Source organism: Haloprofundus salilacus (assembly GCF_020150815.1).
Classification (GTDB): Archaea; Halobacteriota; Halobacteria; order Halobacteriales; family Haloferacaceae; genus Haloprofundus; species Haloprofundus salilacus.
Window position 1 is genome coordinate 171,446 of record NZ_CP083724.1, and the last position, 115,343, is coordinate 286,788.

The window sequence follows — 115,343 nt, forward strand, 5'->3', positions numbered from 1 at the left end:
TGCTTAATACTTGCTGTATACAACAACCTTGTCTTATGGGACAACTTAATATGGGTGCATTCCGATAGGTGCTTACAATGGTAGTGACCAAACGCCCTCATATGGCAACTGGGCGTGCACTGACTACAGAAAGTGAACGTGAATATTTAGCAGGAGAACACGGTGACCAGCGCCGATACGAAGCCACCTCGCGAGTGCGCTCACGAATTACTGGTCCCTTAGCTGATGATGTCGAATTTTTGGCTGAGCACCGACCGGATTTGCTTGAAGAACTTCGTGAAGTTGTCTGTGAAAAGACCAACTGAGTGAATCTAACCATCACTTCTACGTTTGCGGCCGACTCCTTTAGGCGATACAATCTCTGGCACTCCCTTTGAGTGTTGGTTAGAACGAACTCTGATGAAGTCAGTACAATACTGGCGTCTTTCTGCGTTTCACTACTGTCAATCGAGAGATCCAGTTTAGGCGATAAGGACTTACTCTATCATAGAGCCTTCAGTTACCTACAGCAGAGGATTTAGCTCATTTCCTGCTACTATTCACTTCTGTAAATACTATGATTCTACTGTCTCCATCATTCAGGCGCTGAGGGCCTGATCGTCGAAAGCGGCTTTCGCTCATCTGGTTCAAGACTCCATCGACGCTTTGCAAAGTCTACAATGTCGTTCAATCGCTTTTCAATCTCCTCTTCTCCCCATTGCTCGTTCTCTCGGGCAACCTTTCTAGTCATGGTAAAATCAGAGTTCATATAGCCTGACTTGCCTTCCTCAATGCGATCTCGTTTCTTTTGGTATGGGAGGTTCTTCCACCCAGAGTTTCGAGGCCCGGTCGTTAGCGTAAGATTGCCGAGGCTGTGTTTCACTTCCTCGTGGATTTCTTCGTCTTCTTTTGTCAATTCGAGCTTTCCAGTATCATTGGGCCAAATATGATCAAGTGTATAATCGTTACCGGCATTCTCAGCGGCTTTCTCGATACTGGATTCGTCACCTCCCTTCTCCTCGCTCCGGAGGTACAATTCGTAGGAATACAGGAGGTAGCGAAGGTCTTTATATCGAATTTGATTGTACGCGTTTTGGTTCCGGAGCATGCCCTCGAAATCGTTTTGCTTCGATCGGATACGGCGCTTCAGGTCTTCCACTATCCAGGCGGCGTCTTTCTCGCCAGTTCCGATGTTGTTAGCGAGAGTATAGAATCTCGTACGACCCGTGTCAGACCGACTGACAGTGGTATATATCCGGAAGGATGCCACTTCGATCAGTTGGAGTATCTCGTGGAGTTCCTCGTCAGAGAAGTTGTCACTTTCGTACTCATCCCAGACAGCCAAGAGGAGTGGATAGAAGTTCCCGAGCCTATCGAGGGCGAATATCTTCCGTAGCTCCCAGTCGATATTCGGGTTATACTCGCCATCCTTTCCATACGAGCCGATCGATTCCATGTGTGAATAGTAGCGGCTGAGACTATCGGTATACAGATCTATCTCTTCAAGACAGTCATGTGGATACGAGCTGTAAGTCTTGAGGTCGTTCTCGCGCTGGAGGTTGGTGAAATGCCATTTTAACGCGCCGAGATAGACTGACGCACCGGAGCGAAGCGTTTTGTTTCGCCGTCCAGTTTCCCGACGGAGATAGCTGCTGTTCACTTTTGTATCGATGGTCGAAATGTAGTGATACCGCTGAATTCGATCTTCGCCAACGTCTGAAGTGCGATCGGTCTCCGCAATATCCTGCATCCAACGATAGATTCGACCAAACCGTGATTGGACGCCATCAACCGTGACTCCCATAGGAGCTTCCTCTGTCTGGGTGAGATACACCTTGTGCATCAGGAAGCTCTTGGTTTTGTCCAAATTGCTCAAACCAATTCCACGGTCATTGATCGATTCGAATATTAGGGTCGCCTCCTCAGGATTCTTGACGGTGTATACGACGAACTGGAGTGACTGAATCGTCGAGAGGAGGTCGTCAAGTTGACCGACGAATTCTACTTGCGAGTGTTCTTTCTGTCGATTATTCAGTTTCTGCTTATAGAAACGGTACGCATCGACCAATCTATCATGCGAGGGCGTCTCCATCGCCGTCTCGTCAACATCGTCTCGCAAGATGTCTTCAAACATGTCATTATCATCGTCTTGAAGTCGCAGTTTGAACCTGCTCTGCTTGCTGGTTGACCTGATGGCTGGATCAAATACGAATATCCTCCTGTATGACTCAATGTCGATCTTGGTATACCGAGTATTTGCCCCCTCTGACAACCCATCTGGATCGATATCCGTATATGTGGAGACAATCGCTTTCACCAGTAGAACAAGGGTGGTAAACCGCTGCTGACCGTCAACAATCCCGTATTCTCGATAGTCGTTGGTGTTTTCGCTTGTTCGAACTGGGTCCAGCTCGGCCTTACAGATGACTGTCCCCATGTAGTGTTTCCCATTGTTTCCGATTATGTTGGATAGGTCCTTCCAGAGGTCGCTCCACTCTGGCCTCTCCCAGGAGTAAAATCGCTGATACCGAGGAATGTGAAATGCGTTTCCTTCGAATATCTGATTAAGCCTATAATCGGTGTTTTTGAGTCGCTTAGTCATTACCGCACCCGAACGTTCAGCATCCATAACACTATCAATATCTTGTCTGCAACTAAATGTTTGGTAACTTCCGGCTTGGAATTCTAACTCTATATTCGGTTGTTTATTTCCGTCAATTCTCATATTTAGCTGCGTTCGCTGGAGATATTGCCACACCGATTTGACTTCGAAGATGTGCAGAAGTACCCGGAATCAACTACACTATCTCGTCTAATACATCTCCCAGCTTATGCTCCAACTCAGACGCCTGCAGTATCGTTATAGCACTCTTTGACTGCTCACTAAGACCCGCAGTCTCCTCTGGGAGATCCTGAATCACGAGGATTCCATTCGATCCGTTACCGAAGTACTCCTCATCTGTCCCATCGCCGAATACGAACTGATCGTTCACTTGGAGGAATGCTAAATATTCGAGTGTCTCTTTGATTCCTTGGCGAATGGTATCTGTTCGAGTGCTGTTCTTCACTTCCGTGATTAGATACTCTCGTTCGTCACTGTCTGCAGGGTTCACTTCGAGGACAATCAGATCCGGGCGTCCTGTGTGGTCGGTGAACGTGCGTTCGGTGAAGTATTGGTTAGCGACACTCCGCGCCATGGTCTGTACTTTCTCTGTTCGAGAGGCGTCCTCGTTCTCCTCTGGGACAGCCAAGAACGAAAGATCACGATCCGGTGCTGAGCTGTCGTGATACAACACTAGCTCGGTCTTACCCTCTATCCGGGCGACTTCTTGGCGGCCAGAACGAATCGTGTTGAACTTCGCATTTTCCTCGGTGAGTTGCTCGAGGGTTGCCACAAACCGGAACAGCACGAATAACTCAAACAGGGTATCCTCATCGTCGGGCGTGATTGCAGTTTCATCGAGCAATCGCCGAAGCTCATCGGGATGACCATCATGCAGACGCCGCCGTGTCTCCAACAATGACGCTGCATCCCGGTACAGTGCTTGCCGAGACTCCAGTGCGTCGTTCACCATCCGATCGGTCGGCTCGTACGCCTTCGGGTCGCGAATCCGTCGTACGTGCACGTTCCGCTCAACAACACGACGAAGCCGATTCACGAGTGGCTCATTCCAAGTCGAGGCGACCCAGTCATAGTTCCGATGCAGATACTCATCTGCTTCACGAAGCGTCGAGTACACGATCGCAAGCAGTCGCTTCAACACGAGGTTCTCGCTGCTGTCGTAGTCCTCGGTGCGATTCTCACAGACAAACAACGAGCTATCGCCTGGGTTTTCGCTGTAGCGTCGCTTGAGTGTCGCATTCCAGTTGATCTTCCCATCGACCGTTCCGCGCCGTACTCGCGACACAGACTGGGTTTCAGTCCGAATGTTTCGGAGTCGTTTGGGGAGGTGTTCGACGAACTCGATGACCTCAGGCAATAACACGAAGTGGAGGTCCAGCAGGAGCTCGTACTCCTCAAATCGCTCATCAAGCCCTTGCGGTTTGAGCGAGCGTGCGAGTTCCCGTTCTGGAAACGCCCCATGCATTACATACGCGAGGATGTCCTCTGTGACTTGATCGAGGAGTTCTTCTTTATTCATCTGCGGTCAGTGCCACCTGCAGCATGTCTCGCGACGCCTGATCAAGCATCTCAGTATCAATATGCTGGACGCCCGCGATCTGACGGAGGATCTTCTCTCGCTTCGGCACGCCCTCCAACTGTGGACAGATGAAGCTGATTACAGCCTGTGTGAGGCGTGTCGATTGCGACACACTGCTGTGAGCCGAGACAGTGGATAGAATATCTTTGACCACCGCAGGCCCAATCGAGCGGTCCTCAACTGCGTTATTGGTCGCCCGCCACACCTGGCCGACGTCTGCAAGCTGTGACTCACTCACCGAGATATTCCAAGCCTTCGCGTACGCATCCATGACGTCGACGAGTTCGTCCGAGTCACTCGACATTGTTGGTGCCGGGACGCGGATGAATGCGAAGCGACGCATAAACGCATAACTCATCTCGTACAGCGAGGTTTTGTCGTAGGTGTTCAGCGTCGCGAACAACCGCCACGACTGTGGAATCACATACTCGTGGCCCGCTGGCGTGTTCAGCGTCTGGTCTGCAGGCGATAACTCGATTTCAGCACCATCACGCGTGTACGGTAGCTGTACGGCTTGGCCCGAGAGTACGGTGAAGAGTTGGCCGAACGCTTTGTCGATGTCCGCCCGGTTGAGCTCGTCAATGACGAGCGGCTCATTCAACTGCGCAGCACACTGGCGATCTTTGAATCGATTGAGGATCAATCCCGGTGAGAACTCGAGTGCATTCCCGTTCGTGCTTTCGCCGTCTGGCATGTAGCCACCGACGGTGTCGAAGGTCGACCAATCAGCAGTCGCTGTTGTCACCTGCGACCCACTGAACAAGTACGGATACTCGGCTTCGAGATACTCACAGACGCGACGCGCGATCTCAGTCTTCCCTGTCCCCGGTGGTCCAGTCAGAATCAAATGCTTGCCTGTTCTGAGTGCAACCTCGATCTGCTCGATGATTTCCTTCCCTTCCCCATCAGGGAAGTAGAGCCCGTCCAGAATTGATTCTGGTAGCTCTCCTGTGAAGGATTTGTGGAGTGCGACAGACGGTGCTTCAAGTACGCGCCCTGCGAGCACATCTGCGAGTGCAACTCCCTTGGAGAGTTCCGCACTCGTACCAAGCGATTCGACAGTACGGTGTCGTGGGAAGCCAGTCTCTGAAACCTCGCGACAAATCTCGTTCGTACGATTAAACGGTAGTAGCCTCGACGTCAATGCATCTAACTCGGTCGAGACTGTCTCAGGACTCTTCTCCACGACCGGTTTCATGAAGTCGATCTCGTCCAATTGACCAGCGACGAAGAGACGCTCGAATGCGACGAGCAGTGGGAAGGAGTCTCCCTTTGGGCCACCTTCATGTTCGTCATACCACCACGACTCACTGTCGTCTTTCGTGGTTTTCGCCCGGATAATCCCTGCACCAAGGAGTCCGCTCTCTTGTTCTGGGAATTCGTCCCAACTCGGACTCGTGCGTGAATGGAAGATGATGACGTCTCCTTCTTCGAGGCCATTCCATGCGTCTCGGTCAGGCGTCTCGAATGAGAGTGCAGCGTATTCGTAGACTGTGAGCCAGTAATCTGGTGGGGCTGTGAATTTGTGGATTTCGACATCGTTGTCGCGAAGATGCTTGACGAGTGGGTGACCGGAATTCTCGAAGGATGGTTTCCTGACTGGAATGTCGTCTTCACCTTCTGGTGGCTGGGTTTCTGGCTGCTTGACAGTATATCTGTTATTGAGTATGACTTTGACTTTGACTTGGCTTGCGTTCGGTTGCTTACCGCTTTGTTGTTGGAGTTGACGGAAAAAGACCACAAACAGCGTCGCTGATGGGGAGAGTCGGTTGAGAGACGCAGATTGAATCGCTGCCGCTTGTGATTTGAGTCGGGTTTCAGCGTCGGTATACAGTTGCTTGATTTGGGTGAGCTTTGTCGCTCGTTCTACTGTCACCACTGAACCAGGTTCTAATCCCCGTAATGCGTCTGTCCAATCTCGGACAATGGTTTCTCCTAGCTGGCTGGCAAGCCAGTTGGACTCACCTGGAGTCTGTTCTAATCGATTCGTAATGTCTGAGACGGCAGCTGACACTGAATCGTAGTTTTCCGCTGGTGGAAGCCGATGTGAGTGCAGTAATTCAATAGGATATCTACACTCGTCTAATACTCTCTCGAGCTCATTTGAAATAGTAATAAAGAGCTCAAGAAGCTCTGGTGGACACTGCGTGAAGTAGCCTCCCTGGACAAATCCTCCGTTTTTATTATAGAAGATTTTGCTGTACTCTTGTCGAATCTCCTCCAGGGTGTATTCGAAGTCCTCGTTTTCAAGAATATTTTTACGGACATCAATCGGTTCCTCGAACTCGTGGTAATTCTTGAGCCACCGTCGATAGCCCGCTTGTTCGTCACTCCATCCAAACTCTGGACGCCCCGCGAATTCTGTCTCCAGCTCAGATTCTATCTGTGAAATGCCAACAATTTGATCAACGTCCTGGGAAAGATGCAAGACAAAATCGCCAACTGAGGCTTCTCGCATCGTCGCGTAAATATCACTGCCACCACTATCTTGTGTAGGTGAGTAGATTGCGTTTCCTAGCCGAAGCTCGCCTTGTTTTTTGTATTTATTCTTCTCAACCGTTGTTTTTTCAATCCAGACACGCGGTGGGCCGCCGTCCTCCATAAGTAGATTCTCACCGTATCCCGTCAGTGAGTATTGTCCGTCCTTCTCTATGATTGCGTCGAGCGCCTGCAACCATTCTAAGTGACGTCCGACGACCGCCCACGGCAGCTTATAATTCGGGTAGTGGGTTCGCATTGTCTCCTGAATCTCATTCCCGGGTTTGGGACCTCCACTGAGTGCCTGCAGAATTGTCTCAAAGCCTTTGACGTTCTCGACGAGGGCATCGAATATGAGATCTCGATTTCCTAACTCGGCGTAAGCTGTGCCGCGGTCCGTAAGCTGGTATTCGTCTCCTGTTTGTTCGAAGATGCCGAGTGCTCGCTGGAAGGAGAGATATTTCTCGATTGTATCCTCGCTACCAGCGTCAGTGTTTGATTTCAGCCACTCTGTGAGTTCTGAGTGGGTTGGTGTCTTGTCTGCGATGTATCCGAGCATCGACCGGAGTGTTTCAAGTCGGCCACTGACACCACCGAAGAATCGATCGGTAGTCATGCGGCGGTCGTCTGGCTCGGTTGTGAGGTCTCCGTCTAAGGAGAGAATTCGGTAGTTTCCATTGCCTAGGAATTCTATTTCGCCTCGGTCTCGAAACTCTTGGAGGTTCCGACGAATCGAGGCATCAACGTGGTCGTTGTCGGGGAATTGTTCTTCGAATCGACTAATAGCAAATTTTCGGAATCCGGTAAGTGTGAACTCGGAGCTTCCTTGTTTGTCTCGGTAGTTTCGAAGTTCGGATCGAATTGTGTTCTCCCAAGTAGACATATAGAGATCTTGTCTTTCGTCTACTCATCAGCCATAATTAGTATTCCGACAGTGGCTTCTAAAGGAGGCATGCCAGGCAGAAGCCGGATGCCAAAGGTAACTATTAGATTGCCGACGGGTTCGGATGGTGCTCTGGTGAGTAAAACGAGTTACCTGGAGAAAGCCAGATAGTATATAAACCACAAGAACCCGTTCCTCCATAATTCTGGCATTTTGCCGGCTCTTCCCCCAATATGATTATTCTACAAAACTTTCGCGTAGTAGAATGGGTAACACTTTTGATGTTCTCGATCATCGGTGATCTCGATGGGCAATTTACTACTACAAGGGTGCTCCAACCGAAAGGTGGACGTCGAAGGCGAGAAAGCCGCCATCGAAGTCTACGATGGGTACTTCTATCGTATCATAGACAACGCAGACGCACTCGATTCAGTGAGCTGGGATGTGGTGATTCTCTCTGCTGAGCACGGTCTCTTGGACCCACACGAGACGATACGACCGTACGACCGTGAAATGACGCCATCACGGGCTACAGAACTCAACGATGCAGTTGTTCCAGAACTCGCACGCCTGATAGCTGAAGGTGCGTATGAACGCTTGTGGATAAATCTCGGTCAGACGTATCGTCTCGCAGTTGATGGAATCGAATCAGAGATAGACATCCCTGTTGAATATCTCTCTGGCCGACTCGGTAACCGAGGCAATCAACTCAAGCGACTACTCACCGGGTCCATTGACCCAGCTACATCGATTGCTAACGACTGAGATGGTTTCGTTCACTGTGTCAGACGAAGTTGGCGAAGCTCGAGTAGGAGAGCTGAAAACAGCAAGTATGACTCTCCAGACACCTCATCTCCTTCCAGTCGTCAACTTCTACTGTGGAGGTACGAGGAACTCACTGTATGGTGGTGGGATATTCCGTACTATCAAAGAGTTCCTAAGCAGTCATCCAGAAACGGTTCATGGGCGTGACTATTCGGAATTCTTCAAAGGAGTCATGAGCTCGGTTGCAGCACTCACTGACTTCAATATCACCCAGGAGCGGTACCTGGACTATCTGGGAACACCAATACGTGACCGTGTCGAATTCTCCGACTTCGATGGTGGACTCTTCGTAGATTCTGGCGGCTACAAAATACTACAAAAAGGAGGACTCAGCGGCTCAAATTTCGACCTCAACGTTAGCCAAAAAGCCGTGTATGGGATTCAGCGAGCATTCGGGGGAGATATCCTGGTGAACCTCGACTCACCGCTTTCTCCGAATGACGACTACGAAACACGGGTTCAAAAGACGGAGCAAACTGCTGAATACGTGCGAGAATTTCTCGCACTGACCACCCGAGAGGAATCCCGATATCTGACAATCCATGGCCACAACCGAACAATGATTGACCGATTCCTAACGACCGTCGAACATACACTGAATCGGCCTCTGAAGGGAACGTTCGACGGATTTGCACTCGGAAGCCTCGTTCCTTACAAAGACGACATGGGAACACTGATTGAGGCAGTCACTGCAGCGAAGAAAGAACTTGCAGACCGCGATCTCGGTGACCTCCCACTCCACGTTTTTGGGATTTCAGGTCGGGTACTTCCGTTGCTCGTAGCACTCGGTGTTGACTCGTTCGATTCGGCGTCGTATTTGCACGCCGCCATCAACGGGAAGTACAGTACTTCATTGTTTGACACCGTTCCTCTTTCGCAGGCAATTTTCGACGATTGCCACTGCCCAGTTTGTGAGACTGAAGCGTTACGCAGTGATATGCGTGGTAACACTCGATATCAAAAAGATGTTCTTGGACCAGTTGCGGTCCACAATCTGGCTGTCCAGCAATTCGAGCTGAAGAAGATCAGAGAGGTGCTTCAAACGGGCGACCAAGACAGATTCCGTAGCTACCTAGAAGAGATGTACCGAGACCGCCCTGCTTCGCGAAAATTTGCGTACCGAACTATCAACAAAACCCTCGAGCCGTACTTTTGATGATGGAAAAATCCGTTCATTCCCGACGACCGACAGTCAACGAGGTTAACGAATTCCTGGAGACCGCTAGTGACTTCGAAAACCCATTGGAGCTGATACGAGAAGCACTTTCTAACTCGTATGATGCTCGTGCTGAGAATGTAGAGATACAGATTGATGAGCTCTCTGACGGACGGACTCGAATCCGAATCAAAGACGATGGGGTCGGTATGGATGCTGACGGATTAGCGAGCTTCTTCGACTTAGGAAATTCTAACAAGTCCAACTCTATCGGATACAAAGGACATGGAACGAAAATCTACTATAAGAGCGACTCGGTCACCGTCGAGACAGTAAAAGACGGGAGCCACTATCACGCCGAAATGGAACAGCCGTGGAAGCGACTCAATAACCATCAGTTACCAGAGTATCAGTACCAAATATCTCCCGCAGACGAAGCGTCGTTCACCAAGATCGAAATCGTGGGCTTCCGATCCGGTGATAGCTTCAGCAGTCGGAAAATAACCTACAACCGGCTCGACCACTACATCAATTGGAAAACCATCGGCGGGTCACTTGCCCATCGATTCGACGAAGACGCTCACGAAATGACGATTTCACTAGAGCTAGACGATTCACTCGACCGTACTCAAGGAACTCTTTCACAGTCATCGAGGTTCAAGTTTCCACCTAAACGAACCGATTTCGAGACGACTTCTGACGTTGACAATCTCTGTAAGCACTATCCGAAGAAGATTCTCACTGTGAATGTGGACGGAAAAGAGGTACAGATAGAGGTCGTTGGGTTTGTCGCTGGAAAGGCGGCACGGGAGGAACTCCCCACCCATGGCAGACACTCTAGCCAGTTTGGAGTTTGGCTTGCGAAGGACCACATCAAAGTAGAGCGTGTAAATGACGTAATTGGATCTGATCATGAACCCTCGAGGTTCTTCTTTGTCGCAAATTGCCAAGCTCTCGAACTCTCCGCTAACCGAGAGACGATCAGAAACAAGTCCGACTCTGTGTATTCAGCGGTGAAAGCCGAACTCCGTCGGTTCATCACTCGCGTCACGGAAAATGAATGGTACAGAGAGTACACTGAGGCCCGGCGTGCAGCTCAACAGGTCCGGGCGTCCGCCTCCCAATCAGAGTCAATCGCGAATCGAAAACAGCAGCTGTCCCTTGACGGACACAAAGTGCCGTCGAATCCACCAGAGGTCATCGCGAGTCTCGCCATATACAACGAAACTGCAGACTCCGACATTCGCGTCGTAGATTACGAGCCGGGAGCTGACGCCAACGCGATTCTCACCGTCGGTGAGAAGCTAGAAGCTGCGACTCTCGTCGTCAATCTACATGAGATCTTTGAGTCAGAGCTCACAGTCTCCGAACTGGAGCGAATCGTCTGCTGGTCACTGGGTGACCTCGATGTACTCTGTGAGACTGCTCGAAAAGGATACTTTGGCCACAGTATTGACTTCGTGACGAGAGGTGACCAAACGTCTCTTGTCGTCGACGGTGAAGAGGTTCCAATCGTCGAGTTACGCTCGTCTCTCTATTAGACGTTTTGAGGTTCGTAGCGAATGGCTAAACCACGAGTACCAGGCCCTCTCTGTCGTTTCCGAAAGTGTAGGGCCGTCAACATTGTCGTCGTAGTCGAGTATGAGTTTCAGGCTTGGAACCCGACGTGATGTCACTTTTGAGCCTCTTGCGGCTCACATGACCGTTCGATGGCGGAAACGAGTTCGTCTAAGTGTTCGGTTCGGAAGTGCTCGGTAAGCCTTCGAGATGGTGGATCGGATGGAAGAATGCGACCGATGCCAGCTTCTTCGAACGCAGCATCGATCGTCGTTCGATATGTTTTGCTGGTCGCGTAGCCGATTACGTTGTCGAAATGGTCTCCGTAGTCGTCGAGATACGAGACCAGACGGTCTTTCACTAGTTCTACCTGAGATTCGTCGGCATCGGTGAGTACGTAGTCATAGGTCAACACTGCATCCTGTGATTCGAAGTCTTTCGGCACTGGGCCGTAAAGTCCAGAGACGGATACCTTGTGGATGTTGTTCCAGAGACCTGCATCGACGAGTCTCTCTTTGACTACTTTGTGGGTCCGAGAGCTACTGTATGGCTTCGTGGCGCTACATGGGAGGATCAAACAGATGGTTTCGTCGGTATCGAGGCAGTATGTGGTCTCACGGAGGTCGAAGTCTGCAGGTGTGTGTGCGAGTGATGTCCCGTCTGTCGGTGGGACGATGTGACTCCCTTCTGAGTCGAATCGTGTCTGGAACGTTTGTGGATTGGATTCGGGTGCATTGGACTCGATGTCCATCTGTTCTGGAACTAGCGGCCGCAAGTCCGGCCATCGGGCTGCTGCACGGGCTAATCCGGTGGCGATGTCGTCGTTTTGTTTAGCTTTACTCTCGACGAGCGATCCGAGTTCCTCTCGTTTGATTTTCTCGCGGACTTCCGTGACTTCGTTTTGAAATACGTGGAAGTTGTGGTGAGCGATGAGCGCATAGAAATCGCTCTTCATGTATTTCTTCACTTCTCCATTACGTTCGAACTCGACTGGTTTGTACGACCGATCAGCCTCGAACACTCGTTGCATATCACGTATCCCAACGTCGGTGAGTTCCTCACACGCTGGGCACTGACACTTCCAGGTGTCGGTCGATATTTCGGAAGCCAGTACTGTCTCCCAAGTATCATAGTGGATGAACTTCTTATGTTGGGCAGCTTGAACGTACGTTGACGAGTCATAGCTATCTACGCCTAACACGGCGATCAACGGACCGAGTTTCCCACCTACACCAAAGACGTGCAAAGCCAAGTCATCTTGGCGGTGGGGAGGTATCGAATCAGTCGCTCCTTGTACAATGTCGACTAAAGTTCCAATGTTACTCGACCGTAGCGGGACGAGTGAGCCGACAGCAAAGCCATCGATCCGTTCCGGGTAATCAGTCCGCTCAAGAAGTTTCGAGACATAGTACGCGACTTCGCTATAGTTGTGGCCGTGGATCGCTGCGTATACTGTCGGGTCCCAGTCGGCATATTCCTCTTCTTCTTCGAGCAACCGAAGGCACTCGACGGCACTATCGATACTGGCTTCGATACGTTCGTATTTCTCAGCGTCGTTGAGATCAGGTGGAATTGGGTAATCCAGTGTCGCGATGAGGTCGGACCCGTAGTCGTATTGCAAACTCAGAATCGACTCTGGATTTGTGTAGATTTCCCATTCATTCGCTTCGCCTCCCTCTTCTGGCGGGTCACCGAATGTCCGTGAGTTCATCAGCTTGAAGCCACCCGAGTCGACGAACAACGGCTGCGTAAATGGTGAGGGAGTTGGATTGTCTTTCGGGGAGTCATGGTCAGTGAACCAATCGTGGAGTCCATTCGCATCTGTACGCCAGGATTCCACTGCGTTCGCTGAGAGATTAAAATCGAGGAAACTCATCGCTTGGAACATTGCCCCTTGGAAGGCCTCGTCAGCGAACAGACGATTTCTGAGTCGGCTCCAGATTCCTCCAGAAACGGGTGTTGGTCCGCCTATCAAGTTGAGAACAGGAAAGAACGAGGGTGTCTCTACGAATCCACCCTGTGGGGCTGCTGGAACGTAGAGGCGGCCAGCACGGGCTTTACCCACTTCTGCCCGCTTCGTAGACTCGAATCCTCTCTTCATCTATCTGTTTCTCATTGAACGATGGGAGTTAAGACCTCTTCCCTTCATGTCGCTGTGAATAGTCTGAAAGTTGTCAATGTTGGACACATTTCGCTGACGACACGATGTCGCCGACCGATTTCAGCCCGACCTTCTCAACCGAAGGTAGAGAGTTGAAAGAAGTTTCAAAACTCTCTCGGTCCAATTTCGGTCGACCGACCGCATGACTCAGTTCCCACACTGGGTTAAATAGTACGTCCACAGTCACTCTAACGAGTGCGGCTATCTATCATCTCTGTGTGAGTTGTGTAAACTAGTTTTCGACGACCTCCTCGAGGATTTCACGTGTCACTTTCTCTGCTTTGTCTTCGAAGAAATCAAAAAAGGCGGTCCAAGTTTTGATATCTGCACGTCTCCGTGTGAGATATCCAGCCTCCCCGTTGAGCATCATGGAGCTATCGCGTATCTCTCCACTCCCTATGTATGCGAGCGTTTCATCTGCAATTGCCATTTTTGCGTGGATGCTCCGATCCAGTTTTGGGTTTTTACCACCAATCGCGTGGTAATAATCATATACGCTCAGTGTACTTTCTGGAGCGTCAATCGCCGCAAAGCGGTCCATGAGTTCCAAGATCGCTTTTCGGTCGCGATTATGTTTGTATTCATCTGAGGGCCGGAGAAGCTCTCTGGTGAGAATTTTGAGCTCCACTCCCGACCTTACCGACTGCTCGAACGCGTCTTCTAATCTATTTAGTCCGTCAATCTCAAAGTACGGAGCAACCACTCGAAGTGTGGAGTCCGCAGTGGTGAACACTTCTGTGAGCGCGTCTTTTAATCTAATTCCCTGCCCGACATTTCTACGGTCTGCAAAGGCTTCCCAGTCGGTTTGGACTCTCGTTGGAATGCTCACCACTGGCTGGTAGGTCATCTCATCTTTTACCCGATTCACCGATGTCGAATGAGAGTCCAATATTTGATAATATGCTTCACGCTCTACTTCCGCGTCCTGAAGCTCGTATTTTTGCTCACTCACCGGAGACACAGCACCTCGTTGGGAAAGGTAGTCGAGGTACTCGCTTGCGAAGTTACGAGCGGCTGTGATGTCTTCGTACTCGTCTGGAATGTCATCGACCGATACTTCGTTAGTGGCTTGAATTTCTTCATGAAGCCACAAGTAGAGTTCGTCATCAAGCACGTCGAATCACCTGGGCGGCGAGATTCCGGTTGAGAAGGCTATTTGCGGGAATATATCCCTCAACTTCCTCGGAGACAAAGGGATGACATCGGGCATCGTCGGTAAACACACATGACAAACAAGCATCAGTGCAATCACGCGCACAATCGACGAGGATCTCCTCTGCCCGCTGTAACGTTCGAAGAAGCACGTTTCCGGTCTTGTTCATGGTGATTTGACTTAGGCCTCCCGCACCCACATCGCGTTGTTCTACAAGTACTATTGCTCCGGGTTCTACAAGCACTTTTGCGGCAAGGAAGTCTTCGAGGCCTGATTCCTCGACCGCGGCTTGATACAAGGCATGCTGGAATGCGTGTAGGAGGGGAATGAGTTTCAACCCTGTTCCCCCCTCAGCAATCTCGTCAGCGTCAAGATTGTTCAGTCGTGCCAGTTCCCTTGACGCGATTTCACCATATCCTGCCTCCCCACTACTGACTATGCCAGCTAGGACATCCGATCGAAGGTCAAAAACGATTCCGCGTCCCTCCCGGCGTGTTAAGTAGGCAATGCGCTCGTAATCGGGCTTATTAGAGTTGAAGGTTCGAGCCAATCGACCCTGGATATCGAGGTCGGTTCCATGTGATTCGACATTCGACTTGTAACCGTAAACACTTGAAACAGAGCTGACATCAGCAACGGTAAAAACATCATTGAGACCAAATGTATCGTGGAAGATAGCTTGACTTCCAGATGTGATGGTGTCGAGATTCCAGTGATATGTGTCGTCATCCGCTTCGTTCTCGATGCTTGTTTCGTACAGAGCATCGAGTCTCGTGCCGTGTCTACTAACAATATCTTCGAGAATCAATGGCTCTATGTGTTTTGCGTCGACAGCTTTCGGACGCATTTCTGCGAGTAGTTCCTCTTGACCGTTGGCAGCTGGTTTGTGACAAATTGGACAGTGACCATGGAAGCGAGCGGAATGGTCACGACGCTCAGAGCAAACGAATCTGACACCGGAGAGCCGATCACCTAACTCAACATGGAGATGTCCCCGACAACCGTTTTCCGGGCATGAGATGCTATCTCTCATATCGTCTTTTCCAATGACGACTTGGGGAGCTGGTTTATCACTAGAAATCTGCATCCACGTATGCGGGCTCGCCTGTTCAATATGTGCACACCTTGGACAAACGAAGAGATACGGAAACCGACGCATCTGATGAGATGCAACGTCGGGACAATTAACTGACTGTTGCACCGCTTTTGGCTTCGCAATCCTGAAATGACCACAGGAGGTGTCAGTACACCTATACACCCGTGGGAAGGGGACGTTGACCACTTTAGAATTCCTGGTCAGCTCTGCTAATTCGATATCTGAGCGCGAGAAGTCGTACGACCGCAAGGGTTCATCTGAGTCATCATTTTCGGTCGAAGTATCATCTTTTCGCTTCTCTCGTTCTGCATACTGACGGAACGTCGCAGGGAGGTCATCTGATGTAAACTTGTCTGGCTCATCATCGGTGTTTTGTTCATGTGCAGCCTCTTGCCGGGAATTTGCCTCGGTCGTATACGTATAGAACTCGGTATCTAAGTTACTGATGACCGTGGCGAGTCGATCTGCAAACGGTTCTAAATCAGTCGGCGTATCGTATCCACGAATAGTCTCTACCAGCACCCGGTGACCATCCTCCGACCTCACCTTGCCAGGATACGCTGACAGAAGAACCTGATATTGTGATAGTTTTGACATTATTTCGTCACCTCGGATGGGGTCGTCCATTCAATTGACGTCTCAACTTGGTCCTCTTGGGGGCCCCGAAGTTGGATTTCCCTATTTCGGAAATACTCAGAGAACCACTCGTTAATATTCATAGGAGTATTGTCTGTGCGTGCCCGGATTGCGGTATCAAACCAGGCACTTTCTCGTTCTGCGTCACCGATGAACCCAAATAGTTGTTCTGTGATTTGTTTGTCAATTACTTCCAGAATCTGGTGGTCAAGCTGGAGATCGTCTGGGCAGAAGATGCTTTTCATATCTAAATACAGTTCTCGAGCGTGCGGGTTTCTTAGCGGGTTCTTGTGATCGTCGAACATGTTGACTAAATCTTGGATGTCGTGTGGATTTTCACGGTCGACAGCCTTCTCGCGAATGGCATACTCTATTGTTAAAAACGGCCCCAGAAGGTATTCGAAGAGAATACGAGCCAAATAGGGATTAGTCGGGTGGATTGCAGCAATATCGTAGTAATCATCAACGTTTCCGAGCAATTGGTGGAATTTCCGCTCGAGCTGCATATCACGTGGCTTCCCTGGATACAAATGAATTGTTGCATGGCCTGCTGCCTTATCGCGACCGGTTCTACCGATAGTTTGCATCTGCTCTGACATACTTCGGGGAGCACCAAACAGAAGTAAATTGTTGAGCTCCGGAATGTCTATACCTAGCGAAACCACAAGATTCGCCAGTACGACATGATCCGGGTCCTCAGTACCCATCCCCATGTGGGCCCGCATATTCGACTTTGAGGACTCACCGGAGATGAACTGAAGGTCATCCAGTCCCCCATCACTGATTTGATCCGCTCGGTCACCGATAGATTCTCTCAACGAATATCCATCGGACTTTCGGTGCAAATAGCCCAGTATAAATTCGTAATCACCAATATCGGCGCCAACGTGGGCTCGTTGAATCTCTTGCTCGAACTCGTTGCGAAATTGCGTCCCAGACGCAAAATTATGGAAATCATCGTACAGTTGTACGATTGCCTCTCTAAACGAACCCCTGTTCGATGTTGCAACCGGCGTCGCCGCTACAATACGATAGCGGACACGGTCTTCGACCATCGTGAAATATTCTCCGTGTTCTCCACTACCGGGGATGGCGGCAATCTCCTCTTCAGGTGTGCGTAGAAGCCGCGAGATATGTTCAAGTTTGTTACTGATGGTTGCTGTCCCGGAATCTGCAGAGATGGTTTGGCTGTCTCTGTCTCGGTCTTTCCCAGATTGTAATCTCGAGGCAAGCACCTCAAAGAAGCGTAGAATCACTGAAATTGCGATACCGAATTGACCGGTGTACATGTGGGTTTCGTCCAGCACGATATGACCAATCGGTGAGTGCGTGGCGTCCTCGCTGTACGGCTCACTCACCCTCCAGTTTACTGCATTAAACGGGTTTGGTCTCACATGGTGATTTCTCCCACAAACAAAGCAAAAGAGCCCACCACGATTATTGAGCACCCGAAAATTGTTCATGTCAGTGAGTGCACGCCCACACTGTTCACATTCCCTATAAGGAGCCCCGTAGAATGGGAGCGTGGAGAAGGTTGAGTGATGAGTGTATGACTCAACGGTCGGCATAGTGAAGAATTTCTCTGGTGTTCCAACCGTCAAACTTGGCAGATACTGTTGGGTCCGTTTGACGTCAAAGACAAAATCGTATACAAATCCGCATTCAGTATTGGTACAGACAGGGAACTGAAGGTGGTGATCGTCTGTATCGTCACACTTTCTCGAATTACAATCTTGACACTCTGTGACTAAGGCTGACTCACAGCAATCACAGTCTCCAATGTACTCAACAAGGTCATCGGCATCCAGGTACGAACGTTGACCAGTTTCGTCGTATTGTTGCCCGATTGCTACGCCAACAGAAAATTGGTGGTCAGGCATCCGACTACCAGCATCTAAATATTGTCTCCCTCGGACATGTCGGTTATACTTGGTTGCTAGTTCGATTACTTCCTCGAGTTTATCCTCAGTCAACATCCGCGTTGGGAATGGGAACGCTGCGCGTGTTTCACGCTCAAAAATCGTCAGTAGCGTGGACCCATAGTAGACCACTGTTTTTCCCGCTGAAGTTGGTGCTTGGACAACGATGGGTGAATTCTCGTCATTCAAGAGCGCCAGCGCACGTTCTTGGATTGCATCCCACTGGAATTTATGTAGTGTTGGCTCTTTCTGCTCAGTGAATCCACCATCGTATTCATCACTACTAATTTCAGGAATATCTGTCAGATAATGGCGGAGAGTCAGCAGTACTGCACGGAGATTTTGAAGCAATGATTCATGTTCAAGAGCTGCTGTCGCCTGGGTGGCCAACTTAGGTGCTGCTTCAACCAGTTCGGTGTCGTCCATACAAACCAGTCGGTCCAAGCGGTATCCTGAATCCACTGGCTCCTCTTCTACGTAATCATATACTCCAAACGATGTGGTTCGGAAACGTTCGTCTGCCTGTGGTTCGTTGCGTGTGTTCCATCTAGAGTCAAACGACTCAACGAGTCGTGTGATATAGCAGTCCTGTTGTCGGTAGAGATTTTCTGCACTTGAGTCACCAACAAGCCCATTTTCGGTGGATAGTGCTGACTGCAGTTTCACGTCGTGTTGTTGGCTCGGGAAGTCAACAACTAAGGTACCAAAATCGAGTTCCAACGACGGATAGAAAACGCGTCGCTCCGACCATTCTGTCTGGGAACCTTCACCTATATCCGTCTCATTTCGCATCGTTACGGTGAGCCGAACGTAATCGTCAGGATTTCCTGTTGGGGTAAGGCCGCTGAGGTCATCGTGTACCACGACAGACAGACTCAGTTCGAGCGTTGGCCGATAATAGTCGATTGTGGCCGTATCTTCATTTGCCTCTGAAAGAGTCTCATCGGTGGAGCCTGTGGCGTCGAGTTCGCGTTTCTCTTGGAAATTTTGCCTTGGATTGACGATGGCAGCTCGAGTCTGGGTGCCGGGGATCGCAATCGATTCTTCGTAATCCGTTTCTGGCGTAATTGGAATTGAGTCGGGCCCAGCCCGAAATTGGACAGGAGGTGTCGTCGTTGCGAACGGTTTTTCCGCAGTATACAGGCTATGTTGTTCGCCTTCTATCGTGATTGCTGGCAATTGGTCCTCCGTGAGGCGATACGGGTTGTCGTATTCCACGTCGAGATACGTTCCAGCGAACCCCTCAACGAATACCGTCAGTTTACCATCGAGACTCCCACGCTTGACAAGAACGTGAACGCGGTGAGACGACGGATTGTTAAACATCGCGTCATCGAAACCGCCGACGGCGCGCGGGACGAGGCAGTTCCCGTCACCAACTTCATCAGTTCTTACTCCACAACGGTATGTAAAATCGACAAGTTCCCTCGTCGAAAGACGGTCCAAGTACGCTGCATCTGTCGTTTCTGGCCGCAGATGAGGGAGTAATTGTTCCCGGAGCACTGTCTCCGGGTCACCCTGAGGAATGAACCTCGAGTTCATGATACTCTAACAGGACATGGCATCTGTGATTAATCTATCTTATAGCAAGTAGACCCTGAGTTACCAGGTAGTGGTCAGTAGATGATGCGACAAATTCCTCTCAATCGGATTTGTGTGAGATCCACTCTCGGTACGAAACCCAGGGACCGTACCGTCTATGAATAGTAGCAATAGCACCAGGCTGCTTCTTCACATCATAGGGACTCTGTACATGGCGGCCGGTGAACGTGAAGAATTTTTGCCCATCATAAATTTCGACCGGATGCTCTTCCGAATGGCCATAGTATGACTCTAAATTATATCCAGATGTCAGGATGTGTAGCCCGTGGCCACCGACCGAGATTTCGGTATAAGAGTTGACTGTAGTAAAGATGTCCTCTGCAACCTCACTCTTGAACTTGAGGTCATCGTCGAGACAGTCGTCCAAATCGATGAGTATGAGTTCATCGTCGAGACCAATCGAGAAGCCAATGCCGACAGGGGCATCGTGATCTGCATATGCGAGGTTCGCCTCTCGATAGCTCATATGATGATCGCGAGTTCTGAGCACATCGACAGGGTCGCCAGATTCCGGGTCGATAGGTTTCTTTTCTGCATCAAAACAAGCCCACCGGTTGCGCCGTTTCAGCGAACGCAAGAGTTTGTTCGGTCTCATTCCCGATTCCTCGAGTTTCATCAGTTAACCCGATGGCACCGGGATGGTAAAGTATTTACAAATGTCCTATCTACTATCTTGATATACGTTTCTACTGATGAGTTCTGACACAGAATCTAATTCGTGGCGCCAACGTGAATTGTTGTTCCGCCAAGCGATGACTGACAAACAATCGTTGTATACAACATACAATCGATACTACAAGGCTCATCACGTCACCACTCAGGCTGGCTGGATTGTTACAGCGCTCACGGCTATTATTGGTGCCGTATTACTCTATGTTATTACATCGAACACATTCAGTCTGCAACTGTTTAGTGAATATCTTCAGGGAACAAGTGATGTGCTTGCGATCTGCTTGCTTATTCTCTCTTTGATGAATGCGTTTTATTCCCCGGAAGCACGATCAGTCCGGTACTACAGAGCAGGACAGGACCTTCAAGAACTCCACGATGAATACGAGAACTTTGTGAATTTGGACCTCGCTAATCTTGATCGCGAACTTGAGCCATTGCGTGAAAAATTTGACCAACTCCATACGCGACGTCATAACCTCAATAAATCTGTTCCACAGCTTAGTGGCATTTGGTATTCGATGACCAAACTGAGTCAAGATGGATACAGAACGCTGATTCCGTTTATTCCAAGCAAAAACGATAAATCTCTCTACCATCGACTCAAAGCTAAATACGGCTCTGATGACAATGAAAATTTTGATCAGAACGACAGTTCAGAAACCAAAAACCAGTGGGAAGAGACACTCGCTGAGAAGGTAAGTGGATTTGAACCAGCACAGAAAGAGTGTGAAGTTGAACATAGTTCCTAAGATATTTTGATGATCTGATTCTCGAACTATCAGGCTGTTCCAGTCTCGAGTCGAACCTTCTCTCTGAGATAAGCTGTATCGATTCACGGAGTGTAAAATTGTCTTCTGTCTAAATATCAAAATTTATACAACTAAGTATAGAGCCCTACACGAATCAATTGTGATTATCGACAAGAAGACACAGTGGTGGCGAATACATGCGGGTAAACATGGCGAGCTTGCAAAGGATTGGCTAGAGCAAAATATTATCACGATAGGGTGGGCAGATGATCTCGGCGATTTTCGAGAACAGACAGAAGATGAGTTCGTTAATAACGATACATCACCACGCGATCAAGTATCCCGATTCGTCGGGTTCAAAGACAACGGAATGCAAAGCGGTGAGATTGCAGTCGTCTATGCCCCAAAAATCCTTGACATCGTAGGGGTGGGGAGAATTGGAGAGCCGATGTTTTTGGAGGAGCAGCCTCTGAAGTATGCACCAAAGGCGCGTGGTCACAGGTACATTCGACCAATCGAGTGGTTTGGCTGGGATACCCCAGTTCCTGTCTCCGAGCTTCCTTCTCAATTCCACCTCAATTAGTCTGATCAGATCCAAAGTCCAGGGACGTTGTCAAATTTAAGACAATTAAAAAGATCATTATAGGCATAACCTCTTTTGATTTTCTTCTACATCCAATACCTCTCACACCTCTCTCTCTATGCACCTCTCAGCTCGTCTCGCCACACGTTCAGCTTCGGCATCGCTGTGTTTTGTACGGAGAAACTGTACGATGGCATCGCTGAAATCTTGTGAGACAAGTAGTCTACTGATTGCAGTGAGTCCGACGCCAGCAGGAATAACCAACTGATCATCTTCAGATGCAGCGATCGTCTCTGGAAGCGTATCGAGTAACGGAATGAGGCAGTCGATCCTCTCTTTTTCCAAATCCCCAGCTAGTGATTCTACGGTCTCAGCGGCAGAAACCTTCCCAGCTCTGCTACCATCTTGGAGGAGACACTGAAGCTCGTTGACTGCAAAACGAGACGCTGGTCGCTCTGGTGGATGCCGAATGACCGCACTTGCTGCGTCAGCTGTCGCAAGTTGGTGCTCGTTGGACCGAGTCCCGACACCATCGTCGTCAGTAGCCTCCCAAAACAGAAGAAACGCAGTCTCTGGGTCTTGTGAAGCGATTTCTGCGACTATTTGTAGGTAAATTACTGCTTGATTTGGCCCCGACGTTGTCGGCATTTCGCTCATTATTTTTGTAGTTTCTCGTCGACGCCGTCCTCTATCAGCGAGACAGATTTCTCGCCGGTTCCAACACATCGTTCAACACGTACTGAGATGGGCGAATTCACGCCAGTAACTCCAAGGTGGAGTACTCGCTCACAAGTTGATTGTCGTGCACGCGCATACACACGTGTAATCGGCCACTCAGTGTCGATAGGTGACCGATTTGGGTTTGTACAGTCATGCCTATGGTAACAAGTCTAGTGTGGGGATACTTAGTATCTACGATAACCAAGAAACACTTCCAAGTAAGTACAGGCCTCTACCGACTTACTGGTTCTCAGTATCTCTTTTTACCACAGATATTTAAGTGAGGGATACTTGGTCTCAGTATATACCGACGAATCTCCCCCTAAACAAGTCAGTGAAAATACATAATACTAAGAAATGGCACGAAATACTGAGGCTGAAACAGATGGTGGTAGCGAAAATACGACTACTGAAATGGATAACTCTGACTACCAAGGGGAAATACCTGAAAACATCTCTTACCGGCCACGTGGTCGTTCAATCAATATCGTTGAGTCTGACTCTACTGCCTTAGATGCGAGTCGCGACCTCATCGACAACGTCGTTGACGCTGTAAAGCGACGTGCTCATGAAGGACGCGATCTCCCAGACAAAGTTCAGGCTATCTTCGAATACGATTCCGCACGCGACCGGATTATCATCAAGGATAACGCCTACGGTGGTGTTCACCCGAAAAATCTTGGTGATATCCCAGCGATGGGTGCCAGTAGCGACGAAGACGACCTGATAGGTCACTTCGGAGTTGGCGGTCTCCGGCCGGCAGTTCTCGGTAGTACCATTAAATACGCGTCTTCAAAACCGGGTTATCCAGCAAGCGAGATTACAGTAGACGTGAAGGAGTTGCGAGCTGACGAAGAAGGAGATGAAGATGTTTTCGTCTCTCCTCGACGTGATGTGGAACTCGAAGAAGGGTGGACGCGTATCATTATCGAGGATTTACGCGACGGTATCACCTCTTTACTTCGAAGTGCACTTAATGAAATCGGGAAAAAGACAGATAAAAATAGAAAGGACGACGGCACCAGTAAAGCCACGGGAGAGGACCTCCTTACAAAATACGGCCTACATCCAGTGTCAGAGGCATTCGGTCAGACCTACACCCGTCTACTCCGAAACGGAATCAAGACGGTAGAGGGAACTGTTGATTTCGATCTCAAGCTGTTACATGATGATTCTGAAATTTCTGTGGAGCCTGCTGATTTCCCCGAGCTTGTTCCACTGGCACCAGACGGATTGTGGTCACGAGAATACCGTAATGTACCCTTCTCTGTTGATAATGGCGATAATCCAGAGCCTGACGTAACTGCAGATGTCCGTGTCGGAGTCAAGGTAGAAGCAGATGAGCAGACTGCTGGCCTTTATGTCTCAATTCAAGATCGAATGGTTCTGTACTCAGACTTAGAAAGTCGTTTGTTCGAGTCGCAATATCTTGGCACACTTCGTGATTCAGCAGGCCATTTCCGCCTCGTTATCCATGTAGACTTGAAAGAGATTGATAAGCCAAATCATGACCGGACCTACCTTCCTATAAACTCGGGAAAAAATGGATTCGATTACAACTCCAGTATTACTCCGCGTCTACTTTCGTTCATTTCTAACGCTGCTGGACCTTATAAAAAGCAAGGGTATGACTCAGTTCCGCAAGCTCTTCTCAATGCGTATAGTCAGCGTAAGAATTCCGCAAATTTCGATGTGGACCTCTTGCGAGATCTTATTGAAAACGTAGATAGTAACCAATTGGTCTGCGTTTTTGACAAAAAAGGCTCAAAAACAAACGCTGCTCGTGTGCGGCCGAAGCCAGGTGAATGGCAAAACCGAGGCCGCCAGTTCCCTGAACGAGATGCCTTATTGAAAATAGCATATATTCATGCATATCTTCGTATTCGCGTCTCAAACCCTGTTCAGTATCTTATGGAACAAATGGACAGTGTATCGATGGGAAAAGCGAAAGCATTAGCAATTGGTTACAACTACATTCTAAGTGAATCAGAAGAATCCCGGTCTTATCATGATATGATTTCAATTGAGGCTGTCAAGTATGCCCCTTCCGCCCCTGTGGAGGTCGAGGATGGACCGCACCTTGATTTAGATTCCATCAATTCTCCTCGAAGCCTTTGCGATACACATCAATCTCTTTCGTCCAGGTCTCCGCCTAATCTCCTGGTCAAACTCAAAGAACTGGCTGAAAAACACGTTAATGAGGGCGTCAGAGCAGACAAAAGCGGGCAGCTTTCTGCATGGCAGAAGCCTCGTTATCTGGAATATTTGACTGATCTCACTAATGGTGACTTATCCAATCTCGAGCTGTTTGATGGGGACTTGGAATTTGAGACTGGCAGCAGGGATGAATCGATAGACAGCGAGACTGAATATACAACTGAAAAAGAAAATCCAGAGACAGAGGATAACAGTCAGACCAAGAAAGGAAACAGTAGACGCGATGAGACAGACGAGAAACGTGACGACGGTCCGAATAACCAGGAAACTGCTGAAGTCGAGAAGTCGACCTCGGTATCGGACGAAATGGAAACAGCCCGACCCCAACGCTCGGGTTCTGAAAGTGGTGTACCCAACGAAGACGTTGAGGAATTTGGAAACGAAGAATCTCAAGTTGCGACTTTTTCAGAATCTACAGATGTTGATACAGCAGCTGACAAAGGAGCTAAAGATACTCGGGATTCGATACGCAAAAATCTGCCGGAGAAAGGAATTATCATCGTTAACGATGGGGAGCAGACAGTTATTGAGGAAGAACAGTTCGAAAAACTGGTACGGAAAATCGGTGATGTCGAAATCGGGGAAGATTTCGTAGAGAGAATCATTGAACAACTCGAACGAAAGGAAAAGCTCGAACAGGCCGTTGAAGTATTCAAAAACGTTTGAAGAAGTTCTCTACTCCTTGTAACTACTCTAAGTGAACTCTACTAATTCCATCAGTCCATTTTATCTCCTCGATTCTTACGACCGCTATACGAGAGTCCTTAGAAAGTAGCTTATCGAATTGTCTTTCGGTTTTGTTCGCTGACAGAGCCAATTTCAGTCTGAGCAACACTACTTACTCGTTTACTAGGGGCTTGAATAGTCATTTGTGTAGGTCCAGAAGGGTATTCTGTTGGAACGGCACCCTCTGGAAAAGATATAAGTATGACGGGTTATTTTGTCATGACATGGATGGCAGTGATGGCACGTCACAATACCTATATGCCTGTACTGAGTATGGAGAGTAAAGATGGTATCCTCGAGCGACAAAATCCAGTTCCGTGGTGGCGCTGAAAAGGAGGCTAGCCAGCTTGTCGATAGGATGCGTTTAGGCGGTATCAACATAAGCGAACTAGCCCGTAAAGGCCTCAAGGAAAAGCTCAGAGAGGTACTTTCCAAGGAGGAACGAGTCCAGATCCACCAGCAATACGTGGTTGGTGAGGTGAACGAAGAAGTTGCTGAAATCCTGATTGGTGACATGCTCGACGCTATCAAACAAGAGCGAGAAGCTGTACGAAAAGCAGAAAATCTCAGCACCGACGGTGTCTTCCAGAACGACTAATGAATGGTTGACCGTGATTCCCGGCATCCTGTTATTGCGGATAGCGATGCACTGATTTCTGTCGCAAACACATCTCTATGGCCGTGCATAAAGGACAATTTCAATCTCACGACTACAAACGTTTGCCAACAGGAACTCAATCGACACGTCAAAGAAAAATCGGAATATGCACGGGAAGGAAGCCGTGAAAAGTGGGTGCACGATGGCAGCAAAGCTGCTTTAAAGCCCTTTGAAGATGAGTCCAACCCCTCATTCACCATCGCCACTAGTGTACCACGCCCGCATGGCAGTGACGCCGGCGAAATCTCGATAAAACAAGAAATTGAGCAATATCCTGAAAAATACACATTTGCGGTATTGATGGACCAAGCAGGGCGATATTCAATCAATCGCGTATTCGATGAACGCGATGCGTACGGTGTTGCAGTCGCTCCTCCGTATCTTCTGTATCTCCTTCACAAAAAAGAGAAATGCTCAAAAGCAAACTTCTGTCAGGTCTGTGGCGAGCTACTTGAAGGAGAGGGTTGGACAAGCTATGAGTCGATTCAGGCAGTATGGGAAGAAATTCCCGTTGACTGTAGCGACTACTTATCCTCCGACCTGCTCCCCTGATAGGTGTCCTTACGCATTCACTGAAATCATACTGCATATTCCGATAGTCTGCTCCTCACAAGGGGTCGCGACTCAGCTCCAGCAGGACGCGGCAGGTATACCAAGTCGATGAGTTTGAACGAAGCGGACCAAACCGACCGAAGCGGGTCATGGCTCTCTGTCCTACCTGCCATGCGAGAGTTCACCACGGTGAGGATGGCATAGAGATGAATGCCGCCCTTGTCGAAAAATTGGTGACTGGGCTAAGGAAACTTGGAGACACCGACGCCTAAGGACTGCTCTATCGCCTCCGACTCTCTATTGAAGTCCGGTATCGTAATCCAATAACCAACATATTACACCGCTGTTTGTCGGGAACTTGACTGTACTCGGTCTCACTGGTGTCGTCCTGTATCGACGGTCGCTTCCGAAGTGGTCGAACCGGTATCAGGAAGGGTGACACCGTGCGGCGTTAACGAAATCGCAGTCTCTTGTTCGCACCGTCAAGTATCCGTTGAGTCTGGAGTCCTACCGTCCGGCTCGGCAAGTACACGATTCGAGTGCGTATCGGCCTCGCCAGGAGGTTCCTCGACCGTCTCATTGCCGTTGTTTTCTGATGGCGTGTCAGTGGCCCCAGGCAACTCCGCTCGCGACTGTTCTTTGGCGTCGAAGTCGATAACCTGCTGCTCTTTCGGCAGGGCTCTGACTGAGATACCTCGCCAGTCATAATCGGTGCCCACAACCGCCTCGGAATACCCGACTTGCTCACTTTCCAATACAGTATTCTGCACAGCCACATCTAGACTAAACGGACAGTCTCGCCATGAGATTTACAAGAACACTCCGTTGAAATCCTATTGGTCAGATACTATTCACGGTGAAATAGCCGTTAAGGAGGACTGCTCACGAATCTCCACCTTTGTTAGCGGACGTCTCGCCCGTATCTGGGTCGTTCCGTAGTTGCCGAACCAGATTCATGTGCATGAGATGGAGGTGCATCCCGATGCCGAACAGCAACAGCCCCATCCCGACGAAGATGAGTGGCATGAGTAGCGCCTCGACGGCACTCGCGAGCGAGTCAGTGTTCTGGGGCAAGAGAACGACGGCCGCAAGGACGAACGCGGCGAGAATGACGCCGAGACCCGCTTTGACGAACCGGGAGTAGTGTCCGAGCTGCTGCAGGCGTTCTTCGATTTGCCTCGTGTCCATTCTGTCGTCATCTGAAGCCATCTTTTGAATCCTGCTAGGAGGTCTTCACCGGCTGAGCAGTACTGAAAGAAACGGTGGGTGTGTTCGTGGTCGTCGCTTAACTGTTGGCCATGCTCCGGCAGGATTCGGCGCACTCGCGGAGGACGTCGGCGCAGACCTGGCAGTGGTCGGCGTCGTGGCGTTCGCACTCCTCGGCACACTCCTCGCACGCGCCGGCACAGGCCTGGGCGAGCTGGGTACTGTAGTTCGAACCCCGGGCCATAAATCGGGCGTGCAGCGACGTGAGGTCGGCCACATCCCGACAAAGCCGGGCGCACTCCTCTATGTCGGAGTCGCCGAGGCACTTGTCGGCACACCATTCACAGACTTCGGCGGCCTCGTTACAGTTCTCGATACACTGGCGTTGTTCGTCGCTTAGGCTATCGATTTTCGAGACGGTTTCTGAAAGGGACATACCATCCTAGACAATATCCAGCAGCCGTGTAAACGCTGGGCCTGCCAATGAAAGCGATGAGAATTGCCCCCGAGTTGCTTACGTTTTCATCCCAGACAAGCTCGGCAAGGTGAGTGAGGTCCAAGCAAACGACGGCTAATACTAGCGGTCGTTTGCGTAGCGTTCCTCACGAGAATCTACAGGCGGAGCAGGCCGAGTACCTCGGGGTCGTACGGAAACCTCCGATTTCCGTGATGACGAGACGCGGAGCGTCTCGAACCACTTGACCCCGAGGCGGTTCATCGTCCCGGCTAACACATGATTTGAGTTATTATCCGTCTGATTACGAGTCTCCACGAAGTCATTGCCGTTACCATCAGATGACACCCCACCCGTAGCCCCAGGCAACTCCACTCGCGACTGCTCTTTCGCGTCGAAGTCGATAACCTGCTGCTCCTTCGGGAGGGCTCGAACCTCAATCCCTCGTCAGTCATTATCCACGCCCACAAGCGCCTTCGAGTATCCAACTTCCTCACTGCCCAACACGGCATTTTGCATATATCGCATCTGGGCGTGATTCAGTCCGAATTCGTTGGCCCAGTGTTCGTCCATGCCCTCGAGTTGGTGGAACTGCTTGACCGCACACTGATCGAGGATTGCCTCGGATTCGTCGTGTTGGAAGAACTCGTCGACCGTCTGTGTCACCAAGCGAAGGGAGAGGTTGTGGTGGCGGTGATGCCAGAACCTTGTCTCGAGGAACTGCAGGGTCGCTGTATCCTGCATGGTGTACCGCATTCATAGATCACAATGACGACCGTGTGTAGCGTATTGCGATTACGGTCCGGGACATCGCGATACTGGGGTATACGATGGATAGTGCCGACGAAAGCGAGGTCGATTATCCACTCCGGTATTCTTCAAGGACAATTTCGACCGTCATTTCACCAGATTCACCGTCGTAGTACGCGGTGTAGAGTGCGAGACTCGCGTCTGGCGAAATACAGGACTCGAACTCGTAGGAGTCTTCCCACTCTTCGGAATCGGGGACGCGAATTGCGGTTTCGTAACACTCCACCCCAGCGTACTCGTTTCGACCTTCGACATTGGCAGTCATGTACCCTGCATCGGGATTACCAGAGAGCCGCCAGCTGTTCCCAACTTTGAGTTCACGGTGCTGGTAGTAGGCCGTCATTGGGCTGAATGGCCCGAGCGAGAGGTATCCGAGAGTTCGGATAGTGGCCTCTGCCTCCTCGCTTTCGGGATCGACACCCCTGAGATCGAAGAGTATCGTGGCATTCTCGCCTGTCACCGTTCTACTGAACGAATCAGTTCCGTTGTCGTAGGTGATTTCAGCAGTTACCTCCTCACCATCGACGGACAGAACATCCCACGTTATTGTCGCTGTTTCGTCGTTTTTGATGTCGTTTACGCGGTAGCGATAGAACTCACCTTCTTCGAAGGTAAATCGCTCCCACTGGGTGACAACATCATCTCCACTCGTTTCGTCGGAGCCCGACTGCTCATTGCTTGACTCGCCGGTGTCTCCAGCGTCTGCCGAACTCTCTGATGAGGTTCCTCCCCCGACACACCCTGCAAAGACGACGAGTAAGACAACGAGGCCGAGAGCTAAACGTCGGTGACTCATCGTTCAGCCCATCCAAAATAGCTCCAGCCTCGCCGGCCAGACCCCTTCAGTTGTAGGACAATCGGATGAGCGTATAGTGATATGTCTTTGGTCATTGTTAGGCATTCGCTTGTGTGTATCTACCTAATTACGGACCTGAGCGTCTGACAGGCGCGTTATTGGGCTGATGTGACAGTATATACCAAGCGAGACTATAATGTTATCTGTTCAATACATAAACAGGGTACAGAGCGTGAACACTGCTGTATCCACTGAACGTTTTGGCTAACGATGATCGGGTTTGGCTAAAAGATAGAGCGCTAAGCGCCTTCCTCACCGAGCGACTGGACTGGGGTTGTGTTTGTAAAATACCACCACTCAACACGTCTCCGACACCCCTAGAAGTAGTTCTTCAGCTGATGACTACTTCATACTCGGAAACACGCTCACAGAATCAGCCAAAGCACTCGCCGAACCAGCTCCGTCAGTCACCGAGAGTTCATAATCGGTGTTTTCCCCCGCAAGAACACCCACAACCCCGAGACAGAACCCATCTAGGAACACATACGCCCACCTCACAATCGGCCTCCTAAACCAGCGATATCGAAGGCTTTGACGCCTCAAAACCTCGATTTTCAACTCCGCGTCAACGAGCCGTGATGGCTGTCTCGTCGCAAAAACCAAAAACCAGTAGACGGCAACCGATTATGAAATGTGGAGCTGCAACTGAAAGCCAACAAAGCCCCCCATCGAATACCACGCTTTCCTCCGCCAGCGCGTTCCACCAGCCTCCTTTCGCGCATCAAAAAACAGCATCGCTAGTTCTCACTGGATTCATACTGGCCGCTACCATGGGGATTGTGTCTCTCTTGCGGGTGGTAGAGCCGATTATGAACGCGAGGAGAAGAGCGTGATAACGCAGAGAGCTCTGTTACTTGGTTCTCAGTCATCTAGCCTGAGTTGGAAAGGAAGAACTCGCCGGGCTCATCCGTACGCTCAAACTGTTCTGTGAGGAAGACGAAGCACAACTCAAGCGGACGTGGGACGCTCGTGTCGAACAGATCACTGCCTCCCTCGACCGTCTGACCGGCATAATGTACGATGTTACGGGTAATGAGAAAGTGTCTGTTGCTCCTGAAATCGTCGTCTCCGTTCACGAGTCAGAAGCCGGTATCGACGCGGCAGTACTCGTGGGGCCACTCCGACGTGAAAATCCCCGGGTGTTCATCGGCGCAGATTCGTTGGGTGACTCGTCACTGCCAGGATTTGACGACGGTCAAGTACCCGACGTACGCAAGCGCTGAAGCGACGAGTGCCACAGCAAGCACTGTGACTCCGGCGAAGTCTCCCACTGCTACTCCCGGATTGTCCCAGAGGTACGCACTACCCTCAGCTGCAAAGACGAACAGTGTTCCATACACCGCAGTGAAGGCAATTGATCGTGCGAGCGTGAGTGCACTCAGTTCGCGGCGCTTGAGAAGTTCGAGCACGAAGAGGAAGGAAATTGCAAGGAAGTAGAACGGCTCCGGGAGCGCCCGTCCAAGGTCACGCGTTGCCTCTACTGCAATGACGCCATAGTACGCCAGTGCGAGCAGAACGGCACCGACGAGTGTGAGCGTCAACCCGTAGCCGCTCATCGACTCACGCGGCGAAGTGGAGTCTGGGGGCTTGGAAGTAGTTGAGGTGACGGGTGGCTCACCGGATTCACGTCGGGTCGACGTCTCTGGTGGGACGTCGCTCATCGTCCGTCCCTCACTGTTGCTTGGAAGTACGTCCGGACTGGTGGGCGATCCAGTCGCTCGGTTTCGGTCCAAGTAACCATCCGGAATGCCATGGTTGGTTCACCCGATCTAATTATGCTGCCTGAGAGCTTAACGACGAAGTTCTGTGTTGCAGTGGTCGAGGAGGAGTCGTTGTTGAAGGCTGATAGCTTTCTCAACCGTCTCCAACACGCTGAGACCTGCAGATTTTACCAGCTCTCGAAAGCAGAGAGCTTCGAGTTCTTCGAGCCCGTCAGCGTGCGTTCGATAGCAGAGCGACGCCAGCCAAGCGGGGAAAGCACGCTTTCTGCGGTCCGAACGAGCAGTGTCCTGTAGAACTCGACGTCGTATTGAGAGATTTCTTCGTGAGCTAACGCAACTCGATCTCTCGATTGTTTCTCGTCGTCGACGACAACGTAGGAGACGCTCTCGCCTGGACTCCGACTGAGACCATAATCTTCGGCACGTTCGAGTGCTGCCACATTCCGCGTGTTTTGCGAATACTCGTCAATGTTCTTCGACACTCGGTTATTGATGAGCAATTGCTCTGATTCGACGTCACCTCGCTGTAGTCGTTTGACCCACAGTTTCAACCGGTCACATACCCATTCCGGTTCTCGATGTTCGTCGAGTACCTGAACCAGATCCTTCTGCGCTTCCTCGATGAACGCCGGTGTACTACGCTGTCGGCACTCGATACCTCGATACTTGTACTCGTCCTCGTCGGCGACCTTTCCGAAGTACTTCGTCAACGCGCCAGCGTCGCTGTCGCGCATCGGAACGAACGCAATCCAGTCGTACGCTGCTTCGTACTCCAACCGAATCCCGACGTCTTTGGTGATCTGCTCGGCGAGTTCGTCGAGCGGTGTTTGCGTTTCGCCCTCAAGTGGACGAACCCAGATACTGTCGACGATGCCGTGGACGACCTCCCACCCGTTCTGCTCGAACACCTGCTTCGAGTCGAGGAGAATCTCTCGAGCGAACGCGTTGATCGCCTCGTGACACTCGATACGACCGAACTTCGCGTTCGAAAAGCCTTGGTAGCCGAAGCAGGAAACCAGAATCCACTTGATCGCGTTTGAGCGACCCTCCAACGCTTTTTCTCGCTCCGGGTCGTCCGTCTCCTGAAGCTCGGCTTTGATAGCGTCGCGGTCTTCGATGAGCGGTTCGAGGACGTCCGGAAGGTATCCTCGCTCGTCGCAGATGCAGTACCCAAGCCCGGGAACGTCTTCGCGACCCTCGTGGCACTCACAGCGAATCTTCTCAGGGCTCACGTTGTGGGTGACGATGATGTTCGGGTACAACGACGAGAAGTCGAGTTCGTGGACGTCCTCGTGCAGCCCAACTTTCGGTGCGAACGTAAACCCGCCGCGGTCGGCTTCGTGCAGCTGCCGCATCGTCTTGAACTGCTCGTGCCGCCAGGAGTTCCACGGGACTAACACACCTCGTTTCCGCGCCTCTCGAATCTGAATCGCTGTAAGGATGTTTCCGATAGACGACCAGGCTAACTCCTGCAGCGGTTTCCCCGACCGTTCGACGAGGTCGAGACAGCCGTCGAGGTTCGTCTGGTTCCACATGAACGTATTCGAGCGATCGATGATCACCCGTCCGGGGAGGTTATACCGTGCTGGAGAGTGGCCGACTTTTCCGTAACTGGCGTACGTCGACTCTCCCGCGAGTTGTTGGCATCCGGGGAGACGCCCTAACTCGAACTCTCGATTCCCGACCTGCTCGGCTTGCTGGTACAGCTTCGGGATTACCTCACTCGTGTTGAGCAGGAGGACGTCCGGGTCGTCAACACTGAGGCGATTGCTTATTGCCTCAAGAACTTCCTCCCGTGTTCCGTTCACCGTCTCGTCGCCCAGTTCGACCGTCGTGATCTGTCCACTGGCCAACTGTGCCTCTCGGATAGAAATGTCGAGAACTGTGAGGTCACCATCGGGTATCGGCGAGACTCCCTCCTCGAGGCAGTATCTGAACTCTCGACTCAAATCGACGTTGTAGCACCGGTATTCTCCGGGTTTTCTCCATCCCCTGACTTCGTATGCAACATCGGTAACTGCCTCCAAGTCGACAACATCGACGCGAAGCACCGGCTTCGAGTCGTGTCTGAACCCGACTCTCTCCTCCACCAAGTGCGCGAGTGTGACCTTCGGGTGTCGACGGAATACCTCCGAGACCTCCTCAAGATCGCCATCGCTGTGTGCCGAGATGTATATCGTCGGCTCGTACGACGTATTTCGAGTGAAATCCGCACCCTCGGGCGTCAGTGACCACTCGAGTACGTCACCGTCGAGGTAGTCGAATTTGAACGACATGGGTTACTCGACAAACTCGTGGACGTCCATCCGGTTCTCAAGCGACGCAATCCGCTTCTCCTGCTCGAGCGCGATGGAGAGCAGAATCGGAATCTCGACGAACTGGTGGTTGAGATATCCACCGGCGTCCGCGTGGGCGCGAGCATGCTCGAACAAGTGGTCGAAATGCGGCTGGTCACTGTGCCTGAGTGCTCGTCGGTAGCCCGACCATCGGTTCTCGGTTGCTCGAACCATGTCGCGGTACGTCGGGTTAGTTCGCCCCAACGGTGGTCACCTCCGGTGACGTAGTTGCCGGAATCACGGCCGGGTGACGCGCCGCGAGGATGTGGTTCCAGTACGAAATTGTCGTCTGGACCAGTCCGTTGTCGAGCGGGTAGACGAGCGTCTCGAACGAGTCACCCGAGAATCGCGGTCCGTACTTGGTCAACTCACACTCCACGGTTTCGGAAACCATGTCGTCGAGTGGTTCGGTGAAGTCGTCGCTTTCCGATAGCGTGAGGAGAACCGGTACGTCGACGCCATCGAGCAACTCCGTGACTCGCGAAACTGCCTCCGAGAACAGTCGCTCACCTTCGCTGCGTCGGAGGTCGTCAGTCCGGTAGAACCAATCGAACTCCGGAAGGACGACGAGTGGCGTGTCCTCTGCGATTTGATCGGAGAGGTCCGTCAGCAGGCTGTAATGCTGCCACGGAGTGAAGCCTCGAGCGATGTGAACGCGGTCGAGTACTCTCATCGTCGGTGCGATTCGGCACAGTTGCTGCGTCGTCCCGTTTCCACGAGCGTCGACCCAGACGGCGTCCCCGCCTTCTAAGAGCAGGTGGTCGACGACGAGCGAGTGTAGTGCCCCCGTCGCTCTCTGATTCGCCTGTAAGAGCGTCGCACCCTTCTGTAGTGTCGGGAGCGTCGGTTGGTCGCTGGTCTGCTGATACATCACAGAAGTATCTAGGCGGCTTTCGTGTCATAACCAAGACAGGGCCGTTTCCGAAATTCCGATACTGTCTTTCAGGACGCTTCCTCCCGGGGTCTGTAGGTTCGCGCCCGTTTCTCTCCTTGGGCGATGATGAGGCGGTACTGCTCCATCTTCTGGAGGTAGTTACGAACCGTTCGCTTCGTCTTCGGTTCGTCGACGTGTTCGCAGTATTCGTCGTAGAGATCGCCCGGACTCATCTCGCCATCCTCGAGTAAAATCTCGTAGAGGACGCGCTGATGCTCGCGTAATTTGTCGGCAGTCGAGCGCCGGATCTCTTCGCGTCCGTCAGGGACAGCCTCGTGTAGAATCTCGTTCGAGATTGTGTCGCGAGACTGCTGATCTGCGAGTCGTGCAGCGTTGCGGAGAATACTGATTCCGATTCTCGCATCGCCGGCTGCCGCGTCGGCGATGAGAGCGAGTTGTTGATTTCCGATAGCGCTTTCCGATAGTCCCCAGCGTGCCCGCGCAGCGAGAATCGCGACGAGTTCATCGAGGTGGTACCTATCAAATTCAACGCGGACGCTCCCATGCAGACGGCTCGTCAACCGTTCGTCGAACATCGAGAACAGGTCCTCCTCGCGATTTGCGATGAGCACCATCGTAATCTTCCGCGTGCGATAGAGGTCGTAGAGGACGCTCTTGTCTTCGAGTTGATCGACTTCGTCGAGAATGACAACGTAGTGTGGACCGTCGTACTCTTGGATTCGAGTCAGGAGTTCGTCCCGTGGTGTGGAGCGTCGATGGATATCCACTGTCTGGTCGATGCCTTCGAGAATGCGGTAGAGCACACGAAACCGGGTGTAGTCCTGCCAGCAGTTGATATACTGGGTGTTGATGTCGAGGACGTTCTCACGAAGACGTTCGACCGTGAACTGCGCAATGCATGTCTTTCCGGCACCGGATGGTCCGAGCAGAAGCGATGTTTCCCCGGGCTGCCCGTCCATGATCGGCTTGAGCGCGTTCGAGAGCACGTTCGTCTCCTGATTGCGATGCTCGATCTCCTGAGGGATGAACTCGGGTTGTAGCACGCGAGCATCGTTGATCATGCTTACCAGCACTCTTCCTCGTGAACTGTAATAAACGGAACCGGGTGATTTCCGATAGTTCCGATAAAGAAGCGAGACGGATTCGAGTATCTGTGCCGGATGGGGCGGGTATCGAATCCCGACAGTGTACGTAGACGCGAAGGATACACGTTTGAGCGGTTGAGTTGGTGATGATAGGCTTGTAATTATACTGCCCCCGATGAAACGAACCGCAGCCCATACACTTTTAAACCTTAGATTGTGAACAATTTGGGTGACCAACTATGACACGAGAGAGAGACCCATACGAAGATTCCGAACGCACAAACGGACAGAACCCCGCCAAACGCGGTCTCAATCGGAGACGCATCATCAAGTCTGGAGGCGCACTCGTCGGCGGCGCAGCGCTCGCAGGGTGCATGGGCGGTGGAAACGGTTCCGGTGGCGGTAACGACTCAGGAAACGGCTCTGGCGGCGGCGATAACTCAGGTGGCGAGGCGACAAACATCGCGATCATTTCGAGTTCCGCCGGCTTCGGGGACCAAGCGTTCAACGATCTCGCGTGGCAGGGACTGCAGAACGCTGCAGACGAGTTCAATATTCAGCTCCAGCAGGTCGAAGAGACGAATCAGTCGAACTACGGAACCGTCCAGTCGCGGCTAGCCGAGAGCCAGAACCCTGACTACGATCTCATCGTCCTGGTCGGCTATCAACACACACAGGCGCTCGAATCGAACGCCACGCAGTATTCGGACCAGCGGTGGATGCTGATAAACGACCACGTCGATCAGCCCAACGTCGCCGGCTACACGTGGGCGAATCACCAGATGTCGTATCAAGCGGGTGTCCTCGCGGCGACGATGACGACCCGCGAGTTCTCCTTCGACGACAACTCAACAACGGCAGAGAATCCGACGATTGGCTTCGTCGGCGGCGTCGACGGATCGCTCATCAATGCGTTCGAGCGAGCCTACGTGGCCGGGGCGGAGTACGTCAATGAAGATATCAACGTCCGCGTCGGGTACATCGGCAACTACACCGACACGCAGACGGCGAACAACATCGCCAGTTCGCAGTACGACGCCGGTGCAGATATCGTCTACCACGCCGCTGCGGCGGCCGGACAAGGCGTCTTTGAGGCGGCGCAGAACGCAAATCGTTTCGCCGTCGGTGTCGACGCTGATCAGTCGAAGACCCTCGACGAGTATGAGGACGTCATCATGGGCTCTGCGGTCAAGTACATCAACAAGGGGACGTACGAGGTCGCGAAGGCAGTCGTACAGGACAACTGGCAGTCGGTCCAGGGCGACAACGTGCTCGGACTCGACTCGGATGCCGTCGCGATGGTGCTCGGAAACGCCATCGGTCCCGAACTTCCCAGCGTCGTCGAGGAGAATCTCGAGGAGTCCAAGCAGGCAATCCTCAACGGGGACGTGACGGTTCCGTGTAGCGCCTCGGGCTGTCAGAACTGATCCAGTATGACAATACTGTATCTTGAACCGAGACATCGTGGCGATGAGTAACGCACAAGCGCCCGTCGTCCGACTCGACGGAATCACCAAGCGGTTCGGTGAAATTGTCGCCAACGACGCCGTCGATTTTTCGCTCGAACCCGGGACGGTGCACGCACTCGTCGGCGAGAACGGTGCAGGCAAATCGACCCTCATGAGCGTCCTCTACGGTCTCTACCAGCCAGACGCCGGAACCGTAATCGTCAACGGAGAGCCGCGGGACTTCGACACTCCGCGTGACGCGATCAACGCTGGAATCGGAATGATTCACCAGCACTTCCAGCTCGTAGATACGATGACGGTCGTCCAAAACGTCGTCCTCGGCCAAGAACCGACCGAGAACGGATTGGTCGACGAGGCGAGCGCCCGATCCGATATCGAACGCATCTGTTCGACGTACGGCTTCGAGGTAGACGACTACATGGACACGCCGGTCGAGGAACTCGGCGTCGGTATCCAACAGCGCGTCGAAATCGTCAAAAGCCTCTACCGGGGCGCTGACGTACTCATCCTAGATGAACCGACCGCGGTCTTGACGCCGCAGGAAGTCGAGAACTTGTTCGACGTGATGACCGAACTCACAGAGCGCGGCCATTCGCTCATCTTCATCACGCACAAGCTAGACGAGGCATTGGCGGTCGCCGACGATGTCACTGTGCTTCGCGACGGCGAAGTCGTCGGATCCGTCGACGCTGCAGATACCTCCCGGACGGAACTTGCACGAATGATGGTCGGCCGTGACGTGTTGTTCGACGTTGCAGAGCGAACGACAACTCCCGGTGAACTCATCGTCGAAGTCACTGACCTCCGTGTTCGGGACGACCGCGGATTACTGCAGGTTGACGGGGTCGACCTACAGATCCGCGAGGGCGAAGTGCTCGGCATCGCGGGCGTCGAAGGGAACGGTCAGTCAGAGCTCGTAGAAGCGCTCACTGGACTTCGAGGCGCCAAATCCGGCACTATCGTGTTCGACGGCACGGATATCACTGACGCGAGTCGTCGGCGCCGTATCGAGTCGGGCATCGCTTACGTTCCCGAAGATCGCCAAGAGATGGGATTGGTCCAGGAGTACGACCTCGTACGAAACGCGCTTCTCGGCAACCAGACCATCGAACCGTACGCCAACGACGGCTTTCTCGACTGGGGGGCCGTCCGCGACCACGCAGACGAAATTATCGAAAAGTACGACGTACACCCCTCAGATCACAGTGCCGAGGCGTCGTCGCTGTCCGGCGGTAATCAACAGAAGTTCATCGTTGGTCGAGAACTCGAACACGACCCGTCGTTTGTCGTTGCTGCACATCCGACGCGGGGCGTCGACATCGGCTCGATAGAGTTCATCCACGAACGCCTCCATGAGATGCGTGACGAAGGGGTAGCGCTTCTCGTCGTCTCCTCGAAACTTGACGAGGTACAGAAGCTCTCAGATCGCATCGCGGTCATGTACGAGGGCGAGTTCGTCGACGTCGTCGATCCCGAAACCGTCACCGAGCAAGAGCTGGGGTTACTGATGGCTGGACGGAGCCTCGACGAACGCACCGAAAACGCGGACAACGGTGAAGCGAGCGACGGAGACGAGGAGTTCGTCACCGATGCCGACGAGGCGGACAGAGGTGTTCAGTAGTGAGCGGCATCGATACCGGACGGGCACGTGCCGTGTTCGACCGAGTCGCCGGTCGAATGCTTCAGGCGTCAGTGTTGGAGCGAGTCGCCATCGCTGTGGCGTCAACGCTGCTGGCGCTCTTGCTCGGATCCCTCATCGTCGCAGCCTCGGGATACGACGCAGTACAGTTCGTCTCCGCGCTATTGTACGGTGCGTTCGGTACAGCCTCGAACCTCGCCTTCACACTCCGACAGTCGACGATGCTTATTCTCGCGGGCGTCGCCGTCGCCATTGCGTTCCGCGCCGGCGTCTTCAACATCGGTGTTCAAGGCCAGTTCGTCGTCGGTGGCTTCGCGACCGCCATCACGATTCTCTTTCTCGCGCCGATGCTCCCCGAGGGCGTGGTCGGCGGCGTGTTACTCATGGGTCTCGGAACCGTCGCGGCCGTCGTCGCCGGGGGTGCGTACGCGGCACTCCCCGGGATGATGAAAGCATACGCCGGCGCGAACGAGGTGATCACGACCATCATGCTGAACTTCATCGCGACGGGCGTCGTCTACTTCCTCGTCGACGGATTCCTCCGTCCCTCGGGGACCTCCGCGCCGAACACCGAGCCGTTTCCGACGTACGTCGAACTGCCGCCGATCGTGTTCGAGAGCGGGACGTTCTCGGTTATCGGACTCGGGGTTGCGCTCGCGGTGGTCGCGGTGGTCTACGTGACGATGGTGCGAACCCGCTTCGGTTACGACCTCGTTACCAGCGGCCATCAAGAACCCGCAGCCGCCTACTCGGGCGTCAACCCCAAACAGACCATCGTCACGACGATGACGTTCTCCGGAATGGTCGCCGGACTCACCGGCGCGTTATTCACAATCATGATTCTCGGCTATTACAGCGACCCGAGCACGTTCCCCCGGTTCGGCTTCGACGCCATCGCGGTGAGCCTACTCGCAGCGAACAACCCTCTCGGCGTCGTTCCGGCGGGGTTGTTGTTCGGCGGCCTGGACGCCGGTGGACAGTATATCGGCTTCACTCTCGACGTCCCCGCCGAACTGGTCGATGGAATCACCGGTCTCGTCGTTCTGTTCGTCGCCGCACCGGAACTGTTCCGGATGGCCGGACGTCGCACCGGATTGGGAGGTGAGAAGCGATGAGCGTCGGCGAGTATGCATCCCGGAATCGACTCTCGATCAGCCTCGCCGTCGCCGCCGTCCTCCTGATAGTAGCGGCTGCGGCACTGCTCGACCTTCCGGGGGCTGAACTACTCACAGTCGGCGCACTAGAGCGTACGCTTCGGGCTGCGACACCCATCGCACTCGCAGCCATCGGTGGACTCTACGCCGAGAAAAGCGGCGTCTTCAATATCGGGCTGGAGGGGTTCATGATCTTCGGCGCCTTCACGGCTGCCGCCGCCGCATGGATTCTCTCCGGTGACCAATCGATTGGTCAACTCCACCTCTGGGCGGGCATCCTCATCGCGGTGCTCGTCTGTTCGCTTCTGACCGTTGCGTTCGCTGTCTTGACGATCCGGTATAAGGCCGACCAGATAGTCGCCGGATTGGCCGTGTGGTTCATCGGACTCGGCTTCGGGCCGTTTCTCGCGAGCGTCGTCTGGGGTGGCGTCTCCAGTCCGGCGCTCCCAAATGTCGCGACTCTGACGGTTCCGGTCCTGTCGGACCTCCCAGTGATCGGACGTCTCCTGTTCGACACCTCTCCGCTCATACTGTTCACCCTCGTTTTGACCGTTGTGGCGTGGGTTGTCCTCTACCGAACTCGCTACGGATATTGGGTGCAGGCGGCTGGAGAGAATCCGGAGGCGCTGGATACCGCTGGCGTCGATGTCAATCGCGTTCGGTATGCGACGGTCGTCTTCTCCGGTGCGATAGCCGGCTTGGCCGGGGCCGTTCTCTCTGTCGGTATCGGGAGCGGCTTCATCGGCACGGGCGTGACGATAGTTGACGGTCGAGGATGGATCGCTATCGTCGCCTACCTGTTCGGCAACTACAACCCGGTTGGGGCTTTCCTGGCGTCGCTACTGTTCGGCGCGATGGATATGCTCCAGATACAGCTTCAGACAGTCGGCATCGCGCTCCCAGGGAGCATCACGGGGTTGTTCCCCTACGTCGCCGTGCTCGTTGTACTCACTCTGGTCGGCTACACGCGGGTTCCCGCCGCCGTCGGCGAGCCGTACGAGACCGAGGAGTGAACGCCCTCCAGGGCGGGGAGGACGTCAATTCTCGGCTGAGCTGTCGTACATCCCTTCGAATTCCTGTTCACCACGGATCAGTTCATCGACGCCTTCAGTGAGGGTAACCTCCCCGTATACGGTCGCACGGTAGTACGTGTACAGCCCGTCTTGTCCTCGTTCTGTGCGCTGACGTTTTTCGACGAGGCCCACATCAACGAGTTTGTTGAGATGGTAGTGGAGTGTACTGTCGTCGATTTCAATCGCCTCTTCCAGTTCTTTGGGACTCATCTCCCCACTGTGGACGAGTCGGTAGAGTATTTCGTATCGTGTCCGGTGACCAACAGCGGCGTGCATCGCGAGATACTCTTCGAGACGCAGGACGCTGTCTTCCGGCAGCAGATCCTCCGGATCTTCCGGGGCCCCCCCACCGAACGAGCGCGTTTGATCTGTTGCCATCGTACCTCGGAGTACGAACGGGAGACTCTTAGGCTTTCTCAAGCCGAGAATTCTCAAAATCACTCTCTTTTAAATACTACTGCTGAGTACGCCTGTCTATGACGGTGGAGATCACGCGAGACGTAATCGTCGAACGGTTGGGTCGCGTGAAATACGACCGCTTTCTCTTCTATCTCATGGAGCCGTACAAGTCGTTCAATCTCAACTACGTCCTCAGCGAAGAGGAACGAGAGGAGATCGATATCGAAGACCTTCCTGGTCCGTTGCGCCGGCTCTTTCAGCGTAAAGACGAAATCGACCAAGCGCAGGCATTCCTCCGTCGAATCCAAGGCGAACTCCGCGTAGAACCCGGAATAAATGCGTTTCTCGCTCTCGACGTCAATGTGGATACAGAGGATGTAGATGCTGTCACGCAGAGTATCGAGTACACGAGATGCAGCAACGCAACTGCATTCGTCGTGCCGTTTCTCGGACACAACTTCGGCGTCGGCGAAGAAGCCGGCAGTATCCTCGAAAACGTGGCCAAAACACACAACAATAGGCTGACTTTCGTTCACGAAAACGACGTTACAAGCGCGATGATCCGGTCGGCAAAGGTTCGGTGGGATTTGCGGGTCGAGACGTACGAGACCGAAGCAGAACTTGTGAAGAAACTTCGATTGTTCGCCGGGGCAGTCATGCAGCGAGAACGGCGAGGAGAACTGAGTCGCTTAGATTGAGTGGTGGCACAATTTCACCACGAGCGTGATCTCTGGTGATTCGTTATACGTCCATCCGGAGTTCAACACGTGCGGGAGTAGACCATCAAATGGTGGCCACACCAGTGGGTCGCACGTGCGCTGGAGTCCTGAGCGACAATTTACCGAACCAACATCCTGGCGACTGAAATTCCCGGTCGCTACCGAACCGATATGATTTCTTGTTAGTTATTGCTTCATTTTGTAGAAGATATAACGAGAATACTACTTGGCGGGCTCGGCGTCAATAGGCGACGGATTCTTGGAAACAATCGTAGTTGAATTGAATCCTTTAACGATAAGCCACACCGCGATACCCAGTTCAAAGATAGCACCTGGAATATAGAGCGTATAGAGGATCGGCCCCACGCCAGAGCCGACAATCTCGACCACCATCATTATCAATAGTGCTGGGTAGCCGATCAGGCCAAAGACTGAGATCGTTCTCGGCACGAGTCTTGTCTGATACAATAAGTAGCAGAGCGGCAAACTCCCAATAGCAAGGCCACTCATAGCAATACTATAGGCATAGAAGTTACCTTGGACAGCCAACGTACCGAGGAATTGAAGCACGGCCACATCTGCGCTACTTGCCTGTACGTATTCCTGACTCAATGGTACGAGCAAAAGTAAACTGATGATACCACCCATCATGAGTATGGACTCGAAGATTCGGGTTCCAATATATCCAAGAGCTATCGTTTCATTGTGCTGTTTTATCGTTGGGTAGAGGAACAAGCTGATTCCAATCACAGCAGCAGAATTCACGGCCATAATGAGTGCCGCGATAGTCAGTTGCATCGTATTTTCAGAAATGCTGGCAAGGGGATCTGAAGTACCCAAGAGAGGTTGTATGAGAGCCCCGTCCGGAATCCCATAGGTAAGATATCCAAGTATAATTAATGCGCCCGCAATCTTTGCGAACATTTTGTTTGTGATCGTTTCTAATTCTGATTTATTCTCTGTTTCTGACATTGTATTATCTCCTGATACACTACGGAGTTACTCATCCGTTCGTCCGTCATTTGGCGAGTTACAGTCGCCATCTTGATCAAGGCCTTTCGTGACTTGAACAGTCATACAGTCATGAGTTGCCAAGATAAACGTTTCTGTTTCCTCATTGGGCCCCGAAAGTACCGATATCGGTCAGTATCCGACCGCTACTGCATGCCGCTTTCAAATGGTATGACTGAAATGGTCAGAGGGTCAAGCGGGGGTATGCGCGGATTTGACGACGAGGAACGCAAGGAGATTCGGGAAGCACTGGTTGATGCCGGTGAGAAGTTCTTTTTGCGGGTTGGCCCCCGAAAGACGACGGTAAAGGAGCTCACCGACGAGGTAGGCATCGCCAAGGGTTCATTCTACAACTTCTTCGACTCGAAAAGTGAGCTGTTCATGGAGGTGTTCATCCGAATCGGGAGAGACAACGTTGGAGCGGCTCTCAAAGCCGTCGAAGACGTCGAAGACGGTCAGGAGGGGATCCGGCTGCTATTTCACGCCTACGCTGATTGGCTGGAAGATCACCCTATCATCCAGAAATTCGCCGCGGACGTGGATCAGGACCGCTTCCGGCGGAGTTTCCCCGCTGATCAGTTCGCCGCGGCCGAGCGAAAGCGCGACGAGTTACTCGCTGCGCCGGTCGAACGTTGGCAAGCGAATGGTACCCTTCGCGACGACGTCTCACCAGTAGCCGTTGTCGAACTTCTCCAACTCGTCCTCTTACTCGCGGTGACGAACGACGAGTACGACGAGGACTACTACAGAAAGCGGAACTTCGCTATCGAGACGCTGGCCCGCGGGCTGGAGCCCTAACGGACCTGATTTTCTATTTACGCAGCAGAATGAGTCGTGATTTCCCGCGACAGCAGAGCAAAGTGCATCGTCGGAATGTCCTTCATCGCTTTCACCGCATCTAGTTCGTCACGGGATTCATATCTTTTATACTGAGTTCTGTGTGGATGCACTATATCTTTGAGAACATTTTTAAAATCCAAGCCTATAAATGTAATTCTGGAAATAATATAGAATAGTATTTATTGACGAGTGGAGTATGTCAAACGTTGTGACGATAATAGCCGGCTGTACGGCGTATCAACAACGGAAATCACATGACTTCAAGTGAAGATGTTTCAACGGAGGTAGCTGCATCGAACGTTCATGGCATGGAAGGAGACGGTACCCAAACGGCGGAGACCATCGGTCCTTCTGAACGGTACTTCTCGAAAGTTGGGACCGTTGCAGCGTTCGCCGCACTCGTGGTCTACGGTGTGTCGGCCTACTTGCACCCGTTAACGCCACCGCACCACACACAAGAGGCCTTTGCAGACTACGCGGTCGAATCTCTTTGGGCAATTTACCACTTGGGAGAGTTCCTCGGAATACTATTGATGGGTGCCGCTATCATTGCCCTCGCGTTCCGGCTCCGTAGGGGCGTTGCCGGAGTGTGGGCAACTCTTGGTGGTGCGGCGATGGTAGTGTGTGCGGGAGTCTATGGCATCTTCGCCGCGGTTGACGGCGTTGCCCTCGGGATTATGGTGGATCGGTGGGCGGCCGCGGGTCCAGAACAACAGGAATTGCTCTACGAGACGGCCTTCGCAGTTCGGCAAATCGAAGGTGGGCTCTTCAGTATTCAGTGGTTCATGTTTGGCATCGCGGCAGGACTCTTCGCAGGTGCGTTCTTTGCCAGCGCCAAGTCACCGATTCGTCTTGACTGGTTCAGCGGTATGGGCTGGCTAAGCATCCTCGCCAGCATCGGAGCGCTTTCCTTCGGGGTCGTCCAAGCGCATGGGTACACTGACCTCTCGATGGCCTTCCAGATCGGATTGATGCCTGGCGTGATCTGGGTCGCCGCTGTTGGTGTATTCCTCTACCGTAATCCAGTCCACACTGAAACGCTCGTGGAGATTCCACGCAAAGAGGACGACGAACCGCCCCACGACCCGGTTAAGTGACGGCGCTGAAATCGGTTTCAGCCGGGCGTACAGTTAGTAAATGAGGTGCATCCGGTGTGCCATAATTCAAACAAACTGTCACCAACCGTATTTGCAAACGTATTCAAAATGCAAATTACGAGGCGTTCCTCGTAGTTCACAACCCCGTTTATGACCAATTCACCGACGTACTCACGGCAGCGCGATAGCGTGGCGTGCTTGTACTCTTGCTCCTCACTGATGAAAACGAAAATACCCGGGATGAGTCACAACTCGTTTCAACCGACTCTGTCGTTCGGTCATGGCGTGCAGACCCATTGACGCTGACGTTGACTGATGGGGACTCTGGCGTAGTGGGGGGATCAGGAATTGGGCCTTGTTTAGACGCTGTAGAGAACGACTCACTCCGGTGAACTAACTGACCTCTGAGTCAGACCCAAGTAGTGTGCCCTCTCGTCTCTCGCGCTTCACAGATCGCCTTGTAATATTAGCGAAACGCGCTGTCTCTGGCGATTCTTCACCAGCGGTCAAGAAGGGTGACGGCGGCTACGCTGACTGGGTGATCGTTGTGATCCACGGTCTCCGCGAATATCTTGACCTTCCCTATCGACGGCTCCTCGATGTTCTTCACGAGATGCATGGGGTCGTCAAGAAACTGGATCTTGAACCGAGCGAGTTGCCGGACTTCACGACAGTTTGCGCACGGAAGCAACAGCTCAAGATGGCGGTCTGGCGAACTCTCCTGCGGCTCTCCGCTGATCTTCACGATACCGGAGACGTGCAGGCTCTCGATGCAACTGGCTTCGACCGCCATTCGGCCAGCCGTCACTATACGAATCGGACAGATTATACCTTCAGGTCGGTCAAGACGACAGCGTTGGTAGACTGTGAAACCAGTACTGTATTGGATATCCACTGTTCGATGAAGCAGCCACACGACACCCAAGTCGGGCGGCAGGTACTCACGCGGAATCTGACTTCCCCTTTCGAACCTATCGCAACAAACGCGTAAAACGCCAGAACCTGGCGATTTAGTCGATTCTTTTGCGAAGATTCCAAGAAGCGAATGATTCTGAACCGTCGTCATCGATGCCTCACCGCCAGATGCTATGATAGAAGTCTTTGATACCGCGAGCAAAGATCTGCTTTCGGCACCAACCAATCGAGAATTCTGACAGCACTGGGGACCTACTGGCGGGTCTGAACTCCTCCCGCACATCCATCGTATCTGAGAGGATGAGTGGGACGACTTCGACCCAAACAGTGTTATCGAAATTAACCATTCAGTGAACGTGCATATCGGTCATGTGAACATACTCTAACCGCGCGCTGCTGGACCGATGAGCGCTATGACAGCGGCTCGATCGTGAACCCAGGTGTCATCGAGCGCCCGTACAGCCCCACCAGAACGGCGGCAATAAACCACCACGCTCCAGATCCGACGACGAGCGCGATCGGCAGTGTCTCCTCCAGCATGCCACCAGAGCCATCCAGAACGCTTCCGACGTTGATTGCGGCGTGCATGAACACGGCTGGGATCACTCCGCCGTCCGTGACGTTGACGAGCGCACCAAGGACGGTAGATGCGCCGAGGACGAACATCGTGTACTCAACGAGGAACAGCGGGTCGGGGGTGAAGTTTGGATGTCCGAGAAACAGGGGGAGGTGCCACGCCCACCACAGTACTCCGACTGCGAGACTCGCTGTCAGGACCGACAGCCGCTCCTGGAACCACGGTTGGAGGACTCCGCGCCACCCGAACTCCTCGACGCCACCAAAGAGAAAGACGTTGAGCAGGAAGAATCCGAATAGTAGGTGTAGTGGGGCTGGCGGTGAGTAGCGCACCGATCCGCCGCCAAGCGCGGCGAGCGCTGGTTGGACCTCCCCGACGACCACTGGGAGGGACACCGCAGCGAGGTACACCCATGGAGGGAACCGCCACTGGAGTACTCGGCCGAGCCAGTCCCGAAGCGGGACGTCACTCGCCCAGACGACGAGTACCGCCCCAATCGGGAGGCCCCACTGTCGCGGGAACGTGTTGATGTAGACCGGCAAAGTGTTCCATAAACCGAAAGCATAGTAGATCGCGTCCCATGCCCACGTCCAGCCGAACACGACGATGAGGAAGGCTGGAATGCGGTGTCTGTGAATGCGAGATCGGATCATGGTGAGACCGAGGCCATCCTGTCACTTACCGGGTCACTTTCTTGGTCTGAAATATAGTTCTTGGCAAGTTCCGCAGTGAATTTCACGTTCAAACCGGATCACGGGCAGATATTTGTCTGGTGAACTACCCCACCCTACTCGCTCACAGCTTTTGCCGTTCGCTCAGAAGCGTGGACTTCTCAGACGTGTCCGAACTGCGGATCAACCACAGACACGGTTCGCCACCAAGACACGCTGACGTGTTCGTATGGGTTCGAGGGTCACGCAGACCTCGTGGCATCGGAATCGTTCTTGAGACGTCATCAGACCTCTGCGAGTTCTAATTGGCGAACGAGACACTCCGTGTCTCGTCAACGGCAGACGACGGTAACACGGTTGATGGCACAGCCTGTATGCCTCAAGTGGGGCGACCATAACTGGTCAGAGTCACCACACTCAGCTCCCAACGAGGAACATACGAACCCGCAAGTTGCCTCTGTGGGTCGGTAAGCGACACCCTCAGCGCGAGGAAACCTTGCCGTTCACGGCGAGGAAAATGTCATCTGAGTGAGCGAACAGAGGGGAGAGTCGTTTCCTCGTAGTGGCGTCATCCGAGCAGGTATCGAGCCCAGGGATATCGCTCGATTGACCGAAGCTCATGTATTTTCGGTTCACGAGGCTTCGTCGTCGGATGGTGTATACCTTTAGCCAGTTTTCTCTCGAGCAAGCTATTTTTCTCATATAGGTGTACGGCGGTACACTCAATAGAGCAGATAACTTCAGAATTTCTGAATGAACCCGCTTGGCGAATCCCCGGATGGATATGGCGACTACTTGGAGTACGATGTGCCCGAGAAATGGATAGTAGGACTCGTACTCTTACTCGTTGTCGGCCTCGGTGAATTCTTCTTTCCTGGAGTAGTTGGTTGGTTCTTCGTAACCGTAGGCAACGGCCCCACAGGCTTCGTCATGGTGTCTCTTGACGAACTGCTATTCCTCGTAGGGATGATTGTCGTTCACGAAGCAATCCACTACGTCGCCGCTCTGAGGCAAGGATACAATCCTACGGCAGGTGTCAGGCTTATTGACTCATTCTACGGTATCAAGGAGCCGTCTCCGTACATCATCGTTCTGAATGAGCATATCTCGCGCAAGCATAATCTTGTGATGCTCATTGCTCCTCTCCTTGTAATTAACGCGATTGCTCTTCTCGGACTGCTTCCGATATTCCCTGTTTTTGCCGCCTATTACGCGAAGATCGCTCTCGTCGCGAATACGGCATCCTCGATGCAAGACGTCTACAATTTCGTCCGACTATGGACGATGGACGAAGGAACGCAGTTCATCAACGTCGAGGAAGATGAAATTCGGTCGTTCTACTGTCAACCGCAGAGTTAGATACTTGGGTTGGGGTTGAGTGGATGAGTCTGCAGTCGAATTTCAGTCGGTGTTTTACAACGGTTCACCATCGTCTAAGTCTTCTCTGGAAACTTGGATTTCGATGTTCTCAAATCGGTCAGGGAACTCAGGAATTGGCTCGTCGCCTGTTTCGCTCACAGAGATAGCAATCGCCATTCGTTTTGTATCGTCGATTGGCGGGTCTGTGTGACTTCTGCCGATTCCGATGGAGAGAACCCTCGGCGAGTCGCCATACTGCTGGCGGACTCGCTCCACTGCTTCCTCTGTTTCCTTCACATGCACGTACCACTCTGCATCCACCTCCAGCCATTCGCCGGCACGTTCTCCTCCGGGGTACTTTCGAATCCGTATGGACTCACGGTCGTCGCCGTTCATAGAACACGATACCTGTAACTTCTCTATCGTCAACCCTATTAGAAGCGTCTCGTCCTGCCTAGGCGAACCTGCCAGTAGGTAGATGCCCGTGTTCATCGTGGTAGTTACTCACTTACTCAAAACACAGAGCTAACACGAATCTCACCCATCTTAAGTGCCTTCCGGCTCATTCGTTTAAAATGGAAGAAACATCAGGGCGCACAATTGGCAATACTACTATTGAATTGTCGAACCCGTGAGTATTCTTCGCGATAACGTTCGCGTTCACCTGGGCGTTCTGGATACCAGCGATCATCTTTGACCTCGCGTTCGATAACGCTCTTGGGCTCCTGTGAGAGTTGGCGTGCGTAATATGACGATAGTGTCACCAGTATAGAATCAGTACTGCTGGAAATACTGCCCAACACTTCGCCTACACTGGCTGTACGCCCGACGCGTACGTTTAAGCCACATTGAGCGACAGTTGCGAGTATGCTCTTGGACGAACTCGCGAACATCGACTTTGACGACGCCGAGACACGACACGAACTGAAACGACTCCGCGCAGAATCCGCAGAGAAAACAACCTTTGGAGAACTCTTCGCATGACCACATACGAAACAGACGACCCGATAGACCAACCCGAACGTGAAGCGATCCGTTCGCTCGCCAACGCGATTGTCGACCACACCGAGAGAGGCGACGACGGACGAGTCACGACCGACGATACCCAACGTGTTCTCGCGGACGCCCGTGACCTCTCGCTGCTCGTACTCGAAGAGCTCGGACGCTCAGATATTGAGCATCAACGCATTCTCCGGGCGATAGATCGCACCGTCGACGCCGAGTTCCCGTTGTGGGCAGACTACGTCGGTGGGTCAACGGACCCCGACGTTGAACAGACGCTTCTCGACCGTGCGGAAGCCGAGTACGAGGCGCTCGAAGGCGAGACGGCCGAACGGGACGAACTCTCGAAGTGGTTGGATAAGAAGCGTTGGGACGAACAAGCCGAACGGCAATGAACTGCGACCACTGCGGCTGGGCAAATCCCACGCCTCGAAAACTGTCGACTGAGGGCGGTTCTGCGGGCACACAGCGTGCAGACAGGAGTTCAACTGCCGACTCGCCACCGGGGCGACTCGAAGTGCGTGACGTGGCGATAGCCCCTGATTCTGATTCTGACGCCTACGCGACGACTACTTTTCACCCTTACATCACTCTCTCGACGCGCGGCGTTCTGTGCGGACTCTCGTATCCACAGACCCCGCGCCGGTCGTGTTAAAAAATATCACACTAATTGCGTAGGCATTACGCCTATATTCGCCCTATACTGTGGTTATAACCAAGAGTGAATGTCATGGAGGTAAAACAGAAACACCCCAACACGCGACAGGCTGTTCGTCGTGTGATTTTGGAGACAATCGTTGACGAGGGGGGGCTGACAACTCGGTCGCATCTCGCCGAAGCAATCGCAAACGAAAATCTGTCGCAATACAAAGCCGAGATTCGCCTGCATCACATCCATATCCCGGTCTTGATGGATGCCGGAGTGATCGATTATGATGACCGCACGGGCGATGTTGTTCTGGTGGAGGATGTGTCGAGTATCGACTTAGCGCAGTTATAATTGGGCGGAAGAGTCAAATCTGAGGGCAACCACGGATTCCCAATGACTATCCAAGACCGCAAGAGAAGGGAATCGACCGGTCCTGTAATCGAAGTCGAATTCTCAATGACTGACTCGACATATCCATTCGTGGCTGCGACACAGGATGGCACATGCACGGTCGAACTCGCCAAAATGGTACCTCGAACGGGCGGCCAATACGCTGAATTCTTCAATATGTCCGGTACAAGACCGGAACAGATCTTGGACCTCACTGCGTCCTACGATACTTTAGAAGTATCCCTCCTGCGGGAATACGAAGATGGGGGACTCTTTGAATTCGTCGCCTCTGGGGACTGCCCAGCATACACACTCGCGGAACTCGGTGCGCTTCCACGAGAAGTCATCGCTGTCGACGGAGAAGGCCGCATCGTGGCTGAAATCTCTCACTCCCATGAATCGTCTGCGATTATCGAACGATTTCTCGATGAGAATCCCGACGCCAAACTTGTTTCGAAACGAGAGCGAGATTCATTCTCGCCGATCTTCACACGATCAGCATTCCAACAGGTGCTTCACTCCAAACTGACCGACAGGCAGCGTGAAGTTCTTCAAGCGGCCTATAATGCGGGGTACTATGATTGGCCGCGTGAAGCCACCGGGAAGGACGTTGCCGAAGATCTTGGAATCACGTCAGCAACGTTTTCAGAACATATTCACACCGCCGAACGCAAGCTACTCACCGTCCTTTTCAGTGAGCCTTGTGAAGATTAACTGGATATGTACCAAATATTTAATTTATTAGGGATTAGTATCTACTCGTGGTGAGACGGTTATCTGCCGACCGTTTTGGACAGTGACGAGGTAGCCTTCATACTGAAATGAGATAGCGATTTCCTGGGAGCACCGAAAGGTTTCAGATGGCATTCCGAATAATTGATCGAGAGCATCCGGGTCGATCGCGTTGTAGAGCGGTTCCATCTGCTCCGGAGGTATCCCAGTTGTAGTAGCCACAGCACTGATTACGTTGTACGAGAGGGACTTATTTGGTTCAATAGTATATTGGTCGATACTGGGGTGACTGCTGTGTCTTTTGCCAGAGCCATCGTCCGCCGTAGTTTTATCTCTCGGGGTCATCGCACAACCTGTTTTGATCGACTGCAAGTTTGGCAGGCTATTTCTTAAGCAAATACCCTACACCTCAAGGGTTGTTCCCAATAGCGAATGAACAACTCCTTCCGGACAATGCACAGAGTGACTGTTTACCTAAATTGAGGCGCTAAGGTCCCTTCCTCAACGAGCAACCGAGACGAGAAATTGTGAGTGCGACCATCGGCAGGGCACGATTCGATTTTCGCTCCCTCCCGTGCTTGAGGAATTGGTCGAGCATGCCCGTCAGAAGGAACTGAACTGAGAAATTCGCGCCTTCTATTCAGCACGGCTCCTGAAACCTATCTCCGATTGAGGATTTCAAGAGAGCTCAATGAAGACTGTCGTCTCCGATCCCACAATTCTCTCCAGGAGCTACTCTACTCCGAACGAATCTATTCAGAGACGATTTTGACGAATCCTATTCATTCGACTGGTCTTCCATGTTTTCGAGCATCTGGCGAGGTTCCCCGAATGGCTTGAGCTCCACTTTGGTAGTAGCAAGAACGGTTTTGAGGTAGCCCCATCGAGCCAGTGAAGTACCACCAGATTCCATCAGAAACGAAAGTGGAATCGGTGGGTGGTGACCTTCGTCGCCTGGTGAGTAGTCAACGATTGTGAGCTCGCTTGCGTCTGCACTGAGGACACCTCTACAACGCTGGAAACCGTCAGTCCAGAACAGGTGAGTCTACTTATGGAACCACAAATCACCGTCATCACGTTGGGAGTAAGTGACCTCGAAACGTCACTTGAGTTTTATCACCAAGGTTTAGGTTGGCCGACGGAGGGTATAGTCGGCACTGAATTTGAAGGTGGAGCTGTTGCTTTCTTCCCATTGAATAATGGCTTACAGCTTGCACTTTACCCGAAACAGCAAATCGCGGAAGACGCGAACGTTGAGGACGAAGGGCTAAGTTCTATAGAGTTTACCCTCGGCCACAACGTCGCGTCGAAAGAAGCAGTTGATGCCGTACTGAAGACAGCGGACGAAGCAGGCGCAGAAATCACCGACCCCCCACGTGACCGTGAATGGGGCGGATATTCGGGTCACTTCCTCGATCCAGACGACCACTTGTGGGAAGTAGTCTGGAATCCGCAGCTCGAAATTGAAGAATAGCCATCAATTCGGCCACGCCCTCTCAAGCCTCGTACATCGAGTCATTCGCCTCCAAACGCGCAAATTCTGTCGTCTCCAGGTCCCACGCCACATGACCTCGATCGCTCTGTCGATCGATCATGTGTGTGGTGAGTGTGGGGTGGGTGATGGGTGGCGGAGTGGTATTTCCAAGAGTTCCGATGTTAGGTTTCTTGTTTGCGTTCAAGTTCACGCAGTTGAGTCAGGCGACGTTTCGAATCCGGGTGCGTATTGAGTAACTTCTTGAGCGGTGCTGGGAGATATCGTCGAACCCCGAGCGTATTCGTTTCTGACTCAAGGATTGCCGCTGCTGCAATTTCCGATTGTCTGAGATCTGTCGCTGGCATTTCGTTTAGTTCCTGGTCGATGGCGGTGAGGGCGCTTGCGAGGCTGGCAGGCTTCCCAGTGAGTGCTACTGCCCCTTGGTCAGCAGCGTATTCACGTGAGCGCGAAAGCGACGCTGTGAGGATGTGTGCGAGCGCCCACACCGGAATTATCGCTACGAGTCCAGCAGCGATACACAAGTCAGTAACATCGGCACGACTAGCCTGTCCATGTTCGACACCAGGGTTTTCACCAGAGAGCAGTTTGAGTATTCTATCGGTTGCTCCAATCGGGAGTGATGCAGCCGTCATAACGGCCATATCGTGATTTCGCACATGAGCGATCTCGTGTGCGATGACTGCTTCTAACTCGTCTTCATCAAGCAGTGAGATGAGACCTTCACTGAGTGCTAACCGAGCAGATTCAGCTGAATACCCCGTCACTAACGAGAGCGGTGTATCAGTCGGTACGATGTAGAGACTCGGTTCAGGTGTGGTTGCTTGCTGGCAGACCTTTTTGACGAGACCGCGGATTTCTGGGTACTCTTCATTTGCTACAGCGACTCCTCCAATCGACTCAATAGCATGTGTGGGTGCCTCGCGTTCCCCGTCGAGGAGTTGCATGAACAACCCGAGTGCTGTAATTGCGATGAGTCCAACGAGGATTTCCTGTGGGAGCAACTGCGTTGGCCATGAGACATCTGGTGGGAGGGTGTACCCGAGCTTATCGGCTGCGGCGCCTGTGATCACGAGTGCTAAGACATTGATTATGAGAATGCCACCGACAACGGATGCAAACGCACCCGCAGTAACGAGCACAAAGAGTGTGACCAGAATTTTCAGTCGAAAAACCCGAGTTACTGACCACCCGGGCGACGTGGTCAATACACTCGAACGATTGGTCATTGGTTCTTAATTCGATCAGTAGACAATTGTAATGGTATCGCTACTCTGAATATTCATCACGAAGCAGGATGTCTTGCCGCCGAAAGACAGTGTAGGGAGCGAAACCTAAAGAAAAGACCAGCAGAGCATTTCCTATTCAGTTTCCTCAAGGGCATAGTAGACACGTTCTCGTGGAATCTGAATGGAGTACACAAAGGTGTGTCCGTCTTCGAGGTAGGAAACATCGTGCAAGCTGTAGTGCCAATGTTGGGTGTCTTCATTAAACCGAATTGGTTCGAGGAGTTCATCTTCAGTACTATCAACTACAGCAAGAGGCTCTCCGGGGCCGTCGTCATAGACAAGTTGCTGGGCCTGAGTTCCATCAGCCATAGACTCATCGTCCGAATTCCACTTCGGATATGGAATTTCACGTACCACGCGGTAAACTCTATGGCGAGGCACACGAACTCTATAAGTCGTTTCAGACCGAGATTGCTCAGACGGGTGTTGATGCGTACGAAACGTCCAGTACCCACTTTCGATCTCATAGGTGAGTTCATCAGGCCCAAAGCAATACTCATCCGGCACATCAGAATCGAAATCATCTCTCACCATAGGAACTACGTCCTCTTGAGGACGGGGAAGTTCGTGGAGAATCGTCACCCGAGTCACAATACCGATATTCCGTCACGGCCTATGATAAAGTATCGCCCCTCCGATAAAACGTAAGATCCACAAAGCATCTCAGGCCATTCAATCCAGTCATTAACTGACAGAGACACCTAGACCGGGAGTTTACTTTTTAAGAACAGACCGTCTCTCTGCTAGGTATTGCAGTGAATGATTCAGTGTGTCTTTGCGGCCAAAGACGTACTAAAGACCCTTCGAGCTGAAAAGTATGAGAAAACGTAGCCTTTTTTAGAGGTGGCGAGTACCAGAAGATCAGAGAGAAAGTACGGTGTTTGTCAACAGTTCCGAGCAGAACCACCTGACTGATAGTTATGCATCTTTAACACGGGGATACTTTATCACCACTGGTGCGTTGTATGTCCTCAACGGTAACGAAATAGGTGGCCTTAGAGCCAGTATCGGCGTCATCCTCATCCGTTGAGTACCAATAAGGCTGTGAAACTTCTACGTCGACCCCATCCGTACTCCGATTGGTGACCTGTGCCTCCTTCTCGAAGCCAATGTATGAATTCAACCCCCAGTCATTGACGCAGGATGCATTCTTGAGTTGAGTGGTGACGTACCTTTCCTCCGCAGAAAGAGCACGTTCTTTGACATCTTTATCCGAGACACCGCCATCTTGAAAAACACCGAGACAGCCGAAGAATCCACCGAGGGTTACTGTCGCACCGACGAGCTGGAAAGCTTTTCGCCGCGAGTACATGTTATATCGAGACCTTTTATCACGAAGTACTTTCTGATAAACGATAAGCTAACTCACTCATCTCTTCGGTCCCGTATGGAGCAATCGAAATTAGGCGTTTTGGGACGTGGAAAAGTGCGAATCAAAAGAAATGGTAAACTATATTTCCAGTAGACAAATTTAAAGAGAAAGGCAATTAAAGCACGATATGGGACAGATCTCGGATTGGTGGTTTAGCCGGGTTTCCAACGATGAGGCTGATATGGGCGACACGCGAGTGTTCGTTAAAGCCCTCGGCGGAAATGTTCTGCATATTCTGTTGTTCTTCCTGCTGTTGGTGAACGCTGTTCTCAGAGGTCACACAGTCGAACAGAGCCCCTCACTTGGGGGCTTGCTCTTAACCATTATTTTTGGTTTGTCAGTAGGTGCTGCCACTCCACTTCACACCAAAAACGAGTTACTGACAGAATTAGCAGAGACGTTCTGGTACCGGGCGATCCTACTACTAGTGATATTCGGGGGATTCTGGCTACTCCTGGGTTATAATATTTCGTATGGGATTTGGTTCGGACTTACATTCGTGGTGGCAAAGGCCATCACAACGACCCTGTTGTACATACAGGCCCGGTCTAATTGCAACTGAAGACCTTGCTGAAACCCTCACGCGGTGATTAGTTCCAGAAACCTTGCTAAATAGAGGGCACGTATGTCGCAGGAGACTACGGACAGGGTGGGTTCCATGGATGTTCACTTGCAGGGGTGAGAAAGAGACCCGGTACGCCACCTGTTGGAGGAATATCGATTCGAACGAACATACACTTCTCACCGTTAGTCTCGTCATCTTCTGCGGTCAACTCGTGCGTGTTTCGAGTTCTCTCAGAGAGACCATACGAGAGGGTATAACCAGCCGGCTCACTCGACCACGTCGGTTTGAGTTTGATAATGTTCTCTCCAGGCTCGGTTCCAACTGTGAGGACATCTGCTGTAGATACGTGCGTCAACCTCGGAACCGCGCATCCCCCTCTACGACACTCTTCGATAAACCTCTTGTAACAATATTCAGATGTGAACATCAGCCGTTAACGCCATCCAGTGCCTCTCAACACGAGGGGGATGGTGGGGCAAAAACCCTCGTACGTGGCGCGGCTGTCGACACCGAGACACCGGGCCTGTTCCCACTAAACAGAGGCACCCCTTCCTCAGCGCCGACAACCAAGAGAGAGGGCCACAACGAGGAGAATAGGTTTTTGCATTGTCTACTCACGGCGACTGTTGTTATTCTGGGTAATATTTCTTCGCGACTCCAGCGCTACCACTTCAGAGATATTGTTTTGTGGGAATATTTACAAGAAAGGGCCTTGTTTAGATGCGGAGTACCAGTCGATTCTTTTCACTAAGGACAATGCAGATCAGCCACTCGGTGTACCCGAGTACTTAGAAAGACAAAAACGAATATCCCTGCGAATGTTTCACATGTGTTCATAGAACAGAATCTGTATGAAAAGACGTCAGTTCCTCGCTGGAACCGTTCCAACGGCATCCATGGTTTTGGGCGGATGCCTTGGCAGCGGTCCATCTTGCACAGATGAGGATAGCTGGCGTTCCTTCGAACAGCGACTGGTCGTTCCCTCGCTCAGCGTTGCCGTGTGGTTCGTGATTCACTTTGATAGTCACTGGCAAACGATTCATGAGCCATGGCGGGTGATGGGGATTACTCCGCTGGATTTCTACATTTTTGGCGCGTCTATGCGCTCACGACTGCCGTTCTTGGAGGAGTCATCGAATATGCCGTCCATCGATACCTAGCCTGAACAATCCGCTCAGACACTGGACAGTAAGTACGTGTTCTGGATTTCTGACTCTCTCTCTCTCTCTCCGTCAGGGGACGATTGGTAAGTGACCGATAAGCGCTCTGTATTCAGCACGACTTCTGAAACTTATCACTGCTTGAGGGTTTCAACAAGGCCAATTCAGGTACAGACTACAACTTCTTTGAATTCTGCGCCTGCTCAGTGCGCTGATTTGCCTGTCTGAGTCGGATCTGGGCGGCGTTCGAGAGCGGCTTCGATAGATCGTCTTTCGCTTCAGCGAGCCGATTTTCCGCCCGCTGAAGCCGTTCGACGACAACCTCGAGTTGTCTGTCAGTGTTTCCTCGTTCTTTAGCGCGTGCCCGCTCGGCGGCCCGGTCTGCGGCTTCAACGACGGCTGCGAGCGAGCGCTCTAGCCCTTGGACCGCGTTCGACGACCCACGGTCTGTATCATCGTCCTCGCTACTGTCATTGTTACGCGTCGCGATCGCCACCCGCGTCTCCTCGGCGATATCTGCGACAAACTCCGAGAGGGGTGCTTTGCCCGTCTCGGGGCGTTCGATGCGAATTCCCGACGTATCTTCGGGAGATGGATTGACTCGGTACGCGCCTATGGCGTCGTTTTCGTCCCGAACTTCTGTCGTGTAAGCCCCGCCGACGTGGACGTAGATTGCATCGTCTTCGTCTACCGACGACTCGTAGAGGCGACCAGCGAAGTCGTCTTCGAGAGCCACTGTCGAGAGAGCGATATCGGCGTCTTCACCGAGAACCTCCAGTTTCGTCGCACGCTCGCGGGCGACCAACGGTATCTCACCGTTGACTCCAGCTGCGGTCACCGTTTCGTCATCAGATACCACCACTCGTTCGCTGTACGGTGCTCGGCCAGCACCGTTGACCGTCAGTCGGTGCTCGCCGGCCGGAACGTCTCGTATCACTGCGATACCGTGGAACGTAGGCACGGTTTCTGGCTCGCTCTCGAAGAGAGCGACAGATTCGACCGACGTCTCCGTCGTCGTCAACCCTTCGTTCTCCGGTGCGTCATCGGCTGTGACTGTTTCGGTGATGCGAGTGGCCACCGTATGAACTGGTGCTGGCTTACCGATGGCGTCGTAGCGTTCGGCCAACGCCTCCCGATGTCGAGGATCGGTGATATCTGCTGCGGGATTCGGGTATCGAGGTTGATTCCACGGCGCTCCCGTTGTCGTAATGTGATTGGCCATGGCGTCTTCTACCGCTGCGGGCACGGCGAACTCGAAGCTCAATTGTGGCCCGGTGAAGTCCGCGATGTGTTCGATTTCATCGGTCGATACGAGGTCGTACTCGATGTCTGCGTCAGCGTCTCGGTCACGGGGTCCAAAGACGAGCCCCGTCTCGCGCGTCGGTAAGTCCGTCGGCGGCGACGTCAGTGCGTCGTACGACCGTATCGTAAGTTCGGAACGGATCAGCGAATCGGTTGTGACGGAGGGCAATCTCTCGTGATCGTATATCGGCACCCCCTCGTACTCCGGGACGAGATACGGCAACCGTGACCCTTCGTCGCGGGGCAACCCGTACGCAAGTGGGAGCGAAACGTCTGCGAAGTCTTCTATACTCTCGATTGGCGCGTTCGTGATGTCCGCCGTCAAGTCTTCGACAGTGACTCGCTGGAAGCGGTCCGGGACGTCGTTGACCGAGAGCGTACTCGAATGCGAGCCGAGTTCAGAGAGGATTCGCGGTATCACTTCGGGATCTGGGTCTAAGAACTCGTTGTTCGGTACCTTCCGAGAGTGAGAACTGGCGACGTACAGCTGTGGATCGCCGGTTTCGGTATCGACGAAGACGTGCAGCACTTCCCAGTCGTGCCAGTGAAAATTCGTCGTGAACTGGTCGAATACTGAGTAGAACCAAAACTGGATGACGGTAAGTGAGGAATTCTCGTACTCGACAGCGTTGTAAAACACCGTCGGGTTCGGTGGACTCTGTCCGTCGTACTGCTCGTGGTATCCGTCGAGGGCATCGAATCCGTCGACGATGGTTTCGCCGTCGCGTTCGGTAGTGTAGGGGCGTGGATCCGTCGGAAACCACGGTTCGTTGACGTCGAAGTACACCGTCGGGGCGAATTTCGTCGCTAACTCCCGGGCGGGTTCGGCGTCGACCTCGGCTGTTTGGGTGTCGGTTCCCCGTTCGAGCGTCGAACAGCCGGCCGCACCAACTGCACTGAGACTGGCGAGTGCACTGAGGACGGTCCGTCGGTCGACAGTGAGACGCGAGTCGTCACCCACGGATTCGAACCACCTCGTTGCTGTGTACGACCACGCCTGATCTGGACATGGCTCTGGATGTGCCCAATCGCTCTATAAGCCTTCTCCATCTCTGACCGACAGGCCGTAGACAAACTGAACGAACAGAGCTTTATTTTCCTCGGCAGTCGTGAACTTCGATTCGCTCTCGTAGCCCCACTTTCTGATAAACAGAGCCCTCAACTACCTGACTCAAGGAGGGTTCTTCACTGCCCGTATTGCGTAATAACGACACTCGCCGTGAGTAACAGTCCGAAAGCCTAGAAACAGAATTCAATTCGTCTCAATCGTTGGCTTGCGTTGATTGCTTCACCGGGTGCCCGACGCCCGTGACGCGAGCGACAATCACGACCACGACGCCCGCGACGAGAAATCCACCGACGAGTAGGAACGCGACTGGCGGTGAGAAGCGATCGATGACTGTCCCAAGGAGTACCGGACTAATGACAGCGCCCATCGAGAGACCCGTGAAGAAGAATCCGAAACTCTTCCCTGCCGTACCGGGGTCGGCGACGACAGTAGCGAATTTGTCTCGAGAGGGAAGCGAGAGCCCGATTAGCAGCCCAATTACTGATAACAGTACCCCTGTGACGAGGAGACTCGGGACTCCGGTGGCAACGAGTATCCAGACGCCGAGCGCTGCGGAGAGGAACATCGTAGTGAGAACGTGACGGAACGGCAGGCGGTCAGCCAAGGGACCGCCGGCGAGAACTCCGACGGCAGTCGCCGTGAGATGCACCGTCAACAGGGTGTTTGCCGTTGACTCATCGAAGCCGTAGGCATCGACCGCAAGCACCGTCGTGAACGACTGCAGCCCCACAACCGCCATCATACTCAACAAATAAAAACTGAAAACGAGCAGCATCTTGAACCGTCGAGCGAACGTTACTAATTCGCCGATTGTCTCTCGTACTGATTCGTCGGCATTCGAAGATGACTCAATATCGTCACTCTTCCGCGTTTGAATCGCTTGGGTGTGCACAGCCTCGACTGTCAAGTGGACTACTCCCGCGTACCCAAAACCGACTAATCCAACCGCGATGAGAGCAATCTCCCAGCTGATCGTGAGTGCAAGGCTCCCGATGACGAGTGGTGCGACGGCAAAGCCTGCGTACCCACCGAACGTATGGATGCTGAAAGCGGTTCCTTCGGTAGATGAGTCGGTGACGGTGTCGAGGAGTGCGTAGTCAGCGGGATGAAACACAGATTGTCCTACTCCGGAGAGAAACGCACAGGCGAGCAGCAAGGGATAGTTTGGAGCGAAACCTGCGAGGGTGATTCCGAGTGCGGTCACCGTGATGCCGGTTACGAGAACATGCCGTGCGCCGATTCGGTCAATCACATCGCCAATGGGGAGCTGAAAAAGCAGCGTGGGAACGTAGATTGCCGTAATCAAGAGCCCGAGTCGAGTTGTCGAAAGCCCAAAGTCACGGGCAAGCAGCGGGAACAACGGTGGAAACGCCAAGAGAAAGAGATGTGAGAGGAAGTGGGCTCCAGATACAACCCCAATGACGTAGGCAGCATTTCCCCGTCTGTGTGACACGGCCATTATCCACGAGTATATCTCGAGCGAGTTATAAATATGACATCCTCCCCGCCGTGAACAGTCAAGAAGGGAACGCGACACGCTCAATCAAAGCGAAATGTTTCCAGATTGTGCGGTGCGTGGGTCCGGATATTGAATTTCTGGTAGAGACCAGACGAGAGCTGATCCGTCGACGACTCGTCTCCGTGGACGCAGAGGATCTCCTCTGGGCGCGGATTCATCGTGCGTATGAAGCTCTCGAGCCCGTTTCGGTCCGCGTGGCCGGAGAATCCACTGACCGATTCCACGTCGAAGCGAAGCGTCAGTTGCTCGCTGCGACTCCCGCGATCACTAAACGGAATCTCTCGTCGTCCACTCTGGATTCGTCGACCAAGTGTCCCCTGTGCCTGATAACCGACGAAGATGAGTGTGTTCTTCGGATCTCCTCCGAGGAGTTCGAGCCACGACATGATTGGGCCGCCAGTCACCATCCCAGATGTCGAGAGGATAATACAGGGCTCACCGCCAGCGATTTCCTCGCGCATCTCCAGACCACCGTCAACTTGCTGGAACTGCTCGGCGAGGAACGGGTTCTCGTCTTCATGGAGGATACGCTGACGGAGACCGTCGCGGAGGAACTCCGGATACGCTGTGTGAATTGCCGTTGCCTCCCGGATCATCCCATCGAGATAGATTGGCATCGTTGGGAGCTTCCCTTCACGCATCGCCTCTTCGAGAACGAGCATCAGTTCTTGAGAGCGTCCGACAGCAAATGCTGGAATCACGACCTTCCCATCCTGCTCGTATGTGTCAGTAATTAGCTCGGTGAGTTTGCGCTCGCTGTCCTCTTGGTCGGTCTGATAATCGTTGCGCCGTCCGTAGGTCGATTCCATGATGAGCGTCTCGACGCGGGGGAAGTCATTCGAGGCGCCGTTAAACAGACGGGTGTCACTATAGTGGATGTCACCTGAGAAGACGACGTTGTGGAACCCGTTGCCGACATGGAAGTGTGAGACTGCGCTTCCGAGAATGTGTCCCGCGTTGTGGAATGTCAGTTTGATGTCCGGCGCGATATCCGTGACGTTTCCGTAGTCGACTGTGATGGTATGTTTGAGCTCTTCGCGAACCATCGCACTATCGTAGGGTGGCGTGCGGCCCTCCTTCGCTGCCACGTCGAGATAATCAAGCTGGAGAAGCCCCATCAGATCACGAGTCGCCTGTGTCGTATAGACAGGCCCGTCATACCCGTATTTGAACAGAAGGGGGAGCAGCGCGCTGTGATCGAGATGAGCGTGGGTCAGGACCACTGCGTCGAGGTCAGAGATCGGATTTGCCTCTGGAATCTGTAAGTAGGGAACTTCGCCTTCCGCTCCTGGCTTATCGCCGCAGTCGACGAGAATCCGAGTTTCGGGTGTACTGAGAATAAAACTCGCTCGGCCGACCTCACGACAGCAGCCGAGCGTCGTCACACGAACCCACTCGGTATCGTGCATCGGCTCGCGATAAATCTCGTTGCCGACACGCTCGAGAAATTCCCGTCGCTCATCGCGTTCCTGCATCAGGAAGTTCCGAACGTTGTCGACCGTCGATGACTCCATCGGCGGCGTCCGGAGGACCTCGGGTGGCCACCCGACCTCTTGCGTAATCTCTCTGAGGGTACTTGCTCTACGGCCGATAACGAGGCCAGGCTTCTCGGCCTCGATTAAAACTTCACCAGTCGCAGGATAAAACTGGAGATTCGTAATTCCTGCTTCTTCGGGTATGAGATCGAGGATCTGAGGTTTTGCATCGGTCGGTTCTGTCTGTGTGCCTGGTGCTGGCCGAACCGTGATCCGCTTGCGAACTTTACTGGCCATCTTCCGTATTAGCTCATCTCGTTCCGCAAATTTTCGGGGGGTTTCGGTATAGATAACGAGTTCAGGGCCTTCGAAGGTGACTCGCGAAATCGTTAGATCATCTGGAATTTCTGCCTCTAATTTGGCCTGCACTGCGTCAAGGGAGTTCGTATCTTCAGTTGTGTTCATGATATGTACGGTCAGAGGCCGTTGGTAGGTGCCATCTGAGAGGATAACTCGCTCCAATTAGCACCACCCGATGGCGATTCGTCTTCAGAGAGTTCGACCCGGACGAACGGAGCGTAGAGTCTGTGCCGGCTTCACTCGTTGAGGACATTCTACCACTGTAGAGTGAGATCGATACAGTATCCTCTCCAGTGTTCGGACGGATGAATTCGTTCAGGTGAGACTACCCCAGTGATAGTATAAACATTTTCCGACTACTCGACCGTACGTTCGTTTGCGGTACGGGAAGCCCCGTCGTTTACGACGGGGAGGATGTCACTTGAGTACTCTCTCCCGGTAGAGATCGCAGTGTATTGCTTCGAAGATTCGTCCGTGAACGGTTTCTACCGGGAGTTCTGCACGGAAGGAGAGCCATTCATCCGTCGAACATTCGTCGTAGAGGCCGATGACGGTCGCATAGTACTGCGTATCCGCTGCTCGGTCCGTGGCATCCATCCGAGTTTGGATGGTGGTCAAATCGGCATTCAAATAGATCATCCGCCACGGTTGGGGAAGGAGTCGTGAAAGGAAGACGGCTAGTGGCCCGTACACGTCGTAGAAGAACTGCTGGTAGTACCGGTCAAATACGACGATCTGACTCTCGTCACGAAATCGGAGGGAGACAACTCCGATCGTGAGCAACGCGAACCAAAAGCCAACCAGACCGAACAGCGCCTGCCGAAGGAGATACACCGGGCGACCGGTTTTTGTGAGTTGCGTACGCGTTTTCCGCGGGCCGATTCGTCTGCGCAGTTCGTCTGCATAGGGAAAATTGTTAGAGAGGTAGTACAGTGCGTGAACGTATTGAGCGTCGTAACCGGCTGCTTGTAGGTGCTCGACGAGGAGCTTTGCCTGTGTGGTTTTGCCGCTTCCATCTGGCCCAACAATAGCAATCGTGCGCGCTGTGTGTAGCATTCAGTAGAAGTCCACTGCTAGTTCGCGTCGGACGAGAATAGCCCTTCTTACACCGTCAACGTGACACTCCGCAGTGACACCCTCTTCTACTCACTACTTTCGTCAGTGACGACCGCGTCAGCCTCGACCTCGACGAGGAGGGAAGAGTCGATGAGTGCGCTGACCTCGACCATACTCGTCACTGCTTGAATCACTCCGAAGGGCTCACCGTGGACGTCACCAATCTGTTTCCAGTTGTCGATGTCACCAGTCGAATTCTCGATGAACTTGCCGGCCTTCATCGTTCAACACGGGTCCGACAACCTCGCTGATTCCGTCGAGAATATCTGAGGACCGAACCGATGGCTTACTGCCGGCGAATTCCGCAACTTCATCGCTACCGACGCTGTAAACGACTCGACCGAACCCGGCCGTAGTCATCCCACCGGCGCACATCGGACATGGCTCTGTACTGGTGTACATCACCATCTCGGCACGTTCTTCGGGGTCGTGGTCTCGACACGCACGGTACGCAAGGTGAAGTTCGGGATGGCGACGGATGTCGTTCTCGGTGACCACACGGTTCGAGTCGGCTGCGACGATTTCGTCGTCGCGAACGAGCACAGTTCCGAATGGTCGATCTCCACGATCGGTGGCCTCGCGGGCGAGCTCGAATGTTTTTCGCATGTGTGCGTCGTGATCAAAATCGTCGAAGTTCGAGTTAGACATGTTCTTCAATGGTTCGAAAGAGCAGATAACCGTTTGGCAACCAGAGGAGAGCTTTTGTGTGGGAGTAGCGGGCGAACCGTTCCATCAACGTCTGTCAGCGCTCGATGTAACAGATGTCACGCGGCGAAGGGCAGAGTTCCTGCCTTTGAAGCCGAGAATCTGAAGAGAGACGACGGCATCATCTGAAAGCTGTCTCGACGGTAGTCCGGCCGTTCCGGACGCTGCGAAACAACTATATTAGTGGATGCTAATATTAGCATATACTAAAATGAGCCAGCAACCGACCACATCCGAGGAGAACGAAACGACCCGAGCTGAGAGACAGTGCTGTACTGCAGCGCACGTACTGACCGAGTCGGAACTCGCATCGGACGTGCAACTCCTCTCGGCACTCGGAAACGACACGCGGTACGAAGCTCTCAGGCTCATCGCCGATACGGACGGCGACGTGTGCGTCTGTGAACTCGAACCCGCGCTCGGTGTCAGCCAGAGCGCCATCAGCCAGGCGCTCTCGCGTCTGTACGCTGCCGGACTCGTCTCACGACGCAAGGAGGGCCGCTGGCGGTACTACGCGCCGACTCCGCGAGCGGAAGCGCTGCTGAACACGCTTGACGAGACCAGAGGTGAGTCCGATGAGTGAACAGAACCCGTCGTCCGAGTCGGGCCCGAACGAGTTAGCTCCCGACGAACAGCGTCGCGCAGTGCGACAGCGGTACGCGCGTATCGCGAGCGAAGAATCGAGTTGTTGCGACGGTTGTGACACGAGTTCCGACGACGACCGCAGCGAGCTGAACCGACAACTCGGATACTCCGAGGACGAGGAGGCAACCGTCGCCGAGGGAGCAAACTTGGGGCTCGGCTGCGGGAATCCGAACGCGATCGCGTCCCTCCAACCCGGCGAGACCGTTCTCGACCTCGGCTCCGGTGCCGGCTTCGACTGCTTCCTCGCGGCACAGGAAGTCGGGGAAACCGGATCCGTGATCGGCGTCGACATGACGCCCGAGATGGTCGAGAAGGCCAGAGACAACGTCGAGAAAAACGATGCAACGAACGTGGCGTTTCGGCTCGGCGAGATCGAACACCTCCCTCTCGCCGACGGGAAGGTCGACGTCATCATCTCGAACTGTGTAGTGAACCTCTCTCCGGACAAACAGCAGGTGTTCCACGAAGCGTATCGCGTCCTTCGTCCCGGTGGGCGGCTCGCGATTTCCGACGTCGTCCTGACCGCTGAATTGCCGAACGATGTCCACGCTGACCCGGAGTCGGTCGCGTCCTGCGTTGCCGGTGCGTCGCCGATCACGGAGATAGAGGAGATGCTCTCGAACGCGGGATTCGAACGGATCCGAATCCAGCCGAAGGAAGAGAGCGAGCGGTTCATCAGCGAGTGGGACGACGAACGCGACGTTAGCGAGTACGTCGTCTCTGCGACGATTGAAGCAGTCAAGCCGACCCAGTAGCACGCCGAGCGACTCGGAGGGATCTTCGCAATCGAAAGTGGAGGGAGTTAGACGCCCAGCGCCTCCGCCAACTCGAAGAACGTCTCGATGGTGAGGTCAGGATCTCCGCCGAACGTCTCCCACGGCGAGCCTTTCCGGTCGACCCAGACACCCTGCATCCCCGCGTGTCGAGCGCCCATGACGTCGAACCAGCCGGCGGTCACGTGGACGATCTCGTCAATGGGCGTTCCGGTCCGCGCCGCGGCGTGACGGTAGAGTTCGGCGGCGGGTTTGAACGTCCGCACCTCGTCGGCGCTTATCGTGTCCGCGACGAGGTCGCCGATGTTCGCGTGGTCGACCATCGAGTCGAGCATTTCGGGGTTGCCGTTCGAGACGACGTAGCAGTCGTAGCCGCCCTCGCGCAGGCGTTCGATGCCCGCTCTGACGTCGTCGAACACGTCCAGTTCGTGGTAGACTGCGAGAATTTCGTCGCGTTCGTCGGTCCCGATGTCGACATCGTAGACGTCGAGCGCGTACTGCAAGGCGTCCCGGTTCATCTCGTAGAACGGCTGGTAGGCGTCGATCTGGTTGGCGACGAACGTGTACTCGAGCGACCGCGCCCGCCAGAGTTTCGACACGGGTTCGGGGTCGTCTACTCGTTCGGCCAACGCCTGCTCCGCCGCGTCAACGTCCACGAGCGTGCTATACGAGTCGAACGTCACCGTCGAGATCCGCTCGGGTTGTAACGGCATTTCATTGCAGTAGGGCGGTCTCCGTATTAGCTCTCGGGGCCCGATATGACAGACTAAATTAATTATTAGAACGTACGATACTGCGAAATCCTATATACAAACTCGTTGGCGTACGACATATGAACGATTTGAGTGGATTCCAACGTGACCTGCTGTACGTGATTTCGGGGTTCGACCAACCGTCTGGACAGAACGTCAAAGACGAACTCGAACAGTACATCGACGGCGAGATCAACCACGGACAGCTGTACCCTAACCTCGACACCCTCGTGAACAAGGGATACGTCGAAAAAGGACCGTTAGACCGCCGGACGAACTACTACACGATCACGGAAGAAGGAAGGGAGGCGATCCGTAACCGACGGTCGTGGGAGAACCAACGGACGTCGATCGAGGCGTAGTTCGCTCGCAACCGAAGGAACAGATCCTCGAAACGGGATACAACGGTATTCTGCGGGAGGACATCAATAATATACTACCGCTCGTCGCTATCAGCGAGATCCTCGGCGGTCCTCCGCCTCGACCACATCGGCTGATTTCGGACAGTCGGATAAAGAGGGAAGACAGTTGCGCGCGAACATCGTCTCGATGAGTGGTGAGACGAGAACTCCAGCGGACGAGTTGCCCCCCGGACCCGACGGGCTTCCGGTCGTGGGGTCGGCGGTGGCTTCCATCCGCGGCGGATTGGATTTCAGCGAGCGAATGGCGCGCGAATACGGCGACATCGTCCACTGGGAAGAGCCTCGCGGCCACGTCTACCAACTCAATCACCCGGACGATATCGAGCACGTGCTCGTCCAGAACAACCAACGCTACGAGAAAGGCGAGGGATTTCAGAAAGTTCTCGGACCACTTCTGGGCAACGGTATCTTGAACAGCGAAGGCGAGGAGTGGAGACGCAACCGTCGACTGGTGCAACCCTCGTTTCATCCCGACCGAATTCAGGTCTACGCGGGGATGATGACCGACCTCACGGCGACAATGCTCGAAGCGTGGGACGACGGCGAGACGTTTTCGATACACGACGAGATGATGGAGTTGACGCTCCGAATCGTCACGAAGGCGCTGTTCGGCGTCGACATCGACGAGTACGTCGACGAGATCGAGTCGGCCATCAACGCGTTCCTCCCTGCGACGTCCAGTCTCCCGAACGTCTTGCTCCCCGCAGACGTTCCGCTTCCCTCCCGCCGCCGGATGGCGAAGGCGCGCGAGACGTTAGACCGGGTCGTCGACGGCATCGTTCGGCAGAAGAAGCGCAGCCCGGGCGAACATGATGTCATCTCGATGCTGCTCGAAGCGCGCGACGAGCAGGGAAACCCGCTCGGCGAGAACCAGATTCGCGACGAGGCGATTACGCTGTTGACCGCCGGTCACGAGACGACGGCCGTTTCGCTGACGTACACGGTGTTCGTACTCGCCCAGCATCCGAAAGTCGAGGCGAAACTGGTCGACGAACTCGACCGCGTTCTCGACGGCGACCGCCCGACGATGGCCGACGTTCCGAACTTAACGTACACCGAACGGATCGTCAAGGAGTCGATGCGGCTCTATCCGCCAGTCCCCCGCATCGTCCGCGAGTCCGTCCAACCGGACGTCATCGGCGGGTATCGCGTCCCCACAGGGTCGCAGATCATGATGAACCAGTGGGTCGTCCACCGCGATTCGCGGTGGTACGACGACCCGCTCGCGTTCGAACCAGAGCGCTGGACAGGCGAGTTCGAACGCTCGCTCCCCCGACTGGCGTATTTCCCCTTCGCCGCAGGGCCCCGGAGATGCATCGGTGACCGGTTCGCGATGCTGGAAGCACGTCTGATACTAGCGATGCTCTACCAGCAGTATCACTTCGAGTTGGTCTCTGACCGGAGTATCGAAGTTGTTCCGACGGTGACGTCGCGGCCGAAAGAGGTTATCGTCGTCACGATTCACGAGCGCTAACAGGGCTCTGACGCTCTCCTGTCGACCGAGACGCTCGGTCCGCCGGCGTTCGCACCCGATTTCCCGAAGGTTGATACGGGCGCTCCCGAGACGCAAAGACATGCCAAACTCCCGACTGCGGCTGAACGGGTGGTCGACGGTCGGTCTCGGCCTCTCTGTCCTCTTCGCCGTCGGCGCGTTCGCCTACCTCGCCCTCGCGGGGGCCCCGTTACGCGGGGCGGTGGTCGGACTCCTCGTCCTGATAGCTGGTGTCTGGGAGTACCGACAGAAGCTGCAGGACGTCGCTGTCGCCGAGTCGTACGAGGCGGAAGCGGAGGCGCAGCGGCGAGAAAACCGCCGATAACCGAGTCGGACGCCGACGCATCCGAGCGCCGAACCGCATCGGCCCCAGCCGCCGTCCGGGAGTTTCATACCCAGTGGTTAGGTATCTCCTCGCATGAACGAGAGCGACGAACCGATAGCGGCGATGGAGTGGTTGCTCGACCGCTTCGAGGACGACGACGACGTCGCGTACGCCGAGGTGGGGGCCGTCTCGCAGGCGAAGACGGATCTCGTCGTGACCAACGACGGTCCGCGAGACGAACTCGCGTTCGACGAGACGGGCGTTTGGTGTCGGGTCTTCGCCGATGGCGCCGCCGACTACCGGTACACGACGAGTTTGGACGAGGAGGCGCTGGCGGACATGGCTGACAGAGCGGTTCGCGGCGGCAAGTTCCTCGCGCAGACCGACCCCGCCCGATTCGATCAGTTCACCGCTCACAGAGCTGTCCACGGCGGGTGGGCGACCGGCCGAATCGACGACGTGTCGCTGGAGACGAAGCGGTCGACCGTCGAAGCGGGACTCGCAGCGGCGGACGACCTCGACCTCGACCTTGACCGGCAGTGGGTCAACTACGCCGACGCGCACGTCGAGGAGTCGACGGCGACGACAACCGGGAGCACCGTCCGCACGACGCTGGACCGCGCGAGCGTGACGTTCAGCCTCTCGGTTCGCGACGGCCCGACGGTTAGACGCCACGCCGGGTCAACGCGGGGGGCTGCGTTCCTCGACGAACTCCCTGACGTGTTCGAGGACGCGGCCGCCGACGCGCGGGCGTTGTCGCGGGCGGACGTGACCGACGCGCCGACCGGCGAGACGACGGTCGTTCTGAGTCCGCAGGCGGCGGGACAGTTGTTCGCGTTCGTCTCGCGCTACCTCGAAGCCGACACCTGCGAAATGGGGCTGAGTCCGTACAGCGTCGGCGACGAACTCGGCTCGGAGTCGCTCTCGATAGCCGACACTGTTCGCGCTGGATCCTGGGCGGCCCGCGGCTACGACGCCGAACTCCGGCCGACAACGCCGGTGCAACTGGTCGACGACGGAACCGTGACGCGACACCTCCACAACACCGCGACAGGAGCCGAGGCGGACGCATTCCCCGCCGGAAACGCTGTCCACAGTCTCGGGTTCGGACAGGCACCGCGGATTCACGCCCGCCACCTGGAGGTCGAACCCGGCGACACCACCCGCGCGGCCCTCCGCGAGGGGGCCGATGTGCTCGTCGAGCGATTCGACGAGCCGTGGCTTCGCAACGAGTTCGAGCGCGTCCAGCGGCCGGGCGTCATGCCCGCCAGCGCGCTCTACGCGAGGGACATAGAGCGGAAGATAGACGAGCGATCCGACAGGGGCTGCGCCGAGTTCCCCGTCGCGGAGGGCTACCGGCTTCGAGACGATGAACGCGTCGGTCGCGTTGAGGGCGTGTCGCTTTCGTACAACCCCGTGACGCTTCGCGGGGTGATGGCCGTCGGGGGTGTTCGCGACACCGTCACGGGCGTCGACGAGAAGCACAAATCACAGATTCCGTACGCGGTGACCGCACCCGGCGTTCGCCTCCGGGCGACGCTTCGCAGCACGGAGTAAATCGATAGTAGACGGAAAGCAGCGGAAACGTCGCCGTCGACGACGCTGCCGATGGATTTACCACACACCCCCACGGTGTTTTCGACCATCGATGGTTCATAGAGACCACGTAGCACGGTGGGGCGCTGTCCCCGTCACGCACCGACAAACCCAGCGCGTTTCGAAGCGACGTACAACCACCGACCGCCGCCGAGTAGACCGATGAAGCTCGGGACCGCAGAATCGGCGCCCGGCGACGTTGCCACCGGCTACCTCTCGGTCACCGAGTTGCCGACGGGTCAATCGGAGCAGGTGCCGGTCGTCGTCGTCGATGGGGAGAAACCGGGACCGACGATTTGGGTGACCGGGACGATCCACGGCGACGAGCCAACCGGAATGGAGGCGATTCACGAGTTCGTGGACCGTATCCGAGATGAACCGCTCGCGGGAGCCGTCGTCTGCATCCCGGTGATGAACCCGTCCGGACTCCGGACGAACGCTCGAACCTCGTACTACGGCGGCGAGGACCCGAACCGGTACTTCGGTATTGAGGGCGGAGACGGCGAGACGCCGCCGAGCGTCCAGCAGCTGATCTGCGACCGTGTCTACGAGGAGATCAAAGCGAGCGCCGACGCGGTCATCTCGCTTCACACGTCCTGGATCGCGACGTACCCGTACACGATTCGACCGCGCGTGAGCTACGGAGAACGCCGAGAAGAAACGGCGGCGAGAGAGCTACGCGACCGCCTCGTCGAACTCGTCGATGCGTTCGGGCTCCCCGCTGTCAACCAGTTCGGACACGACGAAACCACGCAGCGGTCGCTCGACCACACGCTGACTGGCGCGGCTATCGGAGACGGGATTCCGGCGTTCACGCCGGAGCTCGGTGGTCGGTTCGTGGTGGAGAAAGACGTCTGCGAGGCGGCCGTCGTCGGACTGCAGAACGTGCTCTACGCGTCCGGGATGGTGTCGGAACCGGCGGCGGCGCGGATGGCGTTCGAGTTGCCCGCCGAGGACAACCTTAAACGGCTCGTCCACCCGCACACGGACACCGCTGGAGTCGTTCGATACAGAGTGCGGGAGGGTGAGTGGGTCGAGCCGGGACAGGTGGTTGCGGATATCGTCACTCCCACCGGAGAGACGGAGACCGAGGTGCGAGTCGAGCACCCGGGCTACGTCCTCAGCCGGTACGAGGGCGTCGCAGTCTACGAGAACGACCCGCTCCTCGATATGGCGGTCCCGGACGACGAGCCACTGCTACGGAAGAGTCATGACTAATCGCCCTCGAGGAGGCGACTGGCTGGGTCCGGGTAAATACTTCCGAAGGATGCGAAAGAACGGAGTTAGTCGTCCGCTGGTGCCGACTCGGTGTCGTCGCTCGCGGCGACGTCGTCGTCTTGACGGCCGCCTTCCAGCTCCTCGTAGGGGTCGTACCCCTCGGCGCTCTCGTAGAGGTGACAGGCGATGTCCTGCTCTACATCGACGTCTGTCTTCTGTTCGAGCGGCGGGACGACCTCGTCGCAGACGTCGCCGATGTACTTCGGACAGCGGGCTTTGAACCGACAGCCGGTCGGGATGTCGATGACGTCGCCCACTTCGCCCTGTAGCTCGACGCGCTCGCGGCCCACGTCCGGGTCAGGGACGGGCACCGCGTTGATGAGCGCCTGCGTGTAGGGATGTTGGGGGTTCTCGATCACCTGGTCCGTCGGCCCTTTCTCGACGATTTTGCCCATGTACATGATGGCGAGGCGGTCGCACATGTGTCTGAGCAGCGAGAGGTCGTGACTGATGTAGACGACCGACAGCCCGAACTCCTCGGTCATCCGGTCGAGCAGCGACAGCACCCCGGCCCGGAGGCTCACGTCGAGCATCGACACCGGTTCGTCGGCGACGATAAAGTCCGGATCGAGCACGAGTGCGCGCGCGATGGCGATCCGCTGGCGCTGCCCGCCCGACAGTTCGTGGGGGTACTGGTCGAAGTACTGTTCGGGCGGCAGGAGCTCCGCGAACTCCAGCGCACGGTGGACCCGCGCGGTCTCGTTGCGGATGTCGTGGATGCGCAGCGGCTCGGCGACGATGTCGTACACCGTCATTCGGGGGTTGAGGCTCTCGAAGGGGTCCTGGAAGATCATCTGTGCGTTCTGCCTGAACTCCTTGAGTTCGTCGTCGCTGGCCTCCGAGAGCTGCTTACCGTTGTAGACGATGTCGCCGTCGGTCGGCTCGTGGAGCTTCACAAGCGACATCCCTGTCGTGGTCTTGCCGCAGCCGGATTCGCCCGCCAACCCCAGCGTCTCGCCCTCGTGGAGGTTGAAGCTGACGCCGTCGACCGCGTGAACGTACTCGGGTTCACCGCCGGAGACCGACTGCATCAGACTCGATATCCACCCTTGGTTGACTTTGAAGTATTTCTTGAGGTCGTCAACTTCGAGCAGCACATCGTCTCGCATCTCAGTCACCTCCCACGTTCTGGGCCGCGGCGGTCTGTTCCCAGGTCCTCGCGTCGTCGGCGTACGGCCGCAGTTCCGCGTCTATCTCGTCGGCGTAGTGGCAGTACGACCGTAGGCCGTTCTTGTAGTGCGCTTCGGGTTCCTCCCTGCGGCACCGGTCGGTCGCCATCGGGCACCGCTCGGCGAACCGACAGCCCTGCGGCGGGTCCACGAGTTCCGGCGGGTAGCCCGCGATCGAAAGCAGGTCCTGGTTCTCCATCCGGATGTTGGGAAACGCCCGCTTCAGACCGATGGTGTAGGGGTGGTACGGCTGGTTGAATATCTCGTCGACAGGCCCCTCCTCGGCGACCTTTCCGGCGTACATCACGAGAACGCGGTCGCACGTCTCGGCGACGACGCTCACGTCGTGGGTGATGACCAGCATCGAGGAGTTGATCTCCTCCTGGATGGAGCTGATGCGCTTGAGAATCTGGTCTTGCATGATGACGTCGAGCGCCGTCGTCGGCTCGTCGGCCAGCATCAGCGACGGTTCGAGCACCAGCGCCATCGCGATCATCGCCCGCTGGCGCATCCCACCCGAGAACTGGTGCGGGTAGTCGTCGGCGCGCTCGGGGTCCAGCCCCACGAGTTCGAACATCTCGGTCACCATCTCGTCGGACTCGACGCGACCTGTCCCCGGTCGGTGGGTCTCGACGGCCTCGACGATCTGTTCGCGGATGGTGTACACCGGGTCCAGCGAGTTCATCGCCGACTGGGCGATCATCGAGATCTCCTCCCACTTGAGGCGGCGACGTTCAGGACCGGACAGTTCGGTGAGGTCGTCGCCTTTGAAATTGATGCTGCCGCTGTTGACGTAGCCGGCGTCCGGGAGGATGCCGATTATCGCCTTCGCGAGCGTTGTCTTGCCGCAGCCGGATTCGCCGACGATGCCGAGGTTCTCGCCCTCTTCGAGCTCGAACGAGACGCCGTCGACCGCCTGCGCCGGTCCGTCTTCGGTTTCGTAGTAGACTTCGAGGTCGTTGACTTCGAGTAAACTCATTGTAGCTTGGGGTTAGTTATCTCTTCGTAGCCGCGGCCGATGAGGAAGCCGCTGATCACGAGCAGTCCGATGCAGATTCCCGGCGGCACGAACCACCACCACGCGCCGAACTGGAGCGCCGAGTACGCCCGCGACGCTTGGAGCATCGTGCCCCACGAGACGGTGTTCGGGTCGCCGAGACCGATGAACGAGACGCCCGCCTCGGCCAGGATGGCCCACGCGATGCCGAACGAACCGTAGAGGAACGTCAGCGGCAGGACGTTGGGCGCGAGATGTCTGCTGATGATGTGCCAGTCGCCCGCGCCGGCGACCTCCGCGGCTTTTACGAACGGTCGCTCGCGGAGCGAGAGCGCCTGCGATCGGATGACGCGGGCGGTCGAGCGCCACTGGAGGATTATCAGCGCGAAGATGATGTTCCAGAGGTTCGGCCCCATCACCGCGACGAGCACGATGACCGTCGGCAGCAGCGGCATCCCGTACAGGAAGTCGACTAACCGCATCAGCGCGTCGTCGACCTTCCCGCCGTAGTAGCCCGCGACGAGACCGACGAGCGTTCCGATACCGGCGGTGAACACCGCCGCGATGAGGCCGACCATCAGCGCCGCCCGCGTGCCGTACACGAGCTGGCTGAAGATGTCGAACCCCTCTGCGGTCGTCCCGAGGATGTAGGGGGTGTCGGCGCCGAGAATCGACGGCTCGGCCCACTTGTCGATGATTATCTCCGCGTCGCCCTGGTACTGGCGCTTCAGCGGCTGATGAGTCGCTATGACCGGCGCGAAGATGGCGATGAGCACGAACGCCGCCACGGTGACGAGTGAGAGCTTGACCGACAGTTCGTCGGTCAGCTTCCCCCAGTGGTCGCGAAGCGTCTCGCGCCAGAGGCGGGCCGTCCGTTGCCACTTGTTGATCTCCTCGTCGGACGAACTGCTGTCGTCGAGGTCGGCGAATATCGACCGACTGGTGTGTTCTTCTTGTGCCATTGTTCTAGTCGTAGGTCACCCGGGGGTCGAGGTAGCCGTACGCCAGGTCGGCGACGAAGTTCAGGAAGATGATGGTCGTAGCGAGGACCATGAACGTCCCCTGCGCGACGGGGAAGTCCCGCCGGAGCACCGCCCGAACCATCTCCCGACCGAGACCGGGCCATGCGAACACCGTCTCGATGAGCACGCTCCCGCCGACGGCGTAGCCGAGGGCGATGGCTGCCGCCGTGACGATGGGCAAGAGCGCGTTCCGCGCGGCGTGTCTGAACATGATCGTCCGCTCTTTCAGCCCCTTCGCGCGGCAGACGTCGATGAAGTCCTCCGAGAGCACTTCGAGCATGCTGGAGCGCATGATGAGAAGCGGGTAGCCCATGAAGTAGAAGCCCAACACCAGCGCCGGCGCGAGGAGGTGGTGCAGGAAGTCCAGCGAGAACACCATCTGCCAAAAGCTCGTGCTCTGAGTGCCGAGGCTGGTCATCCCGCTCATCGGGATGACGCCCAGGTTTGCGCCGAAGATCCACAGGACGATCAGCCCGACGTAGAAGGTGGGGACGCTCCGGGCGGTCAGCGCGACGATGACCGCGTTCTTCTCGAATCGCGAACCGCGGTACCACCCCGATAGCACGCCGATCGTGATTCCGATGGCGTAGGCCGAGATGAACGCCGTCAGCATGAGTATGAGCGTGTTCGGCAGGTAGGTCGCGATGACGTCCGTGACTGGCTGGTTAGAGTGAAACGACTGACCGAAATTCAACATCACCAGATTTTCTAGGAATTTGATGTACTGAATGTGTAGCGGCTGGTCAAGCCCGTAGCTCGCGATGATCTGTTGACGTGCCTCTTGTGTCATCTGCGAAGAGACTACGTACGACGTCGGATCGCCGGGCATGAGCCGAAACAGACCGAACAGCACTGTTCCGACCGCCCAGAGCGTCACGACAAGTTGTAATGTACGTCTGATGACGAAACTCGCTTTTCCCATAATATTATTGTATGCTTACCGTGTTACCGTTGGTTTTCGTGAAATCCCGCACCGAAGTCGACTGTTTTCCGGTTAGTTACCGCTCGGCGCTTGGAGCATATCGTTGTCGTCCCACGTGTAGCCGGCTTCTTCGAGTCGGCTCCGCGCGGCCTCCTTACTCTCCTCGTACTTCGTCACGTCCTCTGTGTGGAGCGGGCCGAACGCCGACGAGACGATGTTGAACCCGGTCTCCGGGAAGCCGAACAGAATCTGGTCGACGATGGGCGTCCGCGGGATGGTTTCGACCAGCGCCTTCCGCAGCTGTTTGTCGTCGAGACCTTGTTCGCGCTCGTTCGGCGTGAACATCCAGAACGTCGGCGCGGTCTGGAACGTCGTCCCGATGTTCTCGTTGTCTTGGTTCTGGTCGAGGCTGCGGTCGATGCGACCGAACGGCTCGTAGTTGAGGTCGCCGTTGATGAGGTTCTCCCACACCGTCGACGCCTCGGGGATGACGCGCCAGAACCGCTTTTCGAAGGAGACGGGCGCGAAGTGGTCGTCGAACTTCGTCATGCCGAACTCGCTTCCTTTCTCCCAGTAGTCGAACATCATCGGGCCGCTGCCGACCGGCTCTTGGATGTTCGCCTGGCTCGGATTGTCGCGGTCGGCCCACTTGTGTTCGGGGATGATGGGCAGGAGGTTCGCGACCGCGAGGTTGAACGGACCGAGCGGCTGCGACATGTTGATGCGAACCGTCTGCTCGTCGACGACCTCGGCGTTGTCGATGTACTGCGACTGCGTCGAGTACAGCGGCACCTCGTTCTCGCTGATGTAGTTGTACGTGAACGCGACGTCCTCGGCGGTGAGGTCTTCGCCGTCGTGCCACGAGTGGTCGGTGCGGATGGTGTACTCCATCGTGGTCTCGTCGACCCGGTTCCAGTCCGTCGCGAGGCTGACCTCGGGGTCGGGCTCTGCGTTGTTGTTGAGCTGGACCAAGAAGTCGTACATCATGTTGAACTGGTAGACGTGCTTGCTCTCGTCGTTGTGGCCGAGCACGTTCATCGTCGAGAGCGTCTCGGGCCAATAGCCCTTCAGGGTGTTCTCGCCGCCCTTCATCTCCAGGTTGATCATCGTCCAGTAGGAGTTGAAGCCGTTGGCGAGGTCCGCCTGCCAGTTGCCGACCTGATTTTTGTTGTAGATGGCCGCCTGTGGCATGTGCGTGATGGGCATCGTCGGCACGTCGTCCATCAGCGTCTTTTGGATCTCGTGCGCCTGGTTGATTCGGGTGTCGGGGTCCGGTTCGGCCAGGTAGCTCTGCATCATCTCGTCGAGGTCGGGGTTCTCGTAGCCGGAGTAGTTACCCTGACCCGGACCGGTGTTCCCGGAGTTGAACAGGTTGTTCAGTTCCGTCACCGGTTCCGAAACGAAGAACGTGTGCCACGTCGCGAAGCTGTAGTTGTACTCCTCGGACACGCGGCTGAACAAGGTACCCCATTCGAGAACGTCGACCTCCATATCCAGTCCGAGGTCGCTGAACTGGTCCGCGATGAGGTTTATCGCGTCGTGTCTCGGGGGGTTGTAGCTCTGCGCGTTGTTGACGTAGGTGTACGTGGAAAGGCCCGAACCCGCGCTAGCACCTTCGTTGTCGCCGCTCCCGTTCCCGTTTCCGCTTTTGTTTCCGCCGTCGTTCTCGTTTCCTCCGGCACAACCGGCTAAGGCCGTCATACCCGCGACTCCGCCCGCCGTCGCTGCTTTTAGAAATCTCCGCCGATTTACGTGATTGGTATCCTCTGGCATGTTTGTGAGTATCTTTAACGGTAACATAAATATCTTTCCACCTGTTCTGTCGTATGAGCAGGATAAACAAGAATCTACATGATTAAAACCGAACCCGTTGAGCCATAGCTGACATATTTGTCGAATTTTGTCCGGAATCAACGCCGATGTCGGAGAGAAACCAGAAGACTATTGTGAAAAGATATCACACCCCACTTCGATGACCGAACTGCCAGATGCAGTCGTGGGTAGCGCCTACCGGAGTACGGTCGGGTGGGACCTCTTGGCCGAGTTAGAGGATCTGAACGACCGGATGCCGGGACACGAGGGCGAACGGGTGGGGGCGGACCTCGTGGCCGAAGCGTTCGAGGCGGTCGGACTCGACGACGTCTCGTTGGACCCGTTTCCCATCCCGGCGTGGTGGCGCGGCGACGCGAGCCTCACCGTCGCGCACGGAGACCGAGAGACGACGTTCGCTCGCTCGCACGAACTCGTCGAGTTGCCGGGGACGCCGTCGGGCGAGGTAACGGGCAAACTCGTGGACATGGGGTACGGTCTCCCCGAGGACTTCGAGGGCGTCGACCTCACGGGCGACATCGCGATGGCGTCCAGCCTCACCCCCGACGACTACGGCCGGTGGGTCCACCGGTCGGAGAAGTACCACTACGCCGCCGAATCCGGGGCTGCGGCGTTCGTCTTCTACAACCACATCGAGGGGGCGCTGCCGCCGACCGGAAACATCGGGAGTGTGAACGGACCGGGCCCGATTCCGGCCATCGGCGCGAGCAAAGAGACGGGCGCGCGACTCCAGCGGTACTGCGACGACGGCACCGTTGAGGCCGATCTGTCCGTCGCGGCAGAGGTCGGCCGCAGCACCTCCCACAACGTCGAAGCGACGGTCGGTCCCGAAACCGACGAAGCGGTGTTGTTCACAGCGCACGTCGACGGCCACGACGTGGGAACGGCCGCCAACGACAACGGGTTCGGAACCGCCATGGTCGTCGAAGTCGGCAAGATGCTGGCGCAGGTCGCAGACGAACTGGAGACGAAGGTCCGCCTCGTCGTCTTCGGCGCCGAGGAGACCGGCCTGTACGGCTCGTACTACTGGAGCCACACCCACGACTTGGACGACGTGAAGTGCATCGTCAACGTTGACGGCGCGGGCTACTCGCGGAATCTCGAAATCCACAGTCACGGTTTCGAGGCGGTGGCCGACGCGTTCGACGCCGTCAGCGAGGAGTACGAGATTCCCGTCCACACCGAAGACGGGATTCGACCGAACAGCGACCACTGGCCGTTCGTTCAGCGCGGCGTCGCGGGCGTCCAAGGTCGGTCCTCCTCGGACGGTAGCGGCCGCGGGTGGGGCCATACGCACGGCGACACGCTCGACAAACTCGACGTGCGCGACCTGCGGGACATGTCGATTCTCTGCGCCGCGGGCGTCGCGCGACTCGCCCGAAGCGACGTCGAAGTCGACCACGTGGACGACGAAAAGATAAAGCGAGCGTGTCTGGACGAGGGCTTCGACGTAGGGATGAAGGCGACGGACTCGTGGCCGTGGGGTGAGCCGAAGGACTGGCCCTGGGCGGACGAACTGTAGTCCGTTCGCAGGTCGTCGTCGCGGCCCTCACCGAGGTCGAACTCGAACACTCGGACTCACATTAATATAGTGTCTGTATACTAGTCGTAAATTGAAAACTGATATAGGAAAAACATAGCGTACTGGGTGAAGGCCGAATACATTCGTACTCCAACCCAAGCAGTCGAACGTGAACGGGTACACCGGCGAACAGCGGCACCCACGAATCGTCAGTATCAGAGACGATACCGCTCGCCGCTGCGACTCGTTCGCGAGGAAATCCTCACAGCTGCTTCCTCATGCACGTGGCCGTCGTCGGGCACAGGTCGTCGAACTCGGTAGTCCGGCGAATCGTCGCCGGTGCGTCGGCCCGTCGTATCTCTCTGTAGCCGAGATTCGCGAAGAACCGCGGCGCGGTCGTGGTGAGGAGATAGAGCGTCTCGACACCCTCACTCCGCGCTTCGGTTTCAAGTGCTCCGCACAGTTGCTTTCCGAACCCCTCTCCCCGCATCGACTGTTCGACGACGACCGACCGGAGGAGACCGTCCGAGTCGTACGCTTCGATACCGCCGATGCCGAGCGTCTCGCTCCCGACGTACGCGACGTAAAAACAGTCCACCTTCGACTGTACGTCCCGACACGGGAGACCGTTCCTCTCCAGCAGCCTCTCGAGGTACGCGACATCGTCGGCACCGACTCGCCGGAGTGTCACGCTCATACGTGACGTACCGCCCGGTACGGCTAATACTTTTTCTCGAACCGACGAGATCGACCGTGTCATCGTTTTCGACAGATTTTGGCCGCTGTCGGGTCCGTCACCTAGTTGCAGTCGCTCGCGCGAATCCGAGTCCGCTATCCGTCCACGACTGGCAGCAGAAGTACACAAAATCCGTTTCTCACGTACACAAAAAAGTTATACAGTCGCTCCCCGAACCGACAAAGCGAGACGTTGTCATGGACCAAGCGGTGTTCGATATAGCGGAGTACGACCGACGAATCGCCCGGACGAAAGCGCGGATGCGAGAGGAGGAGTTAGACGCCCTCGTCGTCAGTGATCCGGCGAACATGAACTACCTCACCGGCTACGACGGCTGGTCGTTCTACGTCCACCAGGCCGTCATACTCACTCCCGACCGGGACGAACCCATCTGGGTCGGTCGACAGATGGACGCGACCGGTGCGCGCGCGACGACGCGGCTCTCCGAGGAGAGCATCCGCCCCTACAGCGACGACCACGTCCAGTCGCCGCGGGACCTCCACCCGATGGACTTCTTTGCGGGGGTGCTGTCAGACCTCGGCGTCGACGACGGCCGGATCGGTCTCGAAATGGACGCGTACTACTTCACCGCGAAGTCCTACACGCGCCTGCAGCAGAACCTCCCCGAAGCCGACTTCGAGGACATCACCTTACTCGTGAACTGGGTGCGCGTGAAGAAGTCCGAACAGGAACTGGAGTACATGGAGCAGGCCGCCCGCATCTCCGAGAACGCGATGCAGGCCGGTCTCGACGCCATCGGCGAGGGCGTCCCCGAGTACGAGGCGGCCGAAGCCATCTACTCGGCGCTCATCGACGGAACCGACGAGTACGGCGGCGACTACCCGGCCATCGTACCGCTGATGCCGTCGGGCGACTACACGGGCACGCCGCACCTGACGTGGACCGACCGCCCCTTCAGGAACGGCGACCCGGTGCTCATCGAACTGTCGGGCTGTCGGCACCGCTACCACTCGCCGCTCGCGCGGACGACGTTCGTCGGCGACCCGCCCTCGGAGGTCGAGGAGACCGCCGAAATCGTCGTCGAGGGGATGGAGGCTGCGCTCGACGCCGTCGAACCCGGCGTCACCTGCGAGTCGGTCGAGAAGGCGTGGCGCGACACCATCGCGAAGTACGGCGTCGAGAAGGCCGACCGCATCGGCTACTCGATGGGGCTGGGCTACCCGCCGGACTGGGGCGAGCACACCGCGAGTCTTCGTCCCGGCGACGAGACGGTGCTCGAAGAGAACATGACGTTCCACACCATTCCGGGACTCTGGTTCGACGATTTCGGCGTCGAACTCAGCGAGACGTTCCGCGTCACGTCGACCGGCGCCGAACCGCTCGCCGACTTCCCGCGACGGCTGTTCACCGCGTGATTATGACCGCAAAAAATTCGGACGGAACCGCGTCCGAGGCGAGCGACACCGCCGATGCAGAGTCGACGCTATCGAACGCCCGCCGACAGCTCGAACGCGCGGCAGCGCACGTCGACATCGACTCGGGCGTCGTCGAGCGATTGAAACACCCGACCCGAGTGCAGCGGGTATCCGTCCCGCTGCGCCGCGACGACGGGTCGCTGGAGGTGTACACCGGGTTCCGCGCCCAGCACGACGACGTTCGCGGTCCCTACAAGGGCGGCCTGCGCTACCACCCGGAGGTGAACGCCGAGGAGTGCATCGGCCTGTCGATGTGGATGACGTGGAAGTGCGCAGTGATGGACCTCCCGTTCGGCGGCGGGAAGGGTGGCATCGCCGTCGACCCGAAGACGCTCTCGACGAAGGAGCGCGAGCGACTCACCCGGCGCTTCGCCGAGGAGATACGCAACGCCATCGGCCCGAAGAAGGACGTTCCCGCGCCCGACATGGGGACGGACTCGCAGACAATGGCGTGGTTCATGGACGCCTACTCGATGCAGGAGGGCGAGACGACGCCGGGCGTCGTCACCGGCAAGCCGCCGTCCATCGGCGGGTCGTACGGCCGCGAGGAGGCGCCTGGTCGGAGTGTCGCCATCGTGACGCGCGAGGCCGTCAACTACTACGACTGGGAGATCGAAGAGACGACCGTCGCCGTCCAGGGGTTCGGTAGCGTCGGCGCGAACGCCGCCCGCCTCCTCGACGAGTGGGGCGCGAAGATCGTCGCCGTCAGCGACGTCGACGGCGCCATCTACGATCCCGCCGGTCTCGACACGAACGACGTCGAGAGCCACGAGGAGCGGCCAGGGATGGTCTCCGGCTACGACGCCCCGAAGACGCTCACGAACGCCGAGTTGCTCGAACTCGACGTCGACGTCCTCGTTCCGGCAGCCGTCAGCAACGCAATCACCGTCGACAACGTCGACGACGTGCGGGCAGGAATGGTCGTCGAGGGAGCCAACGGGCCGACGACGTTCGCCGCCGACACGATTCTCGAAGAGCGAGGCGTCCCCGTGATTCCGGACATCCTCGCGAACGCGGGCGGCGTCACCGTCTCGTACTTCGAGTGGCTCCAGGACATCAACCGTCGGGCGTGGCCGCTCGACCGCGTCAACGACGAACTGGAGACGGAGATGCTGAAGGCGTGGAACGCGGTCCGCGCGGAGGTCGACGAGCGCGATCTGACGTGGCGCGACGCCGCCTACGCGGTGGCGCTCTCGCGCATCGGCGAAGCGAAGGCGACGCGCGGACTGTGGCCCTGACGTCGGGTCGGCGCTGACGGCTCCAGCTTCCCGCGCAGCGCTGATTTTCCTCAGCGGTTCAGCGCCTCGGCGACTTTCTCGACCGGATGCGGCGGCTCCAGTGCGGCTTCGCCGCGGTCACCCAGTTGCGTCCGACACGACGCGCCGGGGGCGACGACGACGTCGCCGCCGCTCTCGTCGACCTGGTCGTAGAGGATGCTGGCGATGGCCTCGCTCATCGAGTAGTGTTCAGCCTCGTAGCCGAAGCTCCCGGCCATGCCACAGCATCCGGAGTCGAGTGGGTCGACCTCGTACCCGGCACGTCGGAGCACGCCGACGGCGTGGTGGTCTTTCCGCGTCGCCTTCTGGTGGCAGTGGCCGTGGTAGGTCAGCGACTCGGCGGGCGCAGACAGCGGCAGCGCCTCGTCGAGTCGGAACACGTCGAGGTACTCCATGACACCGTAGGTGTTCGCCGCCACGGCCTTGAGGTCCTTGAGGGGGACCGACCGGTTCGAATCGCACGCGTCCCGCGACTCGCCTAGTAGGTCGAGATAATCCGACTGGAGCATCACCGCGTCGGAGGGTTCGACGAGGACGACGTCCCAGCCGTCGGCGACGCGAGGAGCCAGCGCCGCCACGTTCGTCGCGGCGCGCTCTCGGGAACGGTCGAGAAAACCCTTCGAGTGGGCGGGCCGACCGGTCGAGGTGACGTCCTCGGGGAGTGCGACGTGGACGCCCGCCGATTCGAGCACGCGGACAGCCGCCTTCCCAGCCTCGGGGTGATTATAGTTCGTGTACGTGTCCGGGAACAGCAGCACCCGTCTGTCGGCTGCCGACACCGGGACGCGGGAGCCGCCACGCTCGTCGAACCAGTCGACGAACGTCTCGCGGCGGAACGTCGGCAGCGAGCGCTCTCGGGCGATGCCGACGGTCTTCTCCAGCAGCGTCCGCGCACCCGGAAGTTTCGCCGCCCAGTTCGAGACGGGGGCGAGCGCCGATCCGAGAGCGTTGAGTCGGTCGACCTCCGAGAACAGGTGGTCACGGAGGCTCGCGCCGTGGCGCTCGTGGTGGGCGTGTTCGACCTCGGCTTTGAGCTTCGCCATGTCGACCTCGCTGGGGCAGTCGCGCGCGCACCCCTTACAGCCGACACAGAGGTCCATCACCTCCCGCACGAACGCCACGTCGTGACTCTCCTCGGAGAGGTCGCCGCTCATCGCCTGTCTGAGCATGTTCGCCCGCCCGCGGGTCGAGAGGCTCTCCTCCTCGGCGGCGCGGTAGGTCGGACACATCACGCCGCCTGTGGTGTCTTGCTTCCCCCGACAGCCGCCACAGCCGTGACAGAGTTCGGCCATCCCTTGAAAGCCGTTCGCCGTGTCCCACCGGAGCGCGGGGTCGAAGCCAGGGTCGAACTCGTACTCCGGGTCGAATCGCAGATTCTCGGCCATCGAGACGGCGTCGGCGCGCGGCGGCGCGTCCGCCGGTCGCGTCTCCGACTCGGCGTAACCGCAGACCTGCCCGGGGTTCAACAGCCAGTCGGGATCGAACGTCGTCTTCAAGTCGCGGAACGCCCGCCAGAGTCGGTCACCGTACAGTTTGCGGTTCCACTGGGTCCGCGCGCGGCCGTCGCCGTGTTCGCCTGAGACGCTGCCGCCGAACTCGACGACGAAGTCGGTCACCGCGTCGGCGATTGTCTCGAACGTCTCCCGCCCCTCGACGGTCTTGGTGTTGACGAGCGGGCGCACGTGGAGGACGCCGGGGCCGGCGTGCGCGTAGAAACTCGTGTTCGCGTCGTGGTCGTCGATGACCTCGCGGAACCGCTCGACGTACTCCGGGAGTCGCTCCGCCGGAACCGCGCAGTCCTCGATGAACGAGATGTGCTTCTCGTCGGTCGTCCGCGACAGCAGGATGGGCGCGGCCGCCTTCCGCATCTTCCAGAGTCCCGCGCGCTCCGCGGCGTCGTGGGCCTCCAGTGCCGCGAACGCGCGAGCGTCGTCGGCGGGTTCGACGCTCTCGGACGGCGTCGTCTCGGGGGTCGCCGACGGCACGCGCGAGGCGAGGAGATCCGCCACCTGCTGGCGACCGTGTTCTTCGGAGTCGGCGTAGAACTCGACCAGGAGCGCGCCGCGCGTCCCCTCCGGGAGCGACGCGGCGACATCGTGGAACTCGGCGGTCTCCAGCGCGAGGTCGATGAGCACGTCGTCGATGAGTTCGACGGCGGCGGGTCCGTGCTCGAGGATGGGCGCGACATCGGCGGCGGCGGCGTACACGTCTTCGTACGTTAACAGCGCGACCGCCTTCGTGTTCGGCACTAGTTCGAGCGAGACGGTCGCCTCGGTGACGATTGCGAGGGTTCCCTCGCTCCCGGCGAGCAGACGCGCGAGGTTGACAGTTCCCGCTTCGCTATCGGGGTCGACTCGCGAGTCGTTGGGCGTGCGACGCTCGCCGCGCGCCTCGTCGACGAGCATGTCGAGGTTGTACCCCGAGACGTTGCGCTTCAGGTCGGGATACCGCGCGTCGATTTCCTCGGCCTCGTCGTCGAGGATGCGGACGACCTCTGCGTAGATGCGCGGCAGGAGGTCACTGTCGGGACCGTCGTCGCCCCACACCTCCGCGTCGGGGTCGGCCTTCTTGCGGAGTTCGTCGACCGCGATGTCGCCGAATCTCGTCACTGTCCCATCGGCGAGGACGACCTCCGCCTCCTCGACGTAGTAGTCAGTCTTGCCGTACACGAGCGAGTGCGCGCCGGTCGAGTTGTTGCCGATGGCGCCGCCGAGGACGCTCCGATCGCCCGCGGCCGGGTCGGGACCGAACTTCAGGCCGTGCGGAGCCGCGCGTTCGTTTAGCTCCGCGAGAATCGTTCCGGCCTGCGCAGTCGCTCTTCTTTCACCGGGGTCGACGTCGACGACGGCGTCCATATAACGCGAAAAGTCGAGGACGACCGCCTCGTTGACGGCCTGTCCCGCGAGGCTTGTGCCGCCGCCGCGCGGGAGAACTGGAATCTCGCGCTGGGCGCAGTAATCGACGACTGCGGCGACGTCCGCCGTCGACGTCGGGAAGACGACGCCGACGGGGGTCACCTCGTAGGCTGAGGCGTCGGTCGCGTACAGCTGTCGCGTATACTCGTCGAAGCGAACGTCGCCGTCGACGCGCGATTCGAGATCGCGGACGAGACCCGGGCGGTCGACGTCGCCGCCGGCGTACTCGTACTTTGCACGGGGGTCGGCGGAGGAGTCTGTCGCGGTCATCGACGGCGGTCAGACCGACTCCGGTGCGAGCACTTGGTTCGTGAGTCGCTCGCCAGCGTCCAGGCGGCCGACGTTCTCGGCAACGATATCTGCGAGCCGATCCCAGTGTTTCGGCGTGTGGCCGCCCGTGTGCGGCGTGATGAGACAGTTTTCGAGGTCCCACAGCGGATGGTCGGCTGGGAGCGGTTCGGGGTCGGTGACATCGAGCGCCGCGCCGCGTATCTTGTTCGATTGCAGCGCCGACACGAGTGCGTCGGTGTCGACGATGCCGCCCCGGGCGGTGTTGACGAGCACCGCGTCGGGTCGCATCGTCGCGAACTCTTCTTCACCCAAGAGGCCACGGGTCAGGTCGTTGAGCGGGCAGGCGAGGACGACGTACTCGCTGCGCGAGAGGGCGTCGTGAATCGCGTCCTCGTCGAAGCCGACGACCTCGTCGGTCGGTCCGCCTTTCTCGGGGGTGTAACGGATACCGATGGTGTCGACCTCGAACCCTTGGAGGCGCTGGACGAGCGCCTGGCCGATGGAACCGAGACCGACGACTGTGACGGTGCTGTCGGTGAACTCGCCTGACTGGAAGTGTCGCCACTCCGAGCGCTGCTTTCGCCGCCACCCCTCGTGGAGTCGGCGGGCGAAGGTGAGCATGTTTCCGATGGCCTGTTCGGCGATGCCCGGCGCGTGGATGCCGCCGGCGTTCGTGACGGCGACGCCGTGGTCCTCGAGCGCGTCCATCGGCAGGTGGTCGGTCCCGGCGAACGTGCAGGCGAACAGTTCGAGGCGCTCGGCGCAGGCGAGCAGTTCCTCGTCGATACTAATTCCGGTGACAACGCGCGCCTCCGTGACGAGTTCGCGCTCCTGTTTCGGCGTTCGAGCAAGCGCGACCGACTGGTCGGGGAGGTGTTCGCGCAGCACTTCGGCGTACGATTCCATCGAGAGTCCTTCCGTCCCCTCGCGGAGGACGACGACGTCCGGGTTCGTGGTCATGTAGATTGCTTCTCCGCCGGACGGCGGTGCGCGACGGTCGCCGACGCCTGCGAACCGCGTGAATCGCGTAACTCGTGCGACCCGCGAGATCCGTCCGGCATGTACGGTCGTACGATTGTGAGAGTCCGACTTAGTGTTTTTGTGTAACCGCTATCAACGGAAATCGTTCACAGTTAAGTGCGCGGGCCATGTTACAATAGCGCATGGTTGAGCCGATACGAGCACGATTGAGCGAGTTGCGACGAGAGCTCCACCGGTATCCGGAACCCGGCTGGTGTGAGTTCCAGACGACCGCGTGGCTCGTCGAGGAGCTTCGAGCCATCGGCGTCGACGAACTCGCCGTCGGACCGGAGGCGTACGACCCCGACGACCGGATGGCCGTCCCGCCCGAAGACCGCCTCGAAGCGTGGTACGACCGAGCGCGCGAGCGCGGCGTGGACGACGAACTCCTCCGGAAGATGGTGGGCGGCAACACCGGAGCCGTCGCCGTTCTCGACCGAGGCGAAGGACCGACCGTCGGTCTCCGCGTCGACATCGACGGGCTGTTCATCGAAGAGTCCGACGACGCCGACCACGCGCCGACCGCCGAGGGCTTCCGCTCGGAGACCGGCGAGACGATGCACGCCTGCGGCCACGACGCCCACATGACGTGGGGGCTCGCCACCCTCGAAGCGATAAAGGAAAGCGAGTTCGAGGGCCGACTCGTCGTGTTCTTCCAACCCGCCGAGGAGGTGTCCGGCGGCGGGTGTCCGATGGCGAAGAGCGAGTACACCGACGAACTCGACTACCTGTTCGCCGTCCACGTCGGTCTCGACCACCCGACGGGAGAGGTCGTCGCCGGCATCGAGCGCCCGCTGGCGATGTGTCACGTCGACGTCGAGATCGAAGGCACCTCCGCACACGCCGGTAAAGCGCCGCAGGACGGAGACAACGCCATTCAGGCGCTCGGAACCGCCATCCAGAACGTCTACGGCATTCCGCGCCACGCCGACGGGATGACCCGCGTCAACGTCGGGCGGGTCGAGGGCGGCACGGCGAGCAACATCATCGCCGAGGACGTCGGCGCCGTCGCCGAGGCCCGCGGCGAGACGACGGCGCTGATGGAGTACGCGAAGGAAGAGCTCACGAGGACGTTCGAGACGGCCGCCGAGATGCACGGCTGCGAGGCCAACGTCGACGTGGTGAGCGAGAGTCCGCGCGCCGACAGCGACCCCGAACTCGTCGACGTCGTCGCCGACGTCGCCCGCGGCGTTGAGGGCGTCGACACCGTCGTTCCCACCGCAGACTTCGGCGCGAGCGAGGACGCGACGTTCCTCATGCAGCGCGTCCAACGCGAGGGCGGCTTCGCGTCGTACCTCATCGTCGGCACCGACCACCCGACGAGCCACCACACGCCGACGTTCGACGTCGACGAGCGCAGCCTCAAAACCGGCGTCGAACTGCTCACGGGCGCGATTCTCGCCGTCGCGGAGGACGGACCGTGAGTTCGCCGTCCGGGGGGTCCGGTGAGTCCGAGGGGTCCGGTGAGTCCGAGGGGTCCGGATTGTCCGACGAGATACCCTCCGCCGACGAGGTCGTCACCACCGCTGACGTCGAGGCCGCCGCGGAGCGCCTCGCGGACGTGGTCCACCGGACGCCGCTCGACGGGTCGACGACGTTCGCCGAGCGAAGCGGCGCCGCCGCGGTCGGACTCAAACTGGAGAACGTCCAGCGGACGGGGTCGTTCAAGATTCGCGGCGCGTACAACGCGATGGCCCAACTCCCCGAGGAGGCGCGCGAGCGCGGCGTCGTCGCCGCAAGCGCCGGAAACCACGCGCAGGGAGTCGCCCTCGCTGGACAGTTGCTCAAGATTGACGCCACCATCGTCGTCCCCGAGGTGACACCGGCGGCGAAAATCGAGGCAACTCGCGGCTACGGCGCCGACGTCGTTGTCGAAGGACGCGACTACGAACGCTCGTACGAACACGCGCTGGAACTCGCCGACGAGGAGAGCCGAGAGTTCGTCCACCCGTTCGACGACGAGCGCGTCATCGCCGGACAGGGGACCGTCGGTCTCGAACTGGTCGAGCAAGACCCGGACGTCGACACCGTGCTCGTCTCGATAGGCGGGGGCGGTCTCGTTTCGGGCATCGCGACGGCGGTGAAAGCGCACGACCCCGATATCCGCGTCGTCGGCGTCCAACCCGAGGGGGCGGCCCACGCCAAGCCCTCGCTCGAACGCGACAAGATTCACGTGCTCTCGGAGGTCGACACCGTCGCCGAGGGCATCGCCGACGCCCGACTGCTGGTGAAGACGTTCGCTGTCGTCCGCGAGCGCGTCGACGACGTCGTCGCAGTGAGCGACGCCGACCTCGCAGTCGCGACAGCGCTGCTCGCGGAGCGGGCGAAGACGGTCGCCGAGGCAGCCGGCGCGGCACCAGTCGCAGCGCTGCTCTCGGGAGCAGTCGACGTCAAGGGAGAGCGCGTCGCGGCCGTCGTCTCCGGTGGGAACACGAACCTCACCGACCACGCCGAACTGAGTCGGGTCGGTCTCGAACGCCTCGGTCGCTACACCGAGGCCCGCCTCGAACTCGCGGGATGGCCGACAGTTCTCGGTGACGTGACGGAGACGGTCGAGGAACAGGGGGCGGAACTCAACGCGCTCGAACGCGTTCGACCGATGGCGGTCGACGACCTCAACCGGACACCGGTGCGAGTCGGCGTCGAGGGGAGCGGTCCCGACCACCTCCGCGACGTGTTAGCCGCGCTCGACGCGCTCGACGACGTGAGCGTCGTGAGGCACAGCCTCGACGCGGAGGTGCGGAGAGAGAACGAGTATAGCTGACGATTCGCCGTTTTTACGGCTGTCGCGCGTTTTCCGCGGAGTCTTCGGACGCTTTTCCGCGCGTTTCGCGGACTCTCTCGTCGCCGCGTCAGGCGAGCGCCTTTGAGCCGACGTCGTGCATCGCCTCGTTGAAGATGCCGATTCCCAGTTCGATCTCCCGCTCGGTTGAGTCTAACGGCGGGAGCAGACGAATCGTCTTCTTCCCGCAGCCGAGGGTGAGCAGGCCGCGTTCCAGAGCCGCCTGGACGACGGCGTCGCGGCGGTCCTTGGTATCGAACTCGACGGCCAGCATCAGCCCTTTCCCGCGCACGTCGTCGACGTGGTCGGGCGCGCCGTCGCGCAGGAGTTCCTTGGCCTGTCGGCCGCGTTCGGTGGCGTTGTCGAGGAGGTCGTACTCTTCGATGGCCTCCAGCGTGAACGCCCCCTGCATCGAGGCGAGGAGGTCGCCGCCGCCGAACGTCGATCCGAGGCGGTTCTTCTCCTCGGGGAAGATCTCCTTCTTCGAGATGGTCGCGCCGACGCGCAACGCCTTCGCGCTCGCGATGACGTCGGGTTCGATGGGGTAGTGGTCGGACGCCCACATCTCTCCCGTCCGGCCGACGCCCGACTGAATCTCGTCGACGACGAGCGGGATATCGTACGTCTCGCAGATGTCGCCCACCTCGGCGACGAACGACTCGTTCGGGAAGCGGTAGCCGCCGACGCCCTGAATCGGTTCGAGGATGGCGAAGGCGATTTCGTCGGGGTTGACGTGTCCGCCCTCGGGTTCGAGCACGTTTCGGAACTGTGAGCCGTCCTCGCGGGCGAACCCACAGTTGCAGTTGTCCGCGTCCGCGCAGTCGCAGAACGGTATCGTCTTGACGCCCGCGATCTCGGGGTAGTGGCGGGTGTACACCTCCTTCGAGAAGGTGAGCGACAGCGTGCCGAGGGTTCGACCGTGGAAACTTCCCTCGAACGCGTAGGCGTACTTCGCGGCCGGTTTGTGGTCGTGAGTTATCTTTATCGCGTTCTCGACGGCTTCCGCGCCGGAGTTCGAGAGGAACACGGTGTCCATCCCGTAGTGACTCGATACGTCGACGAGTCTCTCCATCAGGTGGCTCGCCCCGGGGAACTCGGTGGTCTCGGGGTCCGGACCCGCGCCGAAGTACATGTCCTGACCCGCTATCTTCATCGGCTCGACGAGGTCGAACTCACGGAGTTTCGAGACGATTTTCTCGTTGTTGTAGCCGAGCGGAGCCGCACCGATGTGACACGTGAAGTCGAGGAGGACGTTGCCGTCGACGTCGGTGACGAACGGGCCGTCGGCGTCGGCGGTCACGTCCCAGACGAACTCGTGAGAGTACTCGCTCGGTGCCGCGTGTTCCGTGTGGAACTCGATCCAGTCGCGCGCGTTGGGTCCGGGAAGCGCAGCTGTGTCGGGCTCCGCGGTATCCCTATCCATACACAAAGAACGTGTATGGCATACATTAAAACTTGTTATGCTGTGGCCACGTCGTCGACGCTGTTCGGTCGCGAACGCCACGAAAACCGTTCGAAAGAAGTCTATTCGACGACCGCCGGTCAGTCGTCGTCGGCGGGCTTTTTGCGCGTCGACGGCTGGTCAACTTCGTTCGGGGACCCGAAGAGCGTCGTCCGCTCTTGGAGCACTACGCGGCCGTAGTTCGAGCCGAACTCCCTGACGAGTCCGAGCAGCGCGAGCAGGCAGACGAACGCGAACGGCGCACCCGTGATGATGACCGCCGACTGGAGTGCGTTGACGCCACCGAGCGTCATCAGAATCGCGGCGAACATCCCGAGGACGACGCCCCAGAAGATCCGGTTGATGTTCGAGGGGCTGGCCTTCCCGCCGGTCGTCATCATCGACACCGCGAGCGTCGAGGAGTCGGCAGACGTGATGAAGAACGTGGTCACTAGCAGCATGAACGCGATCATGAACACCGAGCCGAAGGGGAACGCCTCGAACAGCGCGTAACCCGCGACGGCCTCCCCGTGCGTGCCGATGGGGCCGAGCAGGTCCGTGACGCCGTTGTGCTGGGCCCAGACGGCCGACCCGCCGACGACGGTGAACCACGGGATGGTCGCCGCCGACGTGGCGATGATGCCGGTGAACGCGACCTCGCGGACGGTCCGACCCTTCGAGATGCGCGCGATGAACAGGCCCGCGAACGGCGACCACGAGAGCGCCCACGCCCAGTAGAAGACGGTCCAGGAGTTCATCCACTCCGTGGCAGCGGGGTTGCCCGCACCCATCGCGCCGGCGCCGGTGAAGAGACTCATCGAGACGAAGTCGGTGATCATTCCGCCGACCGCCTGCGTCCCGAGCAGCACGAGGAACACCGACGGACCGACGATGAACGTCGCCACCGTTATAATCCCGAACAGGATCATGTTGAAGTTCGAGAGCCGACGGATGCCTTTGTCGACCCCGAGCACCATCGACAGCGTGAACAGCAGCGTCATCGCCGTCACGACGAGGATGACGCCGGTGTTCCCGAGATCGATACCCCACTGGTAGTCGAGCCCGGTGATGAACTGACTGCCGATGAACCCCAGCGACGTCGCCACGCCGCCGATGGTCGCGAAGACGGCGACAATGTCGACGGTCTTCGCCGCGACGCCGTCGAGGTTGTCCTTACCGAGGAGCGGCGCGAGCGCCGAGGAGACCCGCAGCGGAATGTGCTCGTAGTTGTAGGTGAAGTAGCCGATGGCGATGCCCATTATCGTGAAGACCGCGAGCTGCGGGAGCGCCCAGTGGAACAACGTCTGCTGGACCGCGACTACCATTGCCTCCGGCGACCCGGCCGACACGTCGAACAGCGGCGACGGGTTGTCGTAGTAGAACAGCGCCTCGGTCGGCCCCCAGAAGACGACGCCCGCGGCGAACCCGGCTGAGTACAGCATCGCGAAGAACGAAAAGAAGCTGTACTCCGGCGGTTCGTCGCCGAGTGTGGCGTTCCCCCATGGCCCGACGATCAGGAACAGCAGGAAGACGACGACGAGGAAGACGATCACCAACAGCGCCCAGTTGAGATACTGGTTCATCACGCCGTTGGCGGTGTCGATGCCCCACTGGACGAGTTCCGGGTTGATGAAGTACAGCGCGATCAGGCCGACTGTCAGGGTCGCGCCGAAGAGGAACACCACCGGGTCGAGTTCCTCGCGGAAGCGACCGACCGCCCCTTTGTCGCTGGACGTCCCCATCTGTCACCACCTCCTAACCGAACGGCGGTCCGACCGCTCGGACGCCGTCGCCCGTTCGAACCGGGCGTTGTCTTGTCGTTTCGCACCCTGTGCGCCGTCTCGTTCGCTGCGTGGATTGAATCTCGAATGCATGAGCCTGTCCCCTGTCAACGCTCACTGTGCTATGCGGTGTCGCACGTCACGGTTATCAACAATTACACATTTAAGTATTACGGTTACTGAATCCCCTGGATACGATATTCGTTTATTACGCTCTAATCGTAACGACGGTTGTACTCGAACAAACGCTCAATCCGGAGAGTAGGAGAGACGTGATCCAGTTCGCCGCCCGAATCCACAGGCGACGTATCAAGTGAGCGAGGCCGCGCATCGTGCTTGGAACCGCGACGAGAGACGGAAGTCGACGAGAACTAGTACACAAATTTTGAGCGAGTCGTTCGGCCACGAACGTTCCACATCTGGTGTATACCGGGGCAGTAGTAGTCGTAATGCTTACTTTCGTCAGTATACACAAACTGTGTATGGAGAACACCCCTGACGACACGAACGCCCCGGACGACGCGGAAGCGCGCGACGGTCTCGCCTACTCGGCGGACCGCGGACGCGGCATCCTCACCCCCAGCGACAGAGAGTACCTCCTCGGTCGGAAGACCGACTACACCGAACATTCGAAGAAGCAGAAACGCAATCGCATCCGCCGTCGCCTGCGAAACGCCATCCTCGACTTCACCATCCTCTTCGAACATCTCGAGGACCGTGACCGAGAGACCGTGTTCAACCCCGACGACGATGCCCGTGAGGCGTACACGCAGGGCATCACCGACATGCTCGCGTTCCTCCACCTGGGGACGATGGGCTACTACACACCGTTCAAAGATATGCTCGCGCAGGGCGTCAACAAGGCCGAGCAGGAGCTCGCAGGCTCCGATTATCGGATGGTGACCGTCGACTTCAACGTCGAACCGGTCGGCCGAATCGACGTCGACGAGGTCGTCGACAAACTGGAGTACGGGGAGTTCGCCGACCTGACCGACGAGGAACTGCGCGCGTTCACCCGACTGCTCGCCGACTCTGAGGAGTTCTCCGCGGCGGACGTCCGTTCGGAGATGAAAGCGCAGATGACGGAGTTCATCGAGCGGATCGACACCGCGACGGAGCGGCGCGACCGACGTCTCGAAGAGTTAAGCGACTGAAAAACCGAGACGCAGAGGTTTCTTTTTTGAGACGACCGTGACTCCGCGTTGACGCTGGCTCAGCCGAGATACGCGACGGCGTCCATCTCGACGCGGACTTCCCCCGGGAGGCGCGAGACCTCGACACAGACGCGCGCCGGCGGGTCGCCGGGGAACTTCGCGCCGTACGCCTCGTTGACGCGGTCGTAGTCGTCGAGGTCCGTGAGGTAGACGGTCACCTTGACGACGTCGTCGAGGCCGTCACCTCCCGCCTCTTCGACAACGGCGGCGATACTGTCCAGCACTCGCTCGGTCTGCGCCTGCACGTCGCCCGCGATCTCCTCGTGCGTCTCCGGGTCGACGGGACCGTAACCGGAGACGTAGACCGTGTCCCCGGCGGTGACGCCCTGCGAGTAGGGGTTGTCGTTGCGCGGTGCGTCGTCCGTGATGATTCGTTCTGTCGGCATCGGTTGAGTGGAATGTTGGGTCGGTCGCGTTCGGCAGTCGGTTACGATCGAAAATCGATTGTGGTCGGGAGTCGATTCAGACGCGCTGTCTCTCGGTCGTGACAGCCTCGATAGCGTCGACGATGACGTCGAGCGCCGTCTCGGCCAACTCCTCCGTGAGCACGAGCGGCGGGAGGAGCCGGAGGACGTTACCGTGGCGGCCGGCTTTCCAGACGAGCACGCCGTGCTCGAAGCAGTAGTCCTGTACGGCGTCGGCCGCGTCGTCGTCGGGGCGTCCCTGCTCGTCGACGAGGGCTGCGCCGATGAACAGTCCTTTCCCTCGGACGTCACCGACGCGGGGGTTGCTCTCGCCGACTTCTTCGAGGCGCGTCCGGATGTAGTCGCCGAGGTCGCGCGCGTGCGCCAGCAGGTCGTGCTCCTGGATGTACTCGATGGCGCGGGTGCCCGCCCGCATGGCTACGACGTGGCCCCGGTAGGTTCCGGCGTGATCGCCGGAGCCCCACGTGTCGAGGTCCTCGTGGTACATCGTCGCCGACAGCGGGAAGCCGGTGCCGCCAAGCGCCTTCGCCGACGTCATCACGTCGGGCGTCACGTCGTACCACTCGCTCGCCCACCACTGTCCGGAGCGACCGAGACCGCTCTGTATCTCGTCGAACACCAGCGGAACATCGTTGTCGTCGGCGATGTCGCGCAGTCCCTTCAGGAACCCTTTCGGGGGTGCGACGACGCCGCCTTCGCCCTGAATCGGTTCGACGAAGATGCCGGCCGGGTTCGCGAGGCCGCCGTAGGGGTCCTCGAAGATGGCCTGCACCTCTTCGAGCGCGTGGTCGACGGACTCCTGCGGACCCTTCCCCTGCTCGAACGGGTTCGGGTACGGCGCGTGAACCACGTCGGCGAGCAGCGGCGTGTAGTTCCCCTTGAACCCCTTGTTCCCGGTGAGGCTCATCGCACCGCTGGTCGCGCCGTGGTACGCGCCGCGGAACGCGACGAGGCCCGTCCCGCCGGTGTTGTACTTCGCGAGTTTGATGGACGCCTCGATAGCGTCGCTTCCGGTTGGTCCGCCGAAGACGACTCGACTGTTTCCGCTCAGGCTCCCGGGCGCGATCTCGTCGAGTTTCTCGATGAGTTCGAGGCGAGCCTCGGTGGGAAAGTCGACGGTGTGGACGAGTTTGTCCGCCTGTTCGTGGACGGCCTCCAACACGTAGGGGTTCGCGTGGCCGACGTTCAACACGCCGATGCCGGCGAACATGTCGATGAACGTGTTGCCGTCGACGTCCCGGACGGTCGCACCCTTCCCCTCCTCGAAGGCGACGGGAATGTCCTCGGGATACGCCACCGCGCTGCTGTCGATCTCGCGCTGCTTCTCCAACAGCGCGCGGGAGTTCGGTCCAGGAACGGAATCTACGTTCGGTGCGTCGTCGTAGTGGAGCTCGGCTATCGGTGGCCCTGCGGTCATGGTCGACACCATGAGGAACAGTCATAAATATTTTGTCCACGATTCCCATGGAAGACGTACACAGTATCCGTGAACCCCTCGGGTCAAGTGGTTCGAGAGAGCTATTCTCTCTCGTCACTGAGAGAATCAAAGATTCGCGAGCTCTGCGAACGCTTTGCGTTCGCCCGATCACGAGACGGAGGAGTCGTCTCGAACGACCCCTTTCTGTAGACAATATGCGTAACCACTTTGATGGTGCGCGAACGACCGTCACGGTAATGTTAAGCACAGTTGGACCGCTCCTGACGGTCGATGTCGGTGCCAGGGAGAGCCGAACCGAAGCGATCGACGAGATTCTCGAGTCCTACATCGGCGGGCGAGGCGTCGCGACGAGGCTCGCACACGAGCGGATTCCCTTCGATGCCGACCCGCTCGGCTCGGAGAACCGCCTGTTCTTCACAACCGGACCGATGCAGGCGTCGAATATGAGCTTCACGGGACGGATGAACTGCACCGGCGTCTCGCCGCTCACCGACGGCCTGCTCTCGTCGAACGCCGGCGGGTTTATGTCGCGGAACTTCGCCGACGCGGGATACGCCGCGGTCGAACTCGTCGGCGCGAGCGACGAACTGCTCGCCGTTCACGTCACCGACGAGGGCGTCGAGTTCAAGACCGTGCCGGAACTAGAAGGGGCGACCGTCTCCGAGGTCGGCACGTACATGGACGACGAACACGGTCTCGGCATTGAGAACCTCGCTGTCGCCGGTCCCGCGGGCGAGAACCGCGTCCGCTTCGCCTCCATCATGACTAGCGAGGAGCGTGCGTTCGGCCGCGGCGGTCTCGGAGCGGTGATGGGTTCGAAGAACGTGAAGGCGGTGAGCTTCAGCGGCGACTCGGCCCCCGACATCCAGATTCCGTCGGGGCAGATGGATATCCACCGCGAGGCCGCGACCGACGACCACATCATGAAGCGGCAGGGGACGGTCGCGGTGATGGACCTCGCCAACGAGATCGGCGGACTGCCCTCGTACTACTTCTCCGAGCAACAGTTCGAGGGCGTCGAAGGGATAAACGGCGACGCCGTCGAGTCGAAGAAATACAAGAAGGGCACCTGCTCGGCGTGCGCGTTCGCGTGTAAACTCCCGACGAGAGACGAGGAACGCGGCGTCGAGACGGAGGGTCCCGAGTTCGAGGTGGCGATGGCGTTCGGGTCGAACGCCGGCGTCGACGACATCGTCGACGTGATGAAGTCGAACAAGTTGTGCGACGAACTCGGGTTGGACGCTATCTCCGCGGGGAACACTATCGCCGCGTACCTCGCAAGCGAAGACGAGTTCGGTAATCGAGAGCTCATCTGGGACCTCGTCGAGAAGATAGCCCGCCGCGAAGGCGTCGGCGACGACCTCGCCGAAGGAATCGACCGAGCCCACGACGAACTCGGCGTGGAAAACTGGACGGTGAAGGGGTTGGACTTCGCCGCCCATGAGGGGCGCGTCCTCCACGGACAGGGGCTGTCGTACGCGGTGGCGAACCGCGGCGCGGACCACATGTACGCCGTCTTCTACTCGCAGGAGTACCCCCTCGTCCCCGAGGACGACGCGATGGACCCGACCGGACTCGACGGTAAACCCCGGCGACTCATCGAAAAGGAGAACCAGATGGCGCTCAACGACAGCGGCGTCGTCTGCAAGTTCTCCCGCGACTACATGACGCCCGAGCGGTACGAGATGCTGTTCGGCGCGTCGTTCGAGGAACTCCTCGACGTCGGGAACCGAGTCGTCACGCTCGAACGCCACTTCAACAACCAGCGCGGTTTCGACCGCTCTGATGACGCGCTCCCGTACGACATCCCTGGCTTCGAGGCGGCGCTCGACGAGTACTACGAACTACGCGGGTGGACCGAGGAGGGCGTGGTTCCCGACGACGCGGTGTCCGCATAACGCGGGCGATTCGCCAACCGCTCTCCTCCCCGCTCGGCGGTCAGATGCGTTCGCCGCCACCCGACGGTGCACCGTACATCTCGGTCACCTCCCGCTCGAACGTCTCGACCGCCTTCGTCAGCAGTTCGACTTGCGCCGCCTTCGTCTCGTCGTCGATGGCGTAGGCCGGCCCGGAGAGGTTCAACGAACCGTACACCTCCCCGCGAGGAGATTTCACCGCCTTGCCGACGGCCCAGAGCCCTTCGATAGCCTCACCGTCGCTCTCGGCGTACCCCTGCTCGCGAACCTGCTGGAGTTCATCGAACAGTTTCTCCTCAGTGGAAATCGAGCGCTCCGTAGTCGCCGGAAGCCCCCATCGGTCGACTATCTCCTGCACCCGCTCTCGGGGGTACTCGGCGACGATCGCCTTTCCCGAAGCCGTCGTGTGGATGTGGAAGGGACTACCGTCGACGAGGAACTGCGGAAAGTTCGTGAAGTCGAGGTCGCCGTACAGTGAGACGATCCGACCGCCCTCCTCGACAGCGAAGTCCGCCTCCAGCGCTGACTCCTGCGAGAGGTGAGCGATCGCCTCCTCCGCGATGCGCCGGTACTCCTTTCGGGTCCTGACGTAATCGCCGAGGTGACAGAACTTCGCGCCGAGGTGGTACCGGTTGTCCTCGCTGACGACGTATCCGTACTCCGCAAGCGTATTGAGGTGGCTGTGGACGGTACTCTTTGCGAGACCCGAGGCCTCCGCGAGGTCGGCCAGACTCGCCCCCTCGAGTTCGAGGATGTGCTCGACCAACTGCAGCGAGAGTGCGGTCGTTTTGAGCACCCGTCCTGTGTCCCGTTTCGTCATAGCTATCGGTCAGACGGTACCCCTAAAACAGTTTGTGACCGCGTTCGCGTCGCCGTATCCGCGGATGCACCCGCCGTCCGGACCGCATCGTTTCGGATCGGTCGCCCCACGGCGCACAAACGAACGATGGCCATCTCGTTCGATTTTCACGATTCGTTCGCGAGACGTGAACACTTATCAGTACACACAAGGCGAAATACAAGCGGAAGTGTTCCGTTGTACCGTTCCAGCGAGGCGTAGGGGATCGAAAACCGTACGTGAGTCTCGATGAGTCGATGGGAGAAACTCCGTCGCGTCGAAGAGGTACGTCTCGGTGAGTGTATACAGGCGTTCACGAGAGGCGAATATTTTTATACTCTGCGAACTCGGTACGGCGCCGTTTCCATTACAGCACTATTTCTGTAATAGTATATTTAAGAATATATCGTATCGCGAAAATAGACGTGGATTTTGATCGACGCTCCCCTTTTATAGCGATGGTCGCGAGAGAGAAAACCGGATCGTGCGCGAACGGAACTCCCGAATCGCCGAGTAGTGATAAACGTTCACACGACACGAACGGTGCAGCAAGCGACAACCGTCGCAGCATAACCCGCCGTTCACCCCTCTTTCAGCGATCTTCGCCGAAAATATTCACTCGGTGTAACCAGCTCACTCATCACGGGTACACCGATGAGATAGGCCCAACAGAGGTCGACGCACTGTGCAGCGAGTAGAACTGCATTATATTGTATAGATAGCACAATTTAATGAGATTCGATTGGCCGTTTACGGTATCTCCGAGTCGCTCTCCGAGCAACGAACCTCTGAGTGACCGTTTGAAGCACAGAGAACAGCCAACCCAGGCCATTTGTCGATGTTTTAGACCACAGTGGAGCATTTCCCGCGATTTTAATTGTCCGCTCTCGAACGTTATACGCGAAAAATTGGTACAAATGTTGGTATTTATCATTTATTATTTTTAATATTACTTATTTATGTACCTTAATAAATAACGTTACGAATGCTCCCAATTCAATTCGTCTACAGAGGTGGTAGCGTATGGCACTGCCAATATTGTTTTAATTATACTTTATTGGCGGCAAGAGGGACGATTCGTAATCGGGGTCCCAGCGCACCCGAGCGACGTAGTTGTCGAGGTCGTCGGTCACCTCCGGACGGGCCGACACCTCTCTGCAACCCTTCGGCGGGAGCCTGACACCGCTTCAACTCGGCAGTCGCCCCGCGCGTTCGAACAGTACGAGGACGAAAATCAACCCGCCTAAGCCGAGCGCGGCGCTCTCGAACACTGCGTTGTACGAGTAGCCCCCTTCGATGAGGAAGCCGAGAGCCGAGGAGCCGAGCGCTTGCGTGAGCATCCAGACGGAACTGAACACGGCGTAGGCGCTCCCCCGCGTCGAATCCGGGAGCGTGTCAAGAAGGTACGTGTCGACGGCCGGGAAGAGCGCGTGAACGACGAAGCCGACTACACAGGTGACGAGACCCAGCGCGAGCACCCCCTGCACCGCGGTCAACGCGAACAGACTCGCCGCGAAGGCGCCGACGATTCCGAGCAGGTACGGGACCTGCGGTAGCCTGTCCGCCAGGTCGCCCCCAACGAAGAACGCGGGGACGCCGGCGGCGAAGACCACCGCGAGCATCGCTCCCGCCGCCTGGTCCGACAACCCCTTCGACTGCATGTACAGCTCGTAGAAGTTGAACAGGCCCTGCCAGACGAACACCGGCGCGCCGACGATCACCAGCGAGGTGAGGATGATGCGCCACTCCGAGAGCGCGCCGGCGACGAAGTCGCGGTCGGCCTGTCCCGCGCTCGGCATCTCCATCCGCATCGCGGCGACCCACGTGTAGGCCGTTATCGCCGCAGCGCCGACGGCGATTATCCACAACGAGAGTCGCCAGTCGACCAGGAGCGTGAGCGCGACTAACGGCGCGGCGACCACCGCGGCGACCTGACTGGCGGCCCCGTGGATACCGACGACGCGGCCGACCCGTTCGGGGTACAGTTCGCTCAAAAGCGGGTTCGCCGAGACGAAGTAAACGCCGGAAGCCAGTCCCATGAGAAACGCGCCGACCATGAGGTGGGGAACCGTCGCCGCGGTCGCCGCAAATCCGGAGGCGACCGCGAGTATCGCTCCCGAGACGACGACGATGTGGTGTCTCGGGAACTTGGTGAGCAGCCAGCCGGTAGGGAGCCGAAGGGACGCGCTCCCGACCCACGTGAGCGTTACGATGAGTCCGGCCGTCGCCTCGCCAATGTGAAATTCGGCGATGAAGACGTCTAAAAGCGGTGCGAAGACGATTCTCGCGAGATTGATGAGGAAGACGAGTCCACAGAGGGAACCGAATAAACGGGCGCGAGACACGGTCGTAGTTTTCCGCAGGAGGTCTCAAGCGTTCCGTTTCCGGAACGGTTCGCGCCGTCCGACGTGCCCCGTCGACGGGGCGACGCGTCGGCGTCTGACGGACCGCGTTCGAGGGGTCGTAGGCGAATCAGGGTCGTCAGAGCGGACGACGCGTCGCTCCGGTCGGGTCCGAGTGGCTCCTGTGAATTGACCGCGAGGGATACGGATGCTGGGCACATACTGTTCCGCCGTTTACACTGAAAAAATTAGGTAGAAAATTCACGGCCGAGCAACGAAGTACACTACGTTGGCGAGCAAGACATTCCCACTTCGGTTGCTCGCCGTATACACGCAGTCAGACGAGTGGCGAAGAAGTTAACGAGAGACCTTCACGCCACTCTCTCGGCTGTCGTTGACAGGACGTTCCCCTCTCAGGTTACGACGGATCGCTTCCAACTCGTCGGTCGTCAGCGGTGGCTCTCGCTCGTCTTCTGCGCCCACGTCTCCGTAACAGGGACGACGAGGCGTTCGAGTCGCTCCCGAAGCTCTTCTTTCATCTCGTCAGGACTGTTCGAGTGTCTCGCCACGTTCTCGATCGGAAGGTAAAGCCCGCTGGAAACTGCGTCGTCGAGGCGGTCGTCGTCGATCGCGACTGAAAGGGTAATCGCGTTGGACCTCGCTCCCTCACGATATGGCATACGTTACCATACGGAGTCGCGCTTTTGAACGTTGTCCATAACGGAGCTACTACGTCCTCCGACGGAGGGGACGTCCGAAGTGAGACGCTCGTCGTCGCCGACCGCGTTCTCCGGTACGTCTCTCGCTCGCCGATGGTGGAGCAGGCGAGCGAGAGAGTCACTGAACGACAGAGATACTCTTGCGCGCACCGTCGGCGGGCGGACCGTCGGCGGGTGGAACGACGGGGAGAGTTAGGACTCGCGTTCAATCACCGGGGTGGTCTCCGCGAAGTCGGCGAACAGCGCCTCCAACAGTTTCGACAGTCCGATTCGAACGTGTTGGTGAAACGTCGGCGACGAGACGCCGAGCGATTCGGCAACTTCCTTTCCTGAACTGTCCCGGGGCCAGTTGAAGAATCCGGCCCGGTACGCCGTCTCGAGCGCCGCTCGCTGGCGCTCGGTCAGGTCTTCGGTGAGAACCGTCTGCACCTGCTGTGCGGACGTATCGTAGCGGGTCTGCTGACGTTGGGCGATCAGTTCGGCGCCGGGATACGTCTCCTGCATCGCCTCGGTCACGCGCCACATCTCCACGCTCGGCGGAACGTGGATCGTCAAGAAGTAGTCCCCATCTTCGATGGTCGCTTTCTGGACGTACCCGCCTTGAGAGGCTAACATCGAGATGACGGGTGGCGTGTTGAGGTGGAGTTCGAACTGCGCGGTGCCGAAGTTCGTACTGATGATTTTGACCTCCTCGAAGTGAGGAACCTGTTCGACAAGCGCTTCGAGCGACGAAATCATCTCCTCGGTTACCGTACCGTACGCGAGGTACGAACCGTCACCGATGGGAATCGCCCGGTCGAACGTGATCGGTCCTTCCGGAATCTCGGTGACGTCAAACTGCTCCAACATCCCTCGGACCTGAAACTCGACTTCCGTGATATCGTCGCTCATCAGGGCCGCCTTTCGGTCGAGCGCCGCGATTGCGTGGCCGACGACTTCGCCGAGATGACTAATGACGGCGTATTCCTCGCCGTCGAAGGCGTACGGACGCCCCGCATACACGTTCAGCACGCCGTAGAGAAGGCCCTCGTGGACGATCGGAATCGCCGCCGACGACTCGAAACTGTACTTTTGGGCGTGTTCGCGCCAGTGCTCGTAGTCAGGGTTCGTGGAGATGTTCTGGGTCACCTGCATCTCTTGGGTTTTGATCGCTCTGCCGGTCGGCCCCCTCGACGTCTCGCTCTCGTCGACGGTGATGGTGATATCGTCGAGATACCCCTCGACGCCGGCCTCCGTCCGGACGGTGACCTCCTTGCTGTTCCGGTCGACGACGCCGACCCACGCGAAGAGATACGAGTCGGACGTGGCGAGACGTTCGCAGACCAGTTGCTCGATCTCGCTGCGCGTAGACTGCTGAAGTAGCGCTTCGTTGATGTCGCGAACGATGGCGTTGAGGTTATTGAGCGCCGCGAGCTGTTCGCGCTGATGGGCTAACCGTCGCTCTCGACTCTGTCGCTCGATGGCGTAGCGAAGCGACCGGTGCAGAAGCGGACTTGTGAGTTCGTCCTTGACCAGATACTCCTGTGCACCTTGTTCGACGGCCTGTAACCCGACCGTCTCGTCTTTTAGACCGGTCAAGACGACGATAGGGGTTTGCGTCGTGCGTTCGAGTACCGTTTCAAGCGTGTCGAGACCTGTACTCTCCGGCAGACCAAGGTCCAGTAACACGACGTCGACCTCGTGAGTCTCCAGCATATCGAGACCCGCGGTGAGACAGTCCGCGTGCCGAAGAGACGGTACGGCGACTGTTGCTCCTTCTTCCCCCCGGTTCGAGGAAGGGAGGCTCTCTCGGAGATACTCTTCGATGAGCCGAACGTCCCCCGGGTTGTCTTCGATCAGGAGAACGTCGAGTTCGCTGCTGGGTATCATTGGTTATCACACGGCGGGAGCCGAACAATGGAGAGCCAGAACGATTTGAAAGACTGTATCGTCTCGATGAACTCCACCGGGTTGACCGGTTTCGTCAAATAGGCGTTGGCCCGTAGTTCGTAAGATTTGACGATGTCCGACTCCGCCTCCGAACTCGTGAGCACGATGACCGGAATCCTCGAGAGGTGCGGGTCATCGCGTATCTCCTCGAGCACTTCGTCGCCGTTTTTCCCCGGAAGGTTGAGGTCGAGAAGGATGATATCCGGACACGGTGCGTCGGCGTACTCGCCGCGTTTGAAGAGGAAGTCGAGCGCTTCAACTCCGTCTTTCGCGACGTGGAGCGTGTTCTCGATCTGTCCCTCCTTGAACGCCTCCCGTGTGAGTCTGACGTCGCCCGGATTGTCTTCGATGAGCAGGATCTCCGCCGGGCCGCCAGAGTGGTTCCAACTACTCATCTCGACCACCACTCGCCGGCAGCGTGAACGAGACCGTCGTCCCCTCGCCGACCGCTGATTCGATCCAGATGTCGCCGCCGTGACGCTCGACGATGCGCTCGGTCAGCGCGAGACCGATTCCTGTTCCCTCGTGTTCGTCCTGCGCGTGGAGGCGCTTGAACACCTCGAAGACCCGGTCTGCCTCGGCGGGGTCGATACCGATGCCATTGTCGCTGACCGAGATAGTCCATTTTCCGTGCCTCTGCTCGGCGCTGACCGTTATCCTCGGGGGATCGTCTCCGCTGTACTTGATTCCGTTGTCTAACAGGTTCTGAAACACAATGCGTAACTGTCCTTTATCACCCTCGACACGAGGGAGCGACTCCACCGTGATCTCGGCGTTACTCTCTTTTATTTTCATCTTGAGGTCGTCGCGGACGTCCGCGAGGACGTCGTCCAGTTCGACCGGTTCGAATGGGTCTCCGCGGGTGTCGACCCGGGAGTACTTCAGTAGGCCGTTTATCATCTCCCGCATCCGGTCGGCGCCGTCGACGGCGAACTCAAGGAACTCCCGGCCGTCCTTGTCGAGTTGGTCCGCGTAGCGGCGCTCGATGAGTTGGAGGTAGCTCGACACCATCCGCAGCGGTTCCTGCAGGTCGTGGGAGGCGCCGTAGGCGAATTGTTCGAGGCGCTCGTTCGACGCTTCGAGCTTTCGTTCGTACTTCCGGCGTTCGGTGACGTCCTGCACGACGAGCATCCCCGCGAACACCTCGTCGTTGGCGTCTCTGACTGGCAGGGTGTGCGCGAACAGGTTTCGGCCGGCGTATTCGATCTCGAAGGAGTTCGTCTCCCCGTCGAGCGCCGCCCAGAAGTGTGGTTCGACAGTCTCCATGACGTCGTCCGGGTAGAGTTCAAGGATATTGTGGCCGATTCTGTCCTCGGGGTCGACGCCGGTGGCTTTCATGAACTGACCGCCGGCGGCCGTGTAGCAGAGGTTTTCGTCGAACAGGGCGACGGCGCCGTTGGGGAAGTGCTCGGCGAGCGTTCGGTATCGACGTTCGCTCTCCTCTAACTTCCGCTGGTTCGCTCGGCGCTCGGTGATGTCGGTGATGGTGATGACACCGCGGGTCACCGTGCCGTCCACGCCTCTGACCGGCATCCCCTGCGCGCTGATGATTCGTGACTCGCCGTCGACGGTCTCGATTTCGAAGACATCCGACTCCGTCACCTCCTCTCCGGTGAGCACCCGGGACATCGTCCACTCGTCGGGTTCGACCGGCTCCTCCGTGTCCGCCCACACCGCCGGAAACTGTCGGTACTCCTCGACGGACTCGGCATCGAACACGTCCCCGCCCCATATCTCCTTGGCCGTGTCGTTGGCTTCGACAAGTTGGCCGTCGGCGTTCGCGACGATGACGCCGACAGGGAGCACCTCGAACAGGGATTCGAGTTGGTTCTTGTTTCGCTGGAGTTCCAGTTCGGCGCGCTTGCGGTCCGTGATGTCGGTGAGCGCGCCCGGGAACGTGAGTGGGTTCCCTGCCTCGTCGTACTCGACGCTGCCGCGAGCGACCACCCACCGAAGTTCGTCGTCGGCGTTCCAGACGCGGTATTCGGACTCGTACTCGCCGTCCGATTCGACGGCCTCCTCGATTTCGGCGACGACCCGCTCGCGGTCGTTTTCGTGGATTGCCGAGATGAACTGTTCGAGCGACACGCCCTCGCGGGCCGCCTCCGGGTCGACCCCGAACGTCTCGGCGAACGAGGGCCCGACGACCATCTCGTCTCGCCGGACGTTCCACTCCCAGGTGCCGACCGCTCCCGCTTTGGTCGCCGCCTCCAACTGTGACTTCGCCTCGCGCAGGGTTCGCTCCTGTTCTTTCTGCTCAGTGACGTCCTGGGCCATCGACATCCCGGCGAAGACGTCACCCTCCTCGTCGGTGATCGGAACCGCGTGGATGACCCACTCTCGGCCGACGTACGAGAGTTCGACCGAACCCGACTCGCCGTCGAGCGCGGCTCGAAAGACAGGTTCGAGGTCGTCTGCGACGTCGTCACTCCACGCTTCCCGTGGTGTCCGATTCTCGACGTCCGCTGAGGAGACCGGAAGGTAATCGAACGCTCGCCCCGCCGCGAGCGTGTACCGAAGGTCGTCGTCGAACAGAGTGACGATGCCGTTCGGGAAGGATTCGGCGAGCGTCCGGTAGCGTTGCTCGCTCTGTTCGAGGGCGCGTTCGCGCTTCTTCCGCTCGGTTACGTCCCGGAAGTACACCGACAGTCCCGTCGCAGAGGGGTAGGCGCGCACCTCGAACCACGCGTCGAGCGGCTCGGGGTAGTACTCCTCGAAGGAGACCGTCTCCTGTTCGTACATTGCCCGTTCGTACTTCGTCTCGAACTCCCGACCGAGCGCCTCCGGAAACATCTCCCAGATCTGTTCACCGATCAGCCTCTGGCCGTCCGGGTTGATAAGCTCGTGAGCGCGCTCGTTGAGATGGGTGAACCGCCACTCCTCGTCGAGTGCGAAGAAGGCGTCCGAGATTCGACCGTAAATCTCCTGCAGTTCGTGTTTCGTTTGCTCGTTCTCGATAGCCGACGCGAGCACGTTGGCGACGCTCTGGACGAAGTTGGCGTCGTGCTCGGTGAACTCGCGACGGTGAGTCGTGTGCACACCGAGTACCCCCCACGGCGCTTCGACCGACCCGATGACGACACTGATGCCGCTGACAACGCCGTGTTCGGTGAGCAACTCGGTCTCGGAGAACCGCGTCTCAGTACGCAGGTCGTCGACGATCACCGGCTCTTCCGTGACGAGCGTGTGTCCGGCCTGCGAGTCGCGCTCCGCCGGAACGGTGGTGTTCCCGGTGAGCCCGTCCCTCCAGCCGACGCCCTCTCGCAGAACGAGTTCGTCCCCACCCGGTAACAGTTCGAGCGCTTTGCAGTATTCGGTGCCCAACGTCTCGGCGACGGCCGCCGTCGCCTCGCGGAGCAACTGGTCGAGATTATCCGTCTCGAGTGCCCGTTGACCGAGTTCGGCGGCGACCTCCTGCTGTCGTATTCGAGCGAGGAGTTCAGTGTCAGTCGATGGGGACGACTCCATTCTATACGTTCTACTGAGGTGTAAGCGTTAAAGCTTCACGGTGGGCCGAAGTGTCCAAAATGTTATGTGTCGGTCGTCGACTACTCGCCGGCTGGCGCTCTCGTCGCGACAGTCGCCGTCGAGGAGCGAGAAACGGTGAAGAAAACGGTGGGTCCTTTCGCCGAGTTTGGACTCGACCCAGATGGGAAACGGGTGGCCGGTCATCGATGGCCAATGAGCGTGGGCAACTATATGTCCCGGGAGGTGAAAACCGAAAGCGGACCGGTCAGCGCGGATTCGCGGAGATCGGTGGCAGACGAACGTGGAACCGATGGACGAACTCGACGAACTCGACCCGGCGTACTACTCGATAAACTCGACAGCGTCGGTGCCGGAGTTTCTGGCCGTCTCGAAGGTCTACGCGCGTGAAGTCGTCGAGCACTACGGGCTGAGGGTCACCGTCAGCGACCTCGAATGGGAGGTGAGCAAGCGCGCGAAACGGCGGGCCGGTGCGGTCAGGTACCGAGACGGGAAGCCGGAAGCGGTGTCTCTCACGTGGGAGTTGTTCGAAAATCGGGGATGGGAAGCTGCCGCCGAGACGATACGTCACGAACTCATCCACGTTCATCTGCTCAACGAAGCGAACGACGGCTCTCACGGGGAACGCTTCCGGCGACTGGCGGGCGAACTCGGGACGCACGTCAACTGCGAGCGATTTGCCGAGCCGAAGTGGTGGATACGCTGCGAGTCCTGTGAAACCAAACTAGCGAGGTATCGGCGGTCGAAACTCGTCGAGAACACCGAGTCGTATCGGTGCGGTGGATGCGGCGGGGCACTTCGGGTAGAGGAGAACTGCGACTGAAGAGCGCCGAGAGCGGCGGAAGGAGTTGGGCGCTCGGGAGTGGCCGAGAGATGCCGTCTCACCGGTAATTTCGGCTCGACATCGTCGGTTTCAACGAAGGACGCGAACTCGTCACCGTCATCGCCGTAACCGATAACCCCGCGGCATACGTCTGTTTCAGATCCCGACGACGAACGCGGGTGCGGTACTTCTACCAACAAGTTTACAACAGCCACGGCCTGCGCTTCGAATGCGCCTGTCCCCGAGAAAGGCGCGAACGGGTTGGCCATTGGTAAACTTCCCAATCCCCGTTTCTCCGTATCCTCCGACTCTGAGCGTCGGCGAGCGAAACGACCGACGAGAGAGAATGACCAGTCAGCCTTTGGGTCGGGACGCCGTCACCGTCGGGACGTGTCGCCGAAGACGAGATCGAACAGTTCGCTTTCGCCCTTTCGGATGTGTCGGTTGACGGTCGGTTGGGAGACGCCGAGTATCTCGGCGACTTCCGTACCCGTCGCCCGCCGCGGCCAGTCGAAAAAGCCCGCGAAGTACGCGGTTCTGAGCACCTCCTCTTGGCGGTCGGTGAGCCGTTCTTTGTACAGCGTCCGAAACTCGGATTCGGTCCGAACCGGACGGTCCAGTTCGCGTCGCACGACGAGTTCGGTTCCCTCGTGGCTGTTCAGAACCATCTCCAGAAACGCGCGGACGTCGCCGTTCTGCGGTAGTTCGACGGTGAGCACTCCGGCATCGTCCGACGCGACGAGTTTAGTCGGTCGAGCGCCGTAATCGAGCAACCCGCTGAGGAAACTCTCCGGGGAGAGCGTCGCTTCGAAGAGATGGCCGCCCTCTCGCTCCGAGAGGACGTCGATATCGCGGACGACTGGACTCCGCGCGGCCGCCTCGACGACGCTCTCAGGGTCGGCGTCGAGGAGTCTGAACAACGCACGGAGCGACCCGTTTGACTCCTCTACGAGCGTCTCGAACTCGACCCGCCCTCCCGTCTCTTCCGCGAACCGCAGGACGGGGAGAGACCGGTCCGAAATCTCGAAGGTGAGTTCCACCGTTCGGTCGCTCACGAGCGCTTTCTTCCGTTCGAGCGCGTTGATGGCGAACCCGGCCATCTGCCCCAGTTCTTCGAGAACGCTCACCTCCAACTCGTCGAAGACGTTCGCTTCCGCGGCGTAGAGGTTCAACACCCCGTACAGCGTCTCTTTGTATCGGATTGGGACGGAGATGCTGGCACGGTACCCTCGCTTCAACGCCTCCGCCCGCCACGGTTCGAACGGCGGGTCGGTGCGGAGGTCGTTCTGAACCTGCGGTTCGTGCGTCCGAATCGCCCGTCCGCCGGGTCCTTGCCCGATTTCGCTCTCGTCGGCCGTCACCGTGATTCGGTCGAGATACCCCTGCTCGACGCCCGCGTCAGCTTTCGGAACGAGTTCGCCGCCGACGAGCTCCTGCTCGCCGACCCACGCGAACCGATACGGCTCCGAGTTCGCCAACTGCGTGCAGACGGTCTGCTCTATCTCCTCGCGCGTCGTCGCCTGCGTCAGCGCCCGAGTCAACTTTCTGACTACTTCGTCGATGCGGTTGACCCGCTCTAAGGTCGCCGTTCGGCGCTCCAGTTCCCGCGTTCGCTCGCGCAGGTCTTCCTCGCGCTCGGTCCGTCGCAACGCCGCCCGGACGTTCGCCGCCAGGAGGCGAGCGAGGACGACGTCGCTCTCGTCGAACGACGCGGGCGACGTCGCACCGCTGACGAGCACGCCGAACTTCCCCAGCGGAAGGACGAGTGCGCTACGAAGCACCGTTTCCGACTCCGCCATCCCCGTCTCGGCGGGTACGTCGTCGAACACTTCGTTCGTGTCGGCGACGTACGCGTCCCATAGTACGTCGCTCTCCGGCGGGAACAGCGACCCCTCTCCGACGAGTTCGGCCACCTCCGGCGTGCGGGAGACGGTCGTCAGCGTCCCCGTCTCGTCGTACCGCTCGATGGACGTGAGCGGCAGGTTCAGCGTTTCGCGGGCCGCCTCCACAGTGAGGTCGCAGATTTCCCGCTCGGTCGTCGCCAGCGTCAGCGACCGCGCCGCCTCGGTGAGGTCGGTCAACTGCTCTTCGCGGCGCCGCCGCTCGGTTACGTCGCGGAGGACGCCCGTGAAGTACCGGTCGCGGTCGCTGCGAAACGCCGAAAACGAGACGCGTAACGGGACTCGGTGCCCGTCTCTGTGGAGACCTGGCAGCTCGATATCGTTCCAGTCGAGCTGTCTCTCGCCGGTTTTCAGGTACTGTTCGAACCTGCGGCGGTGGCTCTCGACGAGTTCGTCGGGGATGAGAACCGTCAGCGGGTCCCCTTCGAGTTCGTCGGGGTCATAGCCGAGAACGTCAGAGATAGCGGGGTTGACGAATTCGATGACGCCCCGCTCGTCGACCGTGACGATGGCGTCCGACGTGATTTTCGTGAGGATGTCTAACTGCAGGCGGGACGACGCCGTCGACTCGGTGGTCGGGTAGTCGACGTGGGCGAGTATCAGTCGTCCGAGCGCGTGAGCGTCGTCGCCGCCCGTCGAGACGTAGTCAGTGACTCCGGCGCGCTCGGCTTCGCAGACGAGACGCTCCGAGTGCGCCTCCGTGCATAGAATTGTCACGGTCGACGGTTCGCGCTCCGTGACGGTCGAGAGAAACGAGACGCCGTCGGTGTCGTCCAACTCGTAGCGGGCGACGACGCAGTCGACCCGCGCGTTCGCGACGACGTTCGACGCGTCGGCGACGCTGGTGACGGTTCTGAGCGTCGCTCCCGGATGGCCGGCCTGCAGTCGTGCTCGAAGCGCGCTCTCGTCCGAGTCCGGATCGAGATAGAGGACGTGAGGCCCGTCGGACATCATACGATGGGAGACACACCTTCGTTGAGAGCGGATGCCGCAGTCGTGGTCGGGGAGACTCTCTCGGCTATCCAGTGTGCCGCGATCCACTAAAAATCTTTCATATCGGATTGGAAATAATTATGCGGAGATGAAGCGTCGCTCCAGTCGTCACCGTGCGTTCGGCTGACACGCTATCGTGTTTCGCCGCCGAAAGGTGTTCCAGTTCCGCGAGAAGTGAGATTCGCGACGGTCCCGCCGGTAACCGTCGAAACGAGAGACCTGATGGGGTGGCGGCCGTGCTTGTGCTTGTGCTGATTCGCGTGCCTGAGGTGTGTCAGTGCCGGGTGTGTCCACGGTCGGTGTGTGAGACCGTGATGGCAGCGGGTTCCCGACAGAACAGTGGAGGGACGGACGCCGGATGAATGTACTCGGCATACAGATACGCCCCCGCTCGACCGGGGGTTGTTCATATTCTACGTCCGCCGGTGCGCCGTCGCTCCGTCGCCCCGTCGCCCCGTCGTCCTGTCACTCGTCGCTCTACCGATGCGAACGCTCTTGAGTCGTTGTCCCGAACTTTTCGAAAAGATGGAGTTGTCCACGTGAGCGACGATGTCGGAACGGTAACGCTCGTAGGCACGGTCCACGTCACCGAGGAGAGTGGCGAGAACGTCCGAGAGGCGATACGGCGACACGATCCGGACGTCGTCACCGTCGAACTCTGCTCGATGCGACTTCGACAGCTATACTCGCCGGATACGACGCTACAGACCCTCCGAAACGCGGTCGAGAGCTATCGGTCGCTCTCGCGAGCCGGATTCGTGCTGAGCCTCCTGTTTAAACTCTCCCAGCGCACGTACTACGACGACACCGAGGTCGACCGGGACGACCGGGACATGTTCGCGGCCATAAACGCGGCAGAAGCGTCGGGACGCCGAACCGCGGCCGTCGACCGGCCCATCGAGGAGACGCTCGACGAACTCGGCGAGGTAATTCTCTCGGGCGCAGACGAGTTCCGAACGTCGACCGAGCGACGACTGCGGCAGGCGTTACGGGGCGAGTGGCGCGAACTCGCCTCTGACCTCCTCGTCGACGCCACGGCCCCGACGACCGGTCTCGTGCGCCTTCTCGGACTCCACTTCTGGTGCGGGACGCTGACCGCCGACAGCCCGGCGGCGAAGGCAGCCGTGATGGAGCAGCTCTCACCCGAGCAGGCGGCGTCGTTCCAGAACGCGCTCGAACACCTCGCTCCCGAGTTCGTCCGCGTGATGATTCGAGAGCGCGACGCCTACATGGCTCGCCGACTCGAATATCTGCGGCAGGAGGGCAACGACGTGGTTGCCGTCGTCGGAAAGGCACACGTCGAGGGAATCCGTCGGCACCTCGAAGACGGAACGTTCGTCGATAGTGCCGAACGGCCGCCGTTCGTCAGCTTGCGGCGGCCGAACGACGGGTAATCGTGTGCTTCGGTTCCGCGCGGACGAAGACAATCATCGAGTGATACGAAGTCCAGCAGTACAGACGACAAGCGTCTCAGTGTGTTCCTGAGTCGAGATTGTGTCGATCCGGCCCGAGGCTGTATTTCGGCTACAGTAGCTCTCGACTACTCCGATTTGGTTTCGTTGGCGTGGGAGTTGAGCCGGTGCACTCCGCTCTCGGAACGGATAGAGTCAGAACGGGCGACTGCGATGATTGTGACTCGATCAGTCGACGAGAGTTAAAGCACGGCATACCGCGAGTGTCTACAACTGTCGGCGGCAAACAGCTGTGTACCGAGGTTACTCAGTTACGTCATCTAACGCAAACGAGCCGTAGTCGATCTCGCCTGCCCGCTCGAACCGGAGCATCTGGACTCCCGTACCCGACGTCTTGACGTCCGTCAGTTCGAGGGCTGCAGGAATCGTCCCGTCTCCGAACAGTCGCTTCCCGTCTCCTAGGACCAAGGGGAAAACCCAGAGCCAGAACTCGTCGACGAGGTCGTGTGCGAGCAGGGTCTGGATCAGATTGTGGCTCCCCTGGACCATGAGTACGTCCCCGCGCTCCTTTTTGAGATCCTCAACGGCCACTGCGACGTCGCCCGACAGGAGCGTCGAGTTGTTCCACTCTACCCCATCGAGAGTCCGTGAAGCGACGTACTTCGGCATGTCGTTGAGTTTTGTCGCCACGGGATCCCCCTCCGAATCGACGTTGGGCCAGTGTGCGGCGAAAATCTCGTACGTCTTGCGACCGAGCAGCAGTGCGTCGGCCTCGGCGAACTGTTCGTCCATCGTCTCGCCCATCTTCTCATCCCAGTAGTTGACCGTCCATCCGCCGTGTTCGAACCCGCCGTCACGGTCCTCGTCAGGACCACCTGGTGCCTGCATCACGCCATCAAGAGTGAGGAACGTCCCCACGACGAGCGTTCCACTCGTGTTGTGTGGTCGGCTTTCGCTCATACAGCGACGAGACGTGAGAACGAGTGATAAATGCGTATTCTGCTGTATCTGACGGTCGAAGTATTCAGACGAAACGGCGAACGAAGTAGGCGAGACGACCGTCAGGAGTTCCTCGGCGCGTTCGGCGACTACCTGAGTCAACGAGAGAGTCCCGCCGTTCACGGCAGGCATGAATCCGACAACTGCGGAACAACCGCCGACGCCGCTCAGTCGGGGGTATCCAAGTCGTCGGCCGCGTGGACAAGCATCCCGCGCCACGTTAGTCCGTACTTGTTCTTCACGTCTTTCAACCGCTTGTACTGCTCCTCGTCCGGCACTTCGATGTGGATGTTCGTCACAACTGAGTCTATGGATAACCATAGACTTATGTTTTACCATCCCGATGGAGTATTCAATGAGGCGAACCAACACGTTTGAGGTGGTTCCCCAGTCCGACGAGGACGAGGAGTTGCTTCGACGCCTGTTGGACGCTTCTGCCGCTCTCTGGAACGAAATCAACTACGAGCGCCGCGAAAACTACGCCGACCCAGACGGAGATGTGTGGGACATTAGCGAGTATCGAGGTCGCTACGGCGGTGTTCTCGGTGCGTCTACGGTTCAGCAAATCGAACGCAAGAACCGTGAAGCGTGGCGGTCGTTCTTCAGCCTCCAAAAGAAGGGTGAAGCCAACGGCAAGCCCGGATACTGGGGCAACACAGAAGATGGCCGAGAACTCCGCACGTACATCCGCAATACGTCGTACTCCGTCGAGTGGGGCGACTACTCCCGCCTCGAAATCCTCGTCGGCAAAGATCTGAAAGACGAGTACGGGTTGGGACACCGCGAACGCCTCCGGCTCGAAATCCGGGGCGAACCCAACTGGAAAGAGTACGACAAGCAGGGCCGGTTAGAGTTGTTCTTGGACGAGCAAGCACAATCGTTCAGGGCCTTTCAGCCAGTTACTATCGACGATTCTCGGCTGGCATCACCACTGGCTTCGGAAGAAGCCGCTCTGGATATTGGTGCTAACAACCTCGTCGCCTGTACGACCACGACCGGCACGCAACTGCTGTACGAAGGGCGCGACCTGTTCGAGCGATTCCGCGAGTCGACGCGGGAAATCGCCCGGTTGCAGTCGCTGTTGGACGATAGACGGTACAGTAGTCACCGAATACGTTCGCTGTACCGACGCCGGACACGCCGCCGCGACCACGCCCAAGACGCGCTTGCCCGCGACCTCATCGAACGGTTGCACGCCGAAGGCGTCTCCACAGTGTATGTTGGGGCGCTCACGGACATACTCGATACGCACTGGTCGGTGCGGGCAAACGAGAAGACGCACAACTTCTGGGCGTTCCGCGCGTTCATCAAGCGACTCGCCTGTACTGCCGAGGAGTACGGCATGACGGTAGAGGTTCGGTCGGAAGCGTGGACTTCCCAAGAGTGTCTGCAGTGCGGTTCGACCGACCGGACGACGCGCCACCGCGACACGCTAACGTGTCCGTGCGGCTTCGAGGCGCACGCGGACCTCACCGCT

At 57.3% G+C, this 115,343-nt stretch carries 93 protein-coding genes and 4 pseudogenes (1 of these 97 cut by a window edge); 41 read left to right on the plus strand and 56 right to left on the minus strand.

Going from position 1 to position 115,343, the window contains the following annotated elements:
• Window positions 1-101 precede the first annotated feature (101 nt).
• Window positions 102-305, plus strand: a complete 204-nt coding sequence (locus LAQ58_RS19185) for a hypothetical protein (RefSeq protein WP_224450618.1) — start codon at window positions 102-104, stop codon at window positions 303-305.
• Window positions 306-574: 269 nt separating this feature from the next.
• Here LAQ58_RS19185 and LAQ58_RS17555 read toward each other — a convergent pair whose 3' ends face one another.
• From LAQ58_RS17555 to LAQ58_RS19190, 4 genes and pseudogenes are all read right to left on the minus strand, one after another.
• A complete protein-coding gene (locus tag LAQ58_RS17555) occupies window positions 575-2,581 on the minus strand; it encodes a DUF262 domain-containing protein (RefSeq protein ID WP_224450554.1) in 2,007 nt (668 codons plus the stop codon).
• Between the two features lie 196 nt (window positions 2,582-2,777).
• Complete coding sequence (locus tag LAQ58_RS17560; RefSeq protein ID WP_224450555.1) at window positions 2,778-4,121, minus strand: hypothetical protein; 1,344 nt, start codon at window positions 4,119-4,121, stop codon at window positions 2,778-2,780.
• The gene (locus tag LAQ58_RS17565; RefSeq protein ID WP_224450619.1) at window positions 4,114-7,275 is read right to left on the minus strand and encodes a double winged helix-containing putative transcriptional regulator; all 3,162 of its coding nucleotides are present in this window, start codon (window positions 7,273-7,275) and stop codon (window positions 4,114-4,116) included. The genes LAQ58_RS17560 and LAQ58_RS17565 overlap by 8 nt, the downstream gene beginning before the upstream one ends.
• 60 nt (window positions 7,276-7,335) lie before the next feature.
• A pseudogene (locus LAQ58_RS19190) lies at window positions 7,336-7,542 on the minus strand (HNH endonuclease); the annotation flags it as partial.
• A gap of 306 nt (window positions 7,543-7,848) precedes the next feature.
• Between LAQ58_RS19190 and LAQ58_RS17575 the strand changes: the two are divergent.
• Genes LAQ58_RS17575 through LAQ58_RS17585 form a run of 3 tightly spaced genes read left to right on the plus strand, consistent with a single transcriptional unit; the run spans window position 7,849 to window position 11,064 of the window.
• Window positions 7,849-8,307: a DUF6884 domain-containing protein gene (locus tag LAQ58_RS17575; protein ID WP_343217953.1), complete on the plus strand. Its 459-nt coding sequence runs from the start codon at window positions 7,849-7,851 to the stop codon at window positions 8,305-8,307.
• Between the two features lie 16 nt (window positions 8,308-8,323).
• Window positions 8,324-9,523: a tRNA-guanine transglycosylase gene (locus LAQ58_RS17580; protein WP_224450557.1), complete on the plus strand. Its 1,200-nt coding sequence runs from the start codon at window positions 8,324-8,326 to the stop codon at window positions 9,521-9,523.
• The gene (locus LAQ58_RS17585; RefSeq protein ID WP_224450558.1) at window positions 9,523-11,064 is read left to right on the plus strand and encodes an ATP-binding protein; all 1,542 of its coding nucleotides are present in this window, start codon (window positions 9,523-9,525) and stop codon (window positions 11,062-11,064) included. The genes LAQ58_RS17580 and LAQ58_RS17585 overlap by 1 nt, the downstream gene beginning before the upstream one ends.
• A gap of 131 nt (window positions 11,065-11,195) precedes the next feature.
• Here the strand turns inward: LAQ58_RS17585 and LAQ58_RS17590 are convergent, their stop codons facing one another.
• The 5 genes from LAQ58_RS17590 to LAQ58_RS17610 all read right to left on the minus strand — a co-directional run bounded on the left by LAQ58_RS17590 (window position 11,196) and on the right by LAQ58_RS17610 (window position 20,263).
• Window positions 11,196-13,181, minus strand: coding sequence for a tRNA-guanine transglycosylase (locus LAQ58_RS17590; protein WP_224450559.1), 1,986 nt, complete (start codon window positions 13,179-13,181; stop codon window positions 11,196-11,198).
• A gap of 292 nt (window positions 13,182-13,473) precedes the next feature.
• A complete protein-coding gene (locus LAQ58_RS17595; protein ID WP_224450560.1) occupies window positions 13,474-14,355 on the minus strand; it encodes a phospholipase D-like domain-containing protein in 882 nt (293 codons plus the stop codon).
• Entirely contained in the window at window positions 14,348-16,087 is a 1,740-nt protein-coding gene (locus LAQ58_RS17600; RefSeq protein ID WP_224450561.1) for a hypothetical protein, read from the minus strand. The genes LAQ58_RS17595 and LAQ58_RS17600 overlap by 8 nt, the downstream gene beginning before the upstream one ends.
• The gene (locus LAQ58_RS17605; RefSeq protein ID WP_224450562.1) at window positions 16,087-19,587 is read right to left on the minus strand and encodes a DEAD/DEAH box helicase; all 3,501 of its coding nucleotides are present in this window, start codon (window positions 19,585-19,587) and stop codon (window positions 16,087-16,089) included. The genes LAQ58_RS17600 and LAQ58_RS17605 overlap by 1 nt, the downstream gene beginning before the upstream one ends.
• 100 nt (window positions 19,588-19,687) lie before the next feature.
• The gene (locus LAQ58_RS17610) at window positions 19,688-20,263 is read right to left on the minus strand and encodes a hypothetical protein (protein WP_224450563.1); all 576 of its coding nucleotides are present in this window, start codon (window positions 20,261-20,263) and stop codon (window positions 19,688-19,690) included.
• 76 nt (window positions 20,264-20,339) lie between these two features.
• On the opposite strand from LAQ58_RS17610, the gene LAQ58_RS17615 reads away from it, so the two are divergent.
• Window positions 20,340-21,068, plus strand: coding sequence for a hypothetical protein (locus tag LAQ58_RS17615; RefSeq protein ID WP_224450564.1), 729 nt, complete (start codon window positions 20,340-20,342; stop codon window positions 21,066-21,068).
• Window positions 21,069-21,228: 160 nt separating this feature from the next.
• On the plus strand, window positions 21,229-21,651 hold the full coding sequence (locus LAQ58_RS17620) for a hypothetical protein (RefSeq protein WP_224450565.1): 423 nt from the start codon (window positions 21,229-21,231) through the stop codon (window positions 21,649-21,651).
• Between the two features lie 102 nt (window positions 21,652-21,753).
• On the opposite strand, the gene LAQ58_RS17625 is transcribed toward LAQ58_RS17620, so the two are convergent.
• Window positions 21,754-22,308: a hypothetical protein gene (locus LAQ58_RS17625; protein ID WP_224450566.1), complete on the minus strand. Its 555-nt coding sequence runs from the start codon at window positions 22,306-22,308 to the stop codon at window positions 21,754-21,756.
• Window positions 22,309-22,728: 420 nt separating this feature from the next.
• Here LAQ58_RS17625 and LAQ58_RS17630 point away from each other — a divergent pair, with 420 nt between their 5' ends.
• The 3 genes from LAQ58_RS17630 (at window position 22,729) to LAQ58_RS17640 (ending at window position 26,524) form a co-directional block, all read left to right on the plus strand.
• Window positions 22,729-25,254, plus strand: a complete 2,526-nt coding sequence (locus LAQ58_RS17630) for a hypothetical protein (protein WP_224450567.1) — start codon at window positions 22,729-22,731, stop codon at window positions 25,252-25,254.
• A 346-nt stretch (window positions 25,255-25,600) separates the two neighbouring features.
• Window positions 25,601-25,912: a DUF8065 family protein gene (locus LAQ58_RS17635; RefSeq protein ID WP_224450568.1), complete on the plus strand. Its 312-nt coding sequence runs from the start codon at window positions 25,601-25,603 to the stop codon at window positions 25,910-25,912.
• A gap of 3 nt (window positions 25,913-25,915) precedes the next feature.
• Window positions 25,916-26,524 (plus strand): hypothetical protein, encoded by a 609-nt coding sequence (locus LAQ58_RS17640; RefSeq protein WP_224450569.1) that lies wholly within the window; start codon window positions 25,916-25,918, stop codon window positions 26,522-26,524.
• 482 nt (window positions 26,525-27,006) lie between these two features.
• Here the strand turns inward: LAQ58_RS17640 and LAQ58_RS17645 are convergent, their stop codons facing one another.
• The 10 genes and pseudogenes from LAQ58_RS17645 to LAQ58_RS17690 form a co-directional block, all read right to left on the minus strand.
• Window positions 27,007-27,300, minus strand: coding sequence for a hypothetical protein (locus LAQ58_RS17645; protein ID WP_224450570.1), 294 nt, complete (start codon window positions 27,298-27,300; stop codon window positions 27,007-27,009).
• A 106-nt stretch (window positions 27,301-27,406) separates the two neighbouring features.
• Entirely contained in the window at window positions 27,407-27,712 is a 306-nt protein-coding gene (locus LAQ58_RS17650; protein WP_224450571.1) for a hypothetical protein, read from the minus strand.
• 97 nt (window positions 27,713-27,809) lie between these two features.
• Window positions 27,810-28,166 carry a four-helix bundle copper-binding protein gene (locus LAQ58_RS17655; protein WP_224450572.1) on the minus strand — a complete coding sequence of 119 codons (357 nt, stop codon included), beginning with the start codon at window positions 28,164-28,166 and terminating at the stop codon, window positions 27,810-27,812.
• Between the two features lie 141 nt (window positions 28,167-28,307).
• Window positions 28,308-28,937 (minus strand): annotated as a pseudogene (locus tag LAQ58_RS19195) (hypothetical protein); the annotation flags it as partial.
• Window positions 28,938-29,043: 106 nt separating this feature from the next.
• Entirely contained in the window at window positions 29,044-29,790 is a 747-nt protein-coding gene (locus LAQ58_RS17665; RefSeq protein WP_224450573.1) for a hypothetical protein, read from the minus strand.
• 1,232 nt (window positions 29,791-31,022) lie between these two features.
• A complete protein-coding gene (locus LAQ58_RS17670; protein ID WP_224450574.1) occupies window positions 31,023-31,511 on the minus strand; it encodes a hypothetical protein in 489 nt (162 codons plus the stop codon).
• A 227-nt stretch (window positions 31,512-31,738) separates the two neighbouring features.
• Window positions 31,739-33,847, minus strand: a complete 2,109-nt coding sequence (locus tag LAQ58_RS17675; protein WP_224450575.1) for a type B DNA-directed DNA polymerase — start codon at window positions 33,845-33,847, stop codon at window positions 31,739-31,741.
• A 3-nt stretch (window positions 33,848-33,850) separates the two neighbouring features.
• Window positions 33,851-34,111, minus strand: coding sequence for a DUF8156 family protein (locus tag LAQ58_RS17680; protein WP_224450576.1), 261 nt, complete (start codon window positions 34,109-34,111; stop codon window positions 33,851-33,853).
• A complete protein-coding gene (locus tag LAQ58_RS17685) occupies window positions 34,098-34,778 on the minus strand; it encodes a hypothetical protein (RefSeq protein ID WP_224450577.1) in 681 nt (226 codons plus the stop codon). The genes LAQ58_RS17680 and LAQ58_RS17685 overlap by 14 nt, the downstream gene beginning before the upstream one ends.
• A 71-nt stretch (window positions 34,779-34,849) precedes the next feature.
• Window positions 34,850-35,863, minus strand: coding sequence for a Cdc6/Cdc18 family protein (locus LAQ58_RS17690; protein WP_224450578.1), 1,014 nt, complete (start codon window positions 35,861-35,863; stop codon window positions 34,850-34,852).
• A gap of 263 nt (window positions 35,864-36,126) precedes the next feature.
• On the opposite strand from LAQ58_RS17690, the gene LAQ58_RS17695 reads away from it, so the two are divergent.
• Genes LAQ58_RS17695 through LAQ58_RS17710 form a run of 4 tightly spaced genes read left to right on the plus strand, consistent with a single transcriptional unit; the run spans window position 36,127 to window position 41,162 of the window.
• Window positions 36,127-37,314, plus strand: a complete 1,188-nt coding sequence (locus LAQ58_RS17695; protein ID WP_224450579.1) for a BMP family lipoprotein — start codon at window positions 36,127-36,129, stop codon at window positions 37,312-37,314.
• A 43-nt stretch (window positions 37,315-37,357) separates the two neighbouring features.
• Complete coding sequence (locus LAQ58_RS17700) at window positions 37,358-38,977, plus strand: ABC transporter ATP-binding protein (RefSeq protein ID WP_224450580.1); 1,620 nt, start codon at window positions 37,358-37,360, stop codon at window positions 38,975-38,977.
• Window positions 38,978-39,033: 56 nt separating this feature from the next.
• Window positions 39,034-40,110, plus strand: a complete 1,077-nt coding sequence (locus tag LAQ58_RS17705; protein ID WP_224450581.1) for an ABC transporter permease — start codon at window positions 39,034-39,036, stop codon at window positions 40,108-40,110.
• Window positions 40,107-41,162 carry an ABC transporter permease gene (locus LAQ58_RS17710; protein ID WP_224450582.1) on the plus strand — a complete coding sequence of 352 codons (1,056 nt, stop codon included), beginning with the start codon at window positions 40,107-40,109 and terminating at the stop codon, window positions 41,160-41,162. The genes LAQ58_RS17705 and LAQ58_RS17710 overlap by 4 nt, the downstream gene beginning before the upstream one ends.
• 24 nt (window positions 41,163-41,186) lie before the next feature.
• Here the strand turns inward: LAQ58_RS17710 and LAQ58_RS17715 are convergent, their stop codons facing one another.
• A complete protein-coding gene (locus LAQ58_RS17715; RefSeq protein ID WP_224450583.1) occupies window positions 41,187-41,600 on the minus strand; it encodes an ArsR/SmtB family transcription factor in 414 nt (137 codons plus the stop codon).
• A gap of 98 nt (window positions 41,601-41,698) precedes the next feature.
• Between LAQ58_RS17715 and LAQ58_RS17720 the strand changes: the two genes are divergently transcribed.
• Window positions 41,699-42,319, plus strand: a complete 621-nt coding sequence (locus LAQ58_RS17720; RefSeq protein WP_224450584.1) for a DUF7509 family protein — start codon at window positions 41,699-41,701, stop codon at window positions 42,317-42,319.
• A gap of 243 nt (window positions 42,320-42,562) precedes the next feature.
• On the opposite strand, the gene LAQ58_RS17725 is transcribed toward LAQ58_RS17720, so the two are convergent.
• Complete coding sequence (locus LAQ58_RS17725) at window positions 42,563-43,312, minus strand: DUF4386 domain-containing protein (protein WP_224450585.1); 750 nt, start codon at window positions 43,310-43,312, stop codon at window positions 42,563-42,565.
• A gap of 192 nt (window positions 43,313-43,504) precedes the next feature.
• On the opposite strand from LAQ58_RS17725, the gene LAQ58_RS17730 reads away from it, so the two are divergent.
• The 3 genes and pseudogenes from LAQ58_RS17730 to LAQ58_RS17740 all read left to right on the plus strand — a co-directional run.
• Window positions 43,505-44,149 (plus strand): TetR/AcrR family transcriptional regulator, encoded by a 645-nt coding sequence (locus LAQ58_RS17730; RefSeq protein ID WP_224450586.1) that lies wholly within the window; start codon window positions 43,505-43,507, stop codon window positions 44,147-44,149.
• A gap of 350 nt (window positions 44,150-44,499) precedes the next feature.
• A complete protein-coding gene (locus LAQ58_RS17735; RefSeq protein ID WP_224450587.1) occupies window positions 44,500-45,288 on the plus strand; it encodes a hypothetical protein in 789 nt (262 codons plus the stop codon).
• Between the two features lie 424 nt (window positions 45,289-45,712).
• Window positions 45,713-46,243 (plus strand): annotated as a pseudogene (locus LAQ58_RS17740) (transposase); the annotation flags it as partial.
• Between the two features lie 371 nt (window positions 46,244-46,614).
• On the opposite strand, the gene LAQ58_RS17745 reads toward LAQ58_RS17740, so the two are convergent.
• Window positions 46,615-47,433 carry a CPBP family intramembrane glutamic endopeptidase gene (locus LAQ58_RS17745; protein WP_224450588.1) on the minus strand — a complete coding sequence of 273 codons (819 nt, stop codon included), beginning with the start codon at window positions 47,431-47,433 and terminating at the stop codon, window positions 46,615-46,617.
• Window positions 47,434-47,589: 156 nt separating this feature from the next.
• Between LAQ58_RS17745 and LAQ58_RS17750 the strand changes: the two are divergent.
• Both LAQ58_RS17750 and LAQ58_RS17755 read left to right on the plus strand, forming a co-directional pair.
• Window positions 47,590-47,922: pseudogene (locus tag LAQ58_RS17750) on the plus strand (zinc ribbon domain-containing protein); the annotation flags it as partial.
• Between the two features lie 282 nt (window positions 47,923-48,204).
• The gene (locus LAQ58_RS17755; RefSeq protein WP_224450589.1) at window positions 48,205-48,810 is read left to right on the plus strand and encodes a DUF3267 domain-containing protein; all 606 of its coding nucleotides are present in this window, start codon (window positions 48,205-48,207) and stop codon (window positions 48,808-48,810) included.
• A 54-nt stretch (window positions 48,811-48,864) separates the two neighbouring features.
• On the opposite strand, the gene LAQ58_RS17760 is transcribed toward LAQ58_RS17755, so the two are convergent.
• The gene (locus LAQ58_RS17760) at window positions 48,865-49,302 is read right to left on the minus strand and encodes a hypothetical protein (RefSeq protein ID WP_224450590.1); all 438 of its coding nucleotides are present in this window, start codon (window positions 49,300-49,302) and stop codon (window positions 48,865-48,867) included.
• A gap of 488 nt (window positions 49,303-49,790) precedes the next feature.
• Here LAQ58_RS17760 and LAQ58_RS17765 point away from each other — a divergent pair, with 488 nt between their 5' ends.
• The 3 genes from LAQ58_RS17765 to LAQ58_RS17775 all read left to right on the plus strand — a co-directional run bounded on the left by LAQ58_RS17765 (window position 49,791) and on the right by LAQ58_RS17775 (window position 51,565).
• Window positions 49,791-50,207, plus strand: coding sequence for a hypothetical protein (locus tag LAQ58_RS17765; protein WP_224450591.1), 417 nt, complete (start codon window positions 49,791-49,793; stop codon window positions 50,205-50,207).
• A gap of 335 nt (window positions 50,208-50,542) precedes the next feature.
• Window positions 50,543-50,812: a DUF7344 domain-containing protein gene (locus LAQ58_RS17770; protein ID WP_224450592.1), complete on the plus strand. Its 270-nt coding sequence runs from the start codon at window positions 50,543-50,545 to the stop codon at window positions 50,810-50,812.
• A 42-nt stretch (window positions 50,813-50,854) separates the two neighbouring features.
• Window positions 50,855-51,565, plus strand: coding sequence for a helix-turn-helix domain-containing protein (locus tag LAQ58_RS17775; RefSeq protein WP_224450593.1), 711 nt, complete (start codon window positions 50,855-50,857; stop codon window positions 51,563-51,565).
• Between the two features lie 27 nt (window positions 51,566-51,592).
• On the opposite strand, the gene LAQ58_RS19200 is transcribed toward LAQ58_RS17775, so the two are convergent.
• Window positions 51,593-51,928 carry a HalOD1 output domain-containing protein gene (locus tag LAQ58_RS19200; RefSeq protein ID WP_224450594.1) on the minus strand — a complete coding sequence of 112 codons (336 nt, stop codon included), beginning with the start codon at window positions 51,926-51,928 and terminating at the stop codon, window positions 51,593-51,595.
• A 706-nt stretch (window positions 51,929-52,634) separates the two neighbouring features.
• Here LAQ58_RS19200 and LAQ58_RS17785 point away from each other — a divergent pair.
• Window positions 52,635-53,057: a VOC family protein gene (locus LAQ58_RS17785; protein ID WP_224450595.1), complete on the plus strand. Its 423-nt coding sequence runs from the start codon at window positions 52,635-52,637 to the stop codon at window positions 53,055-53,057.
• A 182-nt stretch (window positions 53,058-53,239) separates the two neighbouring features.
• Here LAQ58_RS17785 and LAQ58_RS17790 read toward each other — a convergent pair whose 3' ends face one another.
• The 3 genes from LAQ58_RS17790 to LAQ58_RS17800 all read right to left on the minus strand — a co-directional run bounded on the left by LAQ58_RS17790 (window position 53,240) and on the right by LAQ58_RS17800 (window position 55,676).
• Window positions 53,240-54,217 (minus strand): M48 family metalloprotease, encoded by a 978-nt coding sequence (locus LAQ58_RS17790; RefSeq protein WP_224450596.1) that lies wholly within the window; start codon window positions 54,215-54,217, stop codon window positions 53,240-53,242.
• A gap of 219 nt (window positions 54,218-54,436) precedes the next feature.
• The gene (locus LAQ58_RS17795) at window positions 54,437-54,673 is read right to left on the minus strand and encodes a hypothetical protein (protein WP_224450597.1); all 237 of its coding nucleotides are present in this window, start codon (window positions 54,671-54,673) and stop codon (window positions 54,437-54,439) included.
• A gap of 619 nt (window positions 54,674-55,292) precedes the next feature.
• On the minus strand, window positions 55,293-55,676 hold the full coding sequence (locus LAQ58_RS17800; RefSeq protein ID WP_224450598.1) for a hypothetical protein: 384 nt from the start codon (window positions 55,674-55,676) through the stop codon (window positions 55,293-55,295).
• A 187-nt stretch (window positions 55,677-55,863) separates the two neighbouring features.
• Here LAQ58_RS17800 and LAQ58_RS17805 point away from each other — a divergent pair, with 187 nt between their 5' ends.
• Window positions 55,864-56,298: a DUF8100 family protein gene (locus tag LAQ58_RS17805; protein WP_224450599.1), complete on the plus strand. Its 435-nt coding sequence runs from the start codon at window positions 55,864-55,866 to the stop codon at window positions 56,296-56,298.
• Window positions 56,299-57,636: 1,338 nt separating this feature from the next.
• Here the strand turns inward: LAQ58_RS17805 and LAQ58_RS17810 are convergent.
• From LAQ58_RS17810 to LAQ58_RS17835, 6 genes are all read right to left on the minus strand, one after another.
• The gene (locus LAQ58_RS17810; RefSeq protein WP_224450600.1) at window positions 57,637-59,724 is read right to left on the minus strand and encodes a hypothetical protein; all 2,088 of its coding nucleotides are present in this window, start codon (window positions 59,722-59,724) and stop codon (window positions 57,637-57,639) included.
• 301 nt (window positions 59,725-60,025) lie between these two features.
• The gene (locus tag LAQ58_RS17815) at window positions 60,026-61,291 is read right to left on the minus strand and encodes an MFS transporter (protein WP_224450601.1); all 1,266 of its coding nucleotides are present in this window, start codon (window positions 61,289-61,291) and stop codon (window positions 60,026-60,028) included.
• 80 nt (window positions 61,292-61,371) lie between these two features.
• Window positions 61,372-63,291 (minus strand): beta-CASP ribonuclease aCPSF1, encoded by a 1,920-nt coding sequence (locus tag LAQ58_RS17820; protein ID WP_224450602.1) that lies wholly within the window; start codon window positions 63,289-63,291, stop codon window positions 61,372-61,374.
• Between the two features lie 312 nt (window positions 63,292-63,603).
• Window positions 63,604-64,242 carry a nucleoside/nucleotide kinase family protein gene (locus tag LAQ58_RS17825; protein ID WP_224450603.1) on the minus strand — a complete coding sequence of 213 codons (639 nt, stop codon included), beginning with the start codon at window positions 64,240-64,242 and terminating at the stop codon, window positions 63,604-63,606.
• Window positions 64,243-64,328: 86 nt separating this feature from the next.
• The gene (locus tag LAQ58_RS17830) at window positions 64,329-64,523 is read right to left on the minus strand and encodes a RidA family protein (protein ID WP_224450604.1); all 195 of its coding nucleotides are present in this window, start codon (window positions 64,521-64,523) and stop codon (window positions 64,329-64,331) included.
• Window positions 64,486-64,950, minus strand: coding sequence for a nucleoside deaminase (locus tag LAQ58_RS17835; protein ID WP_224450620.1), 465 nt, complete (start codon window positions 64,948-64,950; stop codon window positions 64,486-64,488). The genes LAQ58_RS17830 and LAQ58_RS17835 overlap by 38 nt, the downstream gene beginning before the upstream one ends.
• A 268-nt stretch (window positions 64,951-65,218) precedes the next feature.
• Between LAQ58_RS17835 and LAQ58_RS17840 the strand changes: the two genes are divergently transcribed.
• Together LAQ58_RS17840 and LAQ58_RS17845 are read left to right on the plus strand one after the other, a co-directional pair.
• Complete coding sequence (locus tag LAQ58_RS17840) at window positions 65,219-65,590, plus strand: ArsR/SmtB family transcription factor (protein ID WP_224450605.1); 372 nt, start codon at window positions 65,219-65,221, stop codon at window positions 65,588-65,590.
• Window positions 65,583-66,407 (plus strand): arsenite methyltransferase, encoded by an 825-nt coding sequence (locus LAQ58_RS17845; protein ID WP_224450606.1) that lies wholly within the window; start codon window positions 65,583-65,585, stop codon window positions 66,405-66,407. The genes LAQ58_RS17840 and LAQ58_RS17845 overlap by 8 nt, the downstream gene beginning before the upstream one ends.
• Window positions 66,408-66,454: 47 nt before the next feature.
• Here LAQ58_RS17845 and LAQ58_RS17850 read toward each other — a convergent pair whose 3' ends face one another.
• On the minus strand, window positions 66,455-67,138 hold the full coding sequence (locus LAQ58_RS17850; protein ID WP_224450607.1) for a haloacid dehalogenase type II: 684 nt from the start codon (window positions 67,136-67,138) through the stop codon (window positions 66,455-66,457).
• 119 nt (window positions 67,139-67,257) lie between these two features.
• On the opposite strand from LAQ58_RS17850, the gene LAQ58_RS17855 reads away from it, so the two are divergent.
• The 5 genes from LAQ58_RS17855 to LAQ58_RS17875 all read left to right on the plus strand — a co-directional run bounded on the left by LAQ58_RS17855 (window position 67,258) and on the right by LAQ58_RS17875 (window position 72,230).
• A complete protein-coding gene (locus tag LAQ58_RS17855; RefSeq protein ID WP_224450608.1) occupies window positions 67,258-67,539 on the plus strand; it encodes a PadR family transcriptional regulator in 282 nt (93 codons plus the stop codon).
• Between the two features lie 187 nt (window positions 67,540-67,726).
• A complete protein-coding gene (locus LAQ58_RS17860; RefSeq protein ID WP_224450609.1) occupies window positions 67,727-69,073 on the plus strand; it encodes a cytochrome P450 in 1,347 nt (448 codons plus the stop codon).
• A gap of 100 nt (window positions 69,074-69,173) precedes the next feature.
• Entirely contained in the window at window positions 69,174-69,416 is a 243-nt protein-coding gene (locus tag LAQ58_RS17865; protein WP_224450610.1) for a hypothetical protein, read from the plus strand.
• Window positions 69,417-69,509: 93 nt separating this feature from the next.
• Complete coding sequence (locus tag LAQ58_RS17870) at window positions 69,510-70,973, plus strand: metallopeptidase TldD-related protein (protein ID WP_224450611.1); 1,464 nt, start codon at window positions 69,510-69,512, stop codon at window positions 70,971-70,973.
• Between the two features lie 201 nt (window positions 70,974-71,174).
• Window positions 71,175-72,230, plus strand: a complete 1,056-nt coding sequence (locus LAQ58_RS17875) for a succinylglutamate desuccinylase/aspartoacylase family protein (RefSeq protein WP_224450612.1) — start codon at window positions 71,175-71,177, stop codon at window positions 72,228-72,230.
• A gap of 65 nt (window positions 72,231-72,295) precedes the next feature.
• On the opposite strand, the gene LAQ58_RS17880 is transcribed toward LAQ58_RS17875, so the two are convergent.
• The 5 genes from LAQ58_RS17880 to LAQ58_RS17900 all read right to left on the minus strand — a co-directional run bounded on the left by LAQ58_RS17880 (window position 72,296) and on the right by LAQ58_RS17900 (window position 78,101).
• A complete protein-coding gene (locus tag LAQ58_RS17880) occupies window positions 72,296-73,399 on the minus strand; it encodes an ABC transporter ATP-binding protein (RefSeq protein ID WP_224450613.1) in 1,104 nt (367 codons plus the stop codon).
• A 1-nt stretch (window position 73,400) separates the two neighbouring features.
• Window positions 73,401-74,438, minus strand: coding sequence for an ABC transporter ATP-binding protein (locus LAQ58_RS17885; RefSeq protein ID WP_224450227.1), 1,038 nt, complete (start codon window positions 74,436-74,438; stop codon window positions 73,401-73,403).
• The gene (locus LAQ58_RS17890) at window positions 74,435-75,418 is read right to left on the minus strand and encodes an ABC transporter permease (RefSeq protein ID WP_224450228.1); all 984 of its coding nucleotides are present in this window, start codon (window positions 75,416-75,418) and stop codon (window positions 74,435-74,437) included. The genes LAQ58_RS17885 and LAQ58_RS17890 overlap by 4 nt, the downstream gene beginning before the upstream one ends.
• A 4-nt stretch (window positions 75,419-75,422) precedes the next feature.
• The gene (locus LAQ58_RS17895; protein ID WP_224450229.1) at window positions 75,423-76,400 is read right to left on the minus strand and encodes an ABC transporter permease; all 978 of its coding nucleotides are present in this window, start codon (window positions 76,398-76,400) and stop codon (window positions 75,423-75,425) included.
• Between the two features lie 72 nt (window positions 76,401-76,472).
• Complete coding sequence (locus LAQ58_RS17900) at window positions 76,473-78,101, minus strand: ABC transporter substrate-binding protein (protein ID WP_224450230.1); 1,629 nt, start codon at window positions 78,099-78,101, stop codon at window positions 76,473-76,475.
• 271 nt (window positions 78,102-78,372) lie between these two features.
• On the opposite strand from LAQ58_RS17900, the gene LAQ58_RS17905 reads away from it, so the two are divergent.
• Window positions 78,373-79,752, plus strand: a complete 1,380-nt coding sequence (locus LAQ58_RS17905) for a M28 family peptidase (protein ID WP_224450231.1) — start codon at window positions 78,373-78,375, stop codon at window positions 79,750-79,752.
• A 262-nt stretch (window positions 79,753-80,014) separates the two neighbouring features.
• On the opposite strand, the gene arsN2 is transcribed toward LAQ58_RS17905, so the two are convergent.
• Complete coding sequence (gene arsN2 / locus LAQ58_RS17910) at window positions 80,015-80,449, minus strand: arsenic resistance N-acetyltransferase ArsN2 (RefSeq protein ID WP_224450232.1); 435 nt, start codon at window positions 80,447-80,449, stop codon at window positions 80,015-80,017.
• Between the two features lie 236 nt (window positions 80,450-80,685).
• Here arsN2 and LAQ58_RS17915 point away from each other — a divergent pair, with 236 nt between their 5' ends.
• The gene (locus LAQ58_RS17915) at window positions 80,686-81,864 is read left to right on the plus strand and encodes a M24 family metallopeptidase (protein ID WP_224450233.1); all 1,179 of its coding nucleotides are present in this window, start codon (window positions 80,686-80,688) and stop codon (window positions 81,862-81,864) included.
• 2 nt (window positions 81,865-81,866) lie between these two features.
• Window positions 81,867-83,162 (plus strand): glutamate dehydrogenase GdhB, encoded by a 1,296-nt coding sequence (gene gdhB / locus LAQ58_RS17920; protein ID WP_224450234.1) that lies wholly within the window; start codon window positions 81,867-81,869, stop codon window positions 83,160-83,162.
• Between the two features lie 50 nt (window positions 83,163-83,212).
• Here the strand turns inward: gdhB and LAQ58_RS17925 are convergent, their stop codons facing one another.
• Both LAQ58_RS17925 and LAQ58_RS17930 read right to left on the minus strand, forming a co-directional pair.
• Window positions 83,213-86,386, minus strand: coding sequence for an FAD-binding and (Fe-S)-binding domain-containing protein (locus LAQ58_RS17925; protein WP_224450235.1), 3,174 nt, complete (start codon window positions 86,384-86,386; stop codon window positions 83,213-83,215).
• A gap of 9 nt (window positions 86,387-86,395) precedes the next feature.
• On the minus strand, window positions 86,396-87,367 hold the full coding sequence (locus tag LAQ58_RS17930) for a D-2-hydroxyacid dehydrogenase (RefSeq protein ID WP_224450236.1): 972 nt from the start codon (window positions 87,365-87,367) through the stop codon (window positions 86,396-86,398).
• Between the two features lie 203 nt (window positions 87,368-87,570).
• Here LAQ58_RS17930 and LAQ58_RS17935 point away from each other — a divergent pair, with 203 nt between their 5' ends.
• Both LAQ58_RS17935 and ilvA read left to right on the plus strand, forming a co-directional pair.
• Window positions 87,571-88,851: an amidohydrolase gene (locus LAQ58_RS17935; protein WP_224450237.1), complete on the plus strand. Its 1,281-nt coding sequence runs from the start codon at window positions 87,571-87,573 to the stop codon at window positions 88,849-88,851.
• A gap of 59 nt (window positions 88,852-88,910) precedes the next feature.
• A complete protein-coding gene (gene ilvA, locus LAQ58_RS17940) occupies window positions 88,911-90,191 on the plus strand; it encodes a threonine ammonia-lyase (protein WP_224450621.1) in 1,281 nt (426 codons plus the stop codon).
• Between the two features lie 88 nt (window positions 90,192-90,279).
• Here ilvA and LAQ58_RS17945 read toward each other — a convergent pair whose 3' ends face one another.
• Window positions 90,280-91,632 (minus strand): aminotransferase class III-fold pyridoxal phosphate-dependent enzyme, encoded by a 1,353-nt coding sequence (locus LAQ58_RS17945; RefSeq protein WP_224450238.1) that lies wholly within the window; start codon window positions 91,630-91,632, stop codon window positions 90,280-90,282.
• A gap of 119 nt (window positions 91,633-91,751) precedes the next feature.
• Window positions 91,752-93,392: a BCCT family transporter gene (locus LAQ58_RS17950; RefSeq protein WP_224450239.1), complete on the minus strand. Its 1,641-nt coding sequence runs from the start codon at window positions 93,390-93,392 to the stop codon at window positions 91,752-91,754.
• Window positions 93,393-93,913: 521 nt separating this feature from the next.
• Here LAQ58_RS17950 and LAQ58_RS17955 point away from each other — a divergent pair.
• Window positions 93,914-94,585: a DUF8102 family protein gene (locus LAQ58_RS17955; RefSeq protein ID WP_224450240.1), complete on the plus strand. Its 672-nt coding sequence runs from the start codon at window positions 93,914-93,916 to the stop codon at window positions 94,583-94,585.
• Window positions 94,586-94,644: 59 nt separating this feature from the next.
• On the opposite strand, the gene LAQ58_RS17960 is transcribed toward LAQ58_RS17955, so the two are convergent.
• Window positions 94,645-95,031 (minus strand): RidA family protein, encoded by a 387-nt coding sequence (locus tag LAQ58_RS17960; RefSeq protein WP_224450241.1) that lies wholly within the window; start codon window positions 95,029-95,031, stop codon window positions 94,645-94,647.
• 76 nt (window positions 95,032-95,107) lie between these two features.
• Window positions 95,108-96,487 carry an aspartate aminotransferase family protein gene (locus tag LAQ58_RS17965; RefSeq protein WP_224450242.1) on the minus strand — a complete coding sequence of 460 codons (1,380 nt, stop codon included), beginning with the start codon at window positions 96,485-96,487 and terminating at the stop codon, window positions 95,108-95,110.
• 257 nt (window positions 96,488-96,744) lie between these two features.
• On the opposite strand from LAQ58_RS17965, the gene LAQ58_RS17970 reads away from it, so the two are divergent.
• A complete protein-coding gene (locus LAQ58_RS17970) occupies window positions 96,745-98,406 on the plus strand; it encodes an aldehyde ferredoxin oxidoreductase family protein (RefSeq protein ID WP_224450243.1) in 1,662 nt (553 codons plus the stop codon).
• 40 nt (window positions 98,407-98,446) lie between these two features.
• Here the strand turns inward: LAQ58_RS17970 and LAQ58_RS17975 are convergent, their stop codons facing one another.
• From LAQ58_RS17975 to LAQ58_RS18000, 6 genes are all read right to left on the minus strand, one after another.
• A complete protein-coding gene (locus tag LAQ58_RS17975) occupies window positions 98,447-99,244 on the minus strand; it encodes an IclR family transcriptional regulator (RefSeq protein WP_224450244.1) in 798 nt (265 codons plus the stop codon).
• Window positions 99,245-100,449: 1,205 nt separating this feature from the next.
• Window positions 100,450-101,607 carry an MFS transporter gene (locus LAQ58_RS17980; protein ID WP_224450245.1) on the minus strand — a complete coding sequence of 386 codons (1,158 nt, stop codon included), beginning with the start codon at window positions 101,605-101,607 and terminating at the stop codon, window positions 100,450-100,452.
• A 446-nt stretch (window positions 101,608-102,053) separates the two neighbouring features.
• Complete coding sequence (locus LAQ58_RS17985) at window positions 102,054-102,284, minus strand: hypothetical protein (RefSeq protein WP_224450246.1); 231 nt, start codon at window positions 102,282-102,284, stop codon at window positions 102,054-102,056.
• Window positions 102,285-102,515: 231 nt separating this feature from the next.
• On the minus strand, window positions 102,516-104,192 hold the full coding sequence (locus LAQ58_RS17990) for a bacterio-opsin activator domain-containing protein (RefSeq protein ID WP_224450247.1): 1,677 nt from the start codon (window positions 104,190-104,192) through the stop codon (window positions 102,516-102,518).
• Window positions 104,189-104,647: a response regulator gene (locus LAQ58_RS17995; RefSeq protein ID WP_224450248.1), complete on the minus strand. Its 459-nt coding sequence runs from the start codon at window positions 104,645-104,647 to the stop codon at window positions 104,189-104,191. Before LAQ58_RS17995 ends, LAQ58_RS17990 begins: the two co-directional genes overlap by 4 nt.
• Window positions 104,640-107,720 carry a PAS domain-containing protein gene (locus tag LAQ58_RS18000; protein ID WP_224450249.1) on the minus strand — a complete coding sequence of 1,027 codons (3,081 nt, stop codon included), beginning with the start codon at window positions 107,718-107,720 and terminating at the stop codon, window positions 104,640-104,642. Before LAQ58_RS18000 ends, LAQ58_RS17995 begins: the two co-directional genes overlap by 8 nt.
• A 310-nt stretch (window positions 107,721-108,030) precedes the next feature.
• Between LAQ58_RS18000 and LAQ58_RS18005 the strand changes: the two genes are divergently transcribed.
• Window positions 108,031-108,561 carry a SprT-like domain-containing protein gene (locus LAQ58_RS18005; protein ID WP_224450250.1) on the plus strand — a complete coding sequence of 177 codons (531 nt, stop codon included), beginning with the start codon at window positions 108,031-108,033 and terminating at the stop codon, window positions 108,559-108,561.
• 377 nt (window positions 108,562-108,938) lie between these two features.
• Here the strand turns inward: LAQ58_RS18005 and LAQ58_RS18010 are convergent, their stop codons facing one another.
• Complete coding sequence (locus LAQ58_RS18010; RefSeq protein ID WP_224450251.1) at window positions 108,939-111,416, minus strand: bacterio-opsin activator domain-containing protein; 2,478 nt, start codon at window positions 111,414-111,416, stop codon at window positions 108,939-108,941.
• 578 nt (window positions 111,417-111,994) lie between these two features.
• On the opposite strand from LAQ58_RS18010, the gene LAQ58_RS18015 reads away from it, so the two are divergent.
• Complete coding sequence (locus tag LAQ58_RS18015) at window positions 111,995-112,849, plus strand: TraB domain-containing protein (RefSeq protein ID WP_224450252.1); 855 nt, start codon at window positions 111,995-111,997, stop codon at window positions 112,847-112,849.
• 321 nt (window positions 112,850-113,170) lie between these two features.
• On the opposite strand, the gene LAQ58_RS18020 is transcribed toward LAQ58_RS18015, so the two are convergent.
• Together LAQ58_RS18020 and LAQ58_RS18965 are read right to left on the minus strand one after the other, a co-directional pair.
• A complete protein-coding gene (locus LAQ58_RS18020; RefSeq protein WP_224450253.1) occupies window positions 113,171-113,827 on the minus strand; it encodes a dihydrofolate reductase family protein in 657 nt (218 codons plus the stop codon).
• Window positions 113,828-114,033: 206 nt separating this feature from the next.
• The gene (locus LAQ58_RS18965) at window positions 114,034-114,165 is read right to left on the minus strand and encodes a hypothetical protein (RefSeq protein ID WP_255595079.1); all 132 of its coding nucleotides are present in this window, start codon (window positions 114,163-114,165) and stop codon (window positions 114,034-114,036) included.
• 56 nt (window positions 114,166-114,221) lie between these two features.
• Here LAQ58_RS18965 and LAQ58_RS18025 point away from each other — a divergent pair, with 56 nt between their 5' ends.
• On the plus strand, window positions 114,222-115,343 hold the 5' portion of the coding sequence (locus LAQ58_RS18025) for an RNA-guided endonuclease InsQ/TnpB family protein (RefSeq protein ID WP_224450254.1). Its footprint extends 153 nt past the window's final position; only the first 1,122 of its 1,275 coding nucleotides appear in the window; it begins with the start codon at window positions 114,222-114,224; the stop codon falls past the right edge of the window.

Coding starts and splice junctions, on each gene's coding strand:
- LAQ58_RS17990 (WP_224450247.1), bottom strand. CDS start 104,192: ATGATACCCAGCAGCGAACTCGACGTTCTCCTGATCGAAGACAACCCG.
- LAQ58_RS17560 (WP_224450555.1), bottom strand. CDS start 4,121: ATGAATAAAGAAGAACTCCTCGATCAAGTCACAGAGGACATCCTCGCG.
- LAQ58_RS17640 (WP_224450569.1), top strand. CDS start 25,916: ATGGTTGACCGTGATTCCCGGCATCCTGTTATTGCGGATAGCGATGCA.
- LAQ58_RS17970 (WP_224450243.1), top strand. CDS start 96,745: ATGTTAAGCACAGTTGGACCGCTCCTGACGGTCGATGTCGGTGCCAGG.
- LAQ58_RS17605 (WP_224450562.1), bottom strand. CDS start 19,587: ATGAACTCGAGGTTCATTCCTCAGGGTGACCCGGAGACAGTGCTCCGG.
- LAQ58_RS17720 (WP_224450584.1), top strand. CDS start 41,699: ATGACGGTGGAGATCACGCGAGACGTAATCGTCGAACGGTTGGGTCGC.
- LAQ58_RS17685 (WP_224450577.1), bottom strand. CDS start 34,778: ATGTATCAGCAGACCAGCGACCAACCGACGCTCCCGACACTACAGAAG.
- LAQ58_RS17655 (WP_224450572.1), bottom strand. CDS start 28,166: ATGTCCCTTTCAGAAACCGTCTCGAAAATCGATAGCCTAAGCGACGAA.
- LAQ58_RS17615 (WP_224450564.1), top strand. CDS start 20,340: ATGAGTTCTGACACAGAATCTAATTCGTGGCGCCAACGTGAATTGTTG.
- arsN2 (WP_224450232.1), bottom strand. CDS start 80,449: ATGAGCGTGACACTCCGGCGAGTCGGTGCCGACGATGTCGCGTACCTC.
- LAQ58_RS17700 (WP_224450580.1), top strand. CDS start 37,358: ATGAGTAACGCACAAGCGCCCGTCGTCCGACTCGACGGAATCACCAAG.
- LAQ58_RS17725 (WP_224450585.1), bottom strand. CDS start 43,312: ATGTCAGAAACAGAGAATAAATCAGAATTAGAAACGATCACAAACAAA.
- LAQ58_RS17625 (WP_224450566.1), bottom strand. CDS start 22,308: ATGAGCGAAATGCCGACAACGTCGGGGCCAAATCAAGCAGTAATTTAC.
- LAQ58_RS18000 (WP_224450249.1), bottom strand. CDS start 107,720: ATGGAGTCGTCCCCATCGACTGACACTGAACTCCTCGCTCGAATACGA.
- LAQ58_RS17815 (WP_224450601.1), bottom strand. CDS start 61,291: ATGGCCGTGTCACACAGACGGGGAAATGCTGCCTACGTCATTGGGGTT.
- LAQ58_RS17875 (WP_224450612.1), top strand. CDS start 71,175: ATGAAGCTCGGGACCGCAGAATCGGCGCCCGGCGACGTTGCCACCGGC.
- LAQ58_RS17785 (WP_224450595.1), top strand. CDS start 52,635: ATGGAACCACAAATCACCGTCATCACGTTGGGAGTAAGTGACCTCGAA.
- LAQ58_RS17805 (WP_224450599.1), top strand. CDS start 55,864: ATGGGACAGATCTCGGATTGGTGGTTTAGCCGGGTTTCCAACGATGAG.
- LAQ58_RS19185 (WP_224450618.1), top strand. CDS start 102: ATGGCAACTGGGCGTGCACTGACTACAGAAAGTGAACGTGAATATTTA.
- LAQ58_RS17795 (WP_224450597.1), bottom strand. CDS start 54,673: ATGGCTGATGGAACTCAGGCCCAGCAACTTGTCTATGACGACGGCCCC.
- LAQ58_RS17855 (WP_224450608.1), top strand. CDS start 67,258: ATGAACGATTTGAGTGGATTCCAACGTGACCTGCTGTACGTGATTTCG.
- LAQ58_RS17690 (WP_224450578.1), bottom strand. CDS start 35,863: ATGATCAACGATGCTCGCGTGCTACAACCCGAGTTCATCCCTCAGGAG.
- LAQ58_RS17765 (WP_224450591.1), top strand. CDS start 49,791: ATGACCACATACGAAACAGACGACCCGATAGACCAACCCGAACGTGAA.
- LAQ58_RS18005 (WP_224450250.1), top strand. CDS start 108,031: ATGGACGAACTCGACGAACTCGACCCGGCGTACTACTCGATAAACTCG.
- LAQ58_RS17975 (WP_224450244.1), bottom strand. CDS start 99,244: ATGACGAAACGGGACACAGGACGGGTGCTCAAAACGACCGCACTCTCG.
- LAQ58_RS18010 (WP_224450251.1), bottom strand. CDS start 111,416: ATGATGTCCGACGGGCCTCACGTCCTCTATCTCGATCCGGACTCGGAC.
- LAQ58_RS17675 (WP_224450575.1), bottom strand. CDS start 33,847: ATGTCGTTCAAATTCGACTACCTCGACGGTGACGTACTCGAGTGGTCA.
- LAQ58_RS17930 (WP_224450236.1), bottom strand. CDS start 87,367: ATGACCACGAACCCGGACGTCGTCGTCCTCCGCGAGGGGACGGAAGGA.
- LAQ58_RS17965 (WP_224450242.1), bottom strand. CDS start 96,487: ATGACCGCAGGGCCACCGATAGCCGAGCTCCACTACGACGACGCACCG.
- LAQ58_RS17635 (WP_224450568.1), top strand. CDS start 25,601: ATGGTATCCTCGAGCGACAAAATCCAGTTCCGTGGTGGCGCTGAAAAG.
- LAQ58_RS17715 (WP_224450583.1), bottom strand. CDS start 41,600: ATGGCAACAGATCAAACGCGCTCGTTCGGTGGGGGGGCCCCGGAAGAT.
- LAQ58_RS17565 (WP_224450619.1), bottom strand. CDS start 7,275: ATGACTACCGATCGATTCTTCGGTGGTGTCAGTGGCCGACTTGAAACA.
- LAQ58_RS17820 (WP_224450602.1), bottom strand. CDS start 63,291: ATGAACACAACTGAAGATACGAACTCCCTTGACGCAGTGCAGGCCAAA.
- LAQ58_RS17860 (WP_224450609.1), top strand. CDS start 67,727: ATGAGTGGTGAGACGAGAACTCCAGCGGACGAGTTGCCCCCCGGACCC.
- LAQ58_RS17870 (WP_224450611.1), top strand. CDS start 69,510: ATGAACGAGAGCGACGAACCGATAGCGGCGATGGAGTGGTTGCTCGAC.
- LAQ58_RS17735 (WP_224450587.1), top strand. CDS start 44,500: ATGGAAGGAGACGGTACCCAAACGGCGGAGACCATCGGTCCTTCTGAA.
- LAQ58_RS17650 (WP_224450571.1), bottom strand. CDS start 27,712: ATGGACACGAGGCAAATCGAAGAACGCCTGCAGCAGCTCGGACACTAC.
- LAQ58_RS17670 (WP_224450574.1), bottom strand. CDS start 31,511: ATGAGCGACGTCCCACCAGAGACGTCGACCCGACGTGAATCCGGTGAG.
- LAQ58_RS17885 (WP_224450227.1), bottom strand. CDS start 74,438: ATGAGTTTACTCGAAGTCAACGACCTCGAAGTCTACTACGAAACCGAA.
- LAQ58_RS17710 (WP_224450582.1), top strand. CDS start 40,107: ATGAGCGTCGGCGAGTATGCATCCCGGAATCGACTCTCGATCAGCCTC.
- LAQ58_RS17900 (WP_224450230.1), bottom strand. CDS start 78,101: ATGACGGCCTTAGCCGGTTGTGCCGGAGGAAACGAGAACGACGGCGGA.
- LAQ58_RS17745 (WP_224450588.1), bottom strand. CDS start 47,433: ATGATCCGATCTCGCATTCACAGACACCGCATTCCAGCCTTCCTCATC.
- LAQ58_RS17755 (WP_224450589.1), top strand. CDS start 48,205: ATGAACCCGCTTGGCGAATCCCCGGATGGATATGGCGACTACTTGGAG.
- LAQ58_RS17890 (WP_224450228.1), bottom strand. CDS start 75,418: ATGGCACAAGAAGAACACACCAGTCGGTCGATATTCGCCGACCTCGAC.
- LAQ58_RS17895 (WP_224450229.1), bottom strand. CDS start 76,400: ATGGGAAAAGCGAGTTTCGTCATCAGACGTACATTACAACTTGTCGTG.
- LAQ58_RS17770 (WP_224450592.1), top strand. CDS start 50,543: ATGGAGGTAAAACAGAAACACCCCAACACGCGACAGGCTGTTCGTCGT.
- LAQ58_RS17985 (WP_224450246.1), bottom strand. CDS start 102,284: ATGCCATATCGTGAGGGAGCGAGGTCCAACGCGATTACCCTTTCAGTC.
- LAQ58_RS18020 (WP_224450253.1), bottom strand. CDS start 113,827: ATGAGCGAAAGCCGACCACACAACACGAGTGGAACGCTCGTCGTGGGG.
- LAQ58_RS17915 (WP_224450233.1), top strand. CDS start 80,686: ATGGACCAAGCGGTGTTCGATATAGCGGAGTACGACCGACGAATCGCC.
- LAQ58_RS17825 (WP_224450603.1), bottom strand. CDS start 64,242: ATGCTACACACAGCGCGCACGATTGCTATTGTTGGGCCAGATGGAAGC.
- LAQ58_RS17555 (WP_224450554.1), bottom strand. CDS start 2,581: ATGACTAAGCGACTCAAAAACACCGATTATAGGCTTAATCAGATATTC.
- LAQ58_RS17665 (WP_224450573.1), bottom strand. CDS start 29,790: ATGAGTCACCGACGTTTAGCTCTCGGCCTCGTTGTCTTACTCGTCGTC.
- LAQ58_RS17840 (WP_224450605.1), top strand. CDS start 65,219: ATGAGCCAGCAACCGACCACATCCGAGGAGAACGAAACGACCCGAGCT.
- LAQ58_RS17850 (WP_224450607.1), bottom strand. CDS start 67,138: ATGCCGTTACAACCCGAGCGGATCTCGACGGTGACGTTCGACTCGTAT.
- LAQ58_RS17610 (WP_224450563.1), bottom strand. CDS start 20,263: ATGAAACTCGAGGAATCGGGAATGAGACCGAACAAACTCTTGCGTTCG.
- LAQ58_RS17955 (WP_224450240.1), top strand. CDS start 93,914: ATGGAGAACACCCCTGACGACACGAACGCCCCGGACGACGCGGAAGCG.
- LAQ58_RS17630 (WP_224450567.1), top strand. CDS start 22,729: ATGGCACGAAATACTGAGGCTGAAACAGATGGTGGTAGCGAAAATACG.
- LAQ58_RS17905 (WP_224450231.1), top strand. CDS start 78,373: ATGACCGAACTGCCAGATGCAGTCGTGGGTAGCGCCTACCGGAGTACG.
- LAQ58_RS17995 (WP_224450248.1), bottom strand. CDS start 104,647: ATGAGTAGTTGGAACCACTCTGGCGGCCCGGCGGAGATCCTGCTCATC.
- LAQ58_RS17695 (WP_224450579.1), top strand. CDS start 36,127: ATGACACGAGAGAGAGACCCATACGAAGATTCCGAACGCACAAACGGA.
- LAQ58_RS17835 (WP_224450620.1), bottom strand. CDS start 64,950: ATGTCTAACTCGAACTTCGACGATTTTGATCACGACGCACACATGCGA.
- LAQ58_RS17590 (WP_224450559.1), bottom strand. CDS start 13,181: ATGAAGAGAGGATTCGAGTCTACGAAGCGGGCAGAAGTGGGTAAAGCC.
- LAQ58_RS17845 (WP_224450606.1), top strand. CDS start 65,583: ATGAGTGAACAGAACCCGTCGTCCGAGTCGGGCCCGAACGAGTTAGCT.
- LAQ58_RS17575 (WP_343217953.1), top strand. CDS start 7,849: ATGGGCAATTTACTACTACAAGGGTGCTCCAACCGAAAGGTGGACGTC.
- LAQ58_RS17880 (WP_224450613.1), bottom strand. CDS start 73,399: ATGCGAGACGATGTGCTGCTCGAAGTTGACGACCTCAAGAAATACTTC.
- LAQ58_RS17705 (WP_224450581.1), top strand. CDS start 39,034: ATGCTTCAGGCGTCAGTGTTGGAGCGAGTCGCCATCGCTGTGGCGTCA.
- LAQ58_RS17775 (WP_224450593.1), top strand. CDS start 50,855: ATGACTATCCAAGACCGCAAGAGAAGGGAATCGACCGGTCCTGTAATC.
- LAQ58_RS17865 (WP_224450610.1), top strand. CDS start 69,174: ATGCCAAACTCCCGACTGCGGCTGAACGGGTGGTCGACGGTCGGTCTC.
- LAQ58_RS17600 (WP_224450561.1), bottom strand. CDS start 16,087: ATGTCAAAACTATCACAATATCAGGTTCTTCTGTCAGCGTATCCTGGC.
- LAQ58_RS17925 (WP_224450235.1), bottom strand. CDS start 86,386: ATGACCGCGACAGACTCCTCCGCCGACCCCCGTGCAAAGTACGAGTAC.
- LAQ58_RS19200 (WP_224450594.1), bottom strand. CDS start 51,928: ATGACCCCGAGAGATAAAACTACGGCGGACGATGGCTCTGGCAAAAGA.
- LAQ58_RS17730 (WP_224450586.1), top strand. CDS start 43,505: ATGCCGCTTTCAAATGGTATGACTGAAATGGTCAGAGGGTCAAGCGGG.
- LAQ58_RS17945 (WP_224450238.1), bottom strand. CDS start 91,632: ATGGATAGGGATACCGCGGAGCCCGACACAGCTGCGCTTCCCGGACCC.
- gdhB (WP_224450234.1), top strand. CDS start 81,867: ATGACCGCAAAAAATTCGGACGGAACCGCGTCCGAGGCGAGCGACACC.
- LAQ58_RS17800 (WP_224450598.1), bottom strand. CDS start 55,676: ATGTACTCGCGGCGAAAAGCTTTCCAGCTCGTCGGTGCGACAGTAACC.
- LAQ58_RS17935 (WP_224450237.1), top strand. CDS start 87,571: ATGGTTGAGCCGATACGAGCACGATTGAGCGAGTTGCGACGAGAGCTC.
- LAQ58_RS17830 (WP_224450604.1), bottom strand. CDS start 64,523: ATGAAGGCCGGCAAGTTCATCGAGAATTCGACTGGTGACATCGACAAC.
- LAQ58_RS17760 (WP_224450590.1), bottom strand. CDS start 49,302: ATGAACACGGGCATCTACCTACTGGCAGGTTCGCCTAGGCAGGACGAG.
- LAQ58_RS17950 (WP_224450239.1), bottom strand. CDS start 93,392: ATGGGGACGTCCAGCGACAAAGGGGCGGTCGGTCGCTTCCGCGAGGAA.
- LAQ58_RS17585 (WP_224450558.1), top strand. CDS start 9,523: ATGATGGAAAAATCCGTTCATTCCCGACGACCGACAGTCAACGAGGTT.
- LAQ58_RS17960 (WP_224450241.1), bottom strand. CDS start 95,031: ATGCCGACAGAACGAATCATCACGGACGACGCACCGCGCAACGACAAC.